This is a genomic window from Actinomadura verrucosospora, from assembly GCF_039540335.1.
Lineage (GTDB): Bacteria > Actinomycetota > Actinomycetes > Streptosporangiales > Streptosporangiaceae > Spirillospora > Spirillospora verrucosospora.
Window position 1 is genome coordinate 1 of the sequence record NZ_BAABEV010000031.1, and the last position, 110,472, is coordinate 110,472.

The 110,472-nt window shown below is 71.8% G+C and carries 112 protein-coding genes and 5 pseudogenes (1 of these 117 only partly in view); 66 read left to right on the forward strand and 51 right to left on the reverse strand.

All coding sequences use genetic code 11. The annotated features are described in order from the left end of the window. Positions 1-639 (reverse strand): annotated as a pseudogene (locus tag ABD944_RS28055) (hypothetical protein); the annotation flags it as partial. A 130-nt stretch (positions 640-769) separates the two neighbouring features. On the opposite strand from ABD944_RS28055, the gene ABD944_RS28060 reads away from it, so the two are divergent. Together ABD944_RS28060 and ABD944_RS28065 are read left to right on the forward strand one after the other, a co-directional pair. Next, the gene (locus ABD944_RS28060; RefSeq protein ID WP_345181742.1) at positions 770-2,557 is read left to right on the forward strand and encodes a sensor histidine kinase; all 1,788 of its coding nucleotides are present in this window, start codon (positions 770-772) and stop codon (positions 2,555-2,557) included. Then, positions 2,554-3,222 (forward strand): response regulator, encoded by a 669-nt coding sequence (locus tag ABD944_RS28065; protein WP_345181745.1) that lies wholly within the window; start codon positions 2,554-2,556, stop codon positions 3,220-3,222. Before ABD944_RS28060 ends, ABD944_RS28065 begins: the two co-directional genes overlap by 4 nt. A 260-nt stretch (positions 3,223-3,482) precedes the next feature. On the opposite strand, the gene ABD944_RS28070 is transcribed toward ABD944_RS28065, so the two are convergent. Together ABD944_RS28070 and ABD944_RS28075 are read right to left on the reverse strand one after the other, a co-directional pair. After that, positions 3,483-4,244: a phosphatase PAP2 family protein gene (locus ABD944_RS28070; RefSeq protein WP_345181747.1), complete on the reverse strand. Its 762-nt coding sequence runs from the start codon at positions 4,242-4,244 to the stop codon at positions 3,483-3,485. 111 nt (positions 4,245-4,355) lie between these two features. Next, on the reverse strand, positions 4,356-5,135 hold the full coding sequence (locus ABD944_RS28075) for a DedA family protein (protein ID WP_345181749.1): 780 nt from the start codon (positions 5,133-5,135) through the stop codon (positions 4,356-4,358). 137 nt (positions 5,136-5,272) lie between these two features. On the opposite strand from ABD944_RS28075, the gene ABD944_RS28080 reads away from it, so the two are divergent. The 3 genes from ABD944_RS28080 (at position 5,273) to ABD944_RS28090 (ending at position 8,948) form a co-directional block, all read left to right on the forward strand. Then, the gene (locus ABD944_RS28080; RefSeq protein WP_345181751.1) at positions 5,273-5,929 is read left to right on the forward strand and encodes an HAD family hydrolase; all 657 of its coding nucleotides are present in this window, start codon (positions 5,273-5,275) and stop codon (positions 5,927-5,929) included. A gap of 71 nt (positions 5,930-6,000) precedes the next feature. Beyond that, positions 6,001-6,477: a helix-turn-helix transcriptional regulator gene (locus ABD944_RS28085; protein ID WP_345181754.1), complete on the forward strand. Its 477-nt coding sequence runs from the start codon at positions 6,001-6,003 to the stop codon at positions 6,475-6,477. An 80-nt stretch (positions 6,478-6,557) separates the two neighbouring features. After that, complete coding sequence (locus tag ABD944_RS28090) at positions 6,558-8,948, forward strand: ATP-binding cassette domain-containing protein (protein ID WP_345181758.1); 2,391 nt, start codon at positions 6,558-6,560, stop codon at positions 8,946-8,948. 354 nt (positions 8,949-9,302) lie between these two features. On the opposite strand, the gene ABD944_RS28095 is transcribed toward ABD944_RS28090, so the two are convergent. Then, positions 9,303-10,370 carry a tyrosine-type recombinase/integrase gene (locus ABD944_RS28095; protein WP_345181760.1) on the reverse strand — a complete coding sequence of 356 codons (1,068 nt, stop codon included), beginning with the start codon at positions 10,368-10,370 and terminating at the stop codon, positions 9,303-9,305. Positions 10,371-10,420: 50 nt separating this feature from the next. Between ABD944_RS28095 and ABD944_RS28100 the strand changes: the two genes are divergently transcribed. Both ABD944_RS28100 and ABD944_RS28105 read left to right on the forward strand, forming a co-directional pair. Then, the gene (locus ABD944_RS28100) at positions 10,421-10,879 is read left to right on the forward strand and encodes a hypothetical protein (protein WP_345181763.1); all 459 of its coding nucleotides are present in this window, start codon (positions 10,421-10,423) and stop codon (positions 10,877-10,879) included. A gap of 37 nt (positions 10,880-10,916) precedes the next feature. Then, positions 10,917-11,621: a DUF72 domain-containing protein gene (locus ABD944_RS28105; protein ID WP_345181765.1), complete on the forward strand. Its 705-nt coding sequence runs from the start codon at positions 10,917-10,919 to the stop codon at positions 11,619-11,621. Here ABD944_RS28105 and ABD944_RS28110 read toward each other — a convergent pair. Both ABD944_RS28110 and ABD944_RS28115 read right to left on the reverse strand, forming a co-directional pair. After that, a complete protein-coding gene (locus tag ABD944_RS28110) occupies positions 11,611-12,714 on the reverse strand; it encodes a serine hydrolase domain-containing protein (RefSeq protein ID WP_345181768.1) in 1,104 nt (367 codons plus the stop codon). The two genes, ABD944_RS28105 and ABD944_RS28110, sit on opposite strands and share 11 nt — an antisense overlap. Continuing rightward, the gene (locus tag ABD944_RS28115) at positions 12,699-13,220 is read right to left on the reverse strand and encodes a pyridoxamine 5'-phosphate oxidase family protein (protein WP_345181770.1); all 522 of its coding nucleotides are present in this window, start codon (positions 13,218-13,220) and stop codon (positions 12,699-12,701) included. Before ABD944_RS28115 ends, ABD944_RS28110 begins: the two co-directional genes overlap by 16 nt. A 363-nt stretch (positions 13,221-13,583) precedes the next feature. Between ABD944_RS28115 and ABD944_RS28120 the strand changes: the two genes are divergently transcribed. From ABD944_RS28120 to ABD944_RS28145, 6 genes are all read left to right on the forward strand, one after another. Next, positions 13,584-14,162, forward strand: a complete 579-nt coding sequence (locus ABD944_RS28120; protein WP_345181773.1) for a GNAT family N-acetyltransferase — start codon at positions 13,584-13,586, stop codon at positions 14,160-14,162. A gap of 592 nt (positions 14,163-14,754) precedes the next feature. Beyond that, positions 14,755-15,081, forward strand: coding sequence for a hypothetical protein (locus ABD944_RS28125; RefSeq protein ID WP_345181775.1), 327 nt, complete (start codon positions 14,755-14,757; stop codon positions 15,079-15,081). 410 nt (positions 15,082-15,491) lie between these two features. Then, complete coding sequence (locus ABD944_RS28130) at positions 15,492-16,169, forward strand: hypothetical protein (protein WP_345181777.1); 678 nt, start codon at positions 15,492-15,494, stop codon at positions 16,167-16,169. 285 nt (positions 16,170-16,454) lie between these two features. Then, positions 16,455-16,877 carry a nuclear transport factor 2 family protein gene (locus ABD944_RS28135; protein WP_345181779.1) on the forward strand — a complete coding sequence of 141 codons (423 nt, stop codon included), beginning with the start codon at positions 16,455-16,457 and terminating at the stop codon, positions 16,875-16,877. Between the two features lie 50 nt (positions 16,878-16,927). Beyond that, entirely contained in the window at positions 16,928-17,452 is a 525-nt protein-coding gene (locus tag ABD944_RS28140) for a GNAT family N-acetyltransferase (RefSeq protein ID WP_345181781.1), read from the forward strand. Positions 17,453-17,901: 449 nt separating this feature from the next. Then, complete coding sequence (locus tag ABD944_RS28145) at positions 17,902-18,075, forward strand: DUF397 domain-containing protein (RefSeq protein ID WP_345181783.1); 174 nt, start codon at positions 17,902-17,904, stop codon at positions 18,073-18,075. Positions 18,076-18,433: 358 nt separating this feature from the next. Here ABD944_RS28145 and ABD944_RS28150 read toward each other — a convergent pair whose 3' ends face one another. Further along, complete coding sequence (locus ABD944_RS28150; RefSeq protein ID WP_345181785.1) at positions 18,434-18,751, reverse strand: hypothetical protein; 318 nt, start codon at positions 18,749-18,751, stop codon at positions 18,434-18,436. 282 nt (positions 18,752-19,033) lie between these two features. Between ABD944_RS28150 and ABD944_RS28155 the strand changes: the two genes are divergently transcribed. Next, the gene (locus ABD944_RS28155) at positions 19,034-19,639 is read left to right on the forward strand and encodes a hypothetical protein (RefSeq protein ID WP_345181788.1); all 606 of its coding nucleotides are present in this window, start codon (positions 19,034-19,036) and stop codon (positions 19,637-19,639) included. An 86-nt stretch (positions 19,640-19,725) separates the two neighbouring features. On the opposite strand, the gene ABD944_RS28160 is transcribed toward ABD944_RS28155, so the two are convergent. Both ABD944_RS28160 and ABD944_RS28165 read right to left on the reverse strand, forming a co-directional pair. Beyond that, the gene (locus ABD944_RS28160) at positions 19,726-20,202 is read right to left on the reverse strand and encodes a DUF7919 family protein (protein WP_345181790.1); all 477 of its coding nucleotides are present in this window, start codon (positions 20,200-20,202) and stop codon (positions 19,726-19,728) included. 7 nt (positions 20,203-20,209) lie between these two features. Beyond that, on the reverse strand, positions 20,210-20,437 hold the full coding sequence (locus ABD944_RS28165) for a hypothetical protein (RefSeq protein WP_345181793.1): 228 nt from the start codon (positions 20,435-20,437) through the stop codon (positions 20,210-20,212). Between the two features lie 209 nt (positions 20,438-20,646). Here ABD944_RS28165 and ABD944_RS28170 point away from each other — a divergent pair, with 209 nt between their 5' ends. From ABD944_RS28170 to cydC, 6 genes are all read left to right on the forward strand, one after another. Continuing rightward, a complete protein-coding gene (locus tag ABD944_RS28170; RefSeq protein ID WP_345181795.1) occupies positions 20,647-21,219 on the forward strand; it encodes a TIGR03086 family metal-binding protein in 573 nt (190 codons plus the stop codon). 222 nt (positions 21,220-21,441) lie between these two features. Next, on the forward strand, positions 21,442-22,578 hold the full coding sequence (locus tag ABD944_RS28175; RefSeq protein ID WP_345181974.1) for an MFS transporter: 1,137 nt from the start codon (positions 21,442-21,444) through the stop codon (positions 22,576-22,578). 107 nt (positions 22,579-22,685) lie between these two features. Further along, positions 22,686-23,951 (forward strand): cytochrome ubiquinol oxidase subunit I, encoded by a 1,266-nt coding sequence (locus tag ABD944_RS28180; RefSeq protein ID WP_345181798.1) that lies wholly within the window; start codon positions 22,686-22,688, stop codon positions 23,949-23,951. A gap of 13 nt (positions 23,952-23,964) precedes the next feature. After that, the gene (locus tag ABD944_RS28185) at positions 23,965-24,708 is read left to right on the forward strand and encodes a cytochrome d ubiquinol oxidase subunit II (RefSeq protein ID WP_345181800.1); all 744 of its coding nucleotides are present in this window, start codon (positions 23,965-23,967) and stop codon (positions 24,706-24,708) included. A 57-nt stretch (positions 24,709-24,765) separates the two neighbouring features. After that, entirely contained in the window at positions 24,766-26,343 is a 1,578-nt protein-coding gene (cydD, locus tag ABD944_RS28190) for a thiol reductant ABC exporter subunit CydD (protein ID WP_345181976.1), read from the forward strand. Next, entirely contained in the window at positions 26,340-28,058 is a 1,719-nt protein-coding gene (gene cydC, locus ABD944_RS28195; protein WP_345181802.1) for a thiol reductant ABC exporter subunit CydC, read from the forward strand. Before cydD ends, cydC begins: the two co-directional genes overlap by 4 nt. Here the strand turns inward: cydC and pdxR are convergent. Next, positions 28,007-29,569, reverse strand: a complete 1,563-nt coding sequence (pdxR, locus tag ABD944_RS28200) for a MocR-like pyridoxine biosynthesis transcription factor PdxR (protein WP_345181804.1) — start codon at positions 29,567-29,569, stop codon at positions 28,007-28,009. The genes cydC and pdxR overlap by 52 nt on opposite strands. Before the next feature lie 28 nt (positions 29,570-29,597). On the opposite strand from pdxR, the gene ABD944_RS28205 reads away from it, so the two are divergent. Then, positions 29,598-30,431: a class I SAM-dependent methyltransferase gene (locus ABD944_RS28205; RefSeq protein WP_345181807.1), complete on the forward strand. Its 834-nt coding sequence runs from the start codon at positions 29,598-29,600 to the stop codon at positions 30,429-30,431. Between the two features lie 37 nt (positions 30,432-30,468). Here the strand turns inward: ABD944_RS28205 and ABD944_RS28210 are convergent, their stop codons facing one another. The 9 genes from ABD944_RS28210 to ABD944_RS28250 form a co-directional block, all read right to left on the reverse strand. Continuing rightward, positions 30,469-31,008, reverse strand: a complete 540-nt coding sequence (locus ABD944_RS28210; protein ID WP_345181809.1) for a gas vesicle protein K — start codon at positions 31,006-31,008, stop codon at positions 30,469-30,471. After that, a complete protein-coding gene (locus ABD944_RS28215) occupies positions 31,005-31,211 on the reverse strand; it encodes a gas vesicle protein (protein WP_229810634.1) in 207 nt (68 codons plus the stop codon). The genes ABD944_RS28210 and ABD944_RS28215 overlap by 4 nt, the downstream gene beginning before the upstream one ends. Beyond that, positions 31,208-32,107 carry a GvpL/GvpF family gas vesicle protein gene (locus tag ABD944_RS28220; RefSeq protein ID WP_345181813.1) on the reverse strand — a complete coding sequence of 300 codons (900 nt, stop codon included), beginning with the start codon at positions 32,105-32,107 and terminating at the stop codon, positions 31,208-31,210. The genes ABD944_RS28215 and ABD944_RS28220 overlap by 4 nt, the downstream gene beginning before the upstream one ends. Then, positions 32,104-32,499: a gas vesicle protein gene (locus ABD944_RS28225; RefSeq protein ID WP_378187707.1), complete on the reverse strand. Its 396-nt coding sequence runs from the start codon at positions 32,497-32,499 to the stop codon at positions 32,104-32,106. The genes ABD944_RS28220 and ABD944_RS28225 overlap by 4 nt, the downstream gene beginning before the upstream one ends. 6 nt (positions 32,500-32,505) lie before the next feature. Further along, positions 32,506-32,763, reverse strand: coding sequence for a gas vesicle protein GvpO (gene gvpO, locus ABD944_RS28230; protein WP_345181815.1), 258 nt, complete (start codon positions 32,761-32,763; stop codon positions 32,506-32,508). A gap of 10 nt (positions 32,764-32,773) precedes the next feature. After that, positions 32,774-33,025 carry a gas vesicle protein GvpG gene (locus ABD944_RS28235; RefSeq protein WP_345181817.1) on the reverse strand — a complete coding sequence of 84 codons (252 nt, stop codon included), beginning with the start codon at positions 33,023-33,025 and terminating at the stop codon, positions 32,774-32,776. A 6-nt stretch (positions 33,026-33,031) separates the two neighbouring features. Continuing rightward, positions 33,032-33,820, reverse strand: a complete 789-nt coding sequence (locus ABD944_RS28240; RefSeq protein ID WP_345181819.1) for a GvpL/GvpF family gas vesicle protein — start codon at positions 33,818-33,820, stop codon at positions 33,032-33,034. Further along, positions 33,817-34,251, reverse strand: coding sequence for a gas vesicle protein GvpJ (gene gvpJ, locus ABD944_RS28245; RefSeq protein ID WP_345181821.1), 435 nt, complete (start codon positions 34,249-34,251; stop codon positions 33,817-33,819). The genes ABD944_RS28240 and gvpJ overlap by 4 nt, the downstream gene beginning before the upstream one ends. Before the next feature lie 203 nt (positions 34,252-34,454). Then, the gene (locus ABD944_RS28250) at positions 34,455-34,883 is read right to left on the reverse strand and encodes a hypothetical protein (protein ID WP_345181824.1); all 429 of its coding nucleotides are present in this window, start codon (positions 34,881-34,883) and stop codon (positions 34,455-34,457) included. Between the two features lie 225 nt (positions 34,884-35,108). Between ABD944_RS28250 and ABD944_RS28255 the strand changes: the two genes are divergently transcribed. The 7 genes from ABD944_RS28255 to ABD944_RS28285 are packed head-to-tail and all read left to right on the forward strand — an operon-like array spanning position 35,109 to position 39,560. Beyond that, on the forward strand, positions 35,109-35,711 hold the full coding sequence (locus ABD944_RS28255) for a hypothetical protein (protein ID WP_345181826.1): 603 nt from the start codon (positions 35,109-35,111) through the stop codon (positions 35,709-35,711). After that, positions 35,708-35,974 (forward strand): monovalent cation/H+ antiporter complex subunit F, encoded by a 267-nt coding sequence (locus ABD944_RS28260; protein ID WP_345181828.1) that lies wholly within the window; start codon positions 35,708-35,710, stop codon positions 35,972-35,974. The genes ABD944_RS28255 and ABD944_RS28260 overlap by 4 nt, the downstream gene beginning before the upstream one ends. Before the next feature lie 13 nt (positions 35,975-35,987). Next, the gene (locus ABD944_RS28265; protein ID WP_345181830.1) at positions 35,988-36,278 is read left to right on the forward strand and encodes a monovalent cation/H(+) antiporter subunit G; all 291 of its coding nucleotides are present in this window, start codon (positions 35,988-35,990) and stop codon (positions 36,276-36,278) included. Between the two features lie 6 nt (positions 36,279-36,284). After that, the gene (locus ABD944_RS28270; RefSeq protein ID WP_345181833.1) at positions 36,285-36,683 is read left to right on the forward strand and encodes a DUF4040 domain-containing protein; all 399 of its coding nucleotides are present in this window, start codon (positions 36,285-36,287) and stop codon (positions 36,681-36,683) included. Next, positions 36,680-37,402, forward strand: coding sequence for a Na(+)/H(+) antiporter subunit B (locus tag ABD944_RS28275; RefSeq protein ID WP_345181835.1), 723 nt, complete (start codon positions 36,680-36,682; stop codon positions 37,400-37,402). The genes ABD944_RS28270 and ABD944_RS28275 overlap by 4 nt, the downstream gene beginning before the upstream one ends. Continuing rightward, positions 37,399-37,752, forward strand: a complete 354-nt coding sequence (locus ABD944_RS28280) for a sodium:proton antiporter (protein ID WP_345181837.1) — start codon at positions 37,399-37,401, stop codon at positions 37,750-37,752. The genes ABD944_RS28275 and ABD944_RS28280 overlap by 4 nt, the downstream gene beginning before the upstream one ends. Continuing rightward, entirely contained in the window at positions 37,749-39,560 is a 1,812-nt protein-coding gene (locus ABD944_RS28285; protein ID WP_345181839.1) for a complex I subunit 5 family protein, read from the forward strand. Before ABD944_RS28280 ends, ABD944_RS28285 begins: the two co-directional genes overlap by 4 nt. Positions 39,561-39,592: 32 nt before the next feature. Here ABD944_RS28285 and ABD944_RS28290 read toward each other — a convergent pair whose 3' ends face one another. Both ABD944_RS28290 and ABD944_RS28295 read right to left on the reverse strand, forming a co-directional pair. Further along, positions 39,593-40,252, reverse strand: a complete 660-nt coding sequence (locus ABD944_RS28290; RefSeq protein ID WP_345181841.1) for a hemerythrin domain-containing protein — start codon at positions 40,250-40,252, stop codon at positions 39,593-39,595. Between the two features lie 81 nt (positions 40,253-40,333). Continuing rightward, positions 40,334-41,152, reverse strand: coding sequence for a TetR/AcrR family transcriptional regulator C-terminal domain-containing protein (locus ABD944_RS28295; protein WP_345181843.1), 819 nt, complete (start codon positions 41,150-41,152; stop codon positions 40,334-40,336). Positions 41,153-41,233: 81 nt separating this feature from the next. Here ABD944_RS28295 and ABD944_RS28300 point away from each other — a divergent pair, with 81 nt between their 5' ends. After that, a complete protein-coding gene (locus tag ABD944_RS28300) occupies positions 41,234-43,543 on the forward strand; it encodes an ATP-binding cassette domain-containing protein (RefSeq protein ID WP_345181845.1) in 2,310 nt (769 codons plus the stop codon). A gap of 60 nt (positions 43,544-43,603) precedes the next feature. On the opposite strand, the gene ABD944_RS28305 is transcribed toward ABD944_RS28300, so the two are convergent. Beyond that, positions 43,604-44,029: a VOC family protein gene (locus ABD944_RS28305; RefSeq protein WP_345181847.1), complete on the reverse strand. Its 426-nt coding sequence runs from the start codon at positions 44,027-44,029 to the stop codon at positions 43,604-43,606. 105 nt (positions 44,030-44,134) lie between these two features. On the opposite strand from ABD944_RS28305, the gene ABD944_RS28310 reads away from it, so the two are divergent. Further along, positions 44,135-45,121, forward strand: a complete 987-nt coding sequence (locus ABD944_RS28310) for a helix-turn-helix transcriptional regulator (protein ID WP_345181849.1) — start codon at positions 44,135-44,137, stop codon at positions 45,119-45,121. A gap of 27 nt (positions 45,122-45,148) precedes the next feature. Here the strand turns inward: ABD944_RS28310 and ABD944_RS28315 are convergent, their stop codons facing one another. Next, the gene (locus tag ABD944_RS28315; protein WP_345181851.1) at positions 45,149-45,667 is read right to left on the reverse strand and encodes a MarR family winged helix-turn-helix transcriptional regulator; all 519 of its coding nucleotides are present in this window, start codon (positions 45,665-45,667) and stop codon (positions 45,149-45,151) included. A 402-nt stretch (positions 45,668-46,069) separates the two neighbouring features. On the opposite strand from ABD944_RS28315, the gene rox reads away from it, so the two are divergent. Further along, positions 46,070-47,497, forward strand: coding sequence for a rifampin monooxygenase (gene rox / locus ABD944_RS28320; RefSeq protein ID WP_345181853.1), 1,428 nt, complete (start codon positions 46,070-46,072; stop codon positions 47,495-47,497). A gap of 22 nt (positions 47,498-47,519) precedes the next feature. On the opposite strand, the gene ABD944_RS28325 is transcribed toward rox, so the two are convergent. The 4 genes from ABD944_RS28325 to ABD944_RS28340 form a co-directional block, all read right to left on the reverse strand. Beyond that, the gene (locus tag ABD944_RS28325) at positions 47,520-48,560 is read right to left on the reverse strand and encodes a hypothetical protein (protein WP_345181855.1); all 1,041 of its coding nucleotides are present in this window, start codon (positions 48,558-48,560) and stop codon (positions 47,520-47,522) included. A 219-nt stretch (positions 48,561-48,779) separates the two neighbouring features. Then, entirely contained in the window at positions 48,780-49,907 is a 1,128-nt protein-coding gene (locus tag ABD944_RS28330; RefSeq protein WP_345181857.1) for a sensor histidine kinase, read from the reverse strand. A 129-nt stretch (positions 49,908-50,036) separates the two neighbouring features. Further along, the gene (locus tag ABD944_RS28335) at positions 50,037-50,576 is read right to left on the reverse strand and encodes a DUF1062 domain-containing protein (RefSeq protein WP_345181859.1); all 540 of its coding nucleotides are present in this window, start codon (positions 50,574-50,576) and stop codon (positions 50,037-50,039) included. Positions 50,577-50,838: 262 nt separating this feature from the next. Next, positions 50,839-51,576: a VOC family protein gene (locus ABD944_RS28340; RefSeq protein WP_345181861.1), complete on the reverse strand. Its 738-nt coding sequence runs from the start codon at positions 51,574-51,576 to the stop codon at positions 50,839-50,841. Between the two features lie 258 nt (positions 51,577-51,834). On the opposite strand from ABD944_RS28340, the gene ABD944_RS28345 reads away from it, so the two are divergent. The 4 genes and pseudogenes from ABD944_RS28345 (at position 51,835) to mca (ending at position 54,836) form a co-directional block, all read left to right on the forward strand. Continuing rightward, on the forward strand, positions 51,835-51,960 hold the full coding sequence (locus ABD944_RS28345; protein ID WP_345181863.1) for a hypothetical protein: 126 nt from the start codon (positions 51,835-51,837) through the stop codon (positions 51,958-51,960). A gap of 12 nt (positions 51,961-51,972) precedes the next feature. Further along, positions 51,973-52,407 (forward strand): annotated as a pseudogene (locus ABD944_RS42630) (alpha/beta hydrolase); the annotation flags it as partial. Positions 52,408-52,453: 46 nt separating this feature from the next. Further along, positions 52,454-52,756 carry an alpha/beta hydrolase fold domain-containing protein gene (locus tag ABD944_RS42635; RefSeq protein WP_486303771.1) on the forward strand — a complete coding sequence of 101 codons (303 nt, stop codon included), beginning with the start codon at positions 52,454-52,456 and terminating at the stop codon, positions 52,754-52,756. A 103-nt stretch (positions 52,757-52,859) separates the two neighbouring features. Continuing rightward, positions 52,860-54,836: a mycothiol conjugate amidase Mca gene (gene mca, locus ABD944_RS28355; protein ID WP_345181865.1), complete on the forward strand. Its 1,977-nt coding sequence runs from the start codon at positions 52,860-52,862 to the stop codon at positions 54,834-54,836. A 95-nt stretch (positions 54,837-54,931) separates the two neighbouring features. Here mca and ABD944_RS28360 read toward each other — a convergent pair whose 3' ends face one another. Further along, positions 54,932-55,951, reverse strand: coding sequence for an aldo/keto reductase (locus ABD944_RS28360; protein WP_345181867.1), 1,020 nt, complete (start codon positions 55,949-55,951; stop codon positions 54,932-54,934). A gap of 165 nt (positions 55,952-56,116) precedes the next feature. Here ABD944_RS28360 and ABD944_RS28365 point away from each other — a divergent pair, with 165 nt between their 5' ends. Further along, complete coding sequence (locus ABD944_RS28365; protein ID WP_345181868.1) at positions 56,117-56,950, forward strand: helix-turn-helix domain-containing protein; 834 nt, start codon at positions 56,117-56,119, stop codon at positions 56,948-56,950. A gap of 47 nt (positions 56,951-56,997) precedes the next feature. Here the strand turns inward: ABD944_RS28365 and ABD944_RS28370 are convergent, their stop codons facing one another. Beyond that, a complete protein-coding gene (locus tag ABD944_RS28370) occupies positions 56,998-57,558 on the reverse strand; it encodes a GNAT family N-acetyltransferase (RefSeq protein ID WP_345181870.1) in 561 nt (186 codons plus the stop codon). 230 nt (positions 57,559-57,788) lie between these two features. After that, positions 57,789-58,439, reverse strand: coding sequence for a TetR/AcrR family transcriptional regulator (locus ABD944_RS28375; protein ID WP_345181872.1), 651 nt, complete (start codon positions 58,437-58,439; stop codon positions 57,789-57,791). Between the two features lie 124 nt (positions 58,440-58,563). Here ABD944_RS28375 and ABD944_RS28380 point away from each other — a divergent pair, with 124 nt between their 5' ends. Further along, complete coding sequence (locus tag ABD944_RS28380) at positions 58,564-59,100, forward strand: dihydrofolate reductase family protein (RefSeq protein WP_345181874.1); 537 nt, start codon at positions 58,564-58,566, stop codon at positions 59,098-59,100. 403 nt (positions 59,101-59,503) lie between these two features. On the opposite strand, the gene ABD944_RS28385 is transcribed toward ABD944_RS28380, so the two are convergent. After that, positions 59,504-60,190, reverse strand: a complete 687-nt coding sequence (locus ABD944_RS28385) for a TetR/AcrR family transcriptional regulator (RefSeq protein ID WP_345181876.1) — start codon at positions 60,188-60,190, stop codon at positions 59,504-59,506. Positions 60,191-60,398: 208 nt separating this feature from the next. On the opposite strand from ABD944_RS28385, the gene ABD944_RS28390 reads away from it, so the two are divergent. Further along, entirely contained in the window at positions 60,399-60,980 is a 582-nt protein-coding gene (locus ABD944_RS28390; RefSeq protein WP_345181878.1) for a DUF308 domain-containing protein, read from the forward strand. Positions 60,981-61,159: 179 nt separating this feature from the next. On the opposite strand, the gene ABD944_RS28395 is transcribed toward ABD944_RS28390, so the two are convergent. Together ABD944_RS28395 and ABD944_RS28400 are read right to left on the reverse strand one after the other, a co-directional pair. Further along, positions 61,160-62,110 (reverse strand): LysR substrate-binding domain-containing protein, encoded by a 951-nt coding sequence (locus tag ABD944_RS28395; RefSeq protein WP_345181880.1) that lies wholly within the window; start codon positions 62,108-62,110, stop codon positions 61,160-61,162. A 10-nt stretch (positions 62,111-62,120) separates the two neighbouring features. Next, a complete protein-coding gene (locus ABD944_RS28400; RefSeq protein ID WP_345181882.1) occupies positions 62,121-63,077 on the reverse strand; it encodes a DMT family transporter in 957 nt (318 codons plus the stop codon). 427 nt (positions 63,078-63,504) lie between these two features. On the opposite strand from ABD944_RS28400, the gene ABD944_RS28405 reads away from it, so the two are divergent. The 3 genes from ABD944_RS28405 to ABD944_RS28415 all read left to right on the forward strand — a co-directional run bounded on the left by ABD944_RS28405 (position 63,505) and on the right by ABD944_RS28415 (position 69,934). Then, entirely contained in the window at positions 63,505-64,497 is a 993-nt protein-coding gene (locus ABD944_RS28405) for a hypothetical protein (RefSeq protein WP_345181884.1), read from the forward strand. A 139-nt stretch (positions 64,498-64,636) separates the two neighbouring features. Beyond that, positions 64,637-68,305: an nSTAND1 domain-containing NTPase gene (locus ABD944_RS28410; protein ID WP_345181886.1), complete on the forward strand. Its 3,669-nt coding sequence runs from the start codon at positions 64,637-64,639 to the stop codon at positions 68,303-68,305. Between the two features lie 345 nt (positions 68,306-68,650). Continuing rightward, a complete protein-coding gene (locus ABD944_RS28415; protein ID WP_345181888.1) occupies positions 68,651-69,934 on the forward strand; it encodes a DMT family transporter in 1,284 nt (427 codons plus the stop codon). Between the two features lie 1,141 nt (positions 69,935-71,075). Here the strand turns inward: ABD944_RS28415 and ABD944_RS28420 are convergent. The 3 genes and pseudogenes from ABD944_RS28420 to ABD944_RS42555 all read right to left on the reverse strand — a co-directional run bounded on the left by ABD944_RS28420 (position 71,076) and on the right by ABD944_RS42555 (position 73,893). After that, positions 71,076-72,098, reverse strand: a complete 1,023-nt coding sequence (locus tag ABD944_RS28420) for a tyrosine-type recombinase/integrase (protein WP_345181890.1) — start codon at positions 72,096-72,098, stop codon at positions 71,076-71,078. A gap of 224 nt (positions 72,099-72,322) precedes the next feature. Next, entirely contained in the window at positions 72,323-72,655 is a 333-nt protein-coding gene (locus ABD944_RS28425; RefSeq protein WP_345181892.1) for a hypothetical protein, read from the reverse strand. Positions 72,656-72,826: 171 nt separating this feature from the next. Further along, a pseudogene (locus ABD944_RS42555) lies at positions 72,827-73,893 on the reverse strand (carboxylesterase family protein). On the opposite strand from ABD944_RS42555, the gene ABD944_RS28435 reads away from it, so the two are divergent. The 3 genes from ABD944_RS28435 (at position 73,879) to ABD944_RS28445 (ending at position 75,887) form a co-directional block, all read left to right on the forward strand. Next, positions 73,879-75,108, forward strand: coding sequence for a hypothetical protein (locus tag ABD944_RS28435; RefSeq protein ID WP_345181896.1), 1,230 nt, complete (start codon positions 73,879-73,881; stop codon positions 75,106-75,108). The pseudogene ABD944_RS42555 and the gene ABD944_RS28435 sit on opposite strands and share 15 nt — an antisense overlap. A gap of 147 nt (positions 75,109-75,255) precedes the next feature. After that, entirely contained in the window at positions 75,256-75,555 is a 300-nt protein-coding gene (locus tag ABD944_RS28440) for a hypothetical protein (RefSeq protein ID WP_345181899.1), read from the forward strand. A 26-nt stretch (positions 75,556-75,581) separates the two neighbouring features. Further along, positions 75,582-75,887 (forward strand): hypothetical protein, encoded by a 306-nt coding sequence (locus ABD944_RS28445; RefSeq protein ID WP_345181901.1) that lies wholly within the window; start codon positions 75,582-75,584, stop codon positions 75,885-75,887. Between the two features lie 40 nt (positions 75,888-75,927). On the opposite strand, the gene ABD944_RS28450 is transcribed toward ABD944_RS28445, so the two are convergent. Then, positions 75,928-76,311, reverse strand: a complete 384-nt coding sequence (locus ABD944_RS28450; protein ID WP_345181903.1) for a peptidase inhibitor family I36 protein — start codon at positions 76,309-76,311, stop codon at positions 75,928-75,930. Between the two features lie 669 nt (positions 76,312-76,980). Beyond that, positions 76,981-77,265: pseudogene (locus ABD944_RS28455) on the reverse strand (glycosyltransferase family protein); the annotation flags it as partial. A gap of 877 nt (positions 77,266-78,142) precedes the next feature. Here ABD944_RS28455 and ABD944_RS28460 point away from each other — a divergent pair. Further along, positions 78,143-78,292, forward strand: a pseudogene (locus ABD944_RS28460) (type I methionyl aminopeptidase); the annotation flags it as partial. A gap of 123 nt (positions 78,293-78,415) precedes the next feature. Here the strand turns inward: ABD944_RS28460 and ABD944_RS28465 are convergent. The 3 genes from ABD944_RS28465 to ABD944_RS28475 form a co-directional block, all read right to left on the reverse strand. Next, positions 78,416-78,583, reverse strand: coding sequence for a hypothetical protein (locus tag ABD944_RS28465; protein WP_258939711.1), 168 nt, complete (start codon positions 78,581-78,583; stop codon positions 78,416-78,418). Positions 78,584-78,805: 222 nt separating this feature from the next. Further along, positions 78,806-79,561 (reverse strand): MFS transporter, encoded by a 756-nt coding sequence (locus ABD944_RS28470; protein ID WP_345181905.1) that lies wholly within the window; start codon positions 79,559-79,561, stop codon positions 78,806-78,808. Beyond that, complete coding sequence (locus ABD944_RS28475) at positions 79,507-80,136, reverse strand: MFS transporter (protein ID WP_345181907.1); 630 nt, start codon at positions 80,134-80,136, stop codon at positions 79,507-79,509. Before ABD944_RS28475 ends, ABD944_RS28470 begins: the two co-directional genes overlap by 55 nt. 15 nt (positions 80,137-80,151) lie before the next feature. Here ABD944_RS28475 and ABD944_RS28480 point away from each other — a divergent pair, with 15 nt between their 5' ends. Continuing rightward, positions 80,152-80,751: a TetR/AcrR family transcriptional regulator gene (locus ABD944_RS28480; RefSeq protein ID WP_345181909.1), complete on the forward strand. Its 600-nt coding sequence runs from the start codon at positions 80,152-80,154 to the stop codon at positions 80,749-80,751. Between the two features lie 12 nt (positions 80,752-80,763). Continuing rightward, positions 80,764-81,498, forward strand: a complete 735-nt coding sequence (locus ABD944_RS28485; RefSeq protein WP_345181910.1) for a recombinase family protein — start codon at positions 80,764-80,766, stop codon at positions 81,496-81,498. A 162-nt stretch (positions 81,499-81,660) separates the two neighbouring features. Here ABD944_RS28485 and ABD944_RS28490 read toward each other — a convergent pair whose 3' ends face one another. Further along, complete coding sequence (locus tag ABD944_RS28490; RefSeq protein ID WP_345181911.1) at positions 81,661-82,740, reverse strand: Gfo/Idh/MocA family protein; 1,080 nt, start codon at positions 82,738-82,740, stop codon at positions 81,661-81,663. A gap of 113 nt (positions 82,741-82,853) precedes the next feature. Here ABD944_RS28490 and ABD944_RS28495 point away from each other — a divergent pair, with 113 nt between their 5' ends. The 6 genes from ABD944_RS28495 to ABD944_RS28520 all read left to right on the forward strand — a co-directional run bounded on the left by ABD944_RS28495 (position 82,854) and on the right by ABD944_RS28520 (position 88,370). Continuing rightward, positions 82,854-83,432 (forward strand): TetR/AcrR family transcriptional regulator, encoded by a 579-nt coding sequence (locus ABD944_RS28495; protein ID WP_345181912.1) that lies wholly within the window; start codon positions 82,854-82,856, stop codon positions 83,430-83,432. Positions 83,433-83,809: 377 nt separating this feature from the next. Beyond that, entirely contained in the window at positions 83,810-84,568 is a 759-nt protein-coding gene (locus tag ABD944_RS28500) for an SDR family oxidoreductase (protein WP_345181913.1), read from the forward strand. Positions 84,569-84,604: 36 nt separating this feature from the next. Then, complete coding sequence (locus ABD944_RS28505) at positions 84,605-85,042, forward strand: cupin domain-containing protein (protein ID WP_345181915.1); 438 nt, start codon at positions 84,605-84,607, stop codon at positions 85,040-85,042. A gap of 71 nt (positions 85,043-85,113) precedes the next feature. After that, the gene (locus ABD944_RS28510; RefSeq protein WP_345181917.1) at positions 85,114-86,142 is read left to right on the forward strand and encodes a class I SAM-dependent methyltransferase; all 1,029 of its coding nucleotides are present in this window, start codon (positions 85,114-85,116) and stop codon (positions 86,140-86,142) included. Positions 86,143-86,180: 38 nt separating this feature from the next. Beyond that, positions 86,181-87,275 (forward strand): ferritin-like domain-containing protein, encoded by a 1,095-nt coding sequence (locus tag ABD944_RS28515; protein ID WP_345181919.1) that lies wholly within the window; start codon positions 86,181-86,183, stop codon positions 87,273-87,275. A gap of 156 nt (positions 87,276-87,431) precedes the next feature. Then, positions 87,432-88,370 carry an RNA polymerase sigma-70 factor gene (locus ABD944_RS28520; RefSeq protein ID WP_345181921.1) on the forward strand — a complete coding sequence of 313 codons (939 nt, stop codon included), beginning with the start codon at positions 87,432-87,434 and terminating at the stop codon, positions 88,368-88,370. A gap of 115 nt (positions 88,371-88,485) precedes the next feature. Here ABD944_RS28520 and ABD944_RS28525 read toward each other — a convergent pair whose 3' ends face one another. Then, positions 88,486-88,728 (reverse strand): hypothetical protein, encoded by a 243-nt coding sequence (locus ABD944_RS28525; RefSeq protein WP_345181923.1) that lies wholly within the window; start codon positions 88,726-88,728, stop codon positions 88,486-88,488. Positions 88,729-88,949: 221 nt separating this feature from the next. On the opposite strand from ABD944_RS28525, the gene ABD944_RS28530 reads away from it, so the two are divergent. The 6 genes from ABD944_RS28530 (at position 88,950) to ABD944_RS28555 (ending at position 93,328) form a co-directional block, all read left to right on the forward strand. Beyond that, the gene (locus ABD944_RS28530; RefSeq protein ID WP_345181925.1) at positions 88,950-89,414 is read left to right on the forward strand and encodes an SDR family NAD(P)-dependent oxidoreductase; all 465 of its coding nucleotides are present in this window, start codon (positions 88,950-88,952) and stop codon (positions 89,412-89,414) included. A gap of 297 nt (positions 89,415-89,711) precedes the next feature. Next, entirely contained in the window at positions 89,712-90,467 is a 756-nt protein-coding gene (locus tag ABD944_RS28535) for a nuclear transport factor 2 family protein (RefSeq protein ID WP_345181927.1), read from the forward strand. 287 nt (positions 90,468-90,754) lie between these two features. After that, positions 90,755-91,138: an SAM-dependent methyltransferase gene (locus tag ABD944_RS28540; RefSeq protein WP_345181929.1), complete on the forward strand. Its 384-nt coding sequence runs from the start codon at positions 90,755-90,757 to the stop codon at positions 91,136-91,138. Beyond that, a complete protein-coding gene (locus tag ABD944_RS28545; protein ID WP_345181981.1) occupies positions 91,090-91,707 on the forward strand; it encodes an SAM-dependent methyltransferase in 618 nt (205 codons plus the stop codon). The genes ABD944_RS28540 and ABD944_RS28545 overlap by 49 nt, the downstream gene beginning before the upstream one ends. A 444-nt stretch (positions 91,708-92,151) precedes the next feature. After that, complete coding sequence (locus ABD944_RS28550) at positions 92,152-92,709, forward strand: dihydrofolate reductase family protein (protein ID WP_345181931.1); 558 nt, start codon at positions 92,152-92,154, stop codon at positions 92,707-92,709. Between the two features lie 229 nt (positions 92,710-92,938). After that, a complete protein-coding gene (locus tag ABD944_RS28555; RefSeq protein ID WP_345181933.1) occupies positions 92,939-93,328 on the forward strand; it encodes a dihydrofolate reductase family protein in 390 nt (129 codons plus the stop codon). A 350-nt stretch (positions 93,329-93,678) separates the two neighbouring features. Here ABD944_RS28555 and ABD944_RS28560 read toward each other — a convergent pair whose 3' ends face one another. From ABD944_RS28560 to ABD944_RS28570, 3 genes are read right to left on the reverse strand one after another with little or no spacing between them, the layout of a single operon-like run. After that, positions 93,679-94,737: an RIO1 family regulatory kinase/ATPase domain-containing protein gene (locus ABD944_RS28560; RefSeq protein WP_345181935.1), complete on the reverse strand. Its 1,059-nt coding sequence runs from the start codon at positions 94,735-94,737 to the stop codon at positions 93,679-93,681. Beyond that, positions 94,689-94,886, reverse strand: a complete 198-nt coding sequence (locus ABD944_RS28565; protein WP_345181937.1) for a DUF4158 domain-containing protein — start codon at positions 94,884-94,886, stop codon at positions 94,689-94,691. The genes ABD944_RS28560 and ABD944_RS28565 overlap by 49 nt, the downstream gene beginning before the upstream one ends. Before the next feature lie 45 nt (positions 94,887-94,931). After that, complete coding sequence (locus ABD944_RS28570) at positions 94,932-95,186, reverse strand: DUF4158 domain-containing protein (protein ID WP_345181939.1); 255 nt, start codon at positions 95,184-95,186, stop codon at positions 94,932-94,934. Positions 95,187-95,540: 354 nt separating this feature from the next. On the opposite strand from ABD944_RS28570, the gene ABD944_RS28575 reads away from it, so the two are divergent. From ABD944_RS28575 to ABD944_RS28585, 3 genes are all read left to right on the forward strand, one after another. Next, the gene (locus ABD944_RS28575; RefSeq protein ID WP_345181941.1) at positions 95,541-96,521 is read left to right on the forward strand and encodes a hypothetical protein; all 981 of its coding nucleotides are present in this window, start codon (positions 95,541-95,543) and stop codon (positions 96,519-96,521) included. A 154-nt stretch (positions 96,522-96,675) separates the two neighbouring features. Then, positions 96,676-97,116, forward strand: coding sequence for a hypothetical protein (locus ABD944_RS28580; RefSeq protein ID WP_345181943.1), 441 nt, complete (start codon positions 96,676-96,678; stop codon positions 97,114-97,116). A 174-nt stretch (positions 97,117-97,290) separates the two neighbouring features. Next, positions 97,291-98,844, forward strand: a complete 1,554-nt coding sequence (locus ABD944_RS28585) for an FAD-binding oxidoreductase (protein ID WP_345181945.1) — start codon at positions 97,291-97,293, stop codon at positions 98,842-98,844. 174 nt (positions 98,845-99,018) lie between these two features. On the opposite strand, the gene ABD944_RS28590 is transcribed toward ABD944_RS28585, so the two are convergent. After that, entirely contained in the window at positions 99,019-99,696 is a 678-nt protein-coding gene (locus ABD944_RS28590; protein WP_345181948.1) for a TetR/AcrR family transcriptional regulator, read from the reverse strand. 75 nt (positions 99,697-99,771) lie between these two features. On the opposite strand from ABD944_RS28590, the gene ABD944_RS28595 reads away from it, so the two are divergent. Further along, complete coding sequence (locus ABD944_RS28595) at positions 99,772-101,376, forward strand: ABC-F family ATP-binding cassette domain-containing protein (protein ID WP_345181950.1); 1,605 nt, start codon at positions 99,772-99,774, stop codon at positions 101,374-101,376. Positions 101,377-101,393: 17 nt separating this feature from the next. Here the strand turns inward: ABD944_RS28595 and ABD944_RS28600 are convergent, their stop codons facing one another. The 4 genes from ABD944_RS28600 to ABD944_RS28615 are packed head-to-tail and all read right to left on the reverse strand — an operon-like array spanning position 101,394 to position 106,360. Continuing rightward, positions 101,394-102,590 carry an FAD-dependent monooxygenase gene (locus tag ABD944_RS28600; protein ID WP_345181951.1) on the reverse strand — a complete coding sequence of 399 codons (1,197 nt, stop codon included), beginning with the start codon at positions 102,588-102,590 and terminating at the stop codon, positions 101,394-101,396. Positions 102,591-102,625: 35 nt separating this feature from the next. Then, positions 102,626-103,972 carry a tetratricopeptide repeat protein gene (locus ABD944_RS28605; protein WP_345181954.1) on the reverse strand — a complete coding sequence of 449 codons (1,347 nt, stop codon included), beginning with the start codon at positions 103,970-103,972 and terminating at the stop codon, positions 102,626-102,628. After that, entirely contained in the window at positions 103,953-105,551 is a 1,599-nt protein-coding gene (locus ABD944_RS28610) for an ATP-binding protein (protein WP_345181956.1), read from the reverse strand. The genes ABD944_RS28605 and ABD944_RS28610 overlap by 20 nt, the downstream gene beginning before the upstream one ends. A 26-nt stretch (positions 105,552-105,577) precedes the next feature. Continuing rightward, a complete protein-coding gene (locus ABD944_RS28615; RefSeq protein WP_345181958.1) occupies positions 105,578-106,360 on the reverse strand; it encodes an SDR family NAD(P)-dependent oxidoreductase in 783 nt (260 codons plus the stop codon). 250 nt (positions 106,361-106,610) lie between these two features. On the opposite strand from ABD944_RS28615, the gene ABD944_RS28620 reads away from it, so the two are divergent. The 3 genes from ABD944_RS28620 to ABD944_RS28630 form a co-directional block, all read left to right on the forward strand. Beyond that, a complete protein-coding gene (locus ABD944_RS28620; protein ID WP_345181961.1) occupies positions 106,611-108,140 on the forward strand; it encodes a carboxylesterase/lipase family protein in 1,530 nt (509 codons plus the stop codon). Between the two features lie 104 nt (positions 108,141-108,244). Then, positions 108,245-109,129 (forward strand): LLM class F420-dependent oxidoreductase, encoded by an 885-nt coding sequence (locus ABD944_RS28625; RefSeq protein WP_345181963.1) that lies wholly within the window; start codon positions 108,245-108,247, stop codon positions 109,127-109,129. A 123-nt stretch (positions 109,130-109,252) separates the two neighbouring features. Continuing rightward, a protein-coding gene (locus ABD944_RS28630) for an MFS transporter (protein ID WP_345181966.1) crosses the window boundary here: on the forward strand, positions 109,253-110,472 show its 5' portion. 142 nt of this gene lie beyond the right edge of the window; the window shows 1,220 of its 1,362 coding nt (coding positions 1-1,220); it begins with the start codon at positions 109,253-109,255; the stop codon falls past the right edge of the window.

The following is a 110,472-nucleotide window of genomic DNA, read 5'->3' on the forward strand; positions in this document are numbered from 1 at the left end:
CAGGGCGCGGCGGCCGCGCACGTACTGCCCGATCGCCACCGTGATCAGCAGTCCCAGCGACAGCGACGCCACGCCGCGGGCGTCGGTCACCGCGTCGGGGTCGTCGCCCTTTCCGCGCACCGACGCCGCCGCCAGGAAACCGGCGTTGACGACGATGACCGCGCCCAGCGACACCGCCAGCCGGCACTCCACGGCCGCGTTGAACAGCGCCAGCCACAGCACGACCGCCACGGGCCCGTCCGGGTACCCCAGCGGGTAGTACAGCGGCGGCACCGCCACGGCGACCACCAGGACCGCCGCCGGGTGGCTGCGCCGCCACGCCAGCGCCGCCGCCGCCGCGGCGATCAGCGCCAGCCCGCCCGGCCACAGCGGCCGGTCCCCGGGCTTGACCGCCGCCTCGCTCATCGCGACCGACGCCACCAGGACCGCCGCCGCCAGCAGGGCGTCGGCCGCCCGCCCGCGCGGCCACCACGGCCGGCCCGGCGCCCGGCCCGCGATCCTGCCCGGAACCCCGGCCGCCGCCCCGGCCCGGCGCGCGAGCCCCCGCACGGGACCCCGCGGGGTCCGGGGCGCGGACTCGTCCGCGTCCCGGCCGGGCGCGCCGGGCCGGCGCCGGGGGCGGGGCGGGGTCGCTGTCACGCGCCAACCGTAGTTCAGCCCCGCCCCGCGCCGCGCACCGATCGAAGATCATCGCGGGGCGGGAGCCGCCGTCCGCGCCCCTGACTTTCGTCAGTAACGGCCCAGTTCACCGGCCAGTAGCGTGAACCCCGTGAACGACTCCGCGGCCCCCGGTCTCCCGACGCCCGCGCCGCCCCCGCCGTCCCGCCTGCGGGCGCTGCTCCGCCGGCCCTCCCGCGCCGCGCTGGTCAAGGACGTCCTGCTGTACGGGGTACTGGCGTTCCCCGTCCTGACCGGCATGGTCTCCCCGCCGCAGCCCGGCCGGGCGTCGTGGTGGCTGCAGGCGGCCGGGCTCGGCGTCCTCGCCGCCGCGATCGCCGCGGGACGCGCCTGGCCCGCCCCGGCGCTGCTCACCGTCATCGCGCTGACCCTCGTCCACGGCAACTTCGTGTTCGCCATGCCCTTCCTGTCCTACCTGGCGGGCCTGCGCAGCGCCCGCGCGCAGCCGCTGCTGTGGGGCTTCACCGGGGTGTTCGTCGGCGGGGCGCTGCTGTCGGCGGTCCGCGGCACGCAGGTCAACGCCTGGTTCCCCGCCACCGTCTGGCTCGTCCTGTTCGGCGTCCTGCCGTGGCTGGTGGGCCGCTACTGGCGCCAGTACCAGGAGCTGCTGCGCGCCGGATGGGAACGCGCCGAACGCCTGGAGCACCAGCAGCGCATCGTCGCCGAACGCGAACGGCTCCGCGAGCGCGCCCGCATCGCCCAGGACATGCACGACTCCCTCGGCCACGAACTGGCCCTGATCGCCGTGCGCGCCGGCGCGCTGGAGGTCGCGCCGGGACTGCAGGACCGGCACCGCGCCGCCGCCGCCGAACTGCGCACCGGCGCCGCCGACGCCACCGACCACCTCCGCGAGATCATCGGCCTGCTGCGCGACGACGCCGCCGAGGACCCGGCCGCCGGGGAGCCCTCCGCCGCGGTGGGCTCCCCGGCGACGCCGCTCCGGCCCGCCCGCGAGAGCATCCCCGACCTGGTCGACCGCGCCCGCGCCTCCGGCGTCCCCGTCCGCCTCACCGGCGACCCCCACGCCGACGACGGCCACGCCGGGCTCGGGCCGATGGCCGCGCTCACCGCCCACCGCGTCGTGCAGGAGGCCATCACCAACGCCGCCAAGCACGCCCCGGGCGCCGCCGTCACCGTCGCCCTCGCCCGCAACGGCAACGGCGGGACCACCGTCACGGTCGCCAACGACCCGCCGCCGGACGGACCGCCGGACGGACCTCCGCTGCTGCCCTCCGGCGGCCGCGGCCTGGCCGGCCTCACCGACCGCGTCCGCCTGCTGGGCGGGACCCTGCACGCCGCGCCCACCCCGGCCGGCGGCTTCCGCGTCACCGCCGACATCCCCGCCGCCCCGGACCCGGCCGCCGACCGGGCTCCTGCCAGGCCGACCGCGCGGGACGCGCTGCGCACCGCCCTCGGGCTGGCCCCCGGAGCGGCCGCGCCCGCGGGAGAGTGGCACTCCGAATCGGCCCGGCACCTGGCCCGCGGGCGCCGCCGTGTCCGCCGCGGCCTGATCACCGCGATCGCCGCCCCCACCGCCCTCATGGCCGTCCTCGGCGCGGTCATGGCCGGCTACTACGTCTTCGCCACCCTCAACTCCGTCCTGGAACCCGCCGACTACGGGGCACTGGCCGTCGGCGACCCGCAGAACCGCGCCGAGCGGGTCCTGCCGCCCATGCAGACCCTCGACACCGGCACCGTCCGCGCCGCCGTCCCCGAACCTCCCGGCGCCGACTGCCGGTACTACCGGCCCGACGCCAACGTCCTCGGCGTCGGGCGCGTCTACCGGCTGTGCTTCGCCGGCGGCCGCCTCATCGCCAAGGACACCTACGACACCCGCCAGCTGAGCGCCCAGCGCGCCCACGACCAGGAGGAACAGTGATCCGGGCCCTGCTCGCCGACGACGAGGCGATGATCCGCGCGGGCGTGCGCGCCATCCTGACCGCCGACCCCGGCATCGAGGTCGTCGCCGAGGCCGGCGACGGGCGCGAAGCCGTCGACCTGGTCCTGCGGCACCGCCCCGCGGTCGCACTCCTGGACATCCGCATGCCGCGCCTGGACGGCCTGGCCGCCGCCGCCGAACTGCGCCGCCTGGCCCCCGCCACCGGCGTCGTCATGCTCACCACCTTCGGCGAGGACGAGTACATCGCCCGCGCCCTGGCCGGCGGCGCCAGCGGCTTCCTGCTCAAGTCCGGCGACCCCCGCGAGCTCATCGCCGGGGTCCGCGCCGTCGCCGGCGGCGCCGCCTACCTGTCCCCGAAGGTCGCCCACCGCGTCATCACCCAGATCGGCGGCGGGCGCCTGGACGGCCGCGCCCGCGCCCGCCGCCGCATCACCGGGCTCACCCCCCGCGAGCGCCAGGTGCTGGCGCTGCTCGGCGCGGGCCTGTCCAACGCCGAGATCGCCGGGCGCCTCCACATCGTCGAGGGAACCGTGAAGGCCTACGTCAGCGCGATCCTGACCCGCCTGGACGTCCGCAACCGCGTGCAGGCCGCCGTGCTGGCCTACCAGGCCGGCCTCGTCGACGGCACCGACGACCCCGCCTGACCCCGGCGCGGTGCGCGTGCGCCCCGGACCCCAAGCGTGTTCCTCCCGTCCGGCCGTCCCGGGCGACGCTGGGCAGCGGGGGAGGACCCGCACACCGGCCGGACACCACCCCTCCGGCCTGGATTTTCGGCAGTAACCGGCCCACCGCGCACGGCCCCCCGCGCACGGCCCTCCTCCGGCACCGCACGCGAACGGGCCGTCCCGGGCGGCGCCGAAGCGCCGTCCGGGACGGCCCGTGAGATCCTGCCCGGCCGGTCCGGTCAGCGGAGGGGGCCCCGACGCGGCGGCACGCCCCCCATCACGTCCGGCATCGTCACCGACGCGTCGTCCATCGGGACCGCCGCACCGACCATCGGCGCCGCCGCGGCCGCCGGCCGCGGCGTCCCCAGCGGTATCTCCAGCCCAGGGCCCTGGGCCGCCGCCGGGCCCGCCCCGAGCAGCACCGCCCCGGCCGCCACGCCCCGCAGCGCCTCCACCAGCGGCCGCGCCGCCAGCACCAGCACCAGCGCCGCCGCCGGCGCCACCACCACGCCCACCAGGAACCCCGCCGCCACATCATGCGGGTAGTGCACGCCCACGAACACCCGCGAGAACGCCATCAGCGCCGCCAGCGGCAGCACCAGCGGTGCCAGCGCCCGCCACGCCACCACGATCGCCGCCGCCGACGCCGCCGCGATCGTCGCGTGGTTGCTCGGGAACGACCAGTCGCCCGGCGCCGGGCACGCCGCGATGTGCACCGCGCCCGCCACCGCGCGGCACGGCCGCTCCTCCTGGATGAAGCTCTTGGACACCTCGCTCACCAGGTACGCCGACACCATCGCGAACGGCGCCACCAGCGCCAGCCCCATCGCCCGCGCGTCCAGGCCCCGGGCCCGCCACCAGCCCACCACGAACAGCACCGCGAACAGCAGCAGCCCCCCGTCGGTGCCCACGTCCGCCGCCTCGTGCACCCACGAGGGCGTGCCCTGCGCGAACTCGGTGATCTCCCGGTACAGATCGGCGCTGAAATCCGGCGCTCCCATGCTCTCCCTCACACTCGCAGCGGCCCCGTGCCCGTCATCCGTCAGACACCGCAAAGCCCGCTGATGTTCACCTACCGGCCACAGGAGGACAACCCTTTCACCTTAGGGGGATCACTCGCCGGGCAATGGCCCCACTCGTGCGGCCGTCCTCCGCCCGCCCGGCCCCTCCGGCGACCGCTCCACCCCTGCGTCCACCCCTGCGTCCACCCCTGCGTCCACCCCTGCGTCCACCCCTGCGTCCACCCCTGCGTCCACCCCTGCGCCCGCCACCGCGTCCGCCACCGCGGTGTCCGCCGCCCCGCGGCGGCGCCGCGCGAACCGCACGACCTCCACCGTCGCCGTCACCCCCAGGGCCAACCCCAGCCCGACGGCCACACCCTTCAGCGGCTCGTCCTCGAACGCCACCCCGCCCACATACCCCAGCAGTGCCCCGTACAGGGCCCACGACACCGCCGCCACCGCCGCGAACAGCGAAAACGACCGCAGCCGGTACCCGACCGCCCCCATCGTCACCGTCACCGCCGTCCGCCCGCCCGGCACGTACCGCGCCACCACCAGGATCAACCCGCCCCGCTCGGCCATCGTCCGCCGCGCCCACCCCAGCGCCGCATGCCGCCGCGTCCCGGGCCGCGCCCCCCGCACCAGCCGCCCGCTCGCCCGGCGCCCCACCAGGTACGACACATGATCGCCCACAAACGCGCCCGCCGCCGCCAACGCCACGACCGGCGCCAGCTCCGGCTGTCCGCCCGCCGCGTACACCCCCGCGGTGATCACCATGCTCTCGCTCGGCACCACCGGGAAGAAACCGTCGATCGCCGCCACCGCGAACAGCACGAGGTAGAACCACGGCGACGTCACCGCCGTGTCCACCATGCCCATGATTCCGTCCATGGCCACGACGCTAGGAAAGCCCCACCCCCCGGCGGATCCCGCGAAAGACGCCGCGCACCCCCCACCTTCGTCAGGGGGACCCCGTCCCGCGAAATCGATTCGCGTCCCGGCCCCGGCTCCACCACACTTCACACACTGTGGGACACCTGCACATCTTCGACATGGACGGCACCCTGCTGACCGGCACCACCGCCAACCTCGAGATCGCCCGCCACCTCGGCACCCTCCCCGAACTCCACGACCTCGAGGCCCGCTTCGCCGCCGGCACCCTCGACACCTGCGGCTTCTCCACCCGCATCCACCGCCTGTGGCGCCACCTCACCCCCGCGGTCGTCGCCACCGCCTACCGCGCCGCCACCTGGCTCACCGGCATCACCGACGTCTGCGCCGACATCCGCGCCCGCGGCGAACACTCCGCCGTCATCACCATGTCGCCCGACTTCTTCGCCCGCCACCTCCTCGACCACGGCTTCGACGACGTCGTCGCCTCCCGGTTCCCGCCGATGCCCTTCACCGGCACCCTCGACCCCGCCGGAATCCTCACCCCCGCCGACAAGGTCCGCATCGCCGACGAGCTCCTCGCCCGGCACCGCCTCACCACCGACCAGTGCACCGCCTACGGCGACTCCATGTCCGACGCCCCCCTGTTCCGCCACCTCACCCGCACCGTCGCCGTCAACGCCGACCACCACCTCGCCGGCATCGCCGCGCTCGACTACCGCGGCACCGACCTCCGCGACGCCTACGCCCTCGCCCGCACCCTCCACCCCGCCTCACCCCCGCAAGGCCGCTGACCTGGGGGAGCACGCCGAACAAACCCGCCCCGACACGCCCCGCACCCCGCCCCGCATGGCACGATCGCCACGTGACCAGCACACCCGCCGACCCCAACCACCTGCGCGACCTCGCACTGCTGCGCCGCGTCCGCGACCGCATCGACCGCGAATACGCCCAGCCCCTGGACGTCGAAGCGCTGGCACGCGGCGCCAACATCTCCGCCGGCCACCTCAGCCGCCGGTTCCGCCAGGCCTACGGAGAATCGCCCTACTCCTACCTGATGACCCGCCGCATCGAACGCGCGATGGCCCTCCTGCGCCGCGGCGACCTCAGCGTCACCGACGTGTGCTTCGCCGTCGGCTGCTCCTCCCTCGGCACCTTCAGCACCCGCTTCACCGAACTGGTCGGCATGCCCCCCAGCGCCTACCGCCGCCAAGCGGCCGACACCACAGCCGAACTCACCTCCTCCGGCACCGCCGCCGGCGTACCGTCCTGCCTGGAAAAACAGGTCACCAGACCGATCAGGAATCGAGAAGCCCCCACCGGACCCCCGCCCCTAACCTGACACCCACCCGCACCCCACCCGCCCCACCGATCGGGTAGACAGGTGCCACCGCCACGCCCCACACAGGGAGACACGACACGATGAGCAGCGCCACGAGCACGGACGCGCACCCGCCCGCGCCCCACGCCGCCGACACCCACGACCTGATCCGCGTGCACGGCGCACGCGTGAACAACCTCAAGGACGTCGACGTCACGCTCCCCAAGCGCCGCCTCACCGTGTTCACCGGCGTCTCCGGCTCCGGCAAGAGCTCCCTGGTCTTCGGCACCATCGCCGCCGAATCCCAGCGCATGATCAACGAGACCTACAGCGCCTTCGTCCAGGGCTTCATGCCCACCCTCGCCCGCCCCGACGTCGACGTCCTCGAAGGCCTCACCACCGCCATCATCGTCGACCAGCAGCGCATGGGCGGCGACGCCCGCTCCACCGTCGGCACCGCCACCGACGCCAACGCCATGCTGCGCATCCTGTTCAGCCGCCTCGGCGAACCCCGCATCGGCTCACCCCAGGCCTTCTCCTTCAACGTCGCCTCCATCAGCGGATCCGGCGCCGTCGCCTTCGAACGCTCGGGCAAGACCGTCAGAGAACACCGCAGCTTCAGCGTCACCGGCGGCATGTGCCCCCGCTGCGAAGGCACCGGCACCGCCAACGACTTCGACCTCACCGCCCTCTACGACGACACCCTCTCCCTCAACCAGGGCGCCCTCACCGTCCCCGGCCACAGCATGGACGGCTGGTACGGCCGCATCTTCCGCGGCTGCGGCTACTTCGACCCCGACAAGCCCATCCGCGACTACACCCCCACCGAACTCCACGACCTCCTCCACAAGGAACCCACCAAGATCAAGGTCGAGGGCGTCAACGTCACCTACGAAGGCCTCATCCCCAAAATCCAGAAATCCGTCCTCAGCAAAGACCGCGCCTCGATGCAGCCCCACATCCGCGCCTTCGTCGAACGCGCCGTCACCACCACCCCCTGCCCCGACTGCGGCGGCACCCGCCTCAGCGACACCGCCCGCTCATCGAAGATCAACGGCATCAGCATCGCCGACGCCTGCGCCATGCAGATCAGCGACCTGGCCGACTGGGTCCGCGCCCTCGACCAACCCTCCGTCGCCCCCCTCCTCAAAGCCCTCGGCGACACCCTCGACTCCTTCGTCGAGATCGGCCTCGGCTACCTCTCCCTCGACCGCCCCTCCGGCACCCTGTCCGGCGGCGAGGCACAACGCACCAAGATGATCCGCCACCTCGGCTCATCCCTCACCGACGTCACCTACGTCTTCGACGAACCCACCATGGGCCTGCACCCCCACGACGTCCAGCGCATGAACGACCTCCTCCTGCGCCTGCGCGACAAGGGCAACACCGTCCTGGTCGTCGAACACGAACCCGAGACCATCGCGATCGCCGACCACATCGTCGACCTCGGCCCCGCCGCCGGCACCGCCGGCGGCACCATCTGCTTCCAGGGCACCCTCGACGAACTGCGCACCAGCGGCACCCTCACCGGCCGCCACTACGACGACCGCACCCCCCTCAAGACCGACCTGCGAACCCCCACCGGCACCCTGCAGATCCGCGGCGCCAACGCCCACAACCTCCACGACGTCGACGTCGACATCCCCCTCGGAGTCCTCGTCGCCGTCACCGGCGTCGCCGGCTCCGGCAAGAGCTCCCTCATCCACGGCTCCATCCCCAAGGGCGCCGGCGTCGTCTCCATCGACCAGACCCCCATCCGCGGCTCACGACGCAGCAACCCCGCCACCTACACCGGACTCCTCGACCCCATCCGCAAGGCCTTCGCCAAGGCCAACGGCGTCAAACCCGGACTGTTCAGCGCCAACTCCGAAGGCGCATGCCCCAACTGCAACGGCGCGGGCGTCATCTACACCGACCTCGCCATGATGGCCGGCGTCGCCATCCCCTGCGAGGAATGCGAAGGCAAACGCTTCCAAGCCCACGTCCTCGACTACACCCTCGGCGGCAAGGACATCAGCGACGTCCTCACCATGCCCGTCGACGAGGCCGAGAAGTTCTTCGCCACCGGCGACGCCCGCATCCCCGCCGCCCACCGCATCCTGCGCCGCCTCGCCGACGTCGGCCTCGGCTACCTCACCCTCGGCCAGCCCCTCACCACCCTGTCCGGCGGCGAACGCCAACGCCTCAAACTCGCCACCCACATGGCCGAAGACGGCGGCGTCTACGTCCTCGACGAACCCACCGCCGGCCTCCACCTCGCCGACGTCGAACACCTCCTCGGCCTCCTCGACCGCCTCGTCGACGCCGGCAAGTCCGTCATCGTCATCGAGCACCACCAGGCCGTCATGGCCCACGCCGACTGGATCATCGACCTCGGCCCCGGCGCCGGCCACGACGGAGGCCGCATCGTCTTCGAGGGCACCCCGGCCGACCTCGCCGCCGCCCGCTCCACCCTCACCGGCGAACACCTCGCCGCCTATATCGGCACCTGAACCCACGCCCACCACGACCGCGCAGAGGGCGCAGGTCGACCAGCCTCAGAACGAGAAGTCGCGGTAGACGATCGCGACTTCTCGTTCTGACATCTCCAGGGCTCCCGCGCCTCGGTCACGGATATGGGCAACGCCTTCAGGTGCGCCGGCCGGTGGTCGCCGGCGAGCGAGCCACCACACCGCCCGGTTCCGCCCTCCGCGGTCAAGCTCTGAACGGCCTCACCCCGCCGGCGCGCAAGCCTGAATCGCCAGGGGACGAGCTACCCCGCTTCGCGGCCACCGCCGAACCGACCGGACAGGCGCAAATCAGCCCTGCCCGCAACCACGGCCCAGCGCACCAGGCCGCCGCCCCCCTCAACCACCCCGCCGGCCCTCCACCGGACCCAACAGCGGATGCACCCGCATCGCCGCCTCCAACTCACCCGGAAGCTCATCGCGATACCGGCCCAACGTCGACAGATCCGCATGCCCCAGCACCCGACGCACCGCATCCATGTCCGTCGCCGCCGCCAGCAGATGCGTCGCCGTCGTATGCCGCAACCCATGCGGCGTCACACTCCGCCGCCGCCCCGCATCCACCCGCTCCAGCACCCGGTCGATCACCCCCTGCACATCACCCCGCGCCAACCGCCGCCCCCGCCACGACAACAACAGCGCCTTCGCCTCCCGCCCCCGATCCAGCAACCCCCGCCCCTCCGCCAGATACGCGTCCAGAACCTCCGCCACCGGACGGGGGAGCGGCACATCCCGCGTCCGCCCGCCCTTACCGAAGATCCGCCAGTACCGCGTCCCCCCGTTGACGAAGAAATCCTCCACATTCGCCGCCGTCAGCTCCGACACCCGCGGCCCCACCGCCGCCAGCAGCAACACGATCAACCCGTCCCGCAACTCCGTGCGCTGATCCGCACGCCGCCGCACCCCCGCACCCCCGTCCGGCGCATCCACCAGACCACGCGCCGCCCCCAGCAACCCCTCCGCCTGCTCCACCGTCAACGCACGCCGCTCCGCCCGCAGCCCACCCCGCTGCTTCGGCCGCACCGTCACCGCCTGCATCGGATTCAACTGCACCCACCCCGCCACCACCGCATGCCGGAAGAACGCCGACACCGAACGCCGGAACCGCGCCTGCGACGCCGCACTCTGCAACGGCCCACCCCCCGCCCCCACAGGCCGCGCCCCCCGCCGACGCCGCTCATCGGGCTTACGCGCGAACCTGAGCAGAACCTCATCGACGTCCTCACCCGTCAGATCGTCCAGCACCCGGTCCTCACCCGCCAGCGCCCCGAACGTCACCACGTCCCGCACATAAACCTCCGCCGACGCCGGCGCCAGCGCACCCGTCGACGCCTTCGCACGCACCATCTCCGCATAGCGATCCACACACTCGGCCACGGACACACGCTGAACATCGGCAGGACGCACCCGCCGGACGCTACCCCCCGCCACCGACAGAACCCCGTAAGATCCACAACATGGGGGAGCGGGCACTGTTCGACCAGATCGGCGAGATCATCCGCGGCTCCACACCACCCCGCCTCGGCCACCCCCACATCCAGACACGCCACAACGGCGTCAAAGCCTGGTTCGGCGACCCCGCCCCCCAGCGCGAGCACTACGAAGCCCAGATCATCCCCGCCGAACTCGCCCCCGGCGCCCGCCACCACGCCATCGAAATCGGCTTCCACGCCGAACACCCCGCCGAACCCGACAACGAGGCCGCCCTCACCCGCCTGCTCACCACCGAACCCGCATGGCGCACCGACCTCGGCGACGAACCCCGCACCGGCACCTTCCTCGGCCGCACCACCTGGCGCCGCATCTCCGAAACCTGGCCCGACACCGACCTCACCGGCCCCGACATCCCCTTCGAGATCGGCGTCCGCCTCGTCGACTACATCCGCGCCCTGGAACCGCACCGCAAACGGGTATGACCACCCGCACTCGTCCACCGGACAGGGGAGGGGACCCGTGCTCATCGGCACATCGGGATGGCAGTACGCCGACTGGCGCGACGTCCTCTACCCACCCGGCCTCGCCCAACGACGCTGGCTGCCCCACTACGCCGACACCTTCACCACCGTCGAGAACAACAACGCCTTCTACCGCCTCCCCACCCGCGAGACCTTCGAACTCTGGCACGACAACACCCCGCCCGGCTTCGTCATGGCGGTCAAGGCCAGCCGCTACCTCACCCACATGAAACGCCTCAAAGACCCGGCCGAGCCCGTCGCGCGCCTCATGAACGCCGCCAACGGCCTGGGGGACAGGCTCGGCCCCGTCCTGCTCCAACTCCCGCCCACCCTGCAAGCCGACACCGACCGCCTCACCGAATGCCTGCGCCGGTTCCCGCCCGGTACCCGCATCGCCGTCGAACCCCGCCACCCCTCCTGGTGGACAGACCAGACACGCCACGTCCTGGAGAACCACGGCGCGGCCCTGTGCTGGGCCGACCGACTCGGCGAACCGCAGACACCCCTATGGCGCACGACCGACTGGCTCTACCTGCGCTTCCACGAGGGACCCGCCGACCCCTGGCCCGAATACGACGACGAGACCCTCCAACGCTGGGCCGACGAACTCGCCGGGACACAGGACGCCTACGTCTACTTCAACAACGACCCCGGCGGCGCCGCCGTCCGCAACGCCCTGCGCTTCACCGACCTCACGAGCTGATCCCCGCCGCAACCAGATCCGCCAGCCGCTGCGCGGCCCCGAAATGCGGCGTCAGCCGAGTCTTGGTCATGGCGAACGAAGTACCGGTGGCGACGTCCGCATAGACATAACTACCGCCACCCCCCACCCAGCCGAACGTCGTAGGCGTCTCATCCGGCTCAGTACCGATCCGACCGAGCGGATAACCCAGGCCCAGCCGCACAGGATTGCCGAAGACCCGGTCAGTGCCCTCGAACGCCACCGCCGTCAACTCCTCAAGCCGACGCGAATCGATGAGCCGACCGTCCAGAACCGCCGCGTTCATCGCCGCGATTCCCCGCGCCGTGAACGTCCCGACCGACGGAACGTCCGCCTCCAGCAACTCACGGCCATTACCCATGGCCGCGGTCGGCCGCAGCTCCCAAGACGCAAGAACGGAATCGCCACCAGGCGAGCCACCCGCATCCGGCGCGGCATCCTCAAGCCGCGCCAACCGGGCCAACTCGGTCCGCGGCACACCGAAGTACAAGTCGCCGTCGATGCCCAACGGCGCGGCCACCCACTCGCGCAAGAGCCGCCGCATCGACTTGCCCGTGACCCGCCGCGCGACCTCGCCCACGAGGAACCCGTAGGTGAACGAGTGGTACCCCGTCTCCGTCCCAGGCCGCCACCGCGGCTCGGCCTCGGCGATCGCAGCGCACACCCGCGACCAATCCGTCAGACCGGCAAGGCCGATTCCAGCAGGCATCGCCGGGACGCCGACCGAATGCGTGAGCACATGACGAAGAGTCGCAGCCGCCTTCCCGTGAGCACCGAACTCCGGCCACACCTCGACCACCGGCGTGTCATATCCGATGGCACCGCTCCCGACGAGCAGATGAGCGATGAGCGACGTCATGACCTTGCCGCAAGAGAAACTGAAAAAGAGAGTCTCCGGGGACACCCTGCGCCCGGTCTCACCGTCGGCGACCCCGGCGACAGCGTCGACGACAAGAGCACCGCGATGGTGAACCGCAACCTGCAAACCCGTCTCGGCTCCGTCCTCGACGAGTTCGTCAAGGACGCCTTGCACCTTCTGCTGCAGCGACGGCGCCCTCGTCACCGGCTCGCCCACGTGTAGCGAGTCTGACTGGCCGTCGGCAGCTTCCCGAAAGCAAATCCGACAGTCGGCGCCACCCGATACAACCTGACATCGCCGGCGACGACCGCCTCACCCAGCCCATGCCAGGTGCCCTCAGGGCTGGTCAGATGCGCGCCATACTTCCGCTCGAAGTCCGCGACGGCCTGCTCCCGCTCCGAGCGCTCCTCCACCACGGACGCAAGCCCCTCAATGACGACGTCCACACCGGTCAACGCACTCGTGCCGGTCGTCAGCACACAGTGACGATTCTCCTCAAGATTCCGCGCCTTGCGCTCCTCCCTGCCCGTGGTGAAGCACATACCACCCAGACTCCAGAACGCCAGCAACGGCGTCACATGAGGTCGACCGTCAGGCCTCACCGTGGAAAGCCAGAACACCTCCGCCTCACCGATGACCGCCAACGCCGACGCCCACGGCGTTGCCTGCGCGCCCGGAGACGAGAACGGCCCGAGCTCAACGTCCGGTTCACTGGCGAACATGTCACATCCTTCGATCGACGGGGACACGGCAGTCGGCCAGCCATGCCTTCCGGTCACGTACTACGTGTCGTCCTGAGGATGACCTGAACTCGCCAAGAAACTCATCGGTCCGCCCCGACCACGCAGGTCGGCAGCCACACAGGCCTCGGTGCGCCATCGCCGGAAGCGCGGGAAGCTCGTCCCGGCCAGAAAGCCGAAGCACGCACAGCCAGCCTGATCACGGACCTCACTGGGGGAGTGGGGGCGAACCCGAAGCGACTTCCACCCTGGTCAGCGCCCTGCTCTGGATCACAGAGTGATCCACCGGACACAGCCGGGGAGAAAACGATCGCCTCGCCGATCTCGGCGTGAAACGGTTGCCCCATGCCTCAACCGACCTTGCGCACCGAGCGTCTGCTGCTGGTGCCGCTGGCCGATCGGCATCTCGACCTGGAGGTCCACCTGGACTCCGACCTCGAGGTGCTGCGTTATCTCGACGCGAGGACGCCGACCAGGGACGAGGTGGCCGCGACCCATCAGCGGCGGATGGCCATGGCAGGCAAGGTATACGGGCTGGGCTTCTGGATGGCCCACCTCTCCGATGGAGGGGACGAAGGTGAGTTCGTCGGCCTCATGATGCTGCCGCCTGCGCATGGTCCCGATCAGCCCGACGACCCCACCGTCTGCGATCTGGGGTACCGGCTCGTCCGCCGGTACTGGCGGCAGGGCCTGGCCAGTGAAGCGTCCCGCGCCCTTCTGCGGCACGCCTTCGACACCGTCGGGCAGAGCCGTGTGATCGCGCAGACCATGGCCGCCAACGCCGGATCCATAGGAGTGATGCGAGCCATCGGCATGCGGTACGTGCGCACGTACCACCCGCAGTTCGACGATCCGCTGCCGGACGCGCACCTCGGCGAAGTCGAGTACGAGATGACTCGCGCCATGTGGGAGGAGACGCGCTGAGGCGGCACACGGCCTCTCTCCTCCATGGCGAGCGGCATACCCGGGCCCCCGCAGAAGAACGAAGCGCGGACACGTCCAGACCATCAGCCTGCCAGGTGAGGCGCCATGTCCTTGAGGTCCATAGGCCCAGCATCGAGGCGACAAGCAGCCTGGGCATCGTTGCCCCGCAGACCTGGCAGCTCACCCTCGAACGCCTCACCATCAGGGTCAGTGTGCCGAGGGCCGGGGGAGCGGCCTCGCTGGAGGCGGACGCGAACGGCGAGTACGTCCGGTCGCTCAGCTCGACGGGATACCCGTGCTCGTATTCTTCCAGGGCCTCCAGCGATGAGGAGTTCACCGTGACGAACGACCGTGACCACGGGGGAGAGGATCACGGCGGCCTGGACGTGGGCCCTGATTGCTTTCGGCGTGCGTTCACGATCCACTACGACCCCGACACCCCACCCGAACCTCGCGGCTGAAGATCGTTCCCGCCTACTCGACATCATCCACGACACCGTGGCGCTGCTCATCGGAGCGGCCACGGTCGCCGTGGAACGAGGCTGCTGTGACACCCGACCAGCGATGGCACACACCGGAGGACTCTTCCCCCATGGATCCCCTCACGTTCGATTACGAGAAGCTGCATGTGCGTGTGGACCGGGGGGTGTTCGAACTGTTCCAGCCGAACGACCTGACGACCACGCTCCGGATCCCGCTGCACTGGCTCGGGGTCCTGGTGCACTACAGGAAGCCGGGCAGACCCGGCGAACTGATCTTCGGCGCCGTGAATGATCCGCGCACCGCCCTCTACGGCACCGACCTGGCCTCCTTCGGGTACCGCTCCACCATGGCGGTCCGCGTGCCCTCCAGTGACGAGCCGTTGTTCCGCGCCTACTTCACCGAAGTGGCCGCGCACGCCGGCCGGCCGGTGATCTGACATGGAACCACTCGTCTCACCAGGCTTGCCCAACTGTCCGACCGCCCGATCGTGACGTAGCTCCGAGGCCGGCCATCCGACGGCCCTTCCCTCCAGCGGGGGAGATGTTGACCTCCACCGATCCGCTGTTTGGCTTCGAGGGCTTGGACGCTTTTGTGAACGCGCGCGTGCCCCAGGGCGCGCGGAACGACACAAGGCTGACCTGCACCTCATCGGGTCGGCTTTCTTCTTCGGCAGCTGGCTGCTGCTTGTGGCCGAGGGCGGTAACAGGCTCCGCTTCCGCTTTCGCGGCGACTTTTCCTAAGCTAATTCGACCAGGTCGGCCGCGTGACTACAGCGACATCGAGTCCCCTGAGGTCACGTTTGAGAGAAGACCATCCAACCCGAGTGGCACAAAACGCTCTGGATTGATGGAATACGGCGTACAGGATGCCGTTTCAGGAGGAGTGTCGCTGGTGGCGCGCAAAGCAGTGAAGGCAGGAATCTTCCTCGGGGTGGTGGGGATGGTCGTGGCGGGTGGCGTGTACCTCGCCATGCCTGATGACAAGCCGTTCACGGTTTACCAGTACCGCCAGATGTGCTCCAAGCCACGCGGCTTCAAGCAGGCCGCGCAGCGGGCGGCCGGCGGACCACGGCCGATTTTGGTGTACGGCCAATGGCCCGTTCCCGACTCCAACCCGACCAAGATGGACACCGCCGCGCTGAAGATCTGGGCACCGACCGACCCGTCGACAGTACAACTCGTCGCGTGCGTCGATCTGGTCGGGCAGGGCGACTTCGTCCAGCGCTGCGACTACCAGCCCGACAACTCGGGAATGCTCGGGCAGCCGCAAGCGAATGACAGGCCGTTCTCCTACAACCTGTTCAAGGGCAGATACGCCGTGACGATTTATGAGGCGCTCACCGGCAAACTACTAACGAAAACGGAAGTGACCGGGGTCGACTTCCGCCCAGACGTCCCAGATGGGAGCGCCGCCGAACCGTGTTCCCCGCACGCCATCGCCGACTCGACCGGAGAATACAAGAAGGTAGGTGAACCGACAATTGCCGACCTGCGCACAGTGATGGACCCGTACGTTCTCAGGTAAGCGACTGATAGCGAAAGCTGTCCCGTTACAGAACGCCATCTCGGCCAGACTGAACCAGGACCATGCAGTCAGGAGAGGTAAGAGTTGAGCAATGATAGAAACCAGACAGAATCCACCTTCTGTCTGGTTTAACCTGAAATCACACGAGAGGCCCCGCGCGGAGGAGGGCCGGCGCCACCTTGATCCTTTACCTGTGAGGTCATCGCCGCGGCGCGGAAGGCGCTGGCAGTGTTGCTCACCGAGCCGACTGCACATCGACGGAGGTCGCCCATGTCCGGAACCACCATGTCAACGAGCACGCGCGCCGTCGTGGAGGAGTTGCTCCGCCGGATCGGCGAAGGCGACCCTGAGCGGATCGCCGCCATCTACGCCGAGCACTGCGACTGGAAGCTGGACTGGCCCGAAGCGGAGCACGGCCGCGCCGCCACGCCCTGGATCCGGCACCGGTCCGGGCGCGCGGACGCCGCCGAGCACTACCGGCAGATCGCCGAGCACCACGTGCCCGAGAAGGTTGGCACGCAGGTGGAGCGCATCCTGGTGGACGGCGATGACGCGGTTGTGCTGGGCGAGATCCGACAGACGTCCCGATCCACCGGGCGCGCCTATCGGGCCCGGTTCGCCTTGCACCTCACGGTCGAGGACGGCCTGATCGTCCGGCACCACGTCTACGAGGACAGTCTTGCCGTCGCCCAGGCCTTCGTGCCCTGACCGGAACCAACCCGGTTCCGCCGACGACGGGGTTGGGCCAGACTGGTCCGATGGATGATCTCGCCCGGCCGCCCCGACTGGTGCCGCCCACGACGGCGGTGCGCGAGTCGTTCCTGGCCGGGGAGAGGGACGACCATCTGGCGAGCGGCGGCCCGGCGGACTGGCTGGACGAGGCCCATCGGGACTTCGAGGCGTTCGTGGCGAGTCGGCGCGGCGTGCAGGAGCGTTGGGGCGTCCCGTGCACGACGTTCTGGTACGTCTCGGGCGAGCACTACATCGGGACCCTGATCCTGCGGCATCGCCTGACGCCGGAGCTCGCCGAAGTCGGCGGGCATATCGGGTATCACGTCGTGTTGCCGTGGCGCAGGCAGGGCCACGCCACGCGGATGCTCGCGGCGGGATTGGCGGAATCCCGCCGGCTCGGTCTGGATCGGGTCCTGCTGACGTGCGCCGCCGGCAACGAGCCTTCCCGGCGGGTCATCCTCGCCAACGGTGGCGTGCACGACGGGCGCGCCCGCGGCGAGGATCGCTTCTGGATCGACCTCACCGCCGTTCATGCGACGCACTCCGCATGAACGGCTCTGGGTGCTGTTGCTCGCTAATGATCACGACCACCGCGTCCGAACTAGCGGCTCTGCATGCTGTTCTAGCGCGCTGCCGTCGATTTGTGCGTCCAACTTTTAACGAGACTCCATTCCCTGACCCGCCCCCTAGCTCCGGGATCGAATCGGACCTCTAAGCGAGGCTCCCGGGACCGACTGCGGTCCTCTTTCGTCGAGGCCCTGAAGGTAGCGGAGGGGTAGTCCGTAACGGCGAACCGCTTGGGGGTACGGGAACATCTACGTCCACATTCGCCGCAGTGGAAACGGTCACGCCGATGCCTGACCTTTGCGTCGTCGCTAACCGTGACCAGGAGCGACCCTGGACGGCTTTCACGGCCACGACGAAACGACAGTAAACCCCGCACCAGCACGTCATGGGCGATACAATAGACGCAACCCAATCGGGCTACTCTAGGAGCGAAATGAGCAATCAAGAGTGGTACAAGTCATCGTACAGCGGCGGCAACGGGGGCAACTGCCTCGAGCGTCGACGCTGGATCGGTCCCGTACAGGTCCGCGACTCCAAGGACCGGGCTCGCGGAATCCTGCAGTTCTCTCACCAGGCCTGGGCGCCGTTCGTGAAGAGCGTCGTCTGAGCCACGGGTAAGTCATCTGGCCCCTAGGCGATGCAGTTTATCGCCTAGGGGCGCACCTTCTGTGCGTGGCTCCATCCCAAGGACTTCCACCCACCCGAACAAATACGGGCCGCACTCCAGCGATTGCGGAACGCAACGCCTGCGCGTCCAACACCTTGGACATCCACCAAGGCCTGCTCGTCCATCAGCGGCGACACAGCCTGTCGGGAAGGCACGACCCCGACCGCACCCTCGGGATGACCGGCTGCACGGCGTCGGCGCGGGTGTCCCAATCCCGACTCGTCCGAGCGCGAGCGACACCACGGAAGATTGCCCCGCTCTCGGCGGGTCTGCCGGTTGGTCGATAATGAACATTATGTTAAGTAGAGCCTCTGATGATGCATCGGATGCACGATCGCTGTGCACCTCTCGGTTCGACGCTCCAGTAGTCGTTCACCAGCGCGAACAGCGGTGCGGCGAAGCTGGTGCGGGCAACTGGCCTCAGCTTGAAGCGCTGTCGGTGGTCGACAGCGCGGAAGGCATGTTCATCAAGCTCGGTGAAGACCTGGCGTCGGTCCCCCAGCCATTCGCCGCGATGATGCGGGAACATCTCGGCACCCGCCCGAACCTCCGAACCGCAGCAGCTGGCCGCAGCCCCTGGATGTTCCCAAGCAACCGCGCTGGCCAGCACATCCATCCGAGCACTTTGCTCCAACGAATCCAGGACCTCGGCATCAATGTCCAAGGCACCCGCAACACAGCCCTACGTGAGCTCGTCCCGAAGTGCCTGCTCCGGTCGCAGCTCAGCTACTTGGCCACAGCGACCAAGTCACACGGAAACACGCCGAGGCCGCCGCAGTTTACGCCGCCGAGGCAAAGAAGGGCCTGCGCCTGACCTGACCTGACTCGCGAGATAATCGGCGGCTCGATTCTCAGACAGGTCCGCATGCTCCATGATCAGCTGGCTACGATTCCCTAAGTGACCAGTATTGAAGGATCCGCACTCGGCACGCGCGCAGCGCACCATCTAGCCCGAACAGGGCTCTGGCGAATCGAGCCCGGGCTGACCGGCGTCGAGTTCTCCCGCATCGAGCAGGAGTTTGGCTTCGAGTTCTCTGACGACCATCGAGCATTCCTCGCAGCGGGGCTACCGACCGGCGCTCCTCCGCCGGAGCCCGGGGTGTTCCAGAGCGCGACACCCTGGCCCGACTGGCGCAACGGCGACCCCGATGAACTGCGCGAAAGGCTGAACTGGCCGGTGGATGGCGTGCTGTTCAGCGTTGAGCACGGCTATTGGCATGACACTTGGGGCGCACGGCCAGACGACCAGGCTGAAGCAATAACTAAAGCCCGCCAGAACCTCCACGAGGTCCCGCGCATGGTCCCTATTTTCAGCCACCGATACTTGCCAGCCGGACGAGGAACCTACGGACACCCGGTCTTGTCGATGCACCAGACGGACATCATCTACTACGGCATCGACCTTCACGACTACATCCGGCAAGAGTTCGCTGGATCGAGTCTGAGTATCGATGCAAATTGGACCCCGCCAGCAGTAGTCGCCTTCTGGCGAGACTTCCTCTGAACGGTCCCGCGCAAGTCTGGGGACTTGGAATACCGGCAGGTTGAATATCAGAGGTCCCCAGTAGACCGTCTGATGACGACCGTGGCCTACTCCAGGAGGCGTTCCGCGTCGTTGGGGATCCAAGGGAACGGGACGTCAGGCCAGTGGGCGGCGGACCACTCATCGAGGTCTACGGCGAGAACGGCGTCGATAAAGGCCTCGGGCGGCTGATAGCCGTGCTCGGTGATGTAGTGGGTGATCAGCGACGGAGCCGCGTAAGCGAGCCCGGGCGCGCCCGGGATCCGGACTTCCCCGTTTCCTTCCGGGCCCTCTCCCGGAGGACAAAGATCGCACTCATGCACCCCGAGACAGACGTTCATCCGTTGCAGCTTCTGGATGGCCTTCAGCTTCTCTGGGAACAGCCCGGGGACGGGACCGGTCGAGTACGGCCGGCCGACCTCCAGCCACCCAACGTTCAGGCGTACGTACGTCGGCCGGTACCAGAGGCCATAGAAACCGGACTCCCCATCCGTGAACGAGTCCTCGGCCAGGTAGTCGTACACGGTGAGATCTTCGAAGAACACCCCTGCATCATCGCCGCACGGCGTCCTCGAAGGCGATGCGGTTCGCCGAACCCTCAGACAGGTCCTGGGAATACAGGCCGACGGACGACTGGATGCTCTCCGTCGGAGGCCGTGAGCTGTCGGGTATTCGAACGGCGGCTTGAGACGGCCGATCGCTGGGCGCGATGATGCCGCCACGCCAGTCGTCGACGCCGGCGATCGCTCTGATGTCCGCTTCGGTCAGGTCCAACGCCATGGCGATCTCCTTGACGAGAGCGGGATGCGGGTTGAGTCGTCCGCTGCAAAGCATGGGGATGGTGAACATCCACCGCGCGGTCGCTTTCCACCCGCCATTCGGGTGTGCGAGCGGGCGCAAGGTTACGCCCACGGCATATCAGAGGGCGGTCGCGTCTCGAGCGCTGAGAATAGTGGCAGGTCGAATTGCAGAGGTCTTCAGTAGAGGTGATGTGGTTGGTGCCGGAAGGGTTCGTTCGTGCGTTGGACGTCTTCGAGGCGGTACTGACTGCGGTGCCGGCGGACCGGTGGCTGTCCCCCTCGCCGTGTGAGGGCTGGGCGGCGGTCGACGTGGCCGGGCATGTGACGGCCGGGCTGCTGGTGGTCGAGATGCGGGCCGCCGGGCGTCCGCTGCCCGAGGACGATCCGGATTGGCGCGAGGTCGCCGGTGCTGATCCGTTGGGGTCCTGGCGGCAGGTGCGCGCGCGGATGATGGCCGAGCTGACGCCCGAGGCGCTGGCGCGGCCGGTGCAGTTGGCTCTCGGGCTGGAGATGACGTTGTGTGAGTGGCTGGAGGGTTATCCGCTGGAGTTGCTCGTCCACGCGTGGGATCTGGCCGAGGCCACCGGGCAGTCGGTCGTCTTCGACGCCGATCTGGTGGGGCCCGCGCTGGCGACCGCGCGGCAGATGGCGCCTGCTGGTCGTGAGGCGGGCATGTTGGGTCCCGAGGCTTCTGTCTCCGAGGACGCCGACGATCAGGTGCGCCTGCTGGCCCTCTTCGGTCGCTCCCCCGCAGGTGCGTGAAACGAGCAGTATTCGTTACGGAGAGTGACTGTCGGTGGGCTTGGTTGGGCCTCTCCCCCGCTTCACCGACCTCCCCGGGGGGAAGCGATGCCGGGGCCGTGCTCGTCCAGCGGCTCGGCGCTCCCCCGGATATTTTGGTGCGCGGTTGGGCTTGTGCCGGTTAGGGTGCGGGGCATGCGTCGACGACATTGATCTTCACCTGAGGCGGGGCTCGCGCGGAGGCTGTACGGCTACGCGTTCCTCGAGGATTTCGTTCTTCTGTACCCGGTGTACGCGGTGCTGTTCGCCGAGACCGGGCTCTCCCCCGCCGCCGTTTCGTCGTTGTTCGTGATCTGGTCGGTCACGGCGTTCGCTCTGGAGCTGCCGTCCGGTTTGTGGGCGGATGTGTTCTCGCGGCGGTGGCTGCTGGTGGCCGCTCCCCTGCTGCCGGGCGCGGGTTTCGGGCTGTGGGCTTTCTTTCCTTCGTATCCGGCGTTCGCGGCTGGTTTCGTGCTGTGGGGCGCGGGGTCGGCGCTGCGTTCGGGGACGATGCAGGCGCTGGTGTACGAGGAGCTGCAGCGGGTCGGGGCGTCGGGCGCCTATGCGCGGTTGGTCGGGCGGTCTGAGGCGGTGTCGCTGCTGGCGGTGGTGGCCGCGTCGGCGGTGGCGTCGCCGGTGCTGGCGGTGTGGGGGTATCGGGGGCTGGGTGCGGCGAGTGTGGCAGCTTGCGTGGGCTGTGCGGTGGTGGGGTGGTTTCTGCCGGAGTCGCGGGGTGGCGGTGAGGGTGCGGAGGAGCCGTCGTTCGGGTCGGTGGTGCGTCAGGGGTGGGCGCAGGTGCGGGGTGAGCCGGCGGTGCGGCGGGCGCTGGTCCTGGTGGTGGTGCTGGAGGGTGTGACGGCGCTGGATGAGTATGTGCCGTTGCTGGTGCGGTCGACGGGTGTGGCGGCGTCGGTGGTGCCGTTGCTGGTGATGGTGGTGACGGTGGGTGATGCGGTGGGGGGTTGGGCGGCGGGGCGGGGTGTGCGGTGGCTGGCGCCGGTGCTCGGGGTGGGTGCGGTGTGCCTGGCGGTGGGGTCGTGGGGTGGTCGGCCGGGTGGGCTGGTGCTGGTGGCGGTGGCGTTCGGGGTGTTCCGGCGGGAGATGGCGGCGGCGGACGCGGGGTTGCAGGAGCGGGTGGGTGATGGGGCGCGGGCGACGGTGACGTCGGTGGCGGGGTTCGGGGCGGAGGCGGTGGCGGTTCTGGTGTTCGCGGGGTATGCGCTGGGGTCGCGGTGGGCTGGTGCGGGGGTGTTGATGGGGGTGGCGGCGGTGCCGTATGTGGTGGTGGCGGTCGTGCTGGGGTTGGGGGCGCGGCGGGGCGGCGTACATCCGGAGTCGTAGGCGGCGGGTGGCCGGTACGCGAAAGGCGCAGGGCGGTTGAACGCTCTCGCCGGATTCGTGGGCGGTGGGTGCGGGCCGAGGATCGTGGGGTCGTTGCGGATCGATTCTTGGAGCGTGCGCTGATGGGTGGGGACGCGCTGGTTCTGGCGCGGGTGCAGTTCGCGTTGACGGCCGGCACGCATTTTCTGTTCGTGGCGCTGACGCTGGGGTTGGCGACGCTGGTGGCGTTGACGCAGACGCGGGCGACGGTGTCGGGCAGTCCGGTGCATGCGCGGATGGTGCGGTTCTGGGGGCAGTTGTATGTCATCAACTATGCGGTGGGGATCGTCACCGGGTTGGTGATGGAGTTCCAGTTCGGGTTGAACTGGTCGGGGCTGTCGCGGGTGACGGGGAACGTGTTCGGGGTGCCGCTGGCGCTGGAGACGATCGTGGCGTTCTTCGTGGAGTCGACGTTCCTGGGGTTGTGGATTTTCGGGTGGGATCGGCTGAACCGGTGGGTGCATCTGGCGCTGATCTGGGTGGTGACGTTGACGGCGTATCTGTCGGCGTACTTCGTGCTGGTGGCGAACGGGTGGCTGCAGCGTCCGGTGGGGTTCGTGATGGTGGACGGTGTGGCGCGGCTGGACGATGCGGGGGCGCTGCTGACGAATCCGACGGCGTTGCTGGCGTTCTTCCATGTGCTGTTCGGGGGGTTGCTGACGGCGGGGTTCTTCATGGCGGGGGTGAGTGGTTTTCACCTGCTGCGACGGACGGCGGAGGTGGAGTTCTTCCGGCGGTCGATGCGGATCGGGTTGCTGACGGTGATGGTGTCGGTGATGCCGGTGGTGGTTTTCGGTGGGACGCAGTTCCAGTACGCGCAGCCGACGAAGACGGGCGGGCACAAGGCGGCGGCCGCGGTGGCGGATTTCACGGCGCGGTTCGGGCCGGACGACTATCGGCCGCCGGTGCTGGCGGGGGTCGGTGAGGGGCTGATGGTGACGATGTGGTTGCTGATGCTTCTGGTGGCGTTGGTGGCGCTGGTGAAGTTCCCGTTCGGTGGGTGGCTGGTGCGGGGGCGGGTGTTCCACGTGCTGATGATCGTGGCGGTGCCGCTGCCGTATGTGGCGATGGTGTCGGGGTGGGTGTTCCGTGAGGTGGGGCGGCAGCCGTGGATGGTGTACGGGGTGCTGAAGACGCGGGACGCGCTGTCGCCGGGGGTGGGGTCGGGGGCGATCACGGTGTCGTTCGTGGCGTTCTCGGTGCTGTTCGGGGTGCTGTTCGGGGTGAACGCGTGGCTGCTGGCGCGGTTCGCGCGGCGGGGTCCGGAGGGGGCGGGGCTGGGTGCCCCTCCCCCGGCGGAGCCGGCCGCGCCGGTGATGAGCCCGACGTTCTGACAGGAGCCTGGTGATGGATTCTCTCGCGGTGGTGTTGCTGGCGGTGTTCTCGGCCGGGTATCTGGTGCTGGCCGGTGCCGATGTCGGGGTGGGGATGCTGCTGCCGTGGCTGGGGCGGGATCAGCGGGAGCGGCGGCTGGTGATCGCGTCGTTCGCGCCGTTCTTCCTGGGCAACGAGGTGTGGCTGGTGGCGGCGGCGGGTCTGGTGGCGGGTGCGTTCCCGGGGCTGGAGCACGGGTTGCTGGAGGAGTTGTATCCGCTGTTCGCGGTGCTGCTGTTCGGGTGGGTCGTGCGGGACATGGGGTTGTGGCTGCGGGGCCGGGTGGACGCGGCGGGGTGGCGTGGCGGGTGTGACGCGGCGGTGGTGGCGGGGAGTTGGGCGCTGGCGCTGGCGTGGGGTTCGGTGCTGGGTTCGGTGCTGGCCGGTGGCGGGATGGGTGTGGGGAGTGTCGCGGGGTTGCCGTTGGCGGTGTTGTTCGCCTGGCATGGTGCGGGGTTCGCGCGGTGGCGGCTGCCGGTGGGGTTGGCGGGGCGTGCGGGGCGGGTTCCGGCCCGGTACGGGTTGTCGGCGCTGGTGATGGCGGGGGCGCCGGTGGTGGCCGGGGTGCAGGTGGAGTGGTCGCGGGTGGTGGCCGAGGGTGCGGGGCTGACGGTGACGGCGGTGGTGACGGTGGTGGTGCTGCCGCTGTTGCTGGCGTCGCAGGCGCTGGTGTGGTGGACGTTCCGGGGGCGTGTGGAGTCGCCCTCGTACCTGTAGGCGGTCGGGGTGAGGGGTGTCGAGCGGCGTCTGCTGCGGTTGGTTCCTGGCCGGGTGATGGTGCTGCTGGGGGTGCTGGCGGCGGGTCAGGGTGTGCTGCTGGTGGTGCAGGCGGAGTTGCTGGTGCGGGCGGTGGCGGGTCTGGATGCGGGCCCGTTGCCGTGGGTCGCGGTGGCGGTTGCGGGGCGGGCGTTGCTGGCGTGGGCGGTTGCGCTGGTGGCGGGCCGGGCGGCGGCGCGGGTGAAGCGGGGGCTGCGGGGTGAGCTGCTGGGGCGGGCCGCGGGTGATGCGGGCGGGCGGGTGACGTTGCTGACCCGGGGGTTGGACGCGGTCGATCCGTTCTTCACCGGTTATGTGCCGCAGGTGGTGGCGGCGTGTGCGGTGCCGGTGGTGGTGCTGGTGCGGCTGGTGGCGGCGGATTGGGCGTCGGCGCTGGTGGTGGTGGTGACGGTTCCGCTGGTGCCGGTGTTCGGTGCTCTGGTGGGGATGCGGACGGCGGCGTTGACGGGGCGGCAGTGGGGGCTGCTGCACCGGTTGGGCGGGCATTTCCGGGACGTGGTGGCGGGGCTCGGGACGTTGCGGGCGTTCGGGCGGACCGGTCATCAGTCGGTGGTGGTGCGGGAGCTGGCGGGTGAGCATCGGCGGGCGAGTGTGCGGGCGCTGCGGGTGGCGTTCCTGTCGTCGCTGGTGCTGGAGCTGGTGTGCGCGTTGTCGGTGGCTTTGGTGGCGGTTCCGGTGGGGTTGCGATTGCTGGGCGGGGAGATGGTGCTGGCGACGGGTCTGCTGGTGCTGGTGCTGACGCCCGAGGTGTATCTGCCGTTGCGGGCGCTGGGGCAGCGTTTCCACGCGAGTGCGGAGGGGGTGGCGGCGGCGCGGGAGGTGTTCGCGGTGCTGGACGCGCCGGCGGTTTCGGGGGGCGGGGGCCGGGTCGTGGTGGGTGAGCGGGCTCCGGAGATCGTGCTGGAGGAGGTGACGGTGCGGTATCCGGGTGCGGCGGAGGCGGCGTTGGACCGGGTGTCGCTGCGGGTGGGGCCGGGTGAGCGGGTGGCGGTGACGGGGCCGTCGGGGGCGGGCAAGTCGACGCTGCTGCTGGTGCTGGCGGGGCTGGTGTCCCCCGATTCGGTGCGGGTGCTGGTCGACGGGGTGGATCTCGCGGAGCTGGAGGCGGGGGCGTGGCGGGCGCGGGTGGGGTGGGTGCCGCAGCGGCCGCATCTGTTCGCGGCGTCGGTGGCCGACAACGTCCGGCTGGGTGATCCGGGCGCGGGGGTGGAGCGGGTGCGGGAGGCGGTGCGGGCGGCCGCGGCGGATTTCGTCGAGGATCTGCCGGAGGGGTTGGCGACGGTGCTGGGTGAGGGCGGTGCGGGGTTGTCGGCGGGGCAGCGGCAGCGGGTGGCGATCGCGCGGGCGTTCCTGTCGGGTGGGCCGGTGATGCTGCTGGACGAGCCGACGGCGCGGCTGGATCTGCACAGTGAGCGGGTGCTGGTGGATGCGGCGGTGCGGTTGCTGGCGGGGCGGACGGCGGTGCTGGTGGCGCATCGTCCGGCGTTGCTGCGGGCGGTGGACCGGGTGGTGCGGTTGGAGGGCGGCCGGGTGTGCGCGGGGGCCGGTGGGCGTGTCGGTGGGGTGGCGGCGTGAGGGGCGTGTCGGGGGTGTGGGGCGCGGTGCGTCCGCACGCGGTGCGGCTGGTGGCGGCGGGCGTGGCGGGTGCGGCGGCGGAGCTGTGCGGGCTGGGGTTGATCGCGGCGGCGGCGTGGCTGATCGCGCGGGCGTCGCAGCGTCCGGAGCTGGCGGCGTTGTCGGTGGCGGTGGTGGCGGTGCGGGGGTTCGCGCTGGCGAAGGGGTCGCTGCGGTATGTGGAGCGGCTGGCGGGACATGACGCGGCGTTGCGGGCGCTGGCGGAGTTGCGGGGCCGGGTGTTCGACGCGTTGGCTGCGGCGCGTCCGGGGGCGCGGCGGGTGCGTGACGGTGATGCGCTGACGCGGATGGTGTCGGATGTGGACGCCGTGCAGGATCTGCTGCTGCGGTGTGTGCTGCCGGTGGCGGGGTCGGTGGTGTGCGGGGCCGCGGGGGTGGCGGTGTGTGCGCTGGTGGAGGCGTCGGCGGCGGTGGTGCTGGCGGTGGGTCTGCTGGTGGCGGGGGTGGTGCTGCCGGGGGTGGCGGCGGTGGCCGGGGGGCGTGCGGCGGCGCGGATGGCGGACGGGCGTGAGGTGTTGGCGGTGCGGGCGCTGGATGTGCTGGAGGGTGGGCGGGATCTGGCGATGTTCGGGGCGTCCGAGCGGTTCGCCGAGCGGGCGCGGGAGGCGGTGCGGGGGCTGGAGCGGGCGGAGCGGTCGGCGGCGCGGGTGGCGGCGGTGGTGGCGGCGGCGGGTTTCGTGGTGCAGGGCGTGACGGTCGCGGGGGTGGCGTGGGCGGGGTTGCGTGCGGGTGTGGACGAGGTGGGTGCGGCGGTGGTGGCGTTGACGGCGCTGGTGGCGGTGGAGTCGGTGCTGCCGTTGGCGGGTGCGGCGCAGCGGTTGCGGGAGGTGGCGCCTGCGGTGGGCCGGGTCGGGGCGGTGCTGGCCTCTCCCCCGGCGTCGTGTCCGGCGCGTCCGGTGGTGGTGCCGCGGGGTCCGCTCGGGGTGGAGTTGCTGGGGGTGCGGGTCGCCTTTGGGGAGGGGGTGGCTCTGGACGGGGTGGATCTGCGGGTGGAGCGGGGTCGGCGGGTCGCGGTGGTGGGGGCGAGCGGTGCGGGCAAGAGCACGCTGCTGGCGGCGGTGTCGGGGGATGTGCCGGTGGCGGCGGGTGCGGTGCTGCTCGGTGGGCGGGACGTGGGGGTGTATGCGCCCGGGGATGTGCGGGAGGCGGTGCGGGGGCTGGCGCAGGACGCGCACGTGTTCGCGGCGTCGGTGCGGCCGAATGTGCTGCTGGCGCGTCCGGACGCGGATGAGGAGCGGTTGTGGGCGGCGGCGGAGCGGGCGCGGTTCGCCGAGGTGGTGCGGGCGTTGCCGGACGGGTGGGACACGGTGGTGGGGGCGGGTGGGCGCGGTCTGTCGGGCGGGCAGCGGCAGCGGCTGCTGCTGGCGCGGGCGCTGCTGGCCGATCCGCCGGTGCTGGTGCTGGACGAGCCGACGGAGGGGTTGGATCCCGCGGCGGCGGACGCGGTGACGCGCGAGCTGCTGGAGGCGCCGGGGGGCGGGACGCTGCTGCTGGTGACGCATCGGTTGGCGGCGCTGGGTGCGGCCGACGAGGTGGTGGTGCTGGATCGGGGGCGGGTGGTGCAGCGGGGTCGGCATGAGGAGTTGCTGGCGGTGCCGGGGGCTTACCGCGATCTGTGGGAGGCGGAGGTTCTGGCCGCTCGGGCGGCGGCGTGATGGCGGGTGTGGTGGAGGGCTTGGGCGAGGGCGGCGATGGCGTCGGTGATGGCTGAGGTGGGGACGGCGGCGTAGCCGAGGACGAGCCCGGGCGGGTGGGGGCGTTGTGCGTGCCATGACAGCGGGTGGGTTTTGACGCCGTGTTCCAGAGCGGCGGCGGCGAGGGCGGTGTCGCGGAGGGCGCCTGGAGGGTCATCGGGGAAGGTGATGGTCAGGTGCAGTCCGGCGGCGGCGCCGTGGACGGCGGCGGTGGGCAGGTGCGCGGCGATGGCCTGGATCATCGTGTCGCGGCGTCGGCGGTGGCGGCGGCGCAGGAGCCGCAGGATGCGTTCCATCTCGCCGGAGTTCATGAGTTCGGCGAGGACGAGTTGCGGGAGGGCGGCGTTGCCGAGGTCGGCGAAGCGTTTCTCGGCGATGACGGCGTCCAGGTGCGGGGGCGGGGGCAGGATCCAGCCGGTGCGCAGTGCGGGGGCGAGGAGTTTGGAGACGCTGCCGAGGTAGAAGGCGCGGTCGGTGAGCATGGAGCGCAGGGCGGGGACGGGGGGCCGGTCGTAGCGGTGTTCGGCGTCGTAGTCGTCTTCGATGATCAGGCCGCCTTCGGCGGCCCAGCGTGTGAGGTCGCGGCGGCGGTCGCCGCTGAGGACGGCGCCGGTGGGGAACTGGTGGGCGGGGGTGAGCAGGACGGCGGGGGCGCCGGTGGCGTGGAGGCGGTCGACGCGGATGCCGGCGGTGTCGACGGGGACGGGTGGGGTGGCCATCCCCCAGTGCGCCAGGTGCTGGCGGACGCCGAGGGAGCCGGGGTCCTCCACGGCGATCCGGTCGATGCCTTCGCGGGTGAGGACGCGGGCGACGAGGCCGAGGGCCTGGGCGGTGCCGGCGACGACGACGATGCTGCCGGGGTCGGCGGTGATGCCGCGGTAGCGGGCGAGCCAGGCGGCGACGGCGGTGCGCAGGGCGGGGGTGCCGCGCGGGTCGCCGTAGCCGAGTCCGGCGGCGGGCAGGTCGCGCAGGACGGTGCGTTCGGCGCGCTGCCAGGCCGCGCGGGGGAAGGCGGCGAGGTCGGGCAGGCCGGGTGACAGGTCGATGCGGGCGGGCAGGTCGCGCAGGGTGTCGAAGATGTCGGGGCCTGGGTGCGTGGGGAACGGGGCGGGCAGCGCCGGGGCTGGAACGGTGGTCACCCGAGTGGGGTGTTCGGGTGGAGGTGCTGGGGTGAGGGGGGCCGCGACGACGATGGTGCCGGCTCGGCCGCGTCCGGCGAGGTGGCCTTCGTCGGCCAGGCGCTGGTAGGCCTCGGTGACCGCGCCGCGGGAGACGCGCAGTTCGGCGGCCAGGACGCGGGTGGCGGGCAGGCGGGTTCCGACGGGCAGGCGGCCGTCGGCGACGGCGTCGCGGAGGCGTCCGGCGAGCCAGTCGGCGAGCCCGCCGGGCGGGGCGTCGGCGGGGTCGAGGTGCAGGAAGTCCGACCCTGGCGTTACGGACCTGTTCGGTTCGTCGTCTTTGGACCTGTTCACTGGGCCATTGTGCGGCCACGGTGGTCGCATGGAAACCACGATGACGGACGGTCCCGGCGGCTACGTGCACGGGTACTCGGGACGGGAGGCGCGGCGGCTCGGCGACCAGGCCGACGCTCTGGCCGCGTTGGTGCACGACGGGACGGCCTATCCGGCGGGCAGCCGGGTGCTGGAGGCCGGCTGCGGGGTGGGGGCGCAGACGGTGCATCTGGTGGCGCGCTCCCCCGGTGCGCGCCTGACCGCGGTGGACCTTTCGCGGGAGTCGCTGGAGCAGGCCCGTGCCCGCGTCGAGGGGTCCTTTCCCGCGGCGGGGGTGCGGTGGCGGTGCGCGGACCTGCGGGACCTGCCGTTCGGCGACGCGGAGTTCGACCACGTGTTCGTGTGCTTCGTGCTGGAGCATCTGCCCGATCCGCGCGCCGTGCTGGCGGGTCTGCGGCGGGTGCTGCGGCCCGGGGGGACCCTCACGGCCGTCGAGGGCGACCACGGGTCGGCGTTCTTCCACCCTGACAGCGCCCACGCGCGCGCCGCGATCGCCCATCAGGTCGCGTTGCAGGCCGCGGCGGGCGGCGACGCGCTGCTCGGGCGGCGGCTGGGGCCGCTGCTGGCCGAGGCCGGGTACGCGCGGGTCGGCGTGGTCCCGCGGACCGTGTACGCCGACCGGGCGCGGCCCGGCCTGCGGCGGGCCTTCACCCGCGACACCTTCACCGCGATGATCGAGTCGGTGCGCGGGGAGGCCGTCGCGGCGGGGCTGGCCACCCCGGCCGACTTCGACCGGGGGGTCGCCGACCTGCACCGCGCCGCGGACGCCGACGGAACGTTCCACTACACGTTCTTCAAGGCCACCGCCGTGAACCCGGGGTGAGAGCCGCCCCTGGGGACGGGGCCAGAGGGCGGGCCGGTCAGTTGTCGGGCAGGAGCGGGCCGAGGGGGCCGAGGTCGAGGTTGAGGTCGTGGTCGTCCAGGTCGAAGTGGTCCTTGAGGCGGGTCATCGCCTCGTCCAGGCGCATCAGCGCCAGCCCGAGGTCCTCGATCTGCTGGTCGGTGAGGTCGCCGCCCTCGGCGCGGCGCAGCGCCTGCCGCTCCATGAGCTGCCGGATCAGTTCGACCAGGGTCAGCACCAGCTTCACCAGGTCCCGCTCGACCGTCTCGGGGTCGGAGCGCAGCCGCTGCATCGTGCGCGAGGACCGCTCCCGCAGGTCCGCCTCCCGCACCGGCGCGGCGCGCACCGGGGCGTCCCCGTGGGAGGCTCCGGCGGAGGTCCCCGGGGAGGACGATTCGGTGCGGCCGGCCAGGATGTCGTCGGTGAAGGGGTCGCCGACGGCGGGGTCGTGCACCGACACCTCCCCGCTGACCGGGTCGCGGCTCCCCCGCTCGCGGTCGCCGCGCGCGGAGGGCCCGGCGCCGGTCGGGCCGGGGGGCCGATGGTCGGGTCGGGTCACGGTCGCTCCTCCTCGGGCAGCAGCTCGTCGCGGACGGAGGTGATCAGCGCCCGCAGGGACACCTCCACCAGGTCCACGCCCGCGATCGAGATGACCAGGTCGCCGGTGATGACGACGCCGCCCGCCAGCAGGCGGTCCAGCAGGTCGACCAGCGCGATCCGCTCCATCGGGGCGTCGCGGCCCTGGTCCAGGAGGGCCGTCACGCCGCCCCCGGCTCGATGAAGGAGTAGGGCGGCCAGGGCCCCGTCACCTCCACCTCGATGCCCGCCAGCCTCTGGTCGGCGGCCCGCGCCACCGCCAGGAACCCCTCCACCTGCTCCTCGTCCAGCAGGTAGGCGACGTTGAGGATCTGGGTGCCCGCCCGGCCCGACAGGCGCGGGTCCTGCGGCGGGTGGTGCCGGGACGCCACGGCGTGGTCGGCGAGTTCGGCGTGCACCGCGTCGGCCTGCTCGCCGACCCGGCGGCCGGCGTCGGCGCGGCGGCGGCGCTCCTGCTGCCGGCGCCGCAGGTACGCCGCTCCCGGCCCGGCGGGGGCCGCGCCCTCCGTGTCCTCCGCGTCCTGGCGGGGGCCGGTGAGGGGCTCGGCGCCCGGCGCGAGCCCCCCACCGGGGTCGGGGCCGTCGCGGCCGGTGTCGCCGCGCAGCAGTTCAGGGTCGGCGTAGGCCTTCACGCCCCACTCCGAGCGGCCGTCGATGAGGTCGAGGACCTCGGTGAACCGGCCGCCCTCGTCGGTGAGGACCTCGGCGACGCGGGCGTCGTCGCGGTAGATGGTCGCGATGCGCACCGGCGCGGTCGGGGCGGCGTGCGCGGCCCGGTCCACCACGTCGTGGTGGGCGCGGGCGGTGGCCTCCAGCCACTGCAGGTCCTCCAGGTTGGCGCGCAGCGCCGCCTCGCCGTACTCGTCGAGCCGGACGGTGCTGACCAGGGCGGTCAGTCCTGCCGCGACCACGCCGCGCACGGGCGCGCCGGCCACCCCGGAAGCGTCGCGCAGCGCGGCCGGGTCCAGGCCGCGCGCGACTCCGTACAGGTAGACGCCGGTGCCGGCCGGGTCGGCGGCGTGGTCGCCGGCGGTCCGGCCGGCGAACCCGGGGGCGGTCATGATGAGGGCTCCTTTCCGTCTCCGGTCCGTTCGGCGGCGCCGTCGGCGCCGGCCTCGAGGGCGGCCAGGCGCTCGCGCAGCCGCCGGTTCTCCTCCAGCAGCTCGCGGTCGCCCTGGCCGTCCACCTCCTTCTGCCGGGCCTTGGACGACAGCGACGGGTCGTGCTCCCACCAGTCGATGCCCATTTCCTTGGCCCGGTCCACCGACGCCACCAGCAGCCGAAGCTTGATCGTCAGCAGTTCGATGTCCAGCAGGTTCACCCGGACGTCCCCGACGATCACGATCCCCTTGTCGAGGATGCGTTCCAGCAGGTCGGCCAGGTTGGCGCCCTGCCGCTCCCCGGCCACCGACCGCGCCGGCGAGCGCTGGCCGGTCCAGGAGATCTCACTCACAGCCGCTCAGTTCCTCTCCACTCGTCCGCGGGAGTAGCGGCCGGCGCGCCGGTAGCTCACCAGCTCCCCGTCGGCGTCCACCTCGGTGTCGTAGACCGCGAGGATGTCCGCCGAGTCGGGGATGCGGTGGGTCTCCACGACCTCCACCTTGACGCGCCAGCCCTCCTCCGTGCGCTCCATTCCCACGACGCTCTCGGCCCTGCGGCCGGTCATCGCCGTCACGTGCTCCACCGCCATCGCGGCGGCCTTGGACGCGGACAACATCACCGGCCTCCTAGCCGCCCGGCTGGTAGCCGCGGGCGCGGCCCTCGTTCAAGCGGCGGATCAGCTCCTCCTCGCGCTCGGCGGCCTCCTCCTCGGTGATCTCGCCGGCGGCGGCCTCGTCTGCCACCTGCTGCATCTCCGCGGCGATGCGCCCCGGGTCGTACAGCTGCGCCTCGGCCTGCTCGGTCAGGGTCTCGGCCAGCCACATCACGCCCTTGACGGGCGCGAGGGGGGCCGTGACCAGACCGGTGAAGAATCCCATCGCCTGTCACGCCTCCGGAACGAAGTCGTAGGGCGGCAGCGGCCCGATGAGCCGGATGCGGATCCGGTCGCCGTGCTGCTGCCCCAGCTTCTCCACGGCCTCCTCGAACGCGGCGCGGCGGTCGGCGCGGACCAGGAAGGAGGCGTCCAGGACGTCCTCCTCGCGGGCCGGGGTCTTGCGCGTGAACGCCTCGGCCGCCGAGGCCGCCCCGTCCAGCAGGACCTGCTCGTCGCTCTCCCGGAGCCGCTGCATCGACTGCGCGATCAGCTCGCCGAGCCGGACGCGGTCGTAGTAGACGGCGTCGGCGGCGTCGGCCGGGACCTCCCGCAGCCGCTGCGCCAGCTCGGCGACCTCCGGGTCGTTCTGCATGATCTCCCGCAGCACCGCGTCCTCGACGTAGGTGCCCTTGACGCGCAGTTCGACCCGGCCGTCCAGCTGGTCCAGGACCTGCGCGAAACGCTCGGAGTTGTCGGCCAGCAGTTCCTTCTCCACCGCGCCGCGGTCGGCCAGCGCGGCCCCGAACCGGAACGGCAGGACCACGGTGCCGGCGTCGACCAGCGCGTTGAGGACCCGCTGGTGCGCGACCAGGTCGGCGCGCTCGCCCAGGGCGCGGTCGGCCGGCAGGTCGCTGACGACGGCGGCGGCCGTGCCCCCGTCCTCCACCAGCGACACCGGCCGGTCGTCCAGCCCGGCCAGGTCCGGTGGCAGCGCCACGCCCGACCGGGTCACCCCGTACACGTACTGCGGGATCCGGTCCCCGGCCTCAGAGCCGCCGGGGGTCTGAGGCGTGCTCATTCTTCCTCGTCCTCCTTCTTGCGCGACGAGCGGCGCCGCGCGGGTTCCTTGTCCTCTTCCTCGTCGGAGTCGCCGCCGAAGGTCTCCTTCAGCCGCTCCTGGGCCCCCTCCAGGGCACCGCGCGTCTTCTTCTTCGCGCCCGACTCCTGCATTCCGCCAACGAACTCCGGCAGGCCCTGCGAGGTGCCGTCGTGAGCGATGTCCAGACGGTTCACCGCCTCGGCGAACCGCAGGTAGGTGTCGACGCTGGCGACCACGATCCGCACGTCGATCGTGAGGATCTCGATTCCCACCAGCGAGACCCGCGCGTACAGGTCGATGACCAGACCCTTCTCCAGGATCAGGTCGACGACGTCGGCGAGCCCGCTGCCGGAACCGCCGCGCTGCACGACATTGCTGCCCGAAGTCTGCTGGGCGACCGGCCCAGTCATGTGATCGCTCCTTCTCGGGGTTGACCCGTTTGGGGGTGAAGCATGAACCCCGGTGTACCCGTCTCGGTCTGCCTAAACAGGAGAACCGTTTCCGGTTATGTGCTGGTCAAGGCGAAATGTCCGTCCAGACATGCGCGACGCCCCCGCAGAACCGGGTTCTGCGGGGGCGTCGCCCTCGTCGAAAGACTCGCGAAACGCCGGGGTCAGCGCTTGCGGGCGGAGAGGCGCCCGACGACGATCCCGGCGACGGCCGCGCCCGCCACCGGCACCGCCCTCAGGAACCGTCCCAGCGTGAGCAGCTTGGCCACGCCCGCCACACGGCCGGGCAGCGCCGCCACCTGGCCGCCGGCCCGCGCCACCCCGGTCCCCGCCGTCTTCGCCGCGCCCTGCGCGGTGCCCTGGGCGCTCTGCGCCGCGCCCTTGGCGGTACCCGCGGTGCTCTTCGCACCGCTGTTGGCCGTGCCCTTCGCTGTGTCCTTGGTGCTCTTGGCGCTGTCCTTGGTGCCCTTGGCGGTGCTCTTCGCGCCCGTGCCGGCGGCCTCGGCCGTGCCCGCCGCCTTGCCCGCCGCCCTGCTGACGTTCTTGCTCGCTTGTCCGGACCCGTTGCCCGGGACCGAGGGGGTCTCCATCATCCGTCCTTCCGTCGGGGGGATCTGCCTGCCGAACCGGCGGGGCGCCGCACCGGGCGCGGCGCCCCGCCGGCGAAGAATCGCGTTCGTCGGCCGTACCGCGGCGTACCCCACCCGGCCACCGCAAACATGCGAGCCGCCCCCGCGCCGCCCGGCGCGGCAGGCCCCGCATACGGCGGGCGGCCGCCGCCGACGGTTGGAACCCTCGCTCCGGGTATGCCGCACCCCATGCCACCCGATGAGCCGCCGGGCGCGCCGGGACCACGGCCGCGACCCGGCCCCGCCCGGCGTGCCGCCGAGCCGCTGGCCTGGTGGACGGCGCTGCTGGCGGTGTACCTGGCCCTGGTGTCGGCCATCTCCCTCACCGAGATCACCGTCGGGGCCCTCGCTGCCGCCGCGGGCGCCGCCGCCGCCGTCGCCGCGCGCCGGGTCCTGCTCGCCACCGGCGGCGCCCGCCCGCCCGAAGACCGCGGCCCCTCCCCCGCCGTCCCGCCCGCCCGCCTCCTCCCGCCCCTGGCCCGGCTGCCCGCCCAGGTCGTCGCCGACACCGCCCGCATCACCGCGCGCGGCGCGTCCGGCGGGGACTGGACGACGCTGGCCTGCCCGCCCGGCCCCGCCGGCCGCGCCGCCGCGACCCTGCTGATGTCGGCCTCCCCCGGCGCCTACGTCGGCGGCGTCGACCCCGAACGCGCGCTGCTGCGCGTGCACCGCCTGACCGGTCCGTCGCCGTTCGAGCGGAGCCTGCGGCGCGCCGGGCTCGTCGACGACCCCCGGCACCGCGCCGCCCACGGCTCCCCGCCCGCCGGAGGCGACCGGGGAGGCGACCGGTGACGACCGACGTCGCGGGCACCGCGATCCCCGCCCTCGTCCTCATGATCGGCGCGCTGCCGCCGGTGCTGCTGGCCACGCTGCGCGGCCGGCCCGCCGGGCGGCTGGCCGGGCTGATCGTCACCGGCCCGCTGGTCACCCTCGCGCTGCTGCTGCTGTCCGCCGCCTACGGCCGGCCCGCCTACCTCGACGTCGCCCTGGTCCTGGCGCTGCTGTCGTTCGCCGGGTCCCTGGTGTTCGCCCGGTTCCTGAGCCGGACCCTGTGAAAGGGGAGCCCCGATGAGCCTGAACCTGCTCGCCGACGCGCTGACCTGGGCCGGAACCGCCCTCGCCGTCGCCGCCGGGCTGCGGCTGCCCTTCACCCGCGGCGCCGCCGCCCGCCTGCACGCCGTCGCGCCCGTCACCGTCCTGGCCGCGCCGCTGCTCATCGCCGGGCTGGCGCTGCGGCCCTGGTCGTCCTGGCACGACGTCGCCAAACTCGCCGTCATCGCCGTCCTGCTCGCCGCGACCGGCCCCGCCACGATCAGCACCGCCGGGCAGGCCGTCCAACGCGCCGGCCGGACGGAGTGACTCGCCGTGACCACCGTCCTCACCGCCCCAGCGCCCGCGCTGGTGGCCGCCGCGCCGGACGCGCTGTCCGGGCCGCTGTCCGACGCCCTCATCGCCGTCTCCCTCGCCCTGGCCGCGCTGATGGCCACCGCCGTCGTCCTGACCCGCGACCCCGTCCGCCAGGCGATCGTGCTGTCGGGCTACGGGATGGTCCTCGGCCTGCTGTTCCTCGTCCTGCAGGCCCCCGACGTCGCGATGTCCCAGATCGGCGTCGGGACCGTCCTCGTGCCGCTGCTGGTCGTGCTGGCACTGCACGCCACCCGCCGCTACCGCGACAACGGAAACGGCGGGAACGGCGGGAACGGCGAGCGCGGAACAGAAGCCGGGGAGAGCCACGGCCGCGGCGGCGGGCGGACGCGCCGGTGAGGCCCCGCACCCGCGTCTCGCTGTTCGCCGCCGGCGCCGCCGGGACCGCCGCCCTGTTCACCGCCGGGACGCTCGGCCTGCCCGCCTTCGGCGGCCCCCTGCACCCCTACTCCGACCGCGCCGTCCACCAGGCCCTGCGGCGCGGCACCTCCAACGCCGTCTCCTCCGTCAACTTCGACCAGCGCGCCTTCGACACCCTCGGCGAGGAGCTCATCCTGCTGTCGGCCGCGCTCGCCGCCGTGGCGCTGCTGCGCGTCGTGCGCAGCGAGGACGAGAGCGACGGCGCCACCCACCGGCACGGGCCCGCCGAGGTCTCCGACGCGCTGCGCGTCGTCGGCCACCTCCTGCTCCCCTTCACCCTGCTCACCGGCGTCTACATCGTCGCCCACGGCGCCCAGTCACCCGGCGGCGGCTTCCAGGGCGGCGTCGTCCTCGGCACCGCGATCCACCTGCTCTACCTGGCCGGCGACTACCCCGCCCTGCAGCGGCTGCGGCCCATCCCGGTGTTCGAGTCCGCCGAGGCCGTCGCCGCCGCCGCGTTCGTCCTGCTGGCCCTGGCCGCCGCCGGAGCCTCCCCCGCCGTGCGCGTCCCCGCCCTCAACACCGCCGTCGGGATCGAGGTCGGCTGCGCCTCGGTCCTGCTGCTCGGCAAGTTCTTCGAACAGGCACTCCTGGTCCGCGAGCACCCCGGGACCGGCGACCCGCGGGAGCCCGCATGAGCACCGTCCCCTACCTCGCCGCCGGCTGGATCATGCTCGCCGGCCTCTACGGCATCGTCACCACCCGCGACCTCGTGCACGCCGTGGTGTGCCTGTCGGTCACCCAGTCCGGCACCTACGTGCTGCTGCTGGCCATCGGGTACCGCTCCGGCGCCACCGCCCCGGTGTTCTCCGACCGCCCGCCGCCCCCCGCCGGCGGGCCCGTCACCGACCCCGTCGTCCAGGCCATGACCCTCACCGACATCGTCGTCGGCGCCACCGTCACCGCGCTGCTGCTCGCCCTGGCCGTCCAGGTCGCCAAACGGCGCGGCACCCTGGACCCCGGCGCCCTGCGCCCCCTCGAACCGTGATCCTGCAGGCCACCGTCGCGCTGCCCGTCCTGGTCGCCGCCCTGCTCGCCGCCACCGGACGGTGGCTGCCGCGCCCCGCCGTCGACATCACCGCCCTGGCCACCGCCGCCGCCGTCACCGCCCTGACCGGCCTCACCCTCGCCCGCGCCCCCCACCGCCCCCAGGTCGCCTGGCTCGGCGGCTGGGGCCCGGCCACCGGCGTCGGCATCCCCCTGGCCGCCGACCCCCTCGCCGCCGCGCTCGCCTGCGTCGCCGCCGCCCTCACCCTGGCCGCCCTGGCGTTCTCCTGGCGCTACTTCACCGAGATCCAGGCCGTCTTCCACGCGCTCATCCTGCTGTTCCTGGCCTCCATGTGCGCGTTCGTCTACACCGGCGACCTGTTCGACGCCTTCGTGTTCTTCGAGCTGATGAGCGTCGTGGCGTTCGCGCTCACCGGCTACCGCTCCGAGGAGCCCGCCACCGTCCACGGCGCCCTCAACTTCGGCATCGTCCAGTCCCTGGGCGCCTACCTCACCCTCGCCGGCATCGCCCTGGTCTACGGCCGCACCGGGCAGCTCGGACTGGCCGCCATCGGCCGCCACCTCGCCGGCACCGGCCACCACGACCGCCCGGGCGCCCTGATCACCGCCGCGTTCGTGCTCATCTGCACCGGCTACCTCGTCAAGGCCGCCGCCGTCCCCTTCCACTTCTGGCTCGCCGACGCCCACGCCGTCGCCCCCACCCCCGTCTGCGTCCTGTTCTCCGGCGTCATGGTCGAACTCGGCGTGTACGGGGTCGCGCGGACCTACTGGGCCGTGTTCCCCGGACTGGTGCCGCTGCGCGCCGTCGCCGTCCTCGGCGCCGCCGCGGCGCTGCTCGGCGCGGTCATGTGCGTCCTGCAGCACCACATCAAGCGGCTGCTGGCCTACTCCACCATCAGCCACGCCGGGCTGCTGCTGCTCGGCGTCGCCGCCGGCACCCCCGCGGCGCTGTCGGGCACCGCCTACTACCTGGCCGGGCACGCCGGCGTGAAGGGCGCGCTGTTCCTCGCCGCCGGGGCCCTGCTGAACCGGTACCAGACCGTCGACGCCCGCGACCTGCGCGGCCGCGGCCGCGTCATGCCCGTCACCGGCGCCGTCGTCCTCATCGGAGGGCTGTGCCTGGCCGGGCTCCCGCCCTCCGGGCTGTTCGCCGGGCACTCGGTCACCGAGCACGCCGTCCTGGAGCAGGGCTGGTGGTGGTTCACGCCCCTGTCCATCGCCGCCTCAGCCGTCACCGCCGGAGCCGTCCTGCGCGTGTGGCTCGTGGTGTGGCGCGGCATGCACCCGCGCCGCGACCCAGGCCAGAACGGACCAGCGGAGGAGGACGAGCACGAAGGCCCCGAGACGCCCGTCACCCTCACGTCCATCCCCTGGGTCATGGTCACGCCCGCCGTCGCGCTGCTGGCCGCCGGCCTGGCGATCGGGCTGCTGCCCGGCGGGCCCGTCGCCGACGCCGCCACGCTGTTCGCCGACCGCGACGCCTACGCCGCCCTCGTCCTGGACGGCCGCCTCACCCACCCCCACGCGCCGCCCGCCGAGCCCTGGACGGCCGCGGGCCTCGCCGGCTCGGCCGTCACCGTGCTGCTGGCACTGGCCGTGGCCGCCGCCGGCGTCCGCCGCGCCGCTCACACCCCCTCAGCGGCCCCCTCCGCACGCGCCCCGCTGGGGCGCGCCGTCGGCGCCGCCACCCGCCGCCTGCACGAAATGCACTCCGGGCACGTCGGCGACTACGCCGCCTGGCTCACCGCGGGCGTCGCCGTCCTGGCCCTGCTCACCACCCGCTTCTGACCGCCCCGGAGCTTCCCGGAGCCTCCGGCGGGTCAGATGCTCCAGAGCCGGCGCTTGCGGTAGCGGGGCTCCCACATCACCCGGTTCAGCTCCCGCAGGGGCTTGGGCAACGCCGTGAGGAACCGGCTCCGCTCGACCGGGCCGATCCCGTCCACCACCCACGGGACGAACAGCGGCGTCCCCGCCGCGCAGCGGTCCCGCGCCTCCCCGGCCAGCGCCCGCCACTCCGCGCCGGACAGCACCGACTCCGCCAGCGGCAGCGCGCTCATCTCCTCGTGCCGCAGATGCCGCTCCAGCGCCTCGCGCAGCTCGCGCACCGCCGCCGGCAGATCACCGCCCTCCCCCGCCGCGCCGTTCATCGCCGCGTCGACGCGGGCGACCAGCGGGGCCAGGCGGGCGTGGTCGGCGCGCATCTCCTCCAGCACCGCCCGCTCGGCCCGGCGCCCCGCCACCGCGCGCTCCACCCGCGGCCACAGCCACCCGTCCTCCAGCTCCTGGTGCAGCCGGATCTGCTCCTTGAGGTTCTCCCAGCCCGCGCGCACGTGCCCCGCCCGGCCCTTGCCCGCCGCCGCGGCCGCCGCGAGCCGGTCCAGATCCCGGCGGAACGCCTGGTGGGCGGCGTACAGGAGGGTGCGGCACGTCATGTCCCGCGGCCGCGTCGCGAAAGTCTCCGAACCTGCGAAGGTCTCCATACCCATAGGAGGGCTCCGGCGGCCCCGATGTGACGTCCGGCGCGCCCGAGAGACCCACGTCACACGCCCCGCGCCACCCGGTCAGCCGCCGTCCCCTCCGCCGTCCCCTCCGCCGTCCGATCCGGCTGCCATGGCGGCGGCGATGCCGTCCAGGACGAGCGCCAGGCCGCCCTCGAACGCCTCCCGCGCCGCCTGCTCCAGGTAGGGGACGTCCTCGGCGTCGCCGAGGGAGTCCTCGGAGTTCAGCCAGGCCACCAGCGGGAAGCACTCGGCGAACCCCGGCGCCAGCGCCTCCAGGGCCCCCGCCCGGCCGTGCCACCACTGCTCCTCCGACAGTCCCGTCGCCCGCACCGCCTGCCGCGACTCGGCGAGGGTCTGCGCCGCGCCGCGCACCACGCTCGACAGCGCCGACACCGCACGCCGCACCCGCCGCGCCGACAGCCCGGTGGCGGCCAGCACGCCCAGCAGCGCCTCCAGCGCCCGGTACTCGTTCGGGCCGAGCACGGGCCGCGCCTGCGACACCTGCAGCATCCACGGATGCCGCAGGTAGAACTCCCAGGAGTCCCGCGCCCACCGGGTCAGCGCCGCCCGCCAGCCGTCCGCGGCGTCGTAGCCGCCGGGCAGCTCCGCCAGCGCGCGGTCGTACATCAGGTCCACCAGCTCGGCCTTGCCCGGCACGTAGGTGTACAGGGCCATCGCCGTGCGGCCGAGCCGCTCCCCGACCGCGCGCATCGACAGCGCCGCCATGCCCTCGGCGTCCGCGACGGCGATCGCCGCGTCCACGATGATCTCCACGCTCAGCCCCGGCCGCGGCCCCGGCCCCGTGCGGGGCGCCTGCGCGCCGCGCCACAGCAGGTCCATCGAGCGGCGTGGATCGCCCTGCCCGGCGAAGACGACCAACCTGCATCTCCTTATGCCATAAACTATCGAAATCGAGGATCTCTTTACGCCCTAAGATATCAAGCGAGTGAGGAAGCCCCCATGCCGCTCCAGCCGACGACCGCGCAGCCCGAGCCGCCCGCCGGCGGGCTCCGCGCCGCCGACGCCCACGACGTGATCGAGGTCCGCGGCGCGCGGGAGAACAACCTCGCCGACGTCAGCCTGGACGTCCCCAAGCGCCGCCTGACCGTGTTCACCGGGGTGTCGGGATCGGGCAAGTCGTCCCTGGTGTTCGGCACCATCGCGGCCGAGTCGCGGCGCCTGATCAACGAGACCTACACCGCGTTCGTGCAGGGCTTCATGCCGAGCGTCGGCCGCCCCGACGTCGACGCGCTGCGCAACCTCAGCGCCGCGATCGTGGTCGACCAGGAGCGGATGGGCGCCAACTCCCGCTCCACCGTGGGGACCGCCACCGACGCCCACACCATGCTGCGCATCATCTTCAGCCGGCTCGGGCGGCCGCACGCCGGCACCTCCTCGGCGTTCAGCTTCAACAACGCCGAGGGCATGTGCCCCGACTGCGAGGGGCTCGGCCGCGCCTCCCGCATCGACCTGGACCAGCTGGTCGACCGGGACCTGTCCCTCAACGAGGGCGCCGTCACCGTCCCGAACTTCGCCGTCGGATCCTGGTACTGGAAGGTGATCGCCGACTCGGGGCTGTTCGACCCCGACGCCAAGCTGCGCGACTACACCCCCGCCCAGTGGGACGACCTGCTCCACAAGCCCGCCACCAAGATCAAGAGCAGTGGCATCAACACCACCTACGAGGGCCTGCTGGTCAAGGTCAAGCGCCTCTACCTGGACAAGGACACCGAGTCGCTGCAGCCCCACATCCGCGCGTTCGTCGAGCGCGCCGTCGCCTTCAGCGCGTGCGGGGCCTGCGGCGGCGCCCGCCTCAACCAGGCCGCCCTCGCCAGCCGCATCGGCGGGCTCAACATCGCCGACTGCGCCGCCATGCAGATCAGCGACCTGGCCGCCGTCGTCCGCGAGATCACCGAGCCGTCCGTCGCGCCGGTGCTCGCCGCCCTCCAGGAGACCCTGGACTCCCTGGTCGAGATCGGCCTGGGCTACCTCAGCCTCGACCGCGAGTCCCCCACCCTGTCGGGCGGCGAGGCCCAGCGCGTCAAGATGGTCCGCCACCTCGGCTCCAGCCTCAGCGACATCACCTACGTCTTCGACGAGCCCACCGCCGGCCTGCACCCCCACGACATCGCCCGCATGAACGACCTGCTGCTGCGCCTGCGCGACAAGGGCAACACCGTCCTGGTCGTCGAGCACAAGCCCGAGACCATCGCGATCGCCGACCACGTCGTCGACCTCGGCCCCGGCGCCGGCACCGAGGGCGGACGGATCTGCTACACCGGCGACCTGCCCGGGCTCCGCGCCTCCGGCACCCTCACCGGACGCCACCTCGACCACCGCGCCCGGCTGCGCGACAAGGTCCGCGAGCCGTCGGGGCACCTCGCCATCAAGGGCGCGAACCTGCACAACCTCAAGGACGTCGACACCGAGATCCCCCTCGGCGTCCTCACCGTCGTCACCGGCGTCGCCGGATCGGGCAAGAGCTCCCTCATCCACGGGTCCCTGCCCGGACGCGACGGCGTCGTCGTGGTCGACCAGTCCCCCATCCGCGGATCCCGCCGCAGCAACCCCGCCACCTACACCGGCCTGCTGGACCACGTCCGCACCGCCTTCGCCAAGGCCAACGGCGTCAAACCCGCCCTGTTCAGCGCCAACTCCGAAGGCGCCTGCCCGGCCTGCAAGGGAATCGGGCTGGTCTACACCGACCTGGCGATGATGGCCGGCGTCGCCTCGGTGTGCGAGCAGTGCCAGGGCCGCCGCTACACCGCCGAGGTCCTCACCTACACCCTGCGCGGTAAGGACATCAGCCAGGTCCTGGCCATGCGCGTCGCCGAGGCCCGCGAGTTCTTCACCACCGGCCAGGCCCGCGCCGTCCTGGACCGCCTCGCCGACGTCGGCCTGGGCTACCTCGGGCTGGGCCAGCCCCTCACCACCCTGTCCGGCGGGGAGCGCCAGCGCCTCAAACTCGCCATCCACATGGCCGAGAAGGCCGCCACCTACGTCCTGGACGAGCCCACCACCGGCCTGCACCTGGCCGACGTCGACCAGCTCCTGGCGCTGCTGGACCGGCTCGTCGACGGCGGCAACACCGTCATCGTCATCGAGCACCACCAGGCCGTCATGGCCCACGCCGACTGGATCATCGACCTCGGCCCCGGCGCCGGCAGCGACGGCGGCCGCGTCGTGTTCACCGGAACGCCCGCCGAGCTGGTCGCCGGCGCCGGCACCCTCACCGCCCGCCACCTGCGCGAGTACGTCCAGGACGCCTGACCCGGCCCCGGCCCGCCGGGCGGGCCCCGGCGGGCCGCCCGGCGGGCGCGGGCGGCGCCGTCAGCGGGGCGTGGCCTTGGCCAGCACCTCCAGGTAGTGCGGGTTGGACATCACGCCCAGCACGTTGCCGAACGGGTCGACCACCGACGCGGTCACGAACCCCGTGCCCTCGCCCCGCTCGGTGATCTTCTCGTGCAGCGCCGCGCCCATCGCCAGCAGCCGCTCCACCGCCGCCTCCAGATCGTCCACGTGCCAGAACATGACCGCCCCGCCCGGACCCGCCGGCGGCCCCCCGGGACGGAACCGGGCGTCGACCAACCCCAGCTCGTGCTCGTAGTCGCCCACCCGGAACTCGTAGTAGGCGGCACGGCCGTCCGGGCCCGCGACGTGGTAGTACGGCTGCGTCCCCAGCAGCTCGGCGTACCAGTCCTTGGCCGCCTCCACGTCGTCCGCCCAGAAGTTGATGGTGGCGAATCCCCGCAGCATGTCGTGCCTCCGATCCATCGGAACCGGACGTTCCGACCCGATGCAGGCAACGCTAGACGGCCAATAGGTCACCCAAGGTCCTATTGGCGCGGCAGGATGGACGGCATGCGTGATCCGTCCGGACGGCTGCTCCAGCTGCTGTCCCTCCTGCAGACGCCCCGCGAATGGTCGGGCACCGAACTGGCCGCGCGGCTCGGCGTCACCGCCCGCACCATCCGCCGCGACATCGACCGCCTGCGCGACCTCGGCTACCCCGTCCACGCCACCCACGGCAACACCGGCGGCTACCGGCTCACCGCCGGCGCCGCGATGCCGCCGCTGCTGCTGGACGACGACGAGGCCACCGCGATCGCGATCGGCCTGCGCACCGCCGCCGCCGGGGCCGTCACCGGCATCGAGGACGCCTCCCTGCGCGCCCTGGCCAAACTCGACCAGGTCCTTCCCCACCGGCTCCGGCACCGCGTCGCCGCCCTCACCGAGGCCGCCGTGCCCCTCCCCCCGCAGGACGGCGCGCCGCCCCCGGCCGACCCTGCCGTCCTGGCGCTGCTCGCCGCCGCCTGCCTCGCCCGCGAGAAGATCCGCTTCACCTACACCGCCGCCGACGGGCGCGGCACCCGCCGGCTGGCCCAGCCCCACCGCCTCGTCACCGCCGGCCGCCGCTGGTACGTGGTGGCCCACGACGAGGACCGCGCCGCCTGGCGCACCTTCCGCGCCGACCGCGTCACCGACCCGCACCGCACCGGCATGCGCGGCCCCGAACTCCACCTGCCCGGCGGCGCCGACGCCGCCTCCTGGGCCATGGACACCCTGGCCGGCGGCTCGGGCACGATCCGGGCGCGGCTGCTTCTGCACGCCCCCATCGAGGAGGCCGCCGAGCACGTCACCGCCTGGCAGGGCGTCCTGGAACCCGCCGACGACCGCACCTGCCTCCTGCACACCCGGTCGGACTCGATGCGCTTCCTGGCCTACCGCGTCACCCTGCTGCCCATCGACTACACGCTGCTGGACCCGCCCGAACTCGCCGGCCACCTGGCCGCCATCGCCGACCGCGCCACCCGCGCCATCCGCGACCTGACCGCCGCCGAGCCGTGAACCGCCCGCGTGCGCGCGGCCGGGACCTCAGCGCTCGCCGGGCGCAGAGCCGAGGGTCGTGTCGCCGAGCGACTCCAGCAGCGTCCGCAGGGCGGCCGCCAGGCGCCCCCGCTCGTCCGGCGACAGCGCCGCCAGCAGGCGCTCCTCGTTGGCGACGTGCAGGCCGACCAGCTCGTCCACGATCTCCAGGCCGCGCGGCGACAGCCGGATCCGCACCGACCTGCGGTCACCGGTGTCGCGCACCCGCTCCACCAGGCCCTTGGCCTCCATCCGGTCGATCCGGTTGGTGATCGCCCCCGAGGTGACCATCGCCGACCGCAGCAGCGCACCCGCGGTCAGCTCGTAGGGGGCGCCGTGCCGCCGCAGCGTCGCCAGGACGTCGAACTCCCAGCTCTCCAGCCCCCGCGCGGCGAAGAACTCCTTCAGCTCCCGCCCGAGCAGCGACTGCGCCCGCGAGATCCGCCCGACGACGCCCATCGCCGACACGTCCAGGTCGGGACGCTCGCGGCCCCACTGCGCCAGGATCGCGTCCACCGCGTCCGCCATGTCCCGCCCTCCCGCGACAATCTCAACGTTGAGATTATCAATCGGGACAGGCGCCGGCGTTGAGGTCGACCATGCAGCAGGTGGCACCGGGCGGAGCGTGGGCGCGGAACCGGACTGGAGACGCGGCGCACCGCACGCGCGGTGAGAGGTGTGCGGCGGCGGTGCTCAACATGCACGGGCCGGGGTAACTGAGAGGGAGAAGGCGTCGACGCGCCCCCTCCATTTTCAACTTATAGCGGACCGGGGGGCTTGCGGCAAGGCCCCCGTCGTGCCGCAGAATCGTCGGCCGAGGCCAGTACCTGCGTGAACGGGGACGCGACCAGTGCGGCGCATCCGCGGGGAACCGGCGCGCGCGACCCGCGCCGGGGGACGGCCGAGAACCACTCTCGTGAATGGGGTTTCATGATCGACGTGATCGTGGTCGGCGGCGGGCCGACCGGCATGATGCTGGCCGGCGAGCTGCGGCTGCACGGGGTGCGCGTCCTCGTCCTGGAGAAGGACGAGGAGCCGGCCCCGTTCGTGCGCTCGCTCGGGCTGCACGCGCGCAGCATCGAGGTGATGGACCAGCGCGGCCTGCTGGAGCGCTTCCTCGCGCACGGCAAGACGTACCCGGTCGGCGGTTTCTTCGCCGCCATCCGCAAGCCCGCGCCCGAAGGGCTGGACACCGCCCACCCCTACGTCCTCGGCATCCCGCAACCCGTCACCGACCGGCTGCTGGCCGAGCGCGCCGCCGAGCTCGGCGCCGAGATCCGGCGCGGCAGCGAGGTCGTCGGGGTGAGCCAGGACGAGGACGGGGCGACCGCCGAACTGGCCGACGGCACGCGGCTGCGAGCACGTTACCTCGTCGGCTGCGACGGCGGCCGCAGCACCGTCCGCAGGCTGCTCGGCGTCGCCTTCCCCGGCGAGCCCACCCGGGTCGACACGCTCCTGGGCGAGATGCAGGCCACCGCGCCGCCCGAGGAGATGGCCGCCGTGACGGCCGAAGTTCGCGAGACCGAGAAGCGGTTCGGCATCGGACCGCTCGGGGACGGCGTCACCCGCGTCATCGTGCCCGCCGAGGGAGTGGCCGAGGACCGCTCGGCCCCGCCGACGCTCGAGGAGTTCAAGCGCCGCCTCCGGGCGGTCGCCGGCACCGACTTCGGCGTCCACTCCCCCCGCTGGCTGTCGCGCTTCGGCGACGCCACCCGGCTCGTCGAGCGCTACCGGGTCGGGCGGGTGCTGCTGGCCGGCGACGCGGCGCACATCCACCCGCCCGTCGGCGGCCAGGGACTCAACCTCGGCATCCAGGACGCCTTCAACCTCGGCTGGAAACTGGCCGCCGAGGTCGGCGGCCGGGCGCCGGAGGGACTGCTGGACACCTACCACGCCGAACGGCACCCCGTGGCGGCCGACGTCCTGGACAACACCCGCGTGCAGATGGAGCTGCTGTCCACCGAGCCGGGCCCCGTGGCCGTGCGGCGGCTGCTGTCGGAGCTGATGGACTTCGACGAGGTGAACCGGCACCTGACCGAGAAGATCATCGCGACCGGGATCCGCTACGACCTCGGCGGCGAGCACCCGCTCGTCGGCCGCAGGCTCCGGGACGTCGTCCTGAAGCGGGGCCGCCTCTACGAGCTGATGCACGACGGCCGCGGACTGCTGCTCGACCAGACCGGCCGCCTGTCGGTCGCGGGCTGGGAGGACCGCGTCGACCACGTCGCCGACACCAGCGAGGAACTGGACGTCCCCGCGGCCCTGCTGCGGCCCGACGGCCACGTGGCATGGGTCGGCGACGACCAGGACGGCCTGCGCGGCCCCATGGCCGAATGGTTCGGCGCCCCCACCGCCTGAACGGGCGCACGCCCGCACCTGCTCACCGACCGGCCCGCGGCCAAGCGCTTTCGGACGCTGCGGGACCGGCGGCGAGGCGAAGGTCGAGACGGTGAAGCAGCAGGACCATCGCCGCTCCGATGACGGCGAGGCCGGCCGTGTCGAGCGGATCGCGGGTGTGGGAGACGAGGCCGAAGACGGTGTGGGCGACGAGCGCTCCGGTCGCGGCGGCCAGCCGGTGACGGGCCGTCCACCCGTCCGCCCCGCTCCACCGGCGCAGCGCCCAGCCGGCCGCCGCGGCGGTCGCCGCCGCGGCGGCCATCGGCAGCGGCGCCCACGCGCGGGGCAGGAACGCCGGATGGTGCGCCCCGGCGAAAGGGAACAGCAGCGCCAAGAAGGCGAACGCCGCCACGGCGCACACCGCCCCGAGCCGGAACAGGCCGGGGACCGGCACCGCGGCGCGAGCCGGGGCGCGGACCCCGCGCCCCGGCCGCACGGCGAGCGCCGCCGTCACCGCCGCGGCCGCCAGCCCGAGGACCACCAGGGCGGCGCGGCCCGACAGCAGGTAGCCGGGGTCCTCCGCCGGAGGCACCGACACCCGCAGCAGCGCCGCCCCCAGCAGCGCCGCGGCGGCGGTGCCGGCCAGCCCCGCGCGGCGCAGGTAGGGCGTCCGGCCGAGGTCGCGGAACGCCAGCTCGACGAGCGTGACCGGCAGCAGGACGCTGAACACCGCGTGATAAGGAAGGTTCAGCTCGGCGTAGGGGGCGTTGACCCCCCACGGCCTGGGCCCCCACCCGGCGGCGCCGTACAGGTGGGGGCTGGTGAGGCTCTGCAGCGCCAGCCCCTCCTCGACCAGGCCGTAGGCGAGGCCCATCAGCAGCAGGGCGCCCGCCCCGCCGCCCGTCCGGCGGACCGCCTCGCGGATCAGCAGCACCCCGGCCCCGTAGATCGGCACATAGAGGACGACGAGCCACAGCATCTTCACGGGGACCGAGCCGAGCGTGAGCTCGGCGACGGCGGGCGCGACGAGCACCAGCGCCGCAGCGGCGCGCCGCTGCCGCCGCCGGTTCGAAGGAGGGACCATCCCTCGACGGTAGGGACGGGCCCCGCCTCCGCGCCTCCGGCGGCGGACTGGTCTGCGCGCTCCGTCTTCAGACGGAGAGAAGGGCCCGAACCACTCCGCGGTCGTAGGCGAACCCCCGAGTTGGCGCAGAGTCGACGACACGCGCGTCCTCCCCGTCGCCTCGGTGACCGTCAGACGACGCGCGATCTCGGGCTCCGAGGCAGTGTGAGCACCGGGCCGTCAGGCGGTCTCCTCCAGCGGCAGGTGGGCGCGGACCCGGAACCCGCCCGCGGGATCCGGCGCGGCCTCCAGCGTCCCGCCCAGCAGCGCCGCGCGCTCGCGCATCCCGGCGACCCCCTGCCCGGCGCCCGTCCACGCCGGCCGGCCGCCGCCCGTCCCGTCGTCGCGGACCTCCACGGTCAGCCGGCCGTCCCGCGCGCGGACCGTGACGACCGCGGTGGACGCGCGGGCGTGCCGCAGGGCGTTGGTCAGCGACTCCTGCACGATGCGGTACGCCGACAGGGCCACGCCCGGCGGGACGTCGGCATCCTCCAGCCCTTCCCGCACGACGCGGACGGGGAGCCCTGCGGCCTCCACCGTCCCGGCGAGCCGCTCCAGATCCGCGAGCGTCGGCTGCGGCACCAGGGCGTCGCCGTCGGGAACCGCCGCGGTCTCCCCGTCCAGCAGCCGCACCGTGCGCACGAAGCGGCGGAGCTCGACCAGCGCCTCCCGCCCCGACGCCTCAAGGCTCCGCACCGCCTCCCGCGCCTTCTCGGGGCTGGTGTCGAACACGTCGTCCGCGGCGGCGGCCTGCACCACCATCACCGACACCGTGTGCGCCAGGACGTCGTGCAGTTCACGCGCGATGCGAGCCCGCTCCTCCAGCACCGCCCGGCGCGCCTCGGCCTGCCGCCGCGCCGCCCACGCCCGTCCGAGCGCGCCCCAGCTCCACGCCAGGACCGCCGCGACCGGCCACAGGATCGCCGCGACGCCGCGGCCGCCGGCGCCGGCCGCCGCGCCGAGGACGGCCGCCGTTCCCACCGCCGCCCACAGCGACGTCCGCGCCGGCCGCAGCCAGGCGAACGTGCTCAGCACCACCAGCGCGATCCCCGTCCCGGCCGCCGGAACCAGCCACTGCAGGGCCGCCCCGGAGACCACCGCGACCGCGGTGACCACGGCGGGCCGCGAACCCAGCCACCACAGCGCCGCGGCCTGGACGACGACGAGCGCCGTCACCAGCGGGCGCCCGGCCTCCGCCGGCACGCCGCGGGGCGCCAGGAGCAGCACCGGTGACAGCGCCGCGAGCGCGCCCGCCACCAGCGGCGCCTTCCACCGCGTCGGCAACGACGCCTCGAACCGGTCTCGCACGCCTGCAGACGCTACCAGCGCGGATTCGGCCACCGACCGAACTCCGCAGCGCGCAGGACGACTCGCGCAGGGCCGCCGGCATCGGGGGCAAGGACCGGGCGGGCCGGGTGGCCGCCCGGTCCTTCCTCGCTAGTCCCTGGCCATCACCGTGAAGGTGAATCCGGTGGTTCTCGGACGGCGCAGCGGAACGTCGCACTTGATCCGGCGCAGCACATCGTTCCTGCTGAGGCCGAGCCCCTGCGCGATGAGCCGGTCCGGCCGCACCGGCACCGGATCCTCGAAGACGACCTCCACCCGGACCGGCCACGCCCCGTCCTGCCATGACGACGGGACGTCCAGCCGCCAGGCTCCCGTCCAGTCCAGGGTGAAGCGGTTGCGCCGGGCCAGCAGCGGATCCAGCAGCCTGGACGCCACCAGCTCCGGATCGTTGACGCGGTACCCGTGGAGCTGGACCGGATCGATGGACCTGACCGGCACCCGCTCGTGCACGGGGACCTTGCGCGTCCGATCGCAGGACACGCAGCGAACCAGCAGCCACACGTCCAGCAGCTTGCCGTTGGCGTTGACGCGGAACCTGCCCTCCCCGGTGGTGGCCGACTCCGAGAGGCAGTCCACGCACCGCAGCGAGAGCAGAGGCAGCCTGGTGCGGTGGACGACCCAGGGCAGCACGATATGAGGTTGTGAAGACATGAGCCCTCTAGACCTGACACGAGGCCGATTACGCGCGGCCTCGAACGCTGAACGACCGGGCGCGCAACGGCAGCCCGGCGGAGCCGACGAGAGCGTCGGCTACAGGTGAGCGAGAAAAGGTGTCAGGTCTGAAGAGCAGGCGGGGTCACGCGGTTCTGTCCTTTGTCTTCACTGCGACAGGGCCGCACGCAACCTACGGCACCCCGAAGGAGGGCTCAAGCGGTTTTCCTCGCGGCCCGCGTCAGCCCCGGCCGAGGACGCAGAACTCGTTGCCCTCCGGGTCCGCGAGGACCGTCCACGGCACGTCGCCCTGGCCGAGGTCCAGATCCGTGGCGCCGAGACCCCGCAGGCGGGCGACCTCCGCGTCCTTGGCCTCCGCGGAGTCGGGCAGCAGATCGATATGCACGCGGCTCCACCACGTCCTCACACTGGGCGCGCGGAGGAACTCCAGATACGGGCCGACTCCCTCGGCGGAGCGCAGCATCACACGATCATCGGTCTCCTCGTGCACGGTCCAGCCGATCGCCTCGCCCCAGAACCGCAGCATGGCCCGCGGATCCGCGCAGTCGACCACCACCGCGGCGATCGGCCCGGTGTCCCGGTAGACGTCCCGAGGCTCCAGGACGCAGAACACGTTGCCCTCCGGATCGGCCATGACCGTCCACGGGACGTCGCCCTGGCCCACGTCCGCGGGCGTCGCACCGAGATCGGTCAGGCGCGCGACCAGCTCCGCCTGATGGGCCTCGGAGGTGGTGGCGAGATCGAGGTGCACACGGTTCTTCACCGTTTCGGGGTCCGGAACGCTGACGAGGTCGACGCAGACGGCGGTGGGGTCGGGCCAGTCGAAGCCCACGGGCTCAAGGTTGGTCACGCCGGGTCCCTCGCTGGAAGTGCCCCAGCCGAGCACCTCCGCCCAGAACCGGCCAAGCGCCGAGTCATCCCGAGCCTTGAAGTTCACCTGAACAAGTTGCAGCGCCATGACGCCCCACCCTAAGCCCAGACGGCGAGGTCTTCTGAACCCGCCAGCAGGCCAAACGCCCTCCCGACCGGCGACCGTCGGCGACGGCTCGGGCCAGGCTCGCGGCGTCGGAGATCGCCTGCCGGGTCTGCTGCTTCTTCGGCTCACGAAGTCCAGCGGTCATGCGATCCAGTGTTCCATGGGTCGCAGACAAAAATATTCTTGACACATATTTATGTTCAGCCTAAGTTCGCTCACGTCTCGACGAGAGGAGCGCGCATGAACCTGCGCATCACCCCACCGCCGGCGTCCAGGAAGACCCCGTTCGCGTATGGCAAGCACATCCGTCCCAACCCCAGGCCCCTGCTCCGCAAGCCGCCGCCGCGCGGCAGGAAAGGCCGCTGAGGAGAAGCACCCATGCACATCCGCGCCACCACCGAAGAGATCGCCGCCGTCAGGGCCCGTTTCGACCTGCTGACGGCCGGCGTTCCCGACCTGCCCGCCGACTCCGACCAGGCGCCCGCGCTCCCCGGCGCGGGCGGCCTGCCCGGCCAGTGGGTGAACGTCTCCGGGCGGTCCGGCACCGACGCGGGAGTAGTGCTGTACGTCCACGGCGGCGGCTTCGCGCACACCGAACCGCGAGCGGAACGGCTCCTGGCCTACCACCTGTCCAAGGCCACCGGCCGCCCCGTCTTCGCGATCGACTACCGATTGGCCCCCGCCCACCCCTACCCGGCGGCGCTGCACGACGTGCTGGCCGCGCACGACGACCTGCTCACCCGCGGAGCGGCGGAGGTCGTCCTGTTCGGCGAGTCGGCGGGCGGCACCCTGGTGCTGTCGGCCCTGCGGCGCTCAAGGCCGCGGGAAGCCGCTGCCCAGGGCCGTCGCGGTGTCGCCGGTGACCGACCTGACCCTGTCCTGCCTCTCCCCGAGGGCCAACGACGGGCAGGACCTGATCAACCGTGCCGTCCTGGAACGGGTCTGCGCCCAGTACCTGGCGGGCGCACGGCCCGATCAGGCGCCGCAGTCACCCCTGCACGGCGACCTCGCCGGACTGCCGGACCTGCTGCTGGTAGCAGGCTCTCGAGAGGTGCTGGCCGACGACGTGCGCCGCTTCGCCGCGGCGGCCGAGAACGCCGGTACTCACGCCGCCCTCGACGTCTACGAAGGCATGCCCCACGTCTTCACCTGGCGATGCTGACCGGCCCGCCCCTCACGACCACGACCACTTTCCTCCGCCGCCTGGCGGACTTCACCAACGGAAGATCTGCATGCGAGTCACTCGAAGAGAACCGTTGCGCCTGATGAGCGTGCACGCCCACCCCGACGACGAGTCGAGCAAGGGCGCCGCGACCCTCGCCAAATACGCCGCCGAGGGCGCGGACGTCCTGGTGGTCACCTGCACCGGCGGCGAGCGCGGCACCGTGCTCAACCCCGCCATGGACCGGCCCGAGGTGCGCGAGAACCTCGCCGCGATCCGGCGGGCCGAGATGGAGGCCGCCCGGGACGTCCTCGGCGTCCGGCAGCGATTCCTCGGCTTCGTCGACTCCGGGCTGCCGGCGGCGGGCGAGCCGCTCCCGGAGGGCTGCTTCGCCCTCGCCCCGCTGCAGGCGGCCGCCGGACGGCTGGTGGCGCTGATCCGCGAGTTCCGCCCGCACGTCATCGTCACCTACGACGAAACCGGAGGCTATCCGCACCCCGACCACCTCAGAACCCATGAAGTGACCGTCGCGGCGTTCGAGGCGGCAGGCGAAGCCGACCGGTTTCCCGGCACCGGGCAGCCCTGGCAGCCGCTCAAGCTCTACTACCACGGGGCCCTGTCCAAGGCCTGGTTCCAGACCATGCACGACGCGATGACCGCCCGCGGCATCGATTCGGGCATGCAGGCCGTCCTGGCCGAATTCCCCGCTGACGTCCCCGCGCCGCAGTTCACCACCCAGGTGCCTTGCGCGGAGTACTTCGGCGTCAGGGACCGGGCGCTGCTCGCACACGCCACCCAGATCGACCCGAACGCCGGCCTCATGCTGCACGACCGCGACGTCGAGCGGGAGGTCTGGCCCACCGAGGACTACCACCTTGCCCGCTCCCATGTAGAGACCTCCCTCCCCGAGAACGACCTGTTCTCCGGCCTGCGTCCCCGCAAGGTGCTGATCTCTGGCGGCGGGGTCGCGGGCTCGACGGTCGCCTACTGGCTCCGGCATCACGGATTCGCCCCGACCGTCGTCGAACAGGCCCCCGCCCTGCGGCAGGGCGGCCAGGCCGTCGACTTCCGCGGCCCTGCGCTGACCGTGCTGGAGCGGATGGGCCTGCTGGAGCAGGTGAAGGAACGTGACACCGGCATCGGCGACTGCACCGTCGTGGACGCCGAGGGAACGCCGTACGCCGTCATGCCGTCGATCCTGTACGCCGGTGAGCTGGAGGTCCTCGTCGACGAACTGATCGAGATCCTGTACGGCAGGGCCGTACAGGCCGGGGTCGAGTACCGCTTCGGCGACTCGATCACCGCACTGGAACCGGACGAGGACGGGGTGAGCGTCACCTTCGAGCACGCGCCCCCGGAGCGCTTCGACCTGGTGATCGGTGCGGACGGCGCTCACTCGGCGGTGCGCCGGCTGGCGTTCGGTCCCGAGGAGGACTTCGCCCACTACCTGGGTTGCTACTACGGCTACTGGGAGACCGGCAACCACCTCGGCCTCGACCACGAAGGGATGGCCACCGGCGATGGTGAGACAGCAGCGCTGAGCATCTTCAGCGTCAAGAACAACGCGGCCGCTCGGGTGGGCCTGCTGTTCAAGTCCGACGAGCTCCTGGCCTACGGCCGGCGCGACATCGAAGCGCACAAGAGGATCCTCCGGCAGCGGGCCGCCCACCTCGGCTGGCAGACGCCCGCCCTGCTGGAGAAACTGGACACCACCCGTGACCTCTACTTCGACGCCATGACCCAGATCCGCATGGAGACCTGGTCCAAGGGCCGCATCGTGCTCGTCGGCGACGCCGCCCACTGCGCCGCCCCCACCTCCGGACGCGGCACCTCCCAGGCACTGATCGGTGCGTACGTCCTGGCCGGCGAGCTCGCCACCGCGGACGGCGACCACAAAGCGGCCTTCACCGCCTACGAATCGGCCCTGCGCGAGCATGTCGCGCGCAACCAGGAGATCGGCGTCCACGGCAGCCAGTACGTCTTCGCCCAGCCCACGCAAGAGATGTTCGACGCCATGGCCGCCCAGCTCACCGAGCCGTCCGACGAGCCCGACGCCGACCTGTCACTGAAGACCTACTAAAAGCTGCTGGCCAAGCGTTCGCCGTCCGGGCTGAACGCCACCGCGTACACCGTGTTGGACCACCTCCCGGGGCAGCCGCCGCCTGGCCTCCGGGGTCAGGCCGCCGACCGGAGCCCGGCGGGACGACGCCGGAGAGCGGGGTCGAGCAATGCCGGGGGCTTGTACTCCTGGTCGAGCGCGCTGACCTCGGTGCCCGGCGGGACGATCTTGTCGATCCGGCCGAGGATGTCGTCGGACAGTTCGACGTCGGCGCCGGCCAGAAGGTCGTCGAGGTGTTCCATGGTGCGCGGGCCGAGGAGCGCGGCGGTGACGCCCGGGTGGGCGATGGCGAACGCCATGGCCAGGTGGGTCATGGGCAGGCCGGCCTCCTCGGCGAGCGGGATGAGATGTTCGACGACGTCGATGCGGCGCTCGTCGGTGAGGTGGCGGGAGAACTGGACGCGTTTGAGGTCGTTCTCACCGCCCTTGCGCACCCGGCCGGTCAGCAGGCCCTGGCCGAATGGACCCCACACCATGACCCCCATGCCGTACTCCTGCGCCAGCGGCAGGACCTCCCGTTCGATGCCGCGGTTCAGGATGGAGTACGGCGGCTGCTCGGTGCGGAACCGCTGCAGGCCGGCGCGTTCGGCGGCCCACTGAGCCTGGACGATCACCGAGGCGGGCGTCGTCGAGGAACCGATCACGCGCACCTTGCCGGCCCCGACGAGGTCGGTCAGAACGGCAAGGGTCTCCTCCAGGTCGGTTTCCGGGTCAGGTCGCTGGAGCTGATAAATGTCGATGTAGTCGGTGCCGAGCCGGCGCAGGGAGTTCTCGACGGCGGTGGTGATCCAGCGGCGTGAGGCACCCTGCTGGTTGACGCCCTCGCCCATGGGCATGCCGACCTTGGTGGCCAGGACCACCTCGTCGCGGCGGCCCTTGAGGGCCTTTCCGACGATGTCCTCGGAGTCGGCGTAGCGGTCGGCGGTATCGATGAGGTTGATCCCGGCGTCCATCGCCTTGTGGATGATCCGGACCGACTCGTCCGGGTCGTTGCCCATCTGGCTGGCGAACATCAACGTGCCGAGTGCGTAGGGGCTGACCTTGATCCCGGTTCGCCCGAGGTTGCGATACTTCATGAACGTGCTCCTTCGGTCCCGACCGGCGAGTGGATCCCGGCCGGCCACCGCCCGTCGGCCGGTACATCCACCTTCCGCGGACCTGCGGGCATCAACCAGTACCCGCCGCAGCCAGTGGACCCGGAGTACCACGACGGGACGCGGCCGACTGCCCATACTGGGGAGATGACCGGATCCACGGATCTTGGCAGGGCCCTGCACGCCTGGCGGGATCGCACGAAACCGGCCGAGGCCGGCCTGCCGGACGACGGACGCCGGCGCGCGCCGGGCCTGCGGCGTGAGGAGCTCGCCCTGCTCACCGGCTTGTCCGTCGACTACATCGTGCGGCTCGAACAGAGCAGGTCGACGAATCCGTCCCCCCAAGTACTGTCCGCGCTGGCTCGGGCGTTGCGGCTGACGACGGCGGAGCGTGAGCACCTCTTCGTGCTCGCCGGTCAGGCGGTGCCGGGCCCCGGACAGATTTCCGACCATGTGCCAGCCGGCGTGCAGCGCCTGCTGGATCGGCTGACCGGCACACCGCTGAGCGTGTACGACGCCGCATGGAACCTCATCACGTGGAACCGGTTGTGGGCCGCGCTGTTCGGCAACCCGCCCGCGGCGCGCGGCTTCGGGAGAAATGCGGTGTGGTGGTCCTTCGTGGAACCGCCGGCCGGATACCCCCAGGCCATGAGCAGGGAGACGGGTAACCGCGCCGCCTTCATGTCCGACTTGAGAGCGGCGGCGGCTCGCTATCCGAAGGATGCCGGACTGGCCGCACTGATCGATGAGCTCCGTGCCCGGAGCGGTGACTTCGCGGCGCTGTGGGACTCCGGCGTGGTAGGTGTGCACGAGCCCCTGACCAAGACGATCCGGCACGCGAGCGTCGGCGAACTCACCCTCGACTGCGACATCCTCGCGGCGCTCGGCAGCGATCTGCGGATCATGGCCTTCACCGTGGCGGAGGGCAGCGAGACCGCCGAGCGGCTGCGGCTACTGGAGGTCGTCGGCATCCCGGTCTGACGGGCGCCGGAACGGACAATGGATTTGGCAGGCCCATCACGGGGCGGCTACTCGCCTGGCAGAGCTTTCATCCCGCCACCCGTCGCCTGGACGCGGTCGGTCAACTCGTCGGCTAGGAGGTCCAGGAGGAGGCCGTCGTGCCACGTGCCGTCGATGTCGCGTTCGTATTGGCGCATGACGCCGACCGGACGGAAGCCGACCTTCTCGTAGCAGCGGATGGCGGCGGCGTTGGAGGCGGCCGGGTCGATGGTGATCCGGTGGTGGCCGTGGTCGTCGAACAGATGCCTGGCGAGAGTGCGGATCGCGTCGGCCCCCAGGCCGCGACCGTGCACTGACGGGTCGAGGTAGATGTCGATGCCGGCATGGCGGTAGTCGGGGTCCTGCTCGGCGTGCCACTGGATCAGGCCGACGGTCCGGCCTTCGTGTTCGATGACCAGTTTCCCGGTGTCAGGTTCGGCGAGCTCGCGGGTCACCTCGGCTACCAGGTCGGTTCCACCTCGCCACCACCGGCGGACCTCCGGCCTCGCGCGAATCGCCGCCAGCGCGGGCACATCGTCCATCGTCGCCGGACGCAACGTCACCGACTCACCGAGAAGGGGCTCGCTCATGGGCCGACGATATCCGCGGCACCGTTCCCCCGGCACCTGATGCCGATCCCGCACCACCCGCCGCACGCCCACACCCGCGAGCGGCGGATCGTCTCGGCGAGCTCACGGCGGCCGCCGAGACGATCTGCACGCGGCTCCCTTCGCCGAGGATTCCGGTGGCTCCCCAATCCCTGCCGCTTTCCTGAGTCCTCGGGCGTCGCTAGACCGACACCCGAGGACGTTTCAGCCGCTCAGGACGCGCGGTAGGCGGCGGCGAAGGCGCGAACGGCGGTGTCGGCGTAGTGGTCGAGTTCGGCTGGCGCGAAATGGACGTCCTCACCGCAGAACATGACCTTGTTGACCGGGATCGAGACGACCAGCCAGGTGAAATGGTTGGCCGCGAGGACGGGGTCTTCGATCCGCAGCAGTCCGCGGTGGGTCAGTTGCTCGAAGGACGATGCCAGCGCGGCGTGCACTCGCTCGGGGCCTGCCTCGAAGTAGGCACGGCCGAGTTCGGGGAAGCGACCGGCTTCGGCGATGACCAGGCGACGCACGCGCAGGTGTGAGGGTTGCGTGATGGCGTGGACGAACTGGCGCGCGACCGCCGTCAGGGTGGTCTCGACGTCATCGGTGATCGCCAGCTCCCCCAGGGCGGCCTGGAAGAGCTCATCGATGCCGCCCAGGCGATCGAGAACGATCTGCTCGAACAGCTTCTCCTTGCGCCCGAAGTGCTTGTAGATCGTCTGCTTCGACGCTCCAGCCACCGAGGCGATCTCGTCGGTCTTCGCGCCGACGTAGCCGTCGCGCAGGAACACCTCCATCGCCGCATCCATGATCCGGCGCCGCGTCTGCGCGGCGAGATCCTCCCCGGCGCCCGCCCGCGGAGGTTCGGCTTTCGGCATCGTCGCTTCTCCTGGTTCTGCTCTGCCAAAACGAACATTGACTCTGTCCGAACAGTACCGTACGGTACCGTACCGCCGGGCAGTACCGTACGGTACGGTTCACCCCTTAGGCGAGGAGAATCCAATGCGCAAGATCATCAGTAGCCTGTTCGTGTCGCTGGACGGCGTGGCAGAGGCCCCCGACACCTGGCACTTCCCGTACTTCAACGACGAGATGGGCAACGCAGTCGGTGGGGCCATGGCCGGCTGTGACGCGATGCTGCTCGGGCGTGTCCAGTACGAGGAGTTCGCCGCCTACTGGCCCACCAGCCAGGACGAGTTCGCCGGCTTCATGAACGACCAGAAGAAGTACGTGGTCACCCACACGCTCACCGAAGCCACCTGGAACAACACCGAGATCATCAGTGGTGACGTGGCCGCCGGGCTCCACGCGCTCAAGAGCTCCGAGGGCAAGGACATCGCCGTCACCGGCAGCCTCACCCTCGTGAGGTCCCTGCTGGAGACGGGGCTTCTGGACCGGCTGCAGCTGTTCGTCCACCCCATCGTCGTCGGCAAGGGCGCCCGCTGGTTCGACGGCCTCGACACCATCAAGCTGAACCTGACCACATCCGAAACCTTCACCACCGGCGTGATCAACCAGATCTACACCCCGGCCGCCTGAGACGAACCGACTCTCAGCTGGCAGCCACCGTGGTCGGGACCCCGGCCACAGAGCCCGCCAGCTGAGAGTCAGCTTTCTGGGCTCATCACACAGAGCTGCCTTGGGGCTGCCTTGGGGCCGGTGGCACGGACTCGAGCCCTGGACCACTCTGACAGGGAAATATCGCCGCTTTCGGTTCCGGGCGGCGGCCATTCATTTCACGCGGTGGGGCTGGCCAGCGGAAAGCCGCTGGCACGGCCCGCAAGCGAACCTCGGAGCGCACGCCGACCGCCCTCCATCACCTCCGGAACATCAGCGCTTGACTCGCGCCTGGCAGCTTCGGGAAGTATCGGCCCGAGGCTGCAGGATGCCCCCTGCGTCACGCGACCGGACGAAACTCGGTTGCTGCGAGGCGGGCGAGTGCTCAGTGGAGCATGGTGAGGAGACCCTCAACGCCGCGTTTGAACGCGCCACCGACGCTCTCGACGCCGTCGAGGTGGGCGCCGGTCATGGCGCCGTCGCGCATCATGACGAAGTGCCTTGCGGCGTGCTCTGGCTTGCCGCGTCGCGGTGAGCCCCCGAAAACCTGCGTGAACAGTTCCGTAAGGGTGGTCACGTACCAGGCCCGGTGATCGAGGACCACCTGCCGCACGGGGTCGTCGGGGTCGGGGTACTCGTTGGCGGCATTGAGGAAAGCGCATCCGCGGAACTCTGGTCTGGCCAGGTCGGCGGCGACGGCGGCGCCGATCGCGCGCAGCGCGTCGGCCGGCGACGGCGCGGCCTCGATGGCTGCCTGCGTGTCAGCGCGGATGTGGGCGTCGACGCCGCGGAGGTAGGCGAGTACGAGGTCTTCCTTCGACGGGAAGTGCCGGTAGAACGTCGCTCGCGTGGCCGGGGCCTCGGCGAGGATCCGCTCGACCCCGACCGCTCGGATTCCCTCCCGATAGAACAGGGCGCTGGCCGTGGACAGCAGCCGTTCCCGGGCCTCAGACCGCCCCTGCCTCCCCGTGCCGCTGTTCTGGCCGTCGTGCGCGGGACGGATCGGTGTAGCCATGTCTCGACCGTAGCAGAAAGAACGATCGGTCTTGCATTCGTGGGCGACGTCTGCCAAGCTCGGCCATGCAAGAGAGAACAGTCTTTCTACCTAGATGTGCCGCGCCGGACCGCGACGCGTCCAGCTCGTGACAGGCCGCCCCACCGCGCGGAGGAACGCCGTGGGCTGGGGTTCGTCGAGGACGACCGTCGCGGCCGCCGCAGCCCGGTCGGCCGACGGCCAGGTTCGTCCCGCGCTGATCCACCCCGAATGAAGGGAATTCGTCATGACCATCACCGCCCCGGCTGCGACCGGTGTCGCAGCGGCACTCCGGCGGCTCTACCTCGTGCGTTTCGGGTTCGCCCTCGTCTGGGCGGCCTTGCTGTTCCCGACCGCGTCGAGCATCAACCCGCTGACCGCGGCGCTGATCGTGCTGTACCCGGCGTTCGACGTGGCGGCCGCCGTCATCGATGCCCGCTCCGCGCGCGTCAACGCGAGCGACGGATCCGCGAACGGCTCCGTCCCAGGTCTCTACGTCAACGTCGCGATCAGCACCCTTACCGCCGTCCTGCTCGCCGTCGCCCTCACCTCCGGGGTGCCGGCCGTCCTGCGAGTCTGGGGCGCATGGGCCGTCGTGGCCGGCATCGTGCAGCTCGTCGTGGCCGTCCGACGGCGCCGCATGGGAGGACAGTGGGCGATGATCGCCAGCGGGGCGATCTCGGTGCTGGCCGGCACGTCGTTCTTCCTCATGGCGTCGAGCGCAGACGCCTCCCTGGCCAACGTGGCCGGCTACGCCCTGCTCGGCGGCATCTTCTTCCTCGTCTCCGCACTACGCCTCGGACGGAGCGACAACCAGGGTCACGAGTGAGAGGAACTGACATAACCGACCACACCCGGGCTACCGGCTCTTAGCTGAGAACGATCACGTTCAGGGTGTGAGCGTGCCGACCCGGTTCTCGTACTCGCGGCGGGCCCAGCGCTGAGCCGGGACAGTGCCCGGACCGTCTCGTCAAGCCGTTTGACGGCGCCTGTCCCTCGGCCACGCGGTCAGGTCTGATCCGGCTGATGAGCGGGGCCATGCTGGGCAGCCGCCTGTTCAAGGAGCGTGCGGAACAGATGTACGGCCGGGTTGCGGGCAGTGCCGAAGCGGACGACGTTGAAGATGGTGCGGGTGACCGGCGCGAGCAGGGGATGCAGGCTGACCCCGTCGTGACGTTCGGGGATGGCCAGGCGGGGGGCCAGGGCGACCCCGGCGTCCACGGCGACGAGGGCCACCAGCACCGAGAAGTCGCTGCTGCGGACCCGGATGTCCGGGACGAATCCCGCCGCGCCGCAGGCCCGCTGGATCATCTCGTAACAGGACGCCTCGGGACCGGGGGTGAGCCACGGGGCGTCGGCAAGCCGAGCGAGGTCCGCCGGCTGACCAGGAGAGAGCCCGAGACTGCGGGCACGATCCGAGTGCAGGCACAGCAGCACAGGGTCATCCATGAGGACGTCCTGCCGACTGTTCTGCGGGAAGTTACGGGGCAGCACCGAGTAGCTGTGGGCCAGGACCACGTCGGCGCGGTGCTTCTGCAGAGCCTCCAGCGCCTGGTCGGGTTCCTGCTCGTCGAGCCGGAGGGTGAGCGTGGGCGCCGACTCGTCCTCATGCTGGGCGAGTAGTCGGTACACGCGGGGCAGCAGGGTGCGTGCGGCGGAGGCGAAGGCGGCCACGCGCAGCACCCCGTGATGCCCGCCCCGCAGGGCGGCCAGGTCGGACTCCGCGGCGGCGAGGTCGCCGAGGATCACCTCGGCGTGCGCCACGAGGAGTTCCCCCGCCGGGGTCAGGCACAGCGTGCGCCCCCGCTTCTCGACCACCGGCACGCCGGCCTCGCGCTCCAGCACAGCCAGCTGCTGCGACACGGCCGGGCCGGTCAGATGCAGCGCGTCGGCCGTGGCGGCGATCGTCCCGTACGCGGCCAGGTGCTGCAGCATGCGCAGCCGTCGCACATCAAGCATGGAGACCTCTTCAGTGGCGTTGCGGTGTCGTCCGAGGGTCGGGGCCGACGTGGGCGGAGGCGGCCGGAGGGCGTGCAGTCGCATACGCTGCCGGCCCGTGCCTTCTGGTCCTACGGCGGTTGATCAGGACGACCCCGGCCACGGTGACCGCGCCTCCCGCCAGTTCGAGAGGAAGAGGTTTCTCGCCCAGCCAGACAAACGAGACCACCAGGGCCACCGGCGGGACCAGGTACAAGGCCGCGGTGGAGGCGGCCAGAGGTAGGCGCGCCACCGCGTACCCCCAGATCACGAACCCGAGTGCGGAAGGCAGTAGACCAAGGAAGACCGCCGACCACAGAGCGTCTGGCGGGGCGCCGGCAGTTGCTTTCGCCGCGCCGGGTGCTAGGGGCAGGGCGAAGACGGTGCCCGCGACCATTGCGTAGGTGGCCACCTCCAGTCCGCCGTAGTACCTGAGCAGCGGCTTGCTGGCGAAGTGGTACACGCCCTGGACGACGGCTGCGGCCAGCACCACCAGCGAGGCCGCGCTGAAGCCGGCATACCCCCTGGCCAAGGTGACGACCGCGGTGCCCGCGATGGCGATCAAGCTGCCGAAGACGACGTTCCGGGTGAGGGGCTCGGACAGGAACGCACTGGCCAGAAGCACGCTGAACACGGGTGCGATCGCGATCAGAAGACTGGCCGTGCCGGCCGCGACGTGCACCTCTCCCCAGTTGAGAAGGACCTGATAGGCGGTCATGCCGGTCAAGCCGCACAACGCGATCAACGGCAGGTCCCGCCTGCGCGGCAGGCGCACACCCGCGAACGGGGACATGGCCAGCAGCGCCACGGCGGCGACCGCGAGCCGCAGGAAGGACAGCGCGGCCAGACCAAGCCCCGCCACGCCCACCCGGATGGCAGGGAAGGCGCAGGCCCACAGCACGACAGTGCCCGCCAGGGCGAAGAACTCGGGCGCGGATCGCTTTCTCACCCCCTCAACGTGACACCCCACAAGAAGAAGTTCCATTTAGCATAAGTTCGCAAACCAGGTAGTTTTCCTTACGCGCCGCATCTACCTGCGGAAACGCTTCCGGCGCGGCCAGAGGACGGCGCTCGCCAGTGCGCTGGCCAACCATGATCGTTCTCAGTGCCAACCGCCAGCCGCCGCCCAGGGCAACTGCACCTGTGGGGGCGGGATGGTGTCGAGATGCCTCGCGTCAGTCCACCAGGCAGGCGTTCGACTCGGTGTTTCCCATGGTTCCCCCGGTCTCCGAGATTCCCTCCGATCTGGCTTGTGCCGACGGGGTGTTCGGACTTGTTCGGTTATCCCCCGTGAGGGTTCCCGCGCTGGTCATGGGCCGCTGCAATGGCGGGGCCGGCGCCCGTGCGCCGGACGGCACCAGCGAAATGGGAGAGACATGAGAACGAGGAAGAGGGCCCTCGCGGCCTTGGCGGGCGCGGTGGCTCTGGCCGGGTCGTTGCTCGGCGTCGGGTCGGCGGCCGCCGAGGCCTTGGAGGAGCACTTCTGCGACCCGGGGGCCAGACAGGACATCCTCCTGACGTTCAAGACCGGCGCCGACGACCTGCGCGGCGACAACTGGCTCGGCGACTCCAACCTGGCGATCACCGTCGTGCTGCGGAACAAACCGGCGTTCCGCATCGAGAACGTCAACCGCGGCAAGAACTGGGGCGGCGGCGAGGTCAGTCCCGTCCGGATCTGCCTGGACAGCCACGGGATGGTCGCCGACGAAGTCAGCGGCCTGCGCCTGGAGGTTGTCAACGACCCGTTCGGCGTCTTCGACAACTGGAACATGGACCGTGTACAGGCGGTGACCCGCTCGTTCACCCTCGGCGCATTCCAGACGGTCTCCAGCGTCGACCTGTCGGGCGCACCCCTGCACCGCTTCGACGGCAACTACCCGACGTGGGACCTTCAGGTCGAGGACCTGTTCAACGGCGGCTTCGAGTTCGACCGGCCGCTCAACGGCGACCCGCGTCCGCCGGTCTCCTCCCCCTGGTTCACCGAGGGCCCCGACTGGAAGGGCGTCGACGTCGGCCTGAACAACATGCTCACCGGCAGGAACAACGCGTTCGTGTTTTCCACCGCCTCCAACTGGAACGCGATCCTGCAGACGGTGCCGGTGTCCCCCAACGCCCACTACGAGCTCACCGGCTGGCTCCGCACCTCCGACAAGGTCAACACCGGGTTCTTCGGCGCCCGGCTCGCCGGGACGTGGCCGCCGCCCGGCGAGGTGCACTTCGGGCCGATCAAGAAGGACTACGTCCAGCTCACATCGGTCTTCCGCACGACGACCCAGACCCAGGCCACCGTCTTCGCCGGGCTCTGGGGAGTCGGCAACGGCGCCGAGTGGATCCAGGTCGACGAGGTGAAGCTCCGCCGAATCCCGTGATCGGGGCGGGCACGTCCGGCGAGGGCCCGCGCCCTGGCCGGACGTGCCCTTTCCCGGCCGCAACCGGCAACTCCGCTTATCGATGCGTGCTCGCGCGATTACGCTCATCTCGGCGCACTCCCCCACCGAGGCGGTGTTCTTGCCCACGGAGCCACCACCCGACCGAGTCCCGCGGAACCGAACCGAATTCGCCGAGGCGCTCTCGCTGCTCCGCGAGCGCGCCGGGCTCACCATCCGGGACGTCTCCCGCGCCACCGCGATCCCGGTGGCGACGCTCGGCGGCTACTTCTCCGGCCGTCACCTGCCCACCCAGCAGAACCTGCGCACGATCCTGACCGTCTGCGGCGCCACCGGTCCCGAGCCGTGGACGGACGCTCTTGCCGTGCTCCGTCGGGCTCCCGGGCCGCGGGCGGCGAACGCCGAAGCGCCCTATCCCGGTCTGGCAGCCTTCCAGCCGGCCGACGTCCGCTGGTTCCACGGCAGGGAACGGCTGACCGGCGACCTGCTGGAGCGGGTCCTTGGCCTGGCCGCCGCGGGCGGCGGGACGCTGGCCGTCGTCGGGCCGTCGGGTTCGGGGAAGTCGTCGCTGCTCGGCGCGGGACTCGTCGCCGCGCTGAGCTCGGACCGGCGGCTCCCACCCGTCCGGATGACACCTGGCAGGGATCCGGCCGCCGCCCTGCGCGCGCTGTGCCTCGACGATCCGTGCTGCCTGGTCGTCGACCAGTTCGAGGAGGTCTTCACCCAGTGTGAGGACGAGGCCGGGCGTCACGCGTTCGTCGCCGGCCTCACCGGCGGCGGAGTACCCGCCGGGTCGGTCGTCGTCGTGGCGCTCCGCGCCGACTTCTACGGCGAGGCGCTGGCCTGCCCTCCGCTGGCCGAGGTGCTGCGCGCGGGGCAGCTCCTGATCACTCCGATGAACGAGACGGAGGTGCGGGGCGCGGTCCTCGGCCCGGCCCGCGAGGCCGCGCTGGACGTCGAGGACGGCCTGGTCGAGCTGGTGCTGCGGGACTTGGCTCCGGCCGAGCTCGACACCGCCGCCGCGCACGATCCCGGTGCGCTCCCGTTGCTGTCCCACGCGCTGCGCACGGCGTGGGAGCACGGCAACCGCAAGCGGCTCACCGTCGCCGACTACACCGCAGGAGGCGGGATCCATGGCGCGATCGCCAAGTCCGCGGAGGCGGTGTACGAGACGTTCGACGGACCGGAGGGCGAGCTGGTCAAGGCGCTCTTCCTCCAGCTCGTGCGGATCTCCGGTCCCAGGGCGGCGACCCGGCACCGGATCCCGAGCGCCGACGTCGACGGGCTCGCCGACGTCGCGGCCCCCTTCGTCGCCGCACGGCTGCTGACCCGGGACCGCGACGGCCTGCAGATCACCCATGAGGCGCTGATCCGCTGCTGGCCGCGGCTGTCGGAGTGGATCGAGCTCGACCGCGACCGGCTGCTGTTCGGCCAGCGCCTCGCGGAGGCCGCGCAGGAATGGGAACGCGAGCCCGGCGACGACGCGCTCCTCTACCAGGGCCTGCGCCTGGCGGAGGCGCGGGCGTGGGTGGAGGTTGCCGCACCGGGCGCGGTGCCGTCACGGGTGCGGGAGTTCGTCGTGGCGGGCGCGCGGCGTGAACGCGCCCGGATCCGCCGGCTCTACCGCCTCGTCGCGTTCCTGAGCGTCCTCGTGCTGGTGACCGCCGTGACGAGCCTCGTCGCGCTGCGGGCGACGGGCACCGTGTCCCGTCAGCGTGACGACGCGCTCTCGGCAAAGGTCGCCAATGAGGCGACGTCGCTGCGGGCGGCCGATCCGGCGCTGGCCGCGCAGCTGTCTCTCGCGGCGTTCCGGCTCGCCCCGACGACCGAGGCGCGCGGCAGCCTGCTCAGCGGATACGCGGCGCCGTACGCGGTCCAGATGTCCGGCCATACGGGCGCCGTCTACCAGATCCAGTACAGCCCCGACGGCAGGACGCTGGCGAGCGCGAGCCTGGACGGCACTGTCCGGCTGTGGAACCTCGCGGACCCGCGCAATCCCGCGCCGCTGACCGTGTTGACCGGCCACTCCGCCGCGGTGACGGCCGCGGTGTTCAGCCCGGACGGCCGCACCCTCGCGACCACCGGAGACGACCGGACGGTCCGGCTGTGGAACGTCGCCGACCCGGCCCGACCAGCGCCGCTCGTGACGCTGCGGGGCCACTCCGACGGCGTCCGGGCGCTCGCCTTCGCCGCTGACGGCCGCACCCTCGCGTCCGGCGGATACGACCGGACGGTCCGGCTGTGGAACGTCGCCGACCCCGCACGGGCGAAGCCGCTCGCGGTGCTGACCGGTGCGGGCGCGGGGGTGAGCGCCCTGGCCTTCAGCCCCGACGCGCGCGTCCTCGTCGCCGGGGCCTACGAGAAGAACGCGCACGTCTGGGACGTCTCGGCGCCCGGCCGGCCGCGCCGCCTGCCCGAGCTGAAGGGAAACTCCGACCGGATCCTGAGCGTCGCGTTCAGCCCGGACGGCGGCGTCCTGTCGGCCAGCGGTTTCGACGGTCTCGTTCACCTGTGGGCGGTCTCCGGAACGCGCATCGACCACGTCGCCGGCCTGCAGGGCCACACGAGCGGCGTCAGCGGCGCGTCCTTCGCCGGCCGGACGCTCGCCACCGGCTCCTACGACCACTCGATCCGCCTCTGGGACACGACGGATCCCCGGCGGCCGAGCGCCCCGGTCGTCCTGGAGGGCCCTTCCGACACCGTCTACTCGCTGGACTTCTCCCCGGACGGCCTGACCCTGGCGAGCGCGGGCGCCGACGACACGATCCGCCTGTGGGACCTGCGCCGCCCGATCCTCGGCGGCAACAACGGCGAGGTCGACTCACTCGCCTTCAGCCCCGACCGGAGGCTGCTGGCCATCGGCAGCTACCAGGCGTTCCGACTCTGGGACGTCACCGATCCGCACGTCCCACGCGCCGTCGCGTCGGTCGGCGGCCTCGGCGACCATGTGCAGTCGGTCGCCTTCAGCCCCGACTCCCGGCGGCTAGCGGCCGGTGACCTCGACGGGACGGTCGGCGTCTACGACGTGGCCGCTCCGGCCCGTCCCCGGCTCGCCATCACACTCCGTCCGGGCCGCGGCAACGTGTTCGCCGTAGCGTTCGCGCCCGATGGACGGCATCTGGCCATAGCCGGAGAGGATTCCGACGTCACCGTCTGGGCCTCCGACGCGCCACAGAGCCCGCCCGCCGTGCTGCGCGGCCACGCCTCCGGCGTCCAGGCGCTCGCCTACTCACCGAACGGCCGGCTCCTCGCCACGGCCGGCGCTGATCATACCGTCCAGCTCTGGGACACCCGGGGCAACTCCAGGACCGCGACCCTGAAGGGCCACGCCAACGGCGTGAACGCCGTTGCCTTTTCCCCGGACGGCCGGCTCCTCGCCAGCGGCGCCGCCGACCGCACCACGATCCTCTGGGACATCACCGACGCCCGCCGGCCGCACGAGGTCCACCGCCTGAGCACGGGCTCCGACGCCGTCTACTCGGTGGCCTTCAGCCCTGACGGCCGGCTCCTCGCAACGGCCGGCTCCGACGGGGCCACCGCGCTGTGGACGCTCGGGACGGAACCCGTCCGGTCTGCGCTGCTCACCGGACATCGCGGGACGGTCTACGCGGTCGCCTTCTCACCCGCCATGCCCTACCTGGCGACCGGCGGCGCCGACTACACCGCCCGCCTGTGGACCACCGACACCGCGGCCGCCTCCCTCTGTCCCCTCGGCCCACCGCGCATCGCCGAACCCACATGGCGCTCCCACTTCCCCGGCATCCCGTACCGCCCCCCATGCCGAAGTTGACCGTGCTGTGCGCACGTGTGACGTTCAACGTCCAACGGCGATAGCGAGCCAGTTCGGGCTACAGGAGGACAACCTGGCAGTTTTCCGTCCGGCCAGACCGTGGTGCTGTCACCCGCCACCAACACTCAGGGCGGCGTAGCCCCGCCGACATCGGGTGCCGTTGCCAGGGGTGACGCTTGAGCAGCGTCGGCCACCGTTAGACGAACCGAACATCTCGCCGACGAACCGTGAGATTGATAACGGTTGTCATTATTGGCTCGTCCTGGACTGTACTCGTTGTGGGCAGAGGCTGCCCGCCGCCCGGCTCTGCGCCGGGGAGACAAGACAAACAAGAGAGGCTTGCTCATGTCCAAGGTGCGATTGCCTGGGAACGGCACGCTGCGGGGGGTCGTCATCGGCCTGCTGGGGTTGCTGTTCTGTGTGGCGGGGGACGCGTTCTCCGCCCTTGGCGCCGAAGATGAGAAGCAGTTCCCCTTCGCGCCGGGCGCGCTCGGCGCGATCTTCGGTGGACTGTTCCTCGCGGGGTACGCCGCGCTCAGGTTCGGTCTGGAGGTGCGGCCGTTCCGCGCCAACGGCGCGGTCGCCGAAGTGTTCCGCCGGGAGCGTGCCTCGGCACGGTCGGCCCGGTGGCCGATCGGGTGCGTGGCGGTGGCGAACGTGTTCTATCTGCCGCTGCTGGTCGCTGCGACTCAGCGGGTGGGTAGTTTCGCCACGGTGATCGCGATCGCGTTCTGCGGCCCGCTGCTGGTGGCGGTGTGGGGCTCGGTGCGCGAGTCCCGCTACGCCGCGGTGCTCTGGCCGGTGCTCGCCGGCGCGGGCCTGTGGATCATGTCGCTGCAGGAGGAGGCGCACACCGACTGGCTCGGTTACGCCTTCGCCGCCGCGGCCGCGGCGTGTTTCGCCGTCAACATCAGCGCGATGGAGAAGCTGGAGGAGCGGGGCGCCGAAACGGTCGGCCTGGCCTTGGCCGGTCTGCTGACCATCCCGGGCGCGGCCAGCTGGCTGGTGATCTCGGGGGGTCTGGAATGGCTCCAGCCCCGCATCATCGGGCTGGCCGTACTCACCGGCCTGCTCACGGTGGCCGTTGCTCCGGTGCTGGAGGCGCGGGCCATCGGCTACCTCGGCAAGGAGAAGTTCGGTGTGCTGGCCGCCGGTGAGCCGATCATGGGCCTGCCGGTCGGGCTGCTGCTGCTGGGGGAAGTCCCCGGTTGGTTCGTGGCCACCGGAGTGGTGATCCTCGCGGTGGCCATCGCGGCCAACACCACTGAACTGGACAGGCCGCTGGTCCGGCGGCTGTTCGCCATGCGGTCCGGCGGGCTGCCGCACGGACATCACCTCGCCGCCGAGGCCGTGATTCCTTCGGGAGGTGCGGCCCCCGCGGCGGCCGGCACCGTGCCCGCCGACATGGCCGGTGGTGTGCCAACCCCAACTGATGCCCGGCGATCGTCCTTGGCGGTCACCGGGGCTCGGCAGCCGGAGGCACCGGCCTCCGGCACGGCCGACAGCCACTGGCTGGAGGTGGCGGCCGTACTGTGGCCGCTGGTCCAGCGCGGCAACACCGAAGCCGCCACCCTGCTCACCTCGGTGCTGCAACCGGTGGCGGACCGTATCCAGATCACGAAACGGTGATCCCCACATGAACCGCGGCGGGGAGGCAAGTGCCTCCCCGCCGTTCCCATGCCACCAGCCTCGACCAAGGTGCTCGACGTTCTAGAACTGTATTTCTTGGTTGGATGGCCCACGGTCAGGCATTACCACGGCTGTGAGGGTTGTCGTTGTGGTTCTGATCCAGCCGCGGGCCAGTTGATTATTGGGGCGTTCGAAGTGGTCGATGCCGTCGAGGTGAGCTTGAGCCGCGGCTTTGGCGCGGGTGTGCTCGGGCGGTGGTGAACTCGCCACGGGCGAGGCAGCGCCGAGCGGCGCACATGGTCATCTAAGGCGGGGGCTGGAGCCGATACGGCGGCCTCGGCGATCTGGCTGACCACCGCCTGGCTGCTGGACGTCGCCGATGACGCCCCGCCCGGAACCGAGCGGGCCAAGATCCGGGTGGACGCCGTGCGCACCGGCCCTTGCCGCCAGCGGCGGGGGCGCCACGGTCGGGCTGATGCTGCCGTTCCGGCGGCAGCGGCACGCCGAGCTGGCGACCGCGCTGGGGCAGTTGAACGCGGCCAAGCGGCGGATCACTGAGCTGTACAACGCCGCCGCCGAGCAGCTCGGCTCCGACAAGGCCCCCGTCCGCCTCACCGCGCTGTACACCCGAGAACGGCTGGCCAACGACAACGAGCGGCACCGGCAGACCATCATCAACATCATCTGCGCCGACCTGCGCATGCCCTACACCTCACCCCCGACCGACCGCCCCGACCTCCAGGAAGAAAACCGGGAACGGGCACGCCGCAACGCCGCCCGCTACCGCGCCGTCCGCGACAACCGGCCCTTTCCCTTCGAACCCGCACCCCACAGCCCAGACCCCCGCGAGGAACACCAAGTCCGCCTCACCGCTGTGGCATCGGGGGCGGGAGCTGCCGGGCGAGCAGCTAGGCGTGGGCGGTCTTCGGCTCCTCCGACACCAGCTTGTAGCCGGTGCGGCGCGGTCGTCCGGCGCTTGGTGCCGTCTGGGTGCAGCGCCTTGGTCAGCATCGAGCGGCGGTGCCGACTGGGTGGCCGCGTTCGCGCTCGCCGTTCCGTCGACCTTGCTGGCCTCGCCGGTCCTGGCTGTCGCGGTGGTGGTCGCGACAATCGGCCCCGCCGGCGAATCGTGAACCAGACGTCATCGGCGGCGGGACAGCAGGCCGCTGGCCAGGTAGGCGGCGTGCCCGTCCATCTGGACCCCGGCGCGGTCGTAGCGCTGAAGGGTGGCCAGGGACGCGTGCCCGGTCAACTCCTGGATCTTGTTCGGGGGGACACCGGCGGCGCTGAGCAAGGTGACGACGGTCGCGCGGAGGACGTGCGGGGTCAACTGCCCGGGGCGCAGGTCGACGGCGCGGGCGGCGCGGCGCAGCGCGGTGGTGACCCGGCCCCGGTTCCACGGCCGCCCGTCGGGGTGCTGCAACAGGAACTCGTGGTCGGCGCGGCCGTGCAGGAGCGGCTCGACCAGCAGCCGCACCCGAGGCACGACCGGCACCGGGAGGACCCTTCCTCCTTTGACACGGAACCGGGCGACGAAATGCCCCCCGTCCCAGGTGAACGCCGACACCGGCATGGCCTCGAGTTCCCCGGTGCGCAGCCCGATGTTCAACAGCAGCGCGACCGCGGCGGCATCCAGGGGACGGTCTCCGGCGATCGCCTCGGCGCCGTCCATCAGGTCGGAGGCCTCGTGCTCGGCCAACGCGGGCGTCATCCCGATCCTGGGAGTCTCCGGCGGGTCGACGAACACGGCCGGGTCGTAGTCGATGACGTGCCGGCGCAACGCGTAGGCGTACAGCGACCGCAGCGCCGAGATGCGCTGCGCGGCGGTGGCCGCGCCGAGCGGGCGCCCGCCCTTCAGCAGCTGCGCGGCATGACCGGTGCCGGTGAGGATCTGGTCCTTGTAGGCGACCAGGACGTCCTCGGTGACCTCCCACAGCCCGGCGCCGGGCACCGCGATCTCCAGCCACCGAAGGAACGCCGCCAAGCAGTGCAGGTAGCCGCGGCGGGTGGCGACGGTGTTGCGGGACTGAAGCCACGCCGCGACGGTCGGCCACTCCTGCCCGGCAGGCGGCCGGGACAGCCGGTCGACCAGGTCGACGTTCGCCGCCGGGACCTCTCCCTCACCGCGGCGTCGCCGCGGCGACAAGCCGGGGATGTCCCCCACCGTGATCAGTCTCGGCGCCGGTGCGGGCGCCTGCCGGGGCCTGGCCCCCGGTGCCGGCGGCGACGTACCCGCGTGGTGTCGTCGATCCGGCGTGGACGGCGGCGCTGAGCTCGGCCCGGAGCCCGATCCAGCGCCCGGTTCGGGCGTGCCAGGCGGTGTGAAACCGGGCGGGTGGATCGCGGTGGGCTCCAGCGTCCGCCCGCCGTCGACCTCGTTGAACCGGGTCATCGGGTGACCGTGACGGCGCCGAGGAGCTGCTTGAACCTCGTCGCGCGGGCGCTGGCGGCCGCCGTCGGGGTGAAGCGGTAGCACGCCACCCGGACGCGGCGCCGCTCGCTGGGGTGGTCGCACAGCCGCCAGTTCGCCACGGCGGCCATGTTCAGGATGACCTCGAAGGCGGGATCGGGTTCGGTGGCGTGCGCCATCACGGCCTCGCGCACGACATCGGCGACGTTTTCATCGGCAAAGTCGGCGAACTCGGGTGTCAGCGACACGACCACCGCGGCGGCGTAGCCAGCGCTCCGGTCGCCGGTCGCGGCACGACGGGGCCAAGCCATCCGGGTCCCCCTTGGTTGAAAGCGACAAGCGGCGGCGTGCCGAGACCAATCCGGCCCGCACCCGCAGGCAGCATCTTGCCGGATACCAACGAGTTATCCGGCACCCGACTCCTAGAGGATGCACCTCACCCTTGGCCGGGCGGGCGGCTCCCGCAGCCAACCCGGAACTTCTTAGCCGTGAATGGACACCCACCTCGGTCTCGGCATGTGGCCTGGGGCACGGTCTGCGGGCTGTGTGTCGGCGCAACAGCCGCCGGGCTCCGAGGACGGCGCCGGTGAGCTGGCCGGTAAGGGCGAGGACGCCCCGCGTAGAGCGGCCATCTGGTCCAGCAGCCCGTTGTTCATGCTCTGGGCGTAAGCGCTGCTGAGCGAGGACACACCCAGCCATCCGAACGGCCCGGCCCGGTACTGGATGGTGATCACCACGGCGTCGCGGCGGGCGAGGGCGGCGCCGTTGTACCAGGGGTCGCGGGCAGAGCCGGAGGTGAAGCCGCCGCCGTGGACGAACACGATCACGGGCTTGTCGCTCGGGTGGAGGGCGTCCACACGTTCGGGGTCAGGCAGTCCTCGGAGGTCGGGGTGCCCTTGGCCATCTCGTGGTCGTCGGGCTCCCGGACGCACGCCGACCCGAATACGGTGGCGTCGCGCGGTTGGGTCCATGTGGCCGGTGGGGCGGGCGGCAGGAATCGCCGGGGGTCGACGGGCGGCGCCGCGTACGGGATGCCTTTGAAACCGACAGGCCCTGTTCGAGGATGCCGGTCACCGGCCCAGCGGCGGTGGTGACCACCAGTCCCCCGGGCATCTGGCCGCGCGGCGGAACCGCCTGGGCGGACCCGGCGGCCGAGACCGCGGCCAGTACCGGCGCCGCGCCCCCGGCGAACACCGAGCGTACCCATGCGGCGTCGAGCCGGGCTCGCCGTGTCGGTCCCGTTCGGGCGTGGTGGCGACACTGGCCGCTTCACCAAAGCTGCATGTGCCCACCCCGGCCGACCGTAGCGCGGGCAGCCGTGGTGGCCCGGCACCCCGCCGCCGACATCAGATAGCCGCCCAGCCGCATCAGGTCCGGTGGGCCGGGACAGTCGTCGCGGCCACACGGCAGGGGCTCGCAGCGCGCCGTTCCACACAATCAGCATTGTGTGATGTGATTCAGGGTTGTCACTATCCGATTCAATCCGACTCAGATCTGATTCTAATCGGATCGGATCGGTTGATAGTCTGAGAGGATGACAAACGATCATGCTGACCGCGAGCGCGCCGCAGCTGGCAGTCCCGAGCCGCTCGATCCGCCCGACGCGCTCGCTGACGCTCCCACCGAGCCGCTCCTGGACGAGCCGCTCCTGGACGGCCCGGTCGACGGTGACGACCTGTCCGCCGCGGCGGTCGCCGAGCGCACCGCCCGCACCGAAGCGGCCGGCCGCCGCCCGTGCGAGCACTGCGGCCGCCCGATCCCGCGCGGCGCCCGCCGAGACGCCCGGTTCTGCAGCACCAAGCACCGCAACGACAACGGCAGGCAGGTGCGCCGCCAGGAGACCGCCGAGCTCGGGCCCGCGCGCACGCTGCGCGCCGAAGCCGCGCTACTGGCCCCGCTGGTCGCCCAACTCGGCGAGCACGCCGGCGCACTGACCGCGCTGCTGAACGGCGCGGTTGCCGACGCGACCAACGACGCAGAGGAGGCGCGTCGCGAGGCGCAGGCCGCGCGCCGCGCTACCGACGAGGCCGGGACCCGCGCCGCTCTCGCCGAGGCCCGCGCCGACGAGGCCGACGCCGCGGCGAAGGAGGCGCGCGCTGACCGGGATGAGAAGGTCGCCGCCGCGCGCCGCGACGCGCGCGAGCAGGTCGCCGACGCGCGAGCCGACGCCGAGCGGGCGTGGCGACAGCAGGGGCAGGCCCAGCGCGCCCAGCAGGCAGCCGAGGAGGAGACCGCCGCGGAACGGCACCTGCGCGAGGTCGCCCAGCAGCAGGCCGTCGAGGCCGGGCGGGAGTGTGCCGAGACCGCCGCGCAGTTGGACGCGGCGCACCAGGAGACCGCGCGACTGCTGGAGGAGCTGCAGGCCGCACGCGCCCAGCTCGCCGAGGAGCAGGCGCGGCACGCCGCCACCGCCGACCGCGCCGATACCGCCGAAGCGGCCCTCGCCGAGACCCGCGACCAGCTCACCGACGCCCAGCGGCAAGGGCGGACCGCGCAGGAGAGCGCCGCGCGCAACGAGCGCGCGGCCGAGGAAGCCGCCGCGGCGGCCGACGCCGCGCTACAGGACGCCGCGCAGGCCCGCGCCGACTTGCAGGCCGCCCGCGCGGCCGCCGACGCGGCGATGAACGAGGTGCGGCGCCAGCTGGAGGAAGCGCGCGCCGAGGCCCGCACGCAGCGCGAACGCGCGGCCGCCGCCGAGCAACGCGCCCAGACCGCAGAACACGCCGCCGAACAGGCCGCGCGCGCGGCGCCCGACGGCCGATGATGGCTGCCTTACCCCGTAAGCCCGCACAGAGACAAGCGGAGGCCCGATGTCCCTCTCCCCTCCCCCGATCGTCCCCTCCCCCGATCGTCCCCGCCTCCCACCGACCCGCCGCTCGGCGCGCTGACCGGGACGGCCGGAGTACCGGAGGTGCCCTGCCCGGACCTGCGCTGCCGGTCCTGCGGTGAGCCGCGCCTGCTGGACGTGGCCAGCGGATGGCTGGCCTGCGGGAACCCGGTTTGCTGCACGTGGCCGGCGGCCAACCAGCTCGTGTGCGTGACCGGCGGGCTGCTGTGGGGGGCGGCCGCGATGGCCCATCGCCGTACGGCGGACCGGCGGTGCGCGCACTGCGGTGACTCGCCCGCGGGGGACGCAGCCCGCTGGGGCGTCTACGCCATGTATGTCGCGATCGCCGTACCGCTGATCTACACGGCCACGCGCTGGGCCTGAGAGTTCCATATCTCAGGGAGACGCACATGATCAGGTGGGCAGGTCTGCTTCTCATCCTGCTGGGTGCCGGGCACACACTCGGCGGCCTGCTACTGACGGCGGGACGCCATGCCGACTCGTGGTTCACCGGTCGGCTGTGGCGGCCGGAGGAGGGAATCACCGACATGAGCTCGGCCATGGCCGCGTTCTGGCTGACGCTGGGCAGCTTTGGCGTCCCGCTCGCCGTGGTCGGCATGATCGTTCTGTGGTTGGACCGCCGAGGCTTGGGGTGGGGGGCGGGTTGGCGTGTTCCGGGCCGTCGTCCCCGGTGCGCGTTCTGCTTGTTCGTCTGAGCGGCCCGGAGACGCCGGACGTCAGCGGGCCGCATGATTCCTAGACGAAACGGAACGATGCGTTGTCGTTCAACGTGTAGTTCAGGTTGCGCCAGCTCTGGTATCCGACCCAGTCGCACGAGCCGTTGTACCACTCGCTGTAGCAGACGTGCACGTTCAGGCCGGTTCTGTTCCACACGGAAGCGGCGTTGTTCTTGACCCCTTGTCCCTGGCCGGGAGCGGGCGAGATGAATCTGTAGGGCGCGAAGTCGCCGACCGGGGCGGAGAAGTCCGACAGGGATCCCCACAGGTTGCTCCCCCAGAAGAAGCAGACTTCGCCGGGTTCGCAGACGCCGTTCTGGGCTGCTGCTTGGGCGGTTCCGGTGACGCCGACCGTAAGAGCGCCGGCGAGCACTCCTACCGCGGCCATGCTGCGCATGCGCATGGGTTTCCTTCTTTCGGGCGTGGTTGTTCGTGGAATCGGATCGGGCCGGGTCTTGCTCGGGGACATCGCGTACGTGTCGACACGAACTGCTAGATCACAAATGGATTGGTGGGCGTTGTCCGACCAGAGGTGATGAGTCCGTTCGTGGTCCCTGCCCGGCGGGTCGGCAACCGGTCTGTCGGGGCTGGTCCATGCCGTGACGGGGCAGGCGGAGGAACGGATTCACGCTGAGCGAGAAGGGGGATTTCGGTTGCGACTGCTGTGGATTTTGAGACACGTCACACTGCACTGTCAATAGTAAGCCGCAAAGGATCAAGAAGTTCTCGCCGGTCAGGGCTGTGCGAGCTTCTCGGCCCTGCCGCTGCGGCGCGAGCGATGGCGCGCCGCCCCCATGTCGACGGTCACGCTATAAAGCCAGGTCATAGGCCCGTGAGCTGTGACGAGCGGGTCCCGGCGCCGCATCGCCTCGCTGGTCGAGCGGCCCCCCACCCAGGTCGAGAACCGCGTCCTCGCCGAGCTCGCGGGAACGTCTTCGACCGCTGACCCGCCTCTTGCCTCGAACCCTTGGGGCAGGCCGTCCACCACCGTGACGGGGTTGACGGGCCGGCCGCCTGAGGGGCCTTCTTCTTCCGGTTGGCGGCCTGGTCCCTCTTCTCGGGAATGACTCGCGGTCTTCGCCCCGAAACCCGCGGCGAGCGGGAACGCGGCGTCGAACGCGGCGCGGGTCAGGCAGTGCTGCCCGTTCAGCGGCGCGGTGGCCTCCCAGCCGGCGGCGCGGCGGATCCCTTTGCGCGACAGCCGCACCACGAACCCGTGCCCGCCGAGCTTCACGGTCGCGCTGAACACGGCGATCGTCATGTCGGCCTCGCCCGCCCGGACCAGCTCGACCAGCGGCGCGGCCTCGCGCGCGGTCTCGGCGAGGTCGGCGTCCAGGAAGAGCAGGTGGCGGGGCCTTAGCCTGGGGCGGTGGCCGCTCTGGTGATCTCGCCGGCCGGTACGGGGACGCGTTCGCCGCCCTGGATCCGTGCCAGGCGGGGCTGATGGGGATCGCCGGGCAGGACGCGCGGCTGACCGCGGAAGAACGCCGACACCGAACGCCGGAACCGCGCTTGCGACGCCGCACTCCGCCGTCGGGGGGAGAACATGCCGCTGTCGGTGTCGAGCCGCAGGTGTAGGTCCGGCCGGACGAGGTCGACGGTGCGGCGGCCCGCATAGCGATCCACACACTCGGCCACGGACACACGCTGAACATCGGCAGGACGCACCGCCTGCCCGCCCGCGAGACATTCGAGCACTGGCGCGACAGCGGCGCCGGGGACGAGTGCGGCGGGGATGATCTGGGCTTCGTAGTGCTCGCGCTGGGGTACGGGGTCGCCGAACCAACTGTGACGCCGTTGTGCGGACGTGGAGGTGGGGGTGGCCGAGGTGGGGCGGTGTGGATCCGCGGACGAACTCGCTGATCTGGTCGAACAGTGCCCTCTCCCCCATGTTCTCCTGTACCCGCCCGGCCTCGCCCAACGCCGCTGGCTGCCAGCGGCCCGCGCCGCCGCGGCGGCCCAGCGGGACTGGGTGGCCCGCACCTACGAGGAGCGCGGCGCGGGAGGTAGCGGAGGCCGACGTCGGCGAGGCGGTGCAGGAGGCGGTGGGCGGCGGGGGGGGCCGGGCGTCGCCGGTGGCGAAGAACTGTTCGGCCGAATGACCGACCTTCCCTCCCCGCTGATTGGCCGTGCTGGAGGGCCACATCGGACCCCCCGTGAGCAGTGACGATGACCCTCCGCCCAACCTGGAGGACAAGTCGCTGCCGCTCGCGATGCGCCGCTAGGCCGGCGCGGAGCCGTGGGTCATGGCGGACACCACCGAGCTCGTCGCCGACGCCGACGGGTGGACGCTCCGGAGCGCGACGGGCTGCCGCACGGCCCACAGCGAGCACACGATCGCCATCACCGACGACGGCGCCGAGATCCTCGCCCTCCCGAAGTAGGGGGTGCCGCCGACGGAGACCGGCACCGGGCGAGCAGTCCACTGCAGATGGCCGGTCCGCACCCTCGAAAGCTTCGAGGGTGCGGACCAGCCCTGTGTTCGGAGAGCTCCGACCTCAGCGGGTCTACCGGCCGAGGTCGACGGCGCGTCCCGTGCCGGTCGTGGGGTCGCCCACAATGGCCCGGGTGACACCGTCCTCACCGACGGTGACTCCCGTCACCACCACTTCACCACTGGCGGCGGCCAGGGCTCCGGCCTCATCCAGCGGCTGGACAGGTTCCCTACGCGTCATGATGTTCCTCCTGGAGGTTCTGCTTTGCCGCGCGTTGACGCGACCCGATGCCGAGCACCGGCCTCTTACACCGTGCACGGCTGACCGGGACCGGCAACGGCATCGCGCCCGAGGGCATGGCCGAGCGGCTCCGGGCGACCGTGCGCCCCGCGCGTCACCCCTGCCCGTGTTCCGACGCGATCCCGACCACCCGGCTGGACTTGGACCCCCGCGCCCTGTTCCCTACTTCTCCTGATCGGTGGCCGGTTCAACGGATCCCGACGTGAACCAGAACCCGCTGGCTATGAGTACGGCTGCCGCCGCGATTCCCGTCGCCCACCAGAACAGCGACGAGATGGTGTCGCCCGGGCGTCCGTTGCCTGAGGTGAACGGAATGAGCAGCACGGCGAGCCCGATAGTGCCGCCAACGGTCAGCGCGGCCTGCAAGATGCCCGCGGTGACGCCCGCGTCCTCGGGACGGGTCGTCGACAGGATCGTCATGTTGACCGGGACGATCGCCAGGCCGATGCCGACGCCGAGCGCGACAATCGGGGGCAGAACGTCGGCCGCGTACGAACTGCCGGCGTCCAAACGGGTGAGCCACAGAACGGCGGCCAGGACCACCACGAGGCCGAGCACTCCGCGGATCTTGAGGGGTATGCCGGACAGGTATTTGGTGAACACCTGCACGGTGAGCAGAATGCCCAGCCCGAACGGCAAGATCGCAAGGCCGCGTTCCAGGGGGCCGAAGCCGAGAACGACGTTCAGATACTGGACCTCGTAGAAGAGGAAGGCGGTCAGGACGGCGGCGAGCAGCATCAGGCCCAGGAAACCGCCGACGCGCTCGCGGTGTGCGAATACCCGCAGGGGCAACAGAGGTTCGCCGGACCGGGAGTCGACGGCGAGCAGCGCCAGGACAAGCACGACGGTGGCGCCTAGCGAGATCAGCGTCCCAACGTCGTCCCAGCCGCGCTCCGCGGTCCGGACGAGTCCGTACACCAGGGCGACGAGCGCTCCGGTGACCAGGAGGGCGCTGGGCGCTCCGAAGGAGCGGCGGGTGGCGGGGCCTCGCTGCGGGCGAGGACCTTGGCGGCGATCAGGACGATGGCCAAGGCGACGGGGACGTTCACCAGGAGCGTCCACCGCCAGTCTCCCGCCCAGGTCAGGACGCTGCCGAGGATCATGCCGGCGGCGGCGCCGAGGCTGCTGACGGTGGCGTACAGGCCGAACGCCTTCTGCTGTCGTTCCCCCTCGAACTCGATGGTCAACAGGGCGAGACCGGTGGGTCCTGCGATGGCGGCCCCTGCTCCTTGCAGGGCGCGTCCGACGAGCAGTACAGGGAAGTTGGGTGCGAGCCCGGCGAGCAACGACGAGGCGCCGACCAGACTGACCCCGAACAGGAAGACTCGGCGGTGTCCGAGTACGTCACCGAGGCGTCCGGCGAGTAGGAGCAGGCCGCCGAAGGCGAGGAAGAAGCTGTTGAGCACCCAAGAGGCGCTGGTGACGCCGAGGTCCAGGTCGGTCTGGGCGCCGGGCAGCCCGACGTTCATGATCGTGCCGTCGAGCTGGAGCATGAACTCGGAACGGTCATGGAGCCGACGGCGCCCTACATCGCCCAGCGCCCCAAGCGCGCGGATGGTCGGCGCAATTACGACGCGATCCTCGCCGCCGCCCGCAAGGCCTTCGCGGCCTCCGGGTCCGACGCCTTCCTCGAGGACATCGCGGCGCAGGCAGGCGTGGCGATCGGCACGCTCTACCGGCACTTCCCCACGCGGGCCTCCCTCGTCGAGGCCGCCACCAGGGACGGCCTCGATGCGCTCATCGCCGAGGCCCGCACGCTCGCCGACGCGAGGGATCCGCTGGATGCCCTCACCCACTGGATGCGCAGTGCCGTGGTCCACATCAGCACCTTCCGTGGCCTGGTCGGCATCCTCACCGAGGCGATGTACGACGAGGGCACCCCGTCGCACGTGGCGTGTACGGCGATGCACCGTTGCGGCACCGATCTACTACGCGCCGCTCAGGACGCGGGCCGAGTGCGAGCCGACCTCACGCCCGACGAACTGTTCGATCTCCTGACTGCGGCCGGTTGGGTGCGCGAGAACTCGACGCCGGGCAGGGACGCGAGCGTCCGGCTCCTACAGCTGATGCTGGAGGGAGTGGTGACCGGCGACGCGCATCGGCACTAATTAGATGCAGTAGTGACACGCGCGGTGCAGATCTCGCCCGTGCCCCCGGATCTCGACGGATACCAACGGTGCGACTCAACCCTCCTGGAGGGAGGCTCGTCCCACGACCCCACCCTGCACAAGGACAAGCGTATTCAGGCGCAACTTTCGGTACGCGCCGCGGCTCTCACAAATGGTCGAATTCTGAGAAGCGCCCGCTCAGCAGGCCGACAGAGCGCAACGCGGGGCGGATCTCGTCTCAGAATTCGTTCTCACGCGGTTGGTGCCGGGAACGCGCGCGAGAAGGTCTTCGCCGAGAAAGTCTCCACCCGCGTGCGGATCCGCCCCGAGTTCGAAAACGCCCTGGAAGCGTGCCGGCAGATCAAGGCGCGCGCCCCACACTGCCGGGTCATCCTCACCGTGTACGAGATGAAGCGGCTCGGCCGCGACTCCGCCGAACTGACCGCACTCGCCGACCACCTCACCGCACACGGCATCGCCCTGGAAATGCTCGCCGGCCCACTGACCGGGACCTACGACCCATCCGGCACCGGCCGGGTTCTGTTCGCGTTCTTCGCCGCGATGGCCGAAGAGGACATGCTGCACACCGTGCTCCGCCGCCGCTTCCGCGGCGAATCCGTCGAAGACATTCGGTCAGACCTGATCATCCCCACCGGCAAACGCAAAGGGCAAAGCCCGAGCCCTGCCAGCATCTACCGAGCGCTGGCCGAACACGACAAGCGCCAGCGCCACCCCGAGACGGTGTAACAAGCCCACGCCAACTTCACCGCCCTACAGGCCCACACCTGACCGGCATCTACGAGAGACCACGGCAGGTTTCTGGCGTATTCCGGTCCCGTCCCTACGAAGAACTCCGCGCCGTCGGGATCGGGCATCAGCGCCCAGCCGCCGTTGCCAGTGCCGGGTGAGTTAGGAGATTTCCTGGGCGGTTCCATCGGCTGCCGACCGTTCGATGGCGGCGAGGAGCCGGTGGTGCCGCAGGGCTGTCTCGAAATTGGGGTGTGGCTGCCGGTCTTCTTCGATGGCCCGGGCGACCTCCTGGTAGAGGGCCGCGATGTTGGCCGGCGGGCCGGACCGGATGCCGGCGGGGACAGTGCGATAGGTGTCGGGCACCGCGAGTACGTCGTCCCCGATCCTGATGTTCCAGTCGTTCCAGTGGATGTACGTCTCGCGCTGGGCCGGAGTGGCGGTCAGTGTTGCGTCGCTGCCGACGAGTTTGAGCGCGAACGCGTCTTGGATGGGTCCGTTGCCGCCGTGAATGGCGACGGAGGCGGTGGCGCCGCTGGTCAGCAGTCCGTGCAGCAGCACGTGGCTGGGCGTGAAGTTGGGCGCGGTCTGTTCCGTCCCGGCGACCCGCACGCGGTCGTGCGTGCGGGGCAGCCGTGCCGAGACCTCGGCCAGCGGTCCCGCGACCCGTTCGAGTGTGGCCAGAAAGTGGCCGGCCATGATGGTCAGGATGTTGGTTCCCTCTGAGGGGTCGAGGCCGAACACCAGGTTCGGCCAGATTTGACTGCCGCCCCAGGGTGCACCCTCGGCCACCAGTGCGACCGATTCGAGCGTGCCGATCCGGCCTTCGGCCAACAGGTCGGCGGCAAAGCGCACGCTCGGCGAGTGGTGCCCCTGGAGGACGACCGCATGGATAACGCCTGCGGCAGTGGCGGCCTCGGTCAACTCGCTCGCTTCGTCGGCGTCGACACCCAACGGCCACTCGGACACGACGTGCTTGCCGGCCTTGAGCGCGGCCCTGATCACGGCGGCATGCCCGGACGCCTTCACCGAGACGACGACCAGGTCGACCTCGGGGTGCTCGGCGAGCTCGCCCGCGTCGGCGAAGGCGTGCCGCACGCCATGGGCGGCGGCCGCCCGGTCCGCGCTGGCCTGATTGGTGGTCGCGACCGCGGTCACCTCGAACTCCTCAAGCGCGGCCAGTGCGGGTAGGTGCGAGCCGTCCGCCCAACCGCTGGCCCCGACAACTCCGACTCGGATCATGCGTCACCCTTCAGTTATGTACCTTGCGGTATGAAACTAGAACAGTGCGACGCTCTCACGCAAGAGGTAACGTACCGAAAGGTATAGAACTGGGTGAGAGTAGGGAGGACGGCATGCCCGGCGGACGCCCACGCTCGTTCGACGCAGACGCCGCACTTGACCGCGCGCTGGAGGTGTTCTGGCGGCATGGCTACGAGGGCACCTCGCTGACCGACCTGACCGCCGCGATGGGCATCAACAAGCCCAGCCTCTATGCCGCCTTCGGCAACAAGGAAGAACTGTTCGCCAAGGTCCTGGCCCGCTACCTCGGCGGCCCCGGCGCCTACACCGCCGACGCGCTGGACGCTCCCACCGGCCGCGAGGTCGTCGAGCGGCTGATCCGCGGGGCGGTGAAACTGACCGCGGGCGAGCACACGCCCCACGGCTGCCTGTGCGTCAACAGCGTGCACGCCCGCGGCCCGGAGGCGCACACCGTACGCCAGGACGCCGTCGCGGCGCGCAAAGCCGGTGAGGCGGCGCTGCGCAAGCGGCTGGAGCAGGCCGCCGACCTGCCCTCCCACTACGAACCGGCCACCCTGGCCGCCCTCGTCCACACGATCTCCGACGGCATCGCCGTCCAGGCGGCAGCCGGCCGCAGCCACGACGAGCTACAGCAGATCGGCGACCTGGCGCTGCGCGCCCTGTTGGACTGAGAGCCCTCAGACGCCGCCGCTCCACGTCTCGAGGCCTCGCTCCGCTCACCTGTTCGTCACCCGCACCGGCCGGCGCGTCGACGACCAGGGGAAGACCTGTAGGAACGGGACGAGCCCAGACGGGGCGTGCCTGCTGTGCGGCTCGTCGACCGCGCGGTTATCCGGATACGGCATGCGGCGCCTGCTCGTGGCACGGTCTCGCTTCCGTCGTCGCATGGGCTCGTCCGGCTGCGGAGGCGAGCGAGGGACCGGGCTTGTGACGGCCGCGTCGGGCGGGCTCCGGAAATCTTCGCGGGAGCTGTCACAGCCCGGGTGAGTGCCCTGTCTTAGCTGTCGACCGGGCTGTGACCGACGGCCCGGCGGACAGGAGGGCACTCATGAAGATCGTGGTTATCGGCGGCACCGGCCTGATCGGTTCGAAGGCCGTGGAGATGCTCCGCCAGCACGGGCACGAGGCGGTGCCGGCCGCGCCGAACACGGGCGTGGACACGCTCACGGGCGAGGGACTGGCCGAGGTGCTGGAGGGCGCGTCCGTGGTCATCGACGTGTCCAACTCGCCGTCCTTCGAGGACGCGGCGGTGCTGAACTTCTTCACGACCTCGACCGGCAACCTGCTTGAGGCGGAGAAGAAGGCGGGCGTGGGCCACCACGTCGCGCTGACGATCGTGAACACCGACCGGCGGCCCGACATCGGCTACTTCCGGGCGAAGGTCGCGCAGGAGAAGCTGATCGAGGAGTCGCCGATCCCGTTCTCGCTGATCCACGCGACGCAGTTCTTCGAGTTCGGCCGCCGGATCGCCGACGAGGCCGCCGCCGGCGGCGACACGGTCCCGATGCCGCCGGTGCTGTTCCAGCCCATCGCGGGCGAGGAGGTGTCCCGGACGGTCGCGCGGACCGCGGCGGGCGCGCCGCTGAACGGCCGCCTCCAGATCGCCGGCCCCGAGGTGTCGCGGATGGACGAGTTCTTCCGCAAGGCGCTGGCCGCGTGGGGCGACCCGCGCGAGGTCGTCACCGACCCGCACGCGCACTACTTCGGCGCCGAGATGCACGAGCGCGACCTCGTTCCGGACGAGGGCGCCGCGACCCTCGGCGAGATCACATACGTCGACTGGCTGGCCGCGAACCCCGTCAAGTGACCCCCGTCCGCACCGACGAGACTAGGAGGCACCACCATGCCCGGCCCTGACGCCACCGCCGCCGAGCCGAAGCCCAGATCGACCGCGTGGCAGACCGCGCTCACCACCGTCCAGGAGGTCGAGTCGCCCTTCATCCCGGCCGGCGCGCACGCCATGACCGTGGTCATCGAGTACCCGCCCGGCGACCCCGGCGCGCCGCCGCACCGGCATCCCGGCCCGGCGTTCGGCTACGTGCTGGAGGGCGAGATGCTGATGGAGCTCGAAGGGCAGGCGCCCCGGCCCGTCCCGGCCGGTGAGGCGTTCTGGGAGCCCGGCGGCGACGTCATCCACTACCAGGACGGCAACAACCGCGACGACATGCCGGTCCGGTTCGTCGTCACCATGTTCTGCGAGCCCGGCAAGCCGATGCTGACCCTCGTGGACGAGACCGAGCTCGCCGAACGCGCACACCTGCGGGTCTCCGAAGATTCCTGACCATCCGCGAGATGCCTGTCGTCGGGCCGTCGGAGAACCGCCGCGTCCGATCCGTACTTGGGAGACTCCTCATGACCGCATCGGCGATGGTCGCCGAGTTCGATGACGTCGCCGGGTGGACCGCCGACGCCATCGAGCGGCTCGGGGAGCGGTACGCGATCCCGGCCGCGTGCCGCGGCAGCGCGAACCCGACGGCGTTGGCCTGGCTGGCGGAGGCGTGCGAGCTGAAGCCCGGATCGGTTCTGCTGGACGTGGGCGCCGGCGTCGGCGGCCCGGCGGCCTGGGCGGCGGAGCGGTTCGGCGTCCGGCCGATCCTGCTGGAGCCGATGCCGGCCGCGTGCCGCGCCGCGGCCCGGCTGTTCGGGCTGCCGGTCGTCACGGCGGACGGCGCCCGGATCCCTCTGCGGGCCGGGTCGATCGACGCCGCCTGGTGTCTGGGGGTGCTGGACACCGTCCGGGACAAGGCCGCGGTCCTCCGCGAGATCCACCGGGTGCTGCCGCCCGGTGCGCCGCTGGGGCTCCTGGTCATCGTCGCCCGGGACCCCAGGGTCCCGGGCCCGGAGGGCAACCTCTTCCCGACCCGGCGGGCGCTCGCCGGTCTGCTCGACGCCGCGGGCTTCGAGGTGGTCGAGCAGACCGACCGGCCAGGCGACGCGCCGCTGTCGTGGACGCGACGCGTCGAGCGGGTCGCCGCCGCCGTCGCGGGCCGGCACCGAGCCGACCGCGCCCACGCTCTGGCCGCCCGCCAGAGCGAGACCTTCACCCGCCTGTTCGCCTCCGGGCAGATCTCCGTGCGGCTGGTCCACGCGACCAGGCGTCCGGCCGGGCGGCCATCCGAACGATCCGCGCATGGAGGACCGATGAGCACCCCGACCGGCGACGAGTTCGAGATCGAGTTCGAGGCGGAGGTCGAGGCCGAACTGGAGCTGGCCAAGGCGAGCGACCCGGCGCGGGTCGCGGCGCAGCCGGTCTCCGAGTGGCTGTTCGACCCAGCCGAGGCCGAGGCGGAGGAGGTCGAGCTCCGCAACCTGCTCGGCGCGGCCGAGGAACTGGAGTCCGGTTTCCGGTCCTGGGGGCACGGCCCCGGCGAAGGCGCCTGACCCCTGCCCCACCTCACGACATCCGAAGCGAGACACTCATGAACCACCCACTCGGGCGGCAGCATGCCCCCGTTCCCGTCCCGTCGACCGGAATCGCCACGCTCGACGATCTCCGCGAGCACCTGCAGTGGGCGATCGAGCTGGAGCACGCGACCCTGCCGCCGTACCTGTGCGCGCTCTACTCGCTCGACCCGGAACGCAACCCCGATGGCGCGGAGGCGGTGGCGGGCGTCTTCATCGAGGAGATGCTGCACCTGGTGCTGGCGGCGAACCTGCTCAACGCCGTCGGCGGGAGCCCGCGGCTGGACGCGCCGGAGCTGCTGCCGCCGCACCCCCGGCGGCTGCCGCACGGCGACCCCTCGCTGGAGCTGTCGCTGCTCCCGTTCGGCGATGCGGCGCTCGACATGTTCCTCCGCCTGGAGCGGCCGGCGCCGCCCGGCGCTCCCGCCGAAGGCGACGGCTACGAGACGATCGGGCAGTTCTACGAAGCGATCGAGGCCGGGCTGAGCGGCCTGTGCGACCGGCTCGGCGAGGCGGAGGTCTTCTCGGGCGACCCGTCCCGCCAGGTCCACGCCGGGCACTTCCAGCACACCGCCGGACAGATGATCGCGGTCACCGATCTGGCCTCGGCGCTGGCCGCGCTGGAGGAGATCGTCGAGGAGGGCGAGGGCACGTCCCGCGGCGCGGTCTGGGACGGCGACCCCGACGTCCACCACCCCGGCCGGGACGAGGTCGCCCACTACTACCGCTTCCAGGAGCTCAGAGTCGGCCGCCGCTACCGCCGCGGCGACACCCCGCGGTCCGGGCCCACCGGCGAGCCGGTCGGCGTGGACTTCGCCGGCGTCCTGCCGATGCGGCCCAACCCCAAGATCGCCGACCATCCCCCGGGCAGTGCGATCCGCGCGGCCCAGGAGGAGTTCAACCGGACGTACTGCACTCTCCTGCACCTGCTGGAGCAGGCGTTCAACGGCTGCCCGCAGCTGCTCGGGGTCGCAGTCACCACCATGTACAGGCTCAAGGCGCAGGCCCAGGCGCTGATGCGCACGCCCGACGGCGACGGCACCACGGCCGGCCCCACGTTCGAGTACGTCCCGCCGGATGAGCGCGGTGGGAGCGCCGGCGACGAGCCGTAACGCATCAACGCACCCCGCGCGCGGCCTCCTTTTGGAGGCGCTCCGCCATCTCGGACTGGTAGCGGTTACTGTCACAGAAGTGAGGCCTGCCTTGTCTGAGCTGTCCGAGGGCAGGTGAGACCGGACAGGCCGGCGATCCGAACGGGGGCGATCTTGGTGGCGGACGGCGGACCGGGCGGCGACCCGGCGGCGGACGGGCCGGCCGCCGCCGTTCCGGAGACGGCGGGCGATCTCGACCACGCCGCGGCGGTCTTCGCCGAGGTGCGGCGACGGCTGTTCGGGATCGCCTACCGGATGCTGGGCAGCGTCACCGAGGCCGAGGACCTGGTGCAGGACGTCTGGCTGCGGTGGCAGACCTACGACCGCGCCGCCGTGGCCGATCCCGCCGCGTTCCTGGCGACGACCACCACCCGGCTGGCGATCAACGTCCTGCAGTCCGCCCGGGTCCGCAGGGAGAGCTACATCGGTCCCTGGCTGCCCGAACCCGTCGACACCGGCTCCGATCCGTACCTGGGAGCCGAACGCGGCGAAGCGCTCAGTTTCGCGGTCCTGATGCTCCTGGAACGGCTGTCGCCCACCGAACGCGCCGCCTATGTCCTGCGAGAGGCGTTCGACTATCCCTATCCGCAGATCGCCGAGATCCTCCAGGCCGGGGAGGCGGCGGTCCGGCAGCTGGTCAGCAGGGCCCGCAAGCACCTGCGGTCCGAGCGGCGGGCACCGGTGACCGGCGCCGAGCAGCGCAGGCTGCTGACCGCTTTCGTCGCCGCTGCTCGCGCTGGCGACATGGCCGCTCTGGAGGAGCTCCTCGCCGCGGACGCGGTCAGCTACTCCGACGGCGGGGGCGCCGTCCGGGCGTCCCGTTTCCCCGTGGTGGGCGGGGTCCGCGTCGCCAAGTACGTCCGGGCGTTCGCGAACCACTTCTGGGACGGGGTCGACGTGGAGTGGGCCACCGTGAACGGCCAGTGGGCCGCCCTGCTCCAGCGCGACGGCCAAACCTTCACCGTCCTCACCGTCGACGGCACCGACGAGGGCATCGGCCAGGTGCTGTGGATGATGAACCCCGCCAAGATCACCGCAGCGACGGTCGTCACCTGACCGCCCGCGCGACCCGCCACCCCGTTGGATGGCCGCACCAAGGCCGGGCGGGGGCCGTCCGCCCACAACCTGCCGCTGCCGGTCATGGGCGGAGGCCCCGTCGGGCTGCCGTCCCTTAAGCCGGTTTGCCGATGTCGATCCACCGCTGGAGCTTCTCCAGGTCCGCCTCGGGCCATGCGCCGTCGCACGGCATTCGCCCACTCAGCAGGGAACCGATGATGGCGTCGGCGTGCTCGGAGACGTCAGCATGATCGAACAGGTCGAATCGGGTCAGCATCGCGGCGCGGTCCTTCGTCCGGAACAGGGGCCTGATGTCCTGCTCGAAGCTGAGTTCGTCGCCCTCAGTTGCGAATGGCACGTCTTGCTCTCCTTGCATGGAATGGCGGCATCGGTCCCCTGGATAGACCGGACAGCCCCCTGATCCGTGACAGGCTCCGCGCCGACGAGAGTGAGCACGCACTTTCGATGGGGCTGTCACAGCCCGGACGGGTCGCCTGTCTTAGCTGGCGACCGGGCGGCGCCCGGGGCGCGGCGGGTCTGTGCTCCGGCGGTCGCCGCGAACCCACGGGAAGGCTGAAAGTGCACCGCGAGTTCAACGGCAGGGTCGTCCTCGTCACTAGAGCGTCCTCGGGCATCGGCGAGGCAACAGCGCTGGCCTTCTCGGCGGAGGGGGCCCGCGTCGCCGCCGGAGCCCGGCGCGCGGATCGGCTGGAGTCTCTCGCGCGCAAGGCGCCGGGCGAGATCCTGCCCCTCAACCTGGACGTGACCGACCAGGAGTCGGCCACCGCCTTCTCCGAGGCGCTGCGGCAGGAGGTCACGGCTCAGGGCGTTCGCGTGGTGGTCGTCGAACCCGATTTCGTCGCGACCGAACTGATCAACCACAACACGGAACCCACGATGCGGGCCCTCGCCCGGGACACGGCAGCCGCCATGCGCACCCTGCAGCCCGAGGACATCGCCAACGCCGTCGTGTACGCGGTCACCCAGCCCGAACACGTCGCCGTCAACGAGATTCTCGTCCGGCCGACCGACCAGACCAGGTAGGTGAGCGATCTCAGAACGGGCCCGGGCCCTGGGTGCCGCACCAAGGACCTGGGGCGGTGGGCGCCTCCATCCGCGATGCCGCCGGTGTCAGCCGAAGGGGTCACGAATCGGTGAGCCGTCCGGTCTTAGCCGGCAACGGTGAAGAGGTGAGGACGACATGCCCACGATCCGGACGCCCGGCGGTCACGCGGACCGCTCCCCCACCGGGGAACGGCCCAAGGACGCCTCCCGCTCCCCGGAGCCCTCGTCCCGCCGCGGTGCTGAGAGCGGTGGCCGCGGCGTTGACGACGGTCGGCCATGACCGGGCCGGACGCCGGCGCCCTCGCCTCGCTCGCGGAGATGCTCGACGAGCGGCGGCACCTGGTGGACATCGCCACCTGGATGTTCGGCTCCGCCACCGCGGCCGAGGAGATCGTCCAGGAGACCTACCGTCGCTGGTACGTCCTCGACGACGGCGAACGCGCCGCCATCTCGTTGCCACGGGCCTGGCTGACGCGGGTGGCGGGAGGCATCTGCCTGGAACTGATCGCCTCCAACGCCGGGGCCCTCCCCACTGCCTCGGCCTCCTTCGGTTCCACGGCCGAGGACCGGGATGCCTCCGTCGAGGGTCGCCGTCCGGCCCCGTCCAGCACGCCTGACCTCGCCGAGGGCTGGGCGCGGCCCGTACGGGACGTCCCCGACCGTGCGATGCTGCGGAGGCATGATCGGATCGCGCGGCGGTTCGCGGCGGCCTGCGGCGCCGGGGACACGGCCGCGCTGATGGCCGTCCTCGCCGCCGACGCGATCGTTGTCAGCGACGGCGGCGGCAAGCTGCGCGCCGCGGTCCATCCCACCCACGGCGCGGACGCCGTGGCCCGGTTCATCACGGCTCTGCTGTCGGGCAGCCCCCGTACCGCCGTGACCGTCGGGTCCGTCAACGGCCGCACCGGCCTCGTCCTGCGCCGCGAAGGGCGGAGGGTGGCGGTGGTCAGCGTGAGCACGGCGGGCGACGAGGTCATCGCGGTCTGGATCGTGCTGAACCCCGCCAAGCTGGAAGGCCGGCAACGTCCATGATCCGCGGGGCCTGGCCAGACGGGACCTGACCTTCACCTAGGCACGCGGACCGCGATGGCGGGCCGCACGGGCTGGTGCCGGAAAGGCGACCCACCCCCGCAGCTGACCAGGTTGACCGCCGCCGGTGCCTGCTCGGCGGCGGTCATCAGGGGGTCAGATCGCGGGCTCCGACCGCTGGCCGATTCGTCGCCGGAAGGGGCAGCGTGAGGGCGCGGATGGCTCCTCCCAGGTGCTCACCGGCGCAATGGCCGACTCACCTTTCGGCGCGCGCCTCCGGGCGGCCGAGTATGGCCAGGTATCCGCCGGTGACGATCGCGTCGGCGGACGCCCCGTATTCCGCGGGTTCGGTCGCGCCCTCGGCCCGGCAGGACCGCGCGTTCCTGGGCCGGGCAGTGCGTTTTCTGGCTTCCCAGGGCATCCGGCAATACCTGGACCTGGGAACCGGGCTGCCGACCGTCGACAACACACACGAAGTCGCCCAGCGCGCCGCGCCCGAGTCCCGGATCGGCTACGTCGACAACGGCCCGCTGGTCCTCACCCACGCCCGCGCCCTGTTGACCAGCACCCCCGGCAGGGGGTCTGCGACTACATCCAGGCCGACATCCGCGACACCCGCGCCGTCCTGGCCGGCGCCGCCGCCACCCTGGACTTCGACCAGCCGGTCGCGCTGATGCTGCTGGGAGTCCTCAACCACATCGTCGACGACCACCAGGCCCGCCAACTGGTCGCCGACCTGCTGGCGGGCCTGGCACCTGGCAGTTACCTGGTCATCTCCCACACCTGCGACGCCACCACCGACGCACTCGACGGCCAAGCGATGCGCCGCGCCGTCCAGGAGGTCATGGACCGCGGCGGCACTCCCATCCGTGCCCGCTCGCCCGAGCAGATCCAGGAACTGTTCAGCGGAGCCGACCTCCTGGAACGCGGAGTGGTGTCCTGCTCCCGATGGCGGCCCAACCCCTCCCATGGCCCGTCAGTTGTCGGATGTATCCGTCCTGCCAAGACGGAGGGGCCGGGTCCTCACGTTCCTGGGCTGGGGAATCGGGCCCCCACCCAGACCAGCCAGCGGGCTTCGGCACTGGCGGCGGTCTCGTACAGCAGTAGTCCACACCACCCGCTTGCGCAGCGCGCGCGTCGTCAGCCAGCAGTCTTCAGGCGGACGGGGGACGGCGCGTTCGCTACAGCCGCGTGCACCTTCGCCAGCTCGCACTGCCAGCCTCCGCCGCGCGCGAGTCGATGACGTCCAGTAGCAACTCGATGAGCCGCTGCAACCCTCCGGTACCGCATGACCGGCTCCGCGCACCCGCGAGGATGCCGGCCAGGCCGCGTGGAGTCCTTCATCGGTAGTCCCGTGCGAGCCCGGCGGGTGCGACCGCGTTCACTCCGTGATGATGGTCTACGACCTCGGTATCGTCCGGACCGTCCTTCAGCCTGAAGTCGCATCCGCAAGGCCCGTCACGCGGCTGATGCCCCAGGGCTTCGCGCTTCTTTAGCCTGGCCACAGCCACACGACGAAGAGCAGGACGGCACATGACTTACTGCCCTGGGTGTGTCGATGGTGCGGAGTGCGATGAGTCTGGGCGAACCGTCAGTCTTACGTGCGAGTGGTCGACCACTGAGCACGAGCTGATTTGGCCCGCGTAGGGTCCGTCCTGGCGCGGGGAGGAACACATGGAGGCATCGGATGCGGAAGTTGATTCTGGGTTTCTACGTCTCGCTGGACGGCAAGAGCGCCGACGGGGACAACGGAATCCGTGACGTCATGATGAGCATCGACGACCCTGAGCAGGAGAAGTATTTCGTCGACCGGCTGTGGGAGGCTGGGGCCTTCCTCATGGGCCGGAACACCTACGAGATCATGGCCGGATTCTGGCCCAACTCCGACCACCCGTCCGCCAAGGCGATGAACGAGATTCCCAAGGTCGTGTTCTCCCGCACCCTGGAGTCGGCCGACGACTGGCCCGAGACCCGGATCGCCGGCGGGGACACGGCGGAAGAGATCGCCAAGCTCAAGGCCGAGCCCGGCAAGGACCTCCTCGCCGCAGGCGGCACCGGGTTCATGCACTCCCTGATCAAGCTCGGCGTCGTCGACGAGTATCGGCTGTGGGTGCTGCCCGCCGTCACCGGCAGGGGCGCCCCACTGTTCCCCGAGTTGGATCAGGCCGTAAAGCTGTGCTTGGTCAACAGCACCGCATTCCCGTCCGGAATTCTCGAACTGGTGTACACGCCAGCCGACCAGTAAAACCCGGCAAGCGGCGCGCGGATGCGGTGGCGCCGGAGATACTCAACGAGAACTCTGTTCTTGGTCCGTGACCGGGTTCGGTCCACGAACAGCGCCATCGTGCCGGCATGCGCGGTCTGCTCGATCGACCCTCTCTGTGCCATTCGGAGAAGGCCAGTCGGGTGCGTTGCTGTTGCCGTTTCGGCACGCATGGGTGCTACAAAACGCCCGGTGCGTCCAGGATGGACACATGAGGCTGACGACGATGACGCAGATCACCGTGGACGGTGTGATGCAGGGCAACGGTCACGCGACTCCCGAGGAGCTGGCGAGCGGGTTCAACCGGGACGGCTGGGCGCTCGGGGCATTCGCCGATGACACCGGCGAGATGATCACCGGGACCTGGGGCACTCGGCCGGAGATGCAGGCGCACCCCATCGGGGTCGCGCTCAACGGAGCGCAGAAGTACGTCGCATCCAACAGTCTCGAGCGACCGTCGTGGGGACCCGTCACGCTGCTGTCCGGGGATGCGACCGCGGCGATCAGGGAACTGAAGGAATCGTCGTCCGGCGAGATCCAGGTGCACGGGAGCGCGAAGCTGATCCGCTCGCTACTCGCCGCCGGCCTCTCGACGAACTGACGCTGCTGGTCGTTCCCGTGCTTCTCGGACAGGGCATGCGGCTGTTCCCAGACGATGGGCCCGCCGCCGCGCTCGAGGTCATCAGCTCCCACACCGACGCAAGGGGCGTCGGGGTGCACGTGTACCGGCCGGCCGGACAACCGGAGTTCCACCCCGCGCGGCCGACGTAAGCAGACCGGGGTCCCCGCGCGATCGGCCCTGCCGAGTCGCCACGGCGCGGCGCTTCGTCGACGAGGGCGTGAACGTCACCAAGGCCGCACCCGCTGTCGGCAAGGTACTCGTCCGCGCCGGCAGCCAGGCGGGCGGCCCGATCCGGGTGTTGTTGCGGGGCCGCCTTCTTCAGAGGGCGATCAGGACACCATTGTGAGCAGGTCCGCGAACAACTCTTGTTCGTCGATTTCGAGCCCGCGGTTCGTGAACCATGTGGCCATGTTGTGGCAGTCGCGCATCAGGAAGTCCATGCCTTTCGGGTTGCCGACGATGTCGACGACCTGGGGCAGGTCGATCCTCACGATCCGCTCGGCCTGGGCGAGGACGTTGTAGGGCGAGAGGTCGCCGTGCGCGAGCCCGGCGCGGGCCAGTTCACGCATTCCGTCGCGGAGCTGCTCGAAGTACACGCCGAGCAGCTCTTTGAGGATGCCGGGTTCCGTATCGATTGCAGCCTGCTCCGTGACGACCCACGACGGGCGTGGTTCGGGGCCACGCGAGCTTCGCTCGACGTCCAGCCACGTGGACCATCGTTGATCCGGGCCCACCTCCTCGCTGACCCGAATGGAATTCGAAGGCGAACGCGCCGGCCGGATCCGCTCGGGTCTTCTACCGGCCGGAGGTGAACTCCCGTTACGCCCACACGCCTCCACCCCCGCCCGCCTGCTCCAGCGTCTTGAGCACCAGCCGGCCTGCCGCTCATCGACCCCCGCACCCGGCACCGCCGCACCCGGCACCGCGGCGTCCGGCGGCGCTGCGTCAGAGCCCACCTCCCGGGCCGCTGCCAGCACCTCGCCGAACACTCCCAGCAGGCGCTCGGACTCGGCGCGGTGCGCCTCGCGCAGCGCCTCCAGATGGTCGCGGCCCCTCTTGTGGATCGCCGCGATCCGCTTGCAGAACATCGTCACCACGTCGTCGCGGACCCCGGTCGCGACCGTGTACACGAAACCGGCCAGCAACGTCAGCTGCTTGTCGGTGCCGACCTTGCGCATGTCGGCGGTGTCGGCGACCCGCGCCTCCCCGGCGAAGTGCGCGACCTTCCCCGCTGGCACGCCCTTCAGCCACACCCCGGTCGGGCCGATCTCGTCAAGGTCGGCCAGCAGCGCCAAACGCTGCTTGAACTTGGAGAGCGACGCCGCCTTGGCCACGTCCTTCAGCCGGTCGAACTCGCTGCGCCGGCTCGCCGGATCGACCACCAGCATCCGCGCCGGAAGAACCCGGTGTTGACCTCCGCGCGGGTCGAGGCGGCCATCGCGTCCAAGGTGGTGTAGCCCGGCAGCTCACACCGCGCGCGGACCAACTCCTCCAACGCCACGTTGATCAGGTCGGCAGGGTTGTCCTTGGACTGCACCGCTTGCGGATCGCCGCCTCGGCCACCTGCCGGACCCGGGCCGGCTCATAAGCCCAGCCGTTTGCGCACCAGCGCGCGGTGTCGCTTGGCCGACGCCGGGACCTCCGCCAGCTTCGGGAAGTACCCCGACCGCTGAAAGGACTTCAGCCACACCACCAGCGTCAGCAGATGATGCTCATCATCGGTGCACGACCGCGCCCACTCCACCTCGGCCCCGGTCTGCGTGCACGCCTCCGCCAACTCACGCGCCGACAACACCCGCGCAAACTGCGGATACGCGGTCCGATCGATCGAGGTCACCCACAACCCGCAGGACCGCCGCCGACCCGACGTCGATCACCCTAACGATCAACCGTCAGGCCGTGATCCCGTTCTGGCGTAGTCCGGCCACCCCCCATATGCGGTCTGCCGGTCGGATCCCAGGGCGATCACGCATGACCGTCGCCTCCTGACGTCTTCGGGCGGCTGGCCGCCGAGCCGGTTCGGGTGCCGGGCTGTGGGCCGGGTGGCTGGTGACGCGGGGCGATCCTGCTTCACAATTATGCGTTTTCGACACCTTGGAGCCAGCACAGTGCTGAAATATGGGCTGTGCACCGTTCTATCCACTTTGTCGGCAGTCTTCCTCCAGAGCTTTCCGCCAGCCCTCGCCAGGCCATGGAGTGGGTCCTCGATCACGCCCGCGGCCACCGGCTGATCTCCCTGCCCTGCGATCTCGACCCGGACTGGGTCATCGCCTACCTGCGGGATCTCGCCGAACGGGAGGCGTTCGAGATCAGGCGGGCCGGCGAGTACGCCGACTACGACGACATGCGCACCTACGGCGTACGGCGCGGTCGGCGGTTGCGGCCCGATGACGTGTCGATGCGCCGCTCTGACCGGTTGCGCGAGATCGTGGACGAGTTCCGTGCGCTGCGCGCCGAGCGCCCAGAGGTCGCCGACACCCGTCTGCAGATCAGCCTCCCCAGTCCACTCGACCTGGCGATCTTCGCGTTCGCCGGCCGGCCGTGGTTGTCGCTGCGGTACCTGCCGGTGTTCGCTCAGGCCGTCGTGGACGAGGTGGCGGACCTGGCGGCCTTCGCCGGACCGGACGCCGTCTGGCAGCTCGAGACGCCGTCCGTGCTGATAGGCATGGACATGGCCAGGCGGGTGCCCGGAGGCCCTGCCCTGGCCGCGCGGCTCATGGCCGGGCAGGTCGCGAACCTGATCGCGCGCTTCCCCGACGACGCTCAGGTGATCTTGCATCTGTGCTACGGCAACTACCGCAACACCGAGATGTTCGCGCCCCGCGACCTCGGCTCGGCCGTCCGATACCTCAACCTCCTCGCGGACGCGCTGCGCCGCCGCGGCCGGGGCCTGCCGCCGGTGCACCTCCCCGCGGCCTACGGCGCGCACCCTGCGCCGCGTACCGAGGCGTTCTACCGGCCGTTGAGCGGGCTCGCCCCGGAGTGGCAGGTTATCGCGGGGATCGCAGCGGCGGCCGACCCGGCGGGCGGCGTCGAGAGCCTGCGGCTGTTCGAGGCCGCCGCGGGCCGCGAGGCGTACGCGGTAGCCACGGCCTGCGGTCTCGGCCGGCACACCCCCGACGAGGCCAAACAGGCGGTCAGAGCGATGACCGCTGCGGTCGGCACCGGTTAGTGCGGGACGCGGCGGCCGAGGAGCGCAGCTACATCGCGAAGGATCCGCCGGCGACGGGCCCCTGCCGCCGTGACCTGAACGTGACGGTCCGTAGGCATGATCGGACGTCCAGCATGATCAAACGTTCTGCGGAATCGGCGAGCGGGAGGAAGCCTTGGGACGCGCGAAGACCACCGGCTACGGATGGGTCGGTTCGGTGCTGCCCCTTCTCGCCTTGGTCCTCGGAGCCTCGCTCGGTATGGCGGTCGGCGCCTGGCTGGAGGTCGAGGACGTCTTCGGACCGCCCGCCACGGGCGTCCTGATCGGCGAGGTCGCCGCCGCGGCGGTGGTGTTCCTCGTCGGCTTCCGCATGAACAGTTCGTGGACGCCCGAGGGCCGGAGGTGGACCAGGGAGCACAGCTACGGCGGCCACGGCGTCCAGTGGCTCGGCGTCACCATCGCCCTCGCCATCGCGACGGTCCCCTTCTCCATCACGTTCGAGAAGCTGACCGCACCCGGGCTGGACTGGGCGGGCCTCGTAGCGGCGATGGCGGTGACGGCCGGCGTCAGCCGCCTGATCTACGTGAAGACCTGCGCACCCGTCATCGACGCATAGAGGCCACGGCCGTCGGCGCGCCTGCTTCTCCGCTCTAGCCGAGCACCTGCCCGTCGTCACCGCCGCGCCGCATGTGGAGTTTTCTCTACCTGGTTGGGGGTGGTAACTCCCTAGTCCCGGTGCTCAGGCCTCAATAGCGTCCCCTACGTGGGCGGCCTGACATGAGGAGGCCACGTGGTCGAGCACAGCCGAAGGACCGTCTTGCGCAGCGGCGGCATCGCCGCGGCGTCCGTGCCGCTGGCCGGGCGGATCAGCCCGGCTGCGGCCGGTACCGATCCGATCATGGTCGGCCCCGGCGATCCGCGCTATCGCTCGCTGGTGCTCCGGGGCTACAACCGCCGCTTCGAGGGCAGACCCGAGGAGATCTGCGTCGCGACGTCCACCGAGGACGTCGTCCGGGCCGTCGAGAGGGCGGAGCGCACGGGCCGGCGGGTGGCCGTGCGCGGCGGCGGCCACTGCTTCGAGAACTTCGTGGACGATCCGTCGGTCCGGGTGCTCATCGACCTGTCCGGGATGACGGCCGTCGACTACGACCGGCGGCGCAAGGCGTTCATGGTCGAGGCGGGCGCCACGCTGGGCGAGGTCTACCGCCGGTTGTACGTGGGGTGGGGCGTGACCCTTCCTGGCGGGACCCATCCGGATGTCGGGGTGGGCGGGCACGTCGCGGGCGGCGGCTACGGGGTGCTCTGCAGAAGGGACGGTCTCTCCGTGGACCACCTGTATGCGGTGGAGGTGGTCGTCCTGGACCGCGCGGGGAAGGCGAGGAGCGTCGTGGCCACACGTGAGGCCTCGGATCCCAACCGTGACCTGTGGTGGGCCCACACGGGAGGGGGCGGCGGCAACTTCGGTGTTGTCACGCGCTACTGGTTCCGGTCTCCGGGAGAGCAGGCGGCGCTGCCGAAGCCGCCCGGCACCGTCCTCACGTTCACCGTGGACTGGCCGTGGGAGAAGCTCGACCGGGAGGCCTTCGTACGGCTCCTGCGCAACTACGGCGAATGGGGTGAGCGCAACTCGGCCCCCGGCTCGCCCATGGCGCCCCTGTACGGCGAGTTCATCTTTTCCAGACCCGCCGAGAACGCCACTCTGACGGGACAAGTGGTCAGTGACAGCGGCGCCGAACGAATACTGGCCGATCTGATGGGCGCCCTCCACCGCGGGCTCGACCTTCGTCCCCAGCCGAAGACGGTCGCCATGCCGTGGCTCCACGCGACACGGTACGGCTTCGGCGGAGGCCCCGCGCCGTTCTACCGGATCAAGATCAAGTCGGGTTACCGGCGGCGGCGCCTCACCGACGCGCAGGCCGCCGTCGCGTACGAGCAGCTTGCCAGGACCGACTTCGACAACGGGCACTTCTTCGTCAACACCTACGGAGGCCGGGTCAACGCGGTGGCTCCGGGGGCGACCGCCGTGGCCCACCGCGACTCGATCTTCAAGATCGGCTACCTGGCGGGCTGGGAGGACGCGAAGGGCGACGACCGGAACCTCACGTGGATCCGCGAGTTCTACCGGAAGATCTACGCGGCGAGCGGCGGAGTCCCGGCCGAGGACGACGGCTTCGGCACGTTCATCAACTATCCGGACGCCGACCTGGCCGACCCGCGGTGGAACCAGTCGAACGTTCCATGGCACACGCTCTACTACGGCGACGGCTACGCGCGACTTCAGCGCGTCAAGGCCCGCTGGGACCCGCGCAACGTCTTCCACCACACGCTGTCGGTCCGTGGCTGAGCTCAGATCAGGGCTGCGCTCGATCAGTCCGCCGTGGTGGCGCCGTTAACGGACGCCTCACTGCGGAGACCTGCGCGGGAGCCGGTCAGCCGTCGTAGTCGAACGGATCTTGTCATGCGCCGCGAGCAGATCCATCGGGGCCCGCGATCGACAGGTTCCACCGGCGGGAGCCGGCTACCCGAGGGTGTTCGCGCGGATTCCGTCGATCAGGTATCCCAGGCCGCGGTGGAACGCGTCGTCCCAGTCGTTGTCGCTGGGGTGCCCGTGCGCGGCCAGCGTCGGGTACGCCTCGCGCCGCGCCGCGAGGATCTCGTCCGCGGCTTCGCGGGTGGACGGCTCGTCCCGCCGGCGCCACGACAGCTGGCTGATCGTGGCCCCGATCACGAAGTGGGACAGCCCGTAGGCGGCGGCGGTCAGCGGCGCGCCCGTGAGCCCGGCGCGTTGCAGCGCCGCGTGCAGGAACTCCGTCCGCGCAAGGACGTTAGGGCCGAGCATCGGCCGGCCCATCAGCGTCGCGGTCCATGGATGGCGGAGCATCACCGCGCGCCACCGCTCCACCATCGCGGTGACGTCGGCGCGCCAGTCGCCGGTCGCCGGCGGCACCTCGGCCTCGCCGAAGACCGTGTCGAGGGCCAGGTCGAGCACGTCGTCCTTGGTGTCCAGGTGCCAGTACAGGGTGGTCGAACCGGTGCCGAGCCGCTCGGCCAGCCGCCGCATGGTCAGCCGGTCCGCGCCCTCCTCGTCGAGGAGGGCGACCGCTCCGGCGACGATGCGCTCCCGCGACAGCGGCGGCCCTTCCCGCCGCCTGCGCGGCTCCCTCAACCAGATGGCGCCCGCTCGACTCGTTCCCATGCGCCCACTCTAGTACGGTGGACGGGTGACCGGATCAATGTTCCAGTACCGGATCAGTGTTCGGAAGGGTGGTTCGTGGGCCACATCGATGTGACCGACCTGAGTTATGCGCTGCCCGATGGACGGCCCTTGCTGCGCGAGGTCTCTTTCCGCGTGGGGCAGGGCGCCAAGGCGGCCCTGGTCGGACCGAACGGCGGCGGCAAGACGACGTTGCTCAGGCTCATCGCCGGGGAGCTGGCCCCTTCCGCGGGGAAGGTCGCATGCACGGGCGGCCTCGGCGTGATGCGCCAGTTCACTCCGGAGGACCGCACCGTCCACCGGCTCCTGCTGTCGGTGGCGCCGCCGCGGATCAGAGCGGCGGCCGACGCGCTCGCACGCGCCGAAGCCGCGCTGAGCGACGCCGCGGAGAGTCAGATGGCCTACGCCCAGGCCATCAGCGACTTCGCCGACGCCGGCGGCTACGACCTGGAGGTCGTCTGGGACGCCTGCACGACCCTGGCGCTCGGCCTGCCGTACGAGGACGTCCGCGACCGGCCCGCGGGGAGCCTGTCCGGCGGCGAGCAGAAGCGGCTCATGCTGGAGGCGCTTCTGCGCGGGCCCGACGAGGTCCTGCTGCTCGACGAGCCCGACAACTACCTGGACATCCCCGGCAAGCAGTGGCTGGAGGAGCGGCTGCGGGCCAGCACCAAGACCGTGCTGCTGGTCTCCCACGACCGCCGCCTGCTCGCCGGGGCCGCCGACCGGATCATCACCGTCGAGTCCGGCACGGTCTGGGTGCACGGCGGCGGCTTCGCCACCTACCCGGCCGCGCGCCGGGACCGCGCCGCCCGCATGGACGAACTGCGCCGCCGCTGGGACGAGGAGCACGCGCGCCTGCGCCGCCTGGTCCACACGCTGCGCCAGCGTGCCGCCGCCAACGACGCCGTCGCCTCGTCCTACCAGGCGGCCCGCAGCCGCCTGGCCCGTTTCGAGGCGGCGGGGCCGCCGGAGCCGCCGCCGCGCGAGCAGAACATCCGGGTCCGCCTGCGCGGCGGACGCACCGGGAAGCGCGCCGTGATCTGCGAAGGGCTCGCCGTCGCCGACCTGACCGAGCCGTTCGACCTGGAGGTCTGGTACGGCGAACGCATCGCGGTCCTCGGCGCGAACGGGTCGGGCAAGTCACGGTTCCTCAAGCTGCTCGCCGCCCCGTCCTCGGTCCCCCACAAGGGCACGGTGCGCCTGGGCGCCCGCGTCGCTCCCGGCCACTTCGTCCAGACCCACGCCCGCCCCGACCTGCGCGACCGCCACCCTGACGAGATCATCACGACCGACTTCGGGACGACCCTCAACGACGCCATGCGCGCACTGGCCCGTTACGAACTCGCGCCCGCGCGGCACCAGCCCTTCCAGACCCTGTCCGGCGGGCAGCAGGCACGGCTGCAGATCCTGCTGCTCGAACTGTCCGGCTGCACCCTTCTCCTGCTGGACGAACCGACCGACAACCTCGACCTCGCCAGCGCCCAGGCCCTCCAAGACGGCCTGAACGCCTACCAGGGGACCGTCCTGGCCGTGACGCACGACCGCTGGTTCGCCGAGGACTTCGACCGCTACCTGGTCTTCGATCCGGACGGCACCGTCCACCACCGTGCGGCCCCCACATGGCCTGCGGAGAACCGGCCGCTCCCCCGCAACCGCCCGTAGGAGCACCGCCGGGGCGTTCAGGGCCGGGCGAGTTCGCGGTAGTCGCGCAAGGTGATGTTCTCGGCGGCCTTACGGGCGATCTTGGCGGGCATGTTCCTTCCCGGCAGGTACGGCATGACCTTGTAGTACCGGTTGAGGAGCGTGGCCAGGGCCCGGCTCCCGGGGACCATGAGCTTGGCGACGCCGTCGCCCATCTTCTGGCAGCCCACCGCGTACTCGCGCATCTCCTCCTCGTACCGGCCGAACGCCACGTGGTGGTCGCCGTGGGCCGCGGCCAGTTCGCCCGCCAGCACGTACGCGCCGACCAGAGCGAGTCCCGACCCCATGCCGGACAGGGAGGACGGGCAGTAGGCGGCGTCGCCGAGCAGCGCGACCCGGCCGCGCGACCATGTGTCCATGTGCACCTGGCCGACCGAGTCGAAGTAGAAGTCTGGCGCGTACCGCATGTCGTGCAGCAGCCGGTCGCTCTGCCAGCCGTTGCCGGTGAAGGCCTCGGCGAGGACGGCCTGCTGGCTCGCCACGTCGCCGCGGTCCAGGTCCAGCTGCGGCGAGGCGAAGTAGAAGACGGCCTTGGCCTCGGTGTTGTGGCGGGCGCTGTACATCGCGACGAGCTTGCCCGCGGTGCGGTAGGCGTGCCCGGTGTGGTCGAGGCCGAGATGGTTGGCCGTGGTGAAGATCGCGCAGTTGACGCCGAGGTGCTTCACGAACCGCTCCTCCGGCCCGAACGTCAGGCGGCGGGTGGTGGAGTGCAGCCCGTCCGCGCCGATCACCAGGTCGAACCGGCGCGGCGCGCCCCGCTCGAAGGTCGCCGTCACGCCGTGGGGGTCCTCGGTGAGCGAGGTGATGGAGTCGCCGAAGACGTACTCGGTGTGCTCCCTGGTCGCGTCGTACAGGATCCTGGCCAGGTCGCCCCGGAGGATCTCGACGTCTCCGGCGAACAGGTCGGCGGGGAGCTTGGCCTGCTGCCTGCCCGCGCTGTTGACGTACGACATGGAGCCCATGCCGGTGCGGGCGCGCTCGATGTCGGCCAGGATGCCCATGCGGCGCAGGACCGTCAGGTGGGCCTCGCCGCGGAAGTCGACGGCGTAGCCGCCGTCGCGGAGGGCGGGGGCGCGTTCCACGATGGTGGCCTGGAAGCCGTGCCGGTGGAGCCAGTAGGCGAGCGCGGGGCCGGCGACGGAGGCACCGGAGATCAATACCTTGAGGTTCGTCATGCCCCGGAGCCTCCAAGGGAGCGCTCACCGCGGGCTCACCGTGCGCTCACCGCGCTCAGGGCGGCGTCCACGACGTCCTCGGACAGCCCCAGCATCCGCAGCACCTCCCGCGCGGGCGCCCCCATCCCGTCCGCGGCCGCGGCGGCCTCCCGGTAGCGCCTGCGTGCCTCGGCGTCATGGCCACGGGCTTCGGCGACGCGCCCCAGTCCGATGAGCGTTCGCAGCCGGGGACCGAGGCTTTTGATCCAGTGCGGGTCGATCAGTTCGAGCGCCTCCGCGTACAGCCGTTCGGCCTCGGCCAGGCCGCCCTCCTGCAAGGCGATGTCGCCGAGGCCGCGCAGGGCCGCCGCCAGGTAGGTGGAGCCGCCGGTGCGGCGGGCGAGCTCGGCGGCCTGCGCGTAGTCGGCGCGGGCCGCGGCCGCGTCCTCGGCGGCGAGGTGGTCGCCCCGGTTGACCAGCAGGTCGGCGCTGTCCTCCAGGGCGCCGAGCCGTTCGGTGAGGACGAGCGCCTCGTCGGTCAACGCGACCGCCCGCCCGCGGTCGCCGCGGGCGCCCGCCGCTCCGGCGAGCGTGTCCAGGGCCAGAGCGATGCCCCATCGGTCACCGAGGGAACGGAATCCCCGCAGGGCCTCAACGAAGGCGTCCTCGGCCCTCGCGGCGTCCCCCTCGCCGAGGTGCCCGAACCCTGAAACGTAGTGGGCGGCTGCCCGAGCCCACGGCTCGCCGCAGTCGCGCTGGGACGAGACGAGCGCGAAAGCGCCCTCCGGATCGGGTCCCATCGCGTTCCGCATCATCCACAGCAGCAGGACGACCGGGTAGCGGCCCGGCCGGTCGCCGGGCCACGCGGCCGCGAGCGCCTTCGCGGCCGACGCGCGATGGCGCTGCCATATCCGCTGCCCCGCGTCGCCCGAGGCCGGCGCCGACGCGGCGAGCAGCGCGCACGCCGCGTACTCCTCGCCGAGCCCGGCGGGGATCGCCTCGCCCGTCCGTGCGAGCAGCGCGGTCGCCTGCGGCGCGGCCGACGCGGACGCGCCTCGGATCCACAGGTAGTTGAACGCCGAGGCGAGCAGCTCGAAGGCCGTTTCCACCTCCGGCTCCTCGACCGCCCAGTGCAGCGCGGCCACGAGGTCGCCATGCTCGGCGGCGAGGACGGGCAGCCACTCCAGCTGCTCGGCCCGCCGCAGATGCGGGTCGGCCGTCCGCACCAGCTCCAGGAGGCGCCGGGCGTGGTCGCGCCGGACGGACGTGCGTTCGCCCGCCGCGTCGAGCAGTTCGGCGCCGTACGCGCGGATCGTCTCCAGCATCCGGTAGCGGCCGCCGGCGAACTCCAGCAGCGACTTGTCGACCAGCGACTCCAGCGTCTCACCGTCGGTGCCGCACACCCGCAGCGCGGACTCGGCGGTCGCGGCCCCCGGCGAAGACCGTGAACCGCCGCGCCGCCCGTTGCTCGGGCTCGGACAGCAGGTCCCAGCTCCACGCGACCACTGCGCGCAGCGTGCGGTGCCGCTCGTCGGCCGTGCGGTTGCCGCGGGCGGCGACGCCGAGCAGGTCGTCCAGGCGTCCCGCGAGGTCGTCGATGTCGAGGGTGCGCGACCGCGCCGCCGCGAGCTCGATGGCCAGCGGCAGGTTGTCGAGCGCCGCGCAGATCCGCCGCAGGAGCTCGGGGGCGGCGGTGAAGCCCCGCCGCACGGCGGCGGCCCGCTCGGTGAACAGCCGGACGGCCGAGTCGGCGTCGAGCGGGCGCACCTGGAAGAGGTGCTCGCCGATGATGCCGAGCGGCTCCCGGCTCGTCGCCAGCACGCGCAGCCGCGGGCAGGTCGCCAGCAGCCGCGCCGCCAGCCTCGCGACCTCGTCGACGACGTGCTCGCAGTTGTCCAGGACGAGCAGCAGCACCCGGTCCGACAGCGCCGCGATCAGGCGGTCGACCGGCGTCCTCGCGCCGCCGTCCATCTGGAGACCGCTCTCGCGCAGGCCGAGGGCGCCCAGCAGCGCCTGCGGCAGCCCGGCTCCGTCGCGCAGCGGCGCCAGTTCCACGAAGCACACCTCGCCGGCCGCGCCCTCCGCCGTCGCGGCGCCCGCGACCTCGACCGCGAGCCGGGTCTTGCCGACGCCGCCGGGGCCTGTCAGGGTGACCAGCCGGGCCACGCGGAGCAGCCCGGCGACGTCGCTCACCTCGCCGTCCCGGCCCACGACGTTCGTCAGCTGGGCGGGCGGAGCGGCGGGCGCGGGCGCCGGATCGGCACTGAGCAGTTCCCGGTGCAGCCCGGTCAGCTCGGCCGACGGGTCGGCGCCCAGCTCGTCGGCCAGACGCCGGCGTGTCTCCTCGAACACCACGAGCGCCTCGGCCTGCCGGCCCGCGGCGAACAGCGCCCGCATCAGCAGCCCGGCCAGCCGTTCCCGGAGCGGATGGCGGCCGACCAGTTCGCGCAGCTCGGGGACGGCCGTCCCGTGCTCACCGAGCCGGAGAGCGGCCTCGATGCGGTCTTCGAGCGCATCGAGCCGGCGCTCTTCCAGCCGTGCGGCGGCGGCCCGGGCCGTCTCTCCGTCGGGCAGGTCGGCGAGCGCCGGTCCCCGCCACAGCTCCAGGGCCTCGCGCAGCAGGGCGGCCGCCCGCCCGGCGTCGCCGCCGGCCAGCGCCGCCCGGCCCTCCGCGGCCATCCGCTCGAACCGGGAGGCGTCCACGTCGTCCGGGTCGACCGCGATCCGGTAACCCGCTCCGGCCCGTTCGATCACGGCTCCGGCGCCCAGAGCCGCGCGGAGCCGTGACACCTGGGACTGCAGGGAGTGCGCCGACAGCGCCCCGGCGGGGTCGATCTCGTCGGCGAGCCGGTCCGAGGAGACGACCTCTCCGGGACGCAGCAGGAGCAGGGCCAGCAGCGCCCGGCGGGCCGGACCGCCCAGCGGGACCTCGCCGCCGTCGCCGTGCCAGGCCCTGGTCTCGCCGAGGATTCCGAACCGCATGCCGGCGATTATTCACCGGCACGCGATCACGGAGCGATCGGGCCGAGGAACGTCCCGCCCGAGACGTCGACGGTCTGGCCGGTCACCCACCGGCCCTGCGGGCCCGCCAGGAATCCGACGACGTCGGCGACGTCCTCGGGCTCGCCCAGCCGCCCCAGCGCGGTGATGGACTCCAGCCCGGCGACCACTTCGGGGATGGAGGTGTAGCCCGCGGTCATGTCGGTGCGCACCGCGCCGGGCGCGACGGTGTTCACCGTGATGCCGCGGCGGCCGAGCTCGTTGGCCAGCGACGGCGCCATCGACTCCAGCGCCGCCTTGCTGATCGTGTAGCCGATCTGGGTGGAGACCGCGAACCGGCTGGCCGTCGAGCCCATGTTGATGATGCGGCCGCCGTCGTTGAGCAGCGCCATCGCGCGCTGGACCACGAAGAACGGGACGGCGACGTTGATCTCCAGCAGTCGGCCGAGCTCCGCCGCGGTGACCTGCGAGATCGGGGTGGTCGAGCTGATGCCCGCGTTGTTGACCAGGATGTCCAGCCCGGCCCCTTCCCTCCCGGCCCGCGCCAGCCCCGCGGCCAGCTCCTCGAACAGCCGGTCCACCGCGCCGTCCTCGCCGAACCGCGCCCGGATCGCGAACGCGCGGCCTCCCGCCTCCTCGATCCGCGCGACGGTCGTCCCGGCCGCCTCCTCGTCGCCGCCGTAGTGGACGGCGACCAGCGCGCCTTCGGCCGCCAGCCGCAGCGCGACCGCACGGCCGATCCCCCGCGAGCCGCCCGTCACCAGTGCCGTCTTGCCGGTCAGAACGTTCATCGTCGCTCCCTGTTCAGCGGCCGGTCCGCGGCGGATCCGGCGATGGACCAACCGTCGCGAAGGGGACTCACCGGATGCTCACCGCGAGCTCACCGGCGCGCGCGTCGACGCCGGTCGGAGGCGTCACCGCGGAGGTGACGGCCCAGGAATCCCGAGGACCTTCCGCGAGCGCCGGCACGGCTAAATCGCTTGCGTACCGACAGTGCGCATGGCGATGCTCTGCCGAACCGGTAGGGAAGGAAGCCGCGAAGTGGCCGTCACCGCGTCCAGCAAGCCCTCGGGGTCCGAGCCGGAAGTCCGCACGGCGGCAGGCGTTCTGCGCGGCAGGCGGGAGGCGGGCCTGGCGGTCTTCCGCGGCGTCCCGTTCGCCGAGCCGCCGGTCGGCGACCTCCGCTTCGCGGCCCCTCGGCCGGTGCGCGGGTGGGACGGGGTGCGCCCGGCGGCGGCGTTCGGCCCGCCGCCCCCGCAGTCCGGCATGCTCGGGGCGTCCCAGGACGCCGCCGGCGACGACTGGCTGACGGTCAACGTCTGGACACCGGAGCCGGACGCCGCGGCGAGGCTCCCGGTGATGGTCTGGATCCCCGGCGGCGGTTACGTCATGGGCGACTCCGGCCTCCCGGAGTACGACGCCGGGCACCTGGCCGGAAGCGGCGCCGTGGTCGTGTCCCTCGGTTACCGCGTCGGTGTCGAGGGTTTCGCGCAGATCGACGGAGCCCCGGCAAACCGGGGGCTGCTCGACCAGGTCGCGGCGTTGCAGTGGGTGCGGGACAACATCCGGGTGTTCGGCGGCGACCCGGACCGGGTCACGGTCTTCGGGCAGTCGGCGGGCGGCGGATCGGTCGCCGCGCTGCTGGCCATGCCGCGCGCCGCCGGGCTCTTCCGCCGGGCGGTCGCGCAGAGCGTGCCGGGCACGTTCTTCTCCCCCGAACTGGCCGCCGACATCGCCGCCGCCTGCGCCGCCGAACTGGGCCTGAGACCCACGGTGTCCGACCTGTCGGCGGTGGCCCCGGCACGGCTGCCCGCCGCGGGCGACGCGGTCTCCGCGAAGATGGCCCGGTGGCGGGAGCGGTGGGGACCGATCACCCACCGGCCGATCCCGTTCGCGCCGGTCGTCGACGGCGACGTCCTGCCGGACACGCCGTGGCGGGCACTGGCCGGCGGCGCCGCCCGCGACGTCGCGCTCCTCGTCGGGCACACCCGTGACGAGCACCGGCTGTTCAGCCTGATCGACGGCGTGCTCGGCCAGGTCACGCGCGAGCAGGCCGAGACCGCCCTCCGCCTGCTCGCCCCCGGCCAGGACGGCGCACGCGGGTACCGCGAGGCCTACCCGTCCGCGACCGACGAGGAGCTTTACGAGCTGGTCAACGCGGACTGGCTGTTCCGCATGCCGAGCCTCCACCTCGCCGTCGCGCAGACCGCCGGCGGCGGGCGGGCCCACCTCTACGAGCTGACCTGGCCCGCGCCGGGAGCCGGCGGCGGCCTCGGCGCCTGCCACGGCCTGGACGTGCCGCTCGTCTTCGGCAACCTGACCAGCGGACAACCCGCCATGCTGATCGGCGAACCGCCCTCCCCCGCGGCGGAGGAGCTGTCCGCGCGGATCCGGCGAGCGTGGACGGGGTTCGCCGCCCACGGCGACCCGGGCTGGCCCGCCTACGACGCCCGGCGCCGCCTCGCCCAGATCTTCGACACCCCGTCGACGGTCAGCGCCTACCCCGAGGAGGCCTCGCGGCGGCTGTGGCAGGACCACGCCTTCCCGGCGCTGCCCCTGCTCGCGCGGTAGCGTCCCCCGGCTGCCGGGGTTGACCTTGACATTGACGTCAACGGATACCGTCCCACACCGAGATCAGGGACCTGGCCCTGGTCGCAGTGGAAGACGGGGACGACGTGAAATTCGCGATCAGCTACAGCACGCCCTTCTTCGGGGTGGATCCCGACCGGATCACCGCCTACGCCCGGCACGCCGAGGAGTGCGGCTTCGAGGCGCTCTACGTGCCCGAGCACATCGCCCTCTACCCCGGCGCGCAGGTGGGCGCGACGGCCCTCCCTCCGACGCTGCCCTACGGCGACCCGCTGGACTGCCTGAACTTCGTGGCGGCCGCGACCGAGCGGATCCTCCTCGGCACGGGCGTCCTGCTGCTGCCGTACCACCATCCGGTGACGCTCGCCAAGCGCCTGGCGACGATCGACCAGCTGTCCAGGGGCCGGATGCGGCTGCTGACCGTGGGGCTCGGCTCGCTGCCCGGCGAGGCGCGGGCGGTCGGGGTCGACTTCCGCACCCGCGGCCGGCGCGCCGACGAGGCCATCCAGGTGCTGCGGCTGCTGTGGGCCGGGGACGGCGACGGGGTCGGTTTCGACGGGGAGTTCTTCTCCTTCGAGAACCTGTGCAGCTTCCCCAAGCCCTTCGGCGGCGCCGGTCTGCCGATCCATGTCGGCGGTTCGAGCCCGGCGGCCGCCCGCCGCGCCGGACGCCACGGGGACGGCTTCTTCCCCGGCGGTTCGCTCACCCCGGACCAGCGGGCCGCCCAGCTGGACATCGCCCGGTCGGCCGCGAGCGAAGCGGGCCGCGATCCGGCGGCCCTGGAGTACACGCGCTGGGGATCGATGGACATGTCCGAGGAACGGGTCGAGGAGTTCGCCCGGCACGGCGTGACCCGCATCGTCGTCAGCGCCACCGCGCCCGAGCCGGAGCAGCAGCGCGAGCAGATGTCCGCCTTCGCCCGGCGCTTCGGCCTCTCCCCCGGCGACGGTGCCACGCCGAACACGCGCTGAGGACACCCGCGCGGGCGGTTGCTGGATCGAGACCCGAATGCAGGCCGACGCCCGAAGTGGGCCAAGATCCTGACACGGAAGCGGACCTTATCGTCGTCCCGTACCCGCCGTAGCGTCGCGCTCGTGATCATTGCTGAGGTGCTGGGACGGTGGTCCGGCGGGGCGCGCCGCACGCCGCGCCGCACGGTCTGGCTGCTGGCCGTCGTCTACGGCCTCACCATCGCCAACCTGTACTACTGCCAGCCGCTGCTTCCGCAGATGGCGCGCTCGTACGCGGCCTCCTCCGTCGGGTACCTGCCCACCGTCGGGCAGGTGGGCTACGCGCTGGCGCTGGTGCTGGTCGTGCCGCTCGGCGACATCGTCCGCAGGCGCCCGCTGGTCTGCCTGCTGCTTCTCGCCGAGACGGCGGCGCTGGCGGCGACCGCGACGGCGCCCACGGCCGGGGTAGTCCTCCTCGCGGGGACGGTGATCGGCCTCGCGAGCGCGGGCGTGGTGAACATCCTGGTGCCCTACGCGGCCACCGTCGCCGCCGACCACGAACGCGGCCGGGCGGTCGCGACGATGCTCAGCGGCGGACTGGCGGGCATCCTGCTCTCGCGCACGGTCGCCGGTCTGACCGCCGAGGTCTTCGGCTGGCGCGCGCTCTACCTGGCCGCCGCGGCGGGCACGCTGCTGCTCACCGCCGCGCTCGCGCGCGTCATGCCGCCGTCCGCCGCGGAGGTTCCGATCGGCTATGCCGCGCAACTGCGGGCGACCCTCCGCCTGGCGACGAGCGAGCCGATGCTGAGACGCCGGTCGCTGATCGGCGCCTGCGTCTTCGGAGCCTTCGGGGTCTTCTGGACGACCGTGGCGTTCATGCTGGCGGGGCCGCCGTACCGGTTCGGCGAAGCGGAGATCGGTCTGTTCACGCTGGTCGGGGTCGCGGGCGCGTTCGCGGCGAAGGTCGCGGGCCGGGCCGCGGACCGGGGCCGGCAGCGCGCGTCCACCGGCGTGCTCCTCGTCGCGGGCGCGGTCTCGTTCGGCGCGACGGCGGCCGGGAGCCACGGCCTGGCATGGCTCATCGCGGGGCTCCTGGTGCTGGACGTCGCGGTCCACGGCACCCATCTGCTGAACATGAGCGTGGTCTACGGCCTCGTCGACGGGGCGCGGTCGCGGGTCGCCTCGGTGTACATGACCTTCTACACCCTCGGTGGCGTGGCGGGCTCCGCCGCGGGCGCGGTCGCCTACCGCTCCGGCGGCTGGGGCGCGGTCTCGGCGACCGGCGCGGCGTTCATGGCCGCCGGGCTCGCCGCCTGGGCGGGCGAAGCCCGTGAAGGTCGCGTGGGCGAAGCCCGCAGAGGTCG

What these genes read in the sequence shown, in the direction of transcription:
- ABD944_RS28115 (WP_345181770.1), bottom strand. Translation starts at nt 13,220, where the DNA reads ATGTTCGCCAGTGAACCGGACGTTGAGCTCGGGCCGTTCTCGTCTCCG.
- ABD944_RS28185 (WP_345181800.1), top strand. Translation starts at nt 23,965, where the DNA reads ATGGATTCTCTCGCGGTGGTGTTGCTGGCGGTGTTCTCGGCCGGGTAT.
- ABD944_RS28390 (WP_345181878.1), top strand. Translation starts at nt 60,399, where the DNA reads ATGACCATCACCGCCCCGGCTGCGACCGGTGTCGCAGCGGCACTCCGG.
- ABD944_RS28360 (WP_345181867.1), bottom strand. Translation starts at nt 55,951, where the DNA reads ATGAAGTATCGCAACCTCGGGCGAACCGGGATCAAGGTCAGCCCCTAC.
- ABD944_RS28150 (WP_345181785.1), bottom strand. Translation starts at nt 18,751, where the DNA reads ATGGATGTGCTGGCCAGCGCGGTTGCTTGGGAACATCCAGGGGCTGCG.
- ABD944_RS28250 (WP_345181824.1), bottom strand. Translation starts at nt 34,883, where the DNA reads ATGATGGAGACCCCCTCGGTCCCGGGCAACGGGTCCGGACAAGCGAGC.
- mca (WP_345181865.1), top strand. Translation starts at nt 52,860, where the DNA reads ATGAGCGTGCACGCCCACCCCGACGACGAGTCGAGCAAGGGCGCCGCG.
- ABD944_RS28315 (WP_345181851.1), bottom strand. Translation starts at nt 45,667, where the DNA reads ATGGCGGACGCGGTGGACGCGATCCTGGCGCAGTGGGGCCGCGAGCGT.
- ABD944_RS28435 (WP_345181896.1), top strand. Translation starts at nt 73,879, where the DNA reads ATGACAAACGATCATGCTGACCGCGAGCGCGCCGCAGCTGGCAGTCCC.
- ABD944_RS28100 (WP_345181763.1), top strand. Translation starts at nt 10,421, where the DNA reads ATGGGGGAGCGGGCACTGTTCGACCAGATCGGCGAGATCATCCGCGGC.
- ABD944_RS28145 (WP_345181783.1), top strand. Translation starts at nt 17,902, where the DNA reads ATGAGCAATCAAGAGTGGTACAAGTCATCGTACAGCGGCGGCAACGGG.
- ABD944_RS28325 (WP_345181855.1), bottom strand. Translation starts at nt 48,560, where the DNA reads ATGGTCCCTCCTTCGAACCGGCGGCGGCAGCGGCGCGCCGCTGCGGCG.
- ABD944_RS28535 (WP_345181927.1), top strand. Translation starts at nt 89,712, where the DNA reads ATGACCGGGCCGGACGCCGGCGCCCTCGCCTCGCTCGCGGAGATGCTC.
- ABD944_RS28280 (WP_345181837.1), top strand. Translation starts at nt 37,399, where the DNA reads ATGAGCACCGTCCCCTACCTCGCCGCCGGCTGGATCATGCTCGCCGGC.
- ABD944_RS28615 (WP_345181958.1), bottom strand. Translation starts at nt 106,360, where the DNA reads ATGAACGTTCTGACCGGCAAGACGGCACTGGTGACGGGCGGCTCGCGG.
- ABD944_RS28560 (WP_345181935.1), bottom strand. Translation starts at nt 94,737, where the DNA reads ATGCTGGTGGTCGATCCGGCGAGCCGGCGCAGCGAGTTCGACCGGCTG.
- ABD944_RS28510 (WP_345181917.1), top strand. Translation starts at nt 85,114, where the DNA reads ATGACCGCATCGGCGATGGTCGCCGAGTTCGATGACGTCGCCGGGTGG.
- ABD944_RS28575 (WP_345181941.1), top strand. Translation starts at nt 95,541, where the DNA reads ATGGAGTGGGTCCTCGATCACGCCCGCGGCCACCGGCTGATCTCCCTG.
- ABD944_RS28555 (WP_345181933.1), top strand. Translation starts at nt 92,939, where the DNA reads ATGAGGCTGACGACGATGACGCAGATCACCGTGGACGGTGTGATGCAG.
- ABD944_RS28140 (WP_345181781.1), top strand. Translation starts at nt 16,928, where the DNA reads ATGGATGATCTCGCCCGGCCGCCCCGACTGGTGCCGCCCACGACGGCG.
- ABD944_RS28070 (WP_345181747.1), bottom strand. Translation starts at nt 4,244, where the DNA reads ATGGGAGCGCCGGATTTCAGCGCCGATCTGTACCGGGAGATCACCGAG.
- ABD944_RS28490 (WP_345181911.1), bottom strand. Translation starts at nt 82,740, where the DNA reads ATGATCCGAGTCGGAGTTGTCGGGGCCAGCGGTTGGGCGGACGGCTCG.
- ABD944_RS28445 (WP_345181901.1), top strand. Translation starts at nt 75,582, where the DNA reads ATGATCAGGTGGGCAGGTCTGCTTCTCATCCTGCTGGGTGCCGGGCAC.
- ABD944_RS28590 (WP_345181948.1), bottom strand. Translation starts at nt 99,696, where the DNA reads ATGGGAACGAGTCGAGCGGGCGCCATCTGGTTGAGGGAGCCGCGCAGG.
- ABD944_RS28465 (WP_258939711.1), bottom strand. Translation starts at nt 78,583, where the DNA reads ATGACGCGTAGGGAACCTGTCCAGCCGCTGGATGAGGCCGGAGCCCTG.
- ABD944_RS28310 (WP_345181849.1), top strand. Translation starts at nt 44,135, where the DNA reads ATGCGTGATCCGTCCGGACGGCTGCTCCAGCTGCTGTCCCTCCTGCAG.
- ABD944_RS28345 (WP_345181863.1), top strand. Translation starts at nt 51,835, where the DNA reads ATGAACCTGCGCATCACCCCACCGCCGGCGTCCAGGAAGACCCCGTTC.
- ABD944_RS28375 (WP_345181872.1), bottom strand. Translation starts at nt 58,439, where the DNA reads ATGCCGAAAGCCGAACCTCCGCGGGCGGGCGCCGGGGAGGATCTCGCC.
- gvpJ (WP_345181821.1), bottom strand. Translation starts at nt 34,251, where the DNA reads ATGACTGGGCCGGTCGCCCAGCAGACTTCGGGCAGCAATGTCGTGCAG.
- ABD944_RS28220 (WP_345181813.1), bottom strand. Translation starts at nt 32,107, where the DNA reads ATGACCGCCCCCGGGTTCGCCGGCCGGACCGCCGGCGACCACGCCGCC.
- ABD944_RS28395 (WP_345181880.1), bottom strand. Translation starts at nt 62,110, where the DNA reads ATGCTTGATGTGCGACGGCTGCGCATGCTGCAGCACCTGGCCGCGTAC.
- ABD944_RS28290 (WP_345181841.1), bottom strand. Translation starts at nt 40,252, where the DNA reads ATGGAGACCTTCGCAGGTTCGGAGACTTTCGCGACGCGGCCGCGGGAC.
- ABD944_RS28550 (WP_345181931.1), top strand. Translation starts at nt 92,152, where the DNA reads ATGCGGAAGTTGATTCTGGGTTTCTACGTCTCGCTGGACGGCAAGAGC.
- gvpO (WP_345181815.1), bottom strand. Translation starts at nt 32,763, where the DNA reads ATGTTGTCCGCGTCCAAGGCCGCCGCGATGGCGGTGGAGCACGTGACG.
- ABD944_RS28135 (WP_345181779.1), top strand. Translation starts at nt 16,455, where the DNA reads ATGTCAACGAGCACGCGCGCCGTCGTGGAGGAGTTGCTCCGCCGGATC.
- ABD944_RS28240 (WP_345181819.1), bottom strand. Translation starts at nt 33,820, where the DNA reads ATGAGCACGCCTCAGACCCCCGGCGGCTCTGAGGCCGGGGACCGGATC.
- ABD944_RS28165 (WP_345181793.1), bottom strand. Translation starts at nt 20,437, where the DNA reads ATGGCGTTGGACCTGACCGAAGCGGACATCAGAGCGATCGCCGGCGTC.
- ABD944_RS28540 (WP_345181929.1), top strand. Translation starts at nt 90,755, where the DNA reads ATGGCCAGGTATCCGCCGGTGACGATCGCGTCGGCGGACGCCCCGTAT.
- ABD944_RS28120 (WP_345181773.1), top strand. Translation starts at nt 13,584, where the DNA reads ATGCCTCAACCGACCTTGCGCACCGAGCGTCTGCTGCTGGTGCCGCTG.
- ABD944_RS28450 (WP_345181903.1), bottom strand. Translation starts at nt 76,311, where the DNA reads ATGCGCATGCGCAGCATGGCCGCGGTAGGAGTGCTCGCCGGCGCTCTT.
- ABD944_RS28600 (WP_345181951.1), bottom strand. Translation starts at nt 102,590, where the DNA reads ATGACGAACCTCAAGGTATTGATCTCCGGTGCCTCCGTCGCCGGCCCC.
- ABD944_RS28090 (WP_345181758.1), top strand. Translation starts at nt 6,558, where the DNA reads ATGAGCAGCGCCACGAGCACGGACGCGCACCCGCCCGCGCCCCACGCC.
- ABD944_RS28235 (WP_345181817.1), bottom strand. Translation starts at nt 33,025, where the DNA reads ATGGGATTCTTCACCGGTCTGGTCACGGCCCCCCTCGCGCCCGTCAAG.
- ABD944_RS28305 (WP_345181847.1), bottom strand. Translation starts at nt 44,029, where the DNA reads ATGCTGCGGGGATTCGCCACCATCAACTTCTGGGCGGACGACGTGGAG.
- cydD (WP_345181976.1), top strand. Translation starts at nt 24,766, where the DNA reads ATGGTGCTGCTGGGGGTGCTGGCGGCGGGTCAGGGTGTGCTGCTGGTG.
- ABD944_RS28495 (WP_345181912.1), top strand. Translation starts at nt 82,854, where the DNA reads ATGCCCGGCGGACGCCCACGCTCGTTCGACGCAGACGCCGCACTTGAC.
- ABD944_RS28340 (WP_345181861.1), bottom strand. Translation starts at nt 51,576, where the DNA reads ATGGCGCTGCAACTTGTTCAGGTGAACTTCAAGGCTCGGGATGACTCG.
- ABD944_RS28365 (WP_345181868.1), top strand. Translation starts at nt 56,117, where the DNA reads ATGACCGGATCCACGGATCTTGGCAGGGCCCTGCACGCCTGGCGGGAT.
- ABD944_RS28405 (WP_345181884.1), top strand. Translation starts at nt 63,505, where the DNA reads ATGAGAACGAGGAAGAGGGCCCTCGCGGCCTTGGCGGGCGCGGTGGCT.
- ABD944_RS28610 (WP_345181956.1), bottom strand. Translation starts at nt 105,551, where the DNA reads ATGCGGTTCGGAATCCTCGGCGAGACCAGGGCCTGGCACGGCGACGGC.
- ABD944_RS28265 (WP_345181830.1), top strand. Translation starts at nt 35,988, where the DNA reads ATGAGCCTGAACCTGCTCGCCGACGCGCTGACCTGGGCCGGAACCGCC.
- ABD944_RS28370 (WP_345181870.1), bottom strand. Translation starts at nt 57,558, where the DNA reads ATGAGCGAGCCCCTTCTCGGTGAGTCGGTGACGTTGCGTCCGGCGACG.
- ABD944_RS28415 (WP_345181888.1), top strand. Translation starts at nt 68,651, where the DNA reads ATGTCCAAGGTGCGATTGCCTGGGAACGGCACGCTGCGGGGGGTCGTC.
- ABD944_RS28480 (WP_345181909.1), top strand. Translation starts at nt 80,152, where the DNA reads ATGGAGCCGACGGCGCCCTACATCGCCCAGCGCCCCAAGCGCGCGGAT.
- ABD944_RS28475 (WP_345181907.1), bottom strand. Translation starts at nt 80,136, where the DNA reads ATGCTCCAGCTCGACGGCACGATCATGAACGTCGGGCTGCCCGGCGCC.
- ABD944_RS28500 (WP_345181913.1), top strand. Translation starts at nt 83,810, where the DNA reads ATGAAGATCGTGGTTATCGGCGGCACCGGCCTGATCGGTTCGAAGGCC.
- ABD944_RS28205 (WP_345181807.1), top strand. Translation starts at nt 29,598, where the DNA reads ATGGAAACCACGATGACGGACGGTCCCGGCGGCTACGTGCACGGGTAC.
- ABD944_RS28515 (WP_345181919.1), top strand. Translation starts at nt 86,181, where the DNA reads ATGAACCACCCACTCGGGCGGCAGCATGCCCCCGTTCCCGTCCCGTCG.
- ABD944_RS28300 (WP_345181845.1), top strand. Translation starts at nt 41,234, where the DNA reads ATGCCGCTCCAGCCGACGACCGCGCAGCCCGAGCCGCCCGCCGGCGGG.
- rox (WP_345181853.1), top strand. Translation starts at nt 46,070, where the DNA reads ATGATCGACGTGATCGTGGTCGGCGGCGGGCCGACCGGCATGATGCTG.
- ABD944_RS28075 (WP_345181749.1), bottom strand. Translation starts at nt 5,135, where the DNA reads ATGGACGGAATCATGGGCATGGTGGACACGGCGGTGACGTCGCCGTGG.
- ABD944_RS28125 (WP_345181775.1), top strand. Translation starts at nt 14,755, where the DNA reads ATGGATCCCCTCACGTTCGATTACGAGAAGCTGCATGTGCGTGTGGAC.
- ABD944_RS28130 (WP_345181777.1), top strand. Translation starts at nt 15,492, where the DNA reads ATGGAATACGGCGTACAGGATGCCGTTTCAGGAGGAGTGTCGCTGGTG.
- ABD944_RS28170 (WP_345181795.1), top strand. Translation starts at nt 20,647, where the DNA reads ATGTGGTTGGTGCCGGAAGGGTTCGTTCGTGCGTTGGACGTCTTCGAG.
- ABD944_RS28380 (WP_345181874.1), top strand. Translation starts at nt 58,564, where the DNA reads ATGCGCAAGATCATCAGTAGCCTGTTCGTGTCGCTGGACGGCGTGGCA.
- ABD944_RS28425 (WP_345181892.1), bottom strand. Translation starts at nt 72,655, where the DNA reads ATGGCTTGGCCCCGTCGTGCCGCGACCGGCGACCGGAGCGCTGGCTAC.
- ABD944_RS28505 (WP_345181915.1), top strand. Translation starts at nt 84,605, where the DNA reads ATGCCCGGCCCTGACGCCACCGCCGCCGAGCCGAAGCCCAGATCGACC.
- ABD944_RS28255 (WP_345181826.1), top strand. Translation starts at nt 35,109, where the DNA reads ATGCCACCCGATGAGCCGCCGGGCGCGCCGGGACCACGGCCGCGACCC.